97 protein-coding genes (1 of these 97 running past the window's edge) are annotated in these 115343 nt (G+C 66.1%); 62 read left to right on the top strand and 35 right to left on the bottom strand.

Annotated features, from left to right (window positions below):
- Positions 1–146: 146 nt before the first annotated feature.
- Positions 147–794 carry a hypothetical protein gene (locus tag AC1RT8_RS21760; RefSeq protein ID WP_493078280.1) on the bottom strand — a complete coding sequence of 216 codons (648 nt, stop codon included), beginning with the start codon at positions 792–794 and terminating at the stop codon, positions 147–149.
- A gap of 386 nt (positions 795–1180) precedes the next feature.
- Here AC1RT8_RS21760 and AC1RT8_RS21765 point away from each other — a divergent pair, with 386 nt between their 5' ends.
- Genes AC1RT8_RS21765 through AC1RT8_RS21775 form a run of 3 tightly spaced genes read left to right on the top strand, consistent with a single transcriptional unit; the run spans position 1181 to position 2426 of the window.
- Positions 1181–1630, top strand: a complete 450-nt coding sequence (locus AC1RT8_RS21765; protein WP_493078281.1) for a VOC family protein — start codon at positions 1181–1183, stop codon at positions 1628–1630.
- Between the two features lie 14 nt (positions 1631–1644).
- Positions 1645–1959, top strand: a complete 315-nt coding sequence (locus tag AC1RT8_RS21770; RefSeq protein ID WP_493078491.1) for an ArsR/SmtB family transcription factor — start codon at positions 1645–1647, stop codon at positions 1957–1959.
- Positions 1956–2426 (top strand): SRPBCC domain-containing protein, encoded by a 471-nt coding sequence (locus AC1RT8_RS21775; RefSeq protein ID WP_493078282.1) that lies wholly within the window; start codon positions 1956–1958, stop codon positions 2424–2426. Before AC1RT8_RS21770 ends, AC1RT8_RS21775 begins: the two co-directional genes overlap by 4 nt.
- 73 nt (positions 2427–2499) lie before the next feature.
- On the opposite strand, the gene AC1RT8_RS21780 is transcribed toward AC1RT8_RS21775, so the two are convergent.
- Both AC1RT8_RS21780 and AC1RT8_RS21785 read right to left on the bottom strand, forming a co-directional pair.
- Positions 2500–6090 (bottom strand): ABC transporter permease/M1 family aminopeptidase, encoded by a 3591-nt coding sequence (locus AC1RT8_RS21780; RefSeq protein WP_493078284.1) that lies wholly within the window; start codon positions 6088–6090, stop codon positions 2500–2502.
- 2 nt (positions 6091–6092) lie between these two features.
- A complete protein-coding gene (locus AC1RT8_RS21785) occupies positions 6093–6971 on the bottom strand; it encodes an ABC transporter ATP-binding protein (RefSeq protein WP_493078285.1) in 879 nt (292 codons plus the stop codon).
- 96 nt (positions 6972–7067) lie between these two features.
- On the opposite strand from AC1RT8_RS21785, the gene AC1RT8_RS21790 reads away from it, so the two are divergent.
- The 3 genes from AC1RT8_RS21790 to AC1RT8_RS21800 are packed head-to-tail and all read left to right on the top strand — an operon-like array spanning position 7068 to position 8481.
- Positions 7068–7406, top strand: a complete 339-nt coding sequence (locus AC1RT8_RS21790) for an ArsR/SmtB family transcription factor (RefSeq protein WP_493078287.1) — start codon at positions 7068–7070, stop codon at positions 7404–7406.
- Between the two features lie 17 nt (positions 7407–7423).
- A complete protein-coding gene (locus AC1RT8_RS21795) occupies positions 7424–7843 on the top strand; it encodes an SRPBCC family protein (RefSeq protein ID WP_493078289.1) in 420 nt (139 codons plus the stop codon).
- Positions 7840–8481, top strand: a complete 642-nt coding sequence (locus AC1RT8_RS21800; protein WP_493078290.1) for a glutathione S-transferase family protein — start codon at positions 7840–7842, stop codon at positions 8479–8481. The genes AC1RT8_RS21795 and AC1RT8_RS21800 overlap by 4 nt, the downstream gene beginning before the upstream one ends.
- A 163-nt stretch (positions 8482–8644) precedes the next feature.
- On the opposite strand, the gene AC1RT8_RS21805 is transcribed toward AC1RT8_RS21800, so the two are convergent.
- Positions 8645–9559 carry a LysR substrate-binding domain-containing protein gene (locus AC1RT8_RS21805; RefSeq protein WP_493078292.1) on the bottom strand — a complete coding sequence of 305 codons (915 nt, stop codon included), beginning with the start codon at positions 9557–9559 and terminating at the stop codon, positions 8645–8647.
- A 134-nt stretch (positions 9560–9693) separates the two neighbouring features.
- On the opposite strand from AC1RT8_RS21805, the gene AC1RT8_RS21810 reads away from it, so the two are divergent.
- From AC1RT8_RS21810 to AC1RT8_RS21820, 3 genes are read left to right on the top strand one after another with little or no spacing between them, the layout of a single operon-like run.
- On the top strand, positions 9694–12891 hold the full coding sequence (locus AC1RT8_RS21810; RefSeq protein ID WP_493078293.1) for an efflux RND transporter permease subunit: 3198 nt from the start codon (positions 9694–9696) through the stop codon (positions 12889–12891).
- Entirely contained in the window at positions 12884–14068 is a 1185-nt protein-coding gene (locus AC1RT8_RS21815; RefSeq protein ID WP_493078294.1) for an efflux RND transporter periplasmic adaptor subunit, read from the top strand. The genes AC1RT8_RS21810 and AC1RT8_RS21815 overlap by 8 nt, the downstream gene beginning before the upstream one ends.
- Positions 14022–15449 (top strand): efflux transporter outer membrane subunit, encoded by a 1428-nt coding sequence (locus tag AC1RT8_RS21820; RefSeq protein WP_493078296.1) that lies wholly within the window; start codon positions 14022–14024, stop codon positions 15447–15449. The genes AC1RT8_RS21815 and AC1RT8_RS21820 overlap by 47 nt, the downstream gene beginning before the upstream one ends.
- Here AC1RT8_RS21820 and AC1RT8_RS21825 read toward each other — a convergent pair.
- Together AC1RT8_RS21825 and AC1RT8_RS21830 are read right to left on the bottom strand one after the other, a co-directional pair.
- Positions 15443–16516 carry an AI-2E family transporter gene (locus tag AC1RT8_RS21825; protein ID WP_493078297.1) on the bottom strand — a complete coding sequence of 358 codons (1074 nt, stop codon included), beginning with the start codon at positions 16514–16516 and terminating at the stop codon, positions 15443–15445. The two genes, AC1RT8_RS21820 and AC1RT8_RS21825, sit on opposite strands and share 7 nt — an antisense overlap.
- Positions 16517–16591: 75 nt before the next feature.
- Positions 16592–18583 (bottom strand): hypothetical protein, encoded by a 1992-nt coding sequence (locus AC1RT8_RS21830; RefSeq protein ID WP_493078298.1) that lies wholly within the window; start codon positions 18581–18583, stop codon positions 16592–16594.
- Between the two features lie 665 nt (positions 18584–19248).
- Between AC1RT8_RS21830 and AC1RT8_RS21835 the strand changes: the two genes are divergently transcribed.
- The 3 genes from AC1RT8_RS21835 to prfH are packed head-to-tail and all read left to right on the top strand — an operon-like array spanning position 19249 to position 21712.
- Entirely contained in the window at positions 19249–19980 is a 732-nt protein-coding gene (locus AC1RT8_RS21835) for a hypothetical protein (RefSeq protein ID WP_493078300.1), read from the top strand.
- Positions 19977–21080 carry an RNA ligase RtcB family protein gene (locus AC1RT8_RS21840; protein ID WP_493078301.1) on the top strand — a complete coding sequence of 368 codons (1104 nt, stop codon included), beginning with the start codon at positions 19977–19979 and terminating at the stop codon, positions 21078–21080. Before AC1RT8_RS21835 ends, AC1RT8_RS21840 begins: the two co-directional genes overlap by 4 nt.
- Entirely contained in the window at positions 21077–21712 is a 636-nt protein-coding gene (prfH, locus tag AC1RT8_RS21845; RefSeq protein ID WP_493078303.1) for a peptide chain release factor H, read from the top strand. Before AC1RT8_RS21840 ends, prfH begins: the two co-directional genes overlap by 4 nt.
- A gap of 16 nt (positions 21713–21728) precedes the next feature.
- On the opposite strand, the gene AC1RT8_RS21850 is transcribed toward prfH, so the two are convergent.
- On the bottom strand, positions 21729–21956 hold the full coding sequence (locus tag AC1RT8_RS21850; protein WP_493078305.1) for an SHOCT domain-containing protein: 228 nt from the start codon (positions 21954–21956) through the stop codon (positions 21729–21731).
- A gap of 277 nt (positions 21957–22233) precedes the next feature.
- On the opposite strand from AC1RT8_RS21850, the gene AC1RT8_RS21855 reads away from it, so the two are divergent.
- A complete protein-coding gene (locus AC1RT8_RS21855; RefSeq protein ID WP_493078307.1) occupies positions 22234–24846 on the top strand; it encodes a TonB-dependent receptor in 2613 nt (870 codons plus the stop codon).
- Positions 24846–25691 (top strand): hypothetical protein, encoded by an 846-nt coding sequence (locus AC1RT8_RS21860; RefSeq protein WP_493078309.1) that lies wholly within the window; start codon positions 24846–24848, stop codon positions 25689–25691. Before AC1RT8_RS21855 ends, AC1RT8_RS21860 begins: the two co-directional genes overlap by 1 nt.
- Here AC1RT8_RS21860 and AC1RT8_RS21865 read toward each other — a convergent pair.
- Positions 25688–28108 (bottom strand): hypothetical protein, encoded by a 2421-nt coding sequence (locus AC1RT8_RS21865; protein WP_493078311.1) that lies wholly within the window; start codon positions 28106–28108, stop codon positions 25688–25690. The two genes, AC1RT8_RS21860 and AC1RT8_RS21865, sit on opposite strands and share 4 nt — an antisense overlap.
- 212 nt (positions 28109–28320) lie before the next feature.
- On the opposite strand from AC1RT8_RS21865, the gene AC1RT8_RS21870 reads away from it, so the two are divergent.
- Together AC1RT8_RS21870 and AC1RT8_RS21875 are read left to right on the top strand one after the other, a co-directional pair.
- Complete coding sequence (locus tag AC1RT8_RS21870; RefSeq protein WP_493078313.1) at positions 28321–29547, top strand: acetyl-CoA acetyltransferase; 1227 nt, start codon at positions 28321–28323, stop codon at positions 29545–29547.
- On the top strand, positions 29544–30335 hold the full coding sequence (locus tag AC1RT8_RS21875; RefSeq protein WP_493078315.1) for a DUF1295 domain-containing protein: 792 nt from the start codon (positions 29544–29546) through the stop codon (positions 30333–30335). The genes AC1RT8_RS21870 and AC1RT8_RS21875 overlap by 4 nt, the downstream gene beginning before the upstream one ends.
- Before the next feature lie 140 nt (positions 30336–30475).
- Here the strand turns inward: AC1RT8_RS21875 and AC1RT8_RS21880 are convergent, their stop codons facing one another.
- Both AC1RT8_RS21880 and AC1RT8_RS21885 read right to left on the bottom strand, forming a co-directional pair.
- Positions 30476–31936 (bottom strand): carotenoid oxygenase family protein, encoded by a 1461-nt coding sequence (locus AC1RT8_RS21880; protein ID WP_493078316.1) that lies wholly within the window; start codon positions 31934–31936, stop codon positions 30476–30478.
- A gap of 64 nt (positions 31937–32000) precedes the next feature.
- Positions 32001–32888 carry a metallophosphoesterase gene (locus tag AC1RT8_RS21885; protein ID WP_493078318.1) on the bottom strand — a complete coding sequence of 296 codons (888 nt, stop codon included), beginning with the start codon at positions 32886–32888 and terminating at the stop codon, positions 32001–32003.
- 206 nt (positions 32889–33094) lie between these two features.
- Between AC1RT8_RS21885 and AC1RT8_RS21890 the strand changes: the two genes are divergently transcribed.
- The 6 genes from AC1RT8_RS21890 (at position 33095) to AC1RT8_RS21915 (ending at position 39109) form a co-directional block, all read left to right on the top strand.
- Entirely contained in the window at positions 33095–33628 is a 534-nt protein-coding gene (locus AC1RT8_RS21890; protein WP_493078320.1) for an RNA polymerase sigma factor, read from the top strand.
- Entirely contained in the window at positions 33625–34554 is a 930-nt protein-coding gene (locus AC1RT8_RS21895; RefSeq protein WP_493078321.1) for a FecR family protein, read from the top strand. The genes AC1RT8_RS21890 and AC1RT8_RS21895 overlap by 4 nt, the downstream gene beginning before the upstream one ends.
- A 115-nt stretch (positions 34555–34669) precedes the next feature.
- Positions 34670–37681, top strand: coding sequence for a TonB-dependent receptor (locus AC1RT8_RS21900; RefSeq protein ID WP_493078323.1), 3012 nt, complete (start codon positions 34670–34672; stop codon positions 37679–37681).
- 86 nt (positions 37682–37767) lie between these two features.
- Positions 37768–38379 (top strand): peptidylprolyl isomerase, encoded by a 612-nt coding sequence (locus AC1RT8_RS21905; RefSeq protein ID WP_493078325.1) that lies wholly within the window; start codon positions 37768–37770, stop codon positions 38377–38379.
- Between the two features lie 91 nt (positions 38380–38470).
- A complete protein-coding gene (locus AC1RT8_RS21910; RefSeq protein ID WP_493078327.1) occupies positions 38471–38890 on the top strand; it encodes a hypothetical protein in 420 nt (139 codons plus the stop codon).
- A gap of 63 nt (positions 38891–38953) precedes the next feature.
- Positions 38954–39109 carry a hypothetical protein gene (locus AC1RT8_RS21915; protein ID WP_493078329.1) on the top strand — a complete coding sequence of 52 codons (156 nt, stop codon included), beginning with the start codon at positions 38954–38956 and terminating at the stop codon, positions 39107–39109.
- Positions 39110–39116: 7 nt separating this feature from the next.
- Here the strand turns inward: AC1RT8_RS21915 and AC1RT8_RS21920 are convergent, their stop codons facing one another.
- Positions 39117–40103 (bottom strand): aldo/keto reductase, encoded by a 987-nt coding sequence (locus AC1RT8_RS21920; protein WP_493078493.1) that lies wholly within the window; start codon positions 40101–40103, stop codon positions 39117–39119.
- A gap of 125 nt (positions 40104–40228) precedes the next feature.
- Here AC1RT8_RS21920 and AC1RT8_RS21925 point away from each other — a divergent pair, with 125 nt between their 5' ends.
- The 4 genes from AC1RT8_RS21925 (at position 40229) to AC1RT8_RS21940 (ending at position 44374) form a co-directional block, all read left to right on the top strand.
- A complete protein-coding gene (locus tag AC1RT8_RS21925) occupies positions 40229–40681 on the top strand; it encodes a nuclear transport factor 2 family protein (protein WP_493078330.1) in 453 nt (150 codons plus the stop codon).
- A gap of 119 nt (positions 40682–40800) precedes the next feature.
- On the top strand, positions 40801–41640 hold the full coding sequence (locus tag AC1RT8_RS21930) for a chromate resistance protein ChrB domain-containing protein (RefSeq protein ID WP_493078332.1): 840 nt from the start codon (positions 40801–40803) through the stop codon (positions 41638–41640).
- Entirely contained in the window at positions 41637–43028 is a 1392-nt protein-coding gene (gene chrA / locus AC1RT8_RS21935) for a chromate efflux transporter (protein WP_493078334.1), read from the top strand. Before AC1RT8_RS21930 ends, chrA begins: the two co-directional genes overlap by 4 nt.
- An 8-nt stretch (positions 43029–43036) precedes the next feature.
- A complete protein-coding gene (locus AC1RT8_RS21940; protein ID WP_493078336.1) occupies positions 43037–44374 on the top strand; it encodes an alginate export family protein in 1338 nt (445 codons plus the stop codon).
- A 58-nt stretch (positions 44375–44432) separates the two neighbouring features.
- On the opposite strand, the gene AC1RT8_RS21945 is transcribed toward AC1RT8_RS21940, so the two are convergent.
- The 3 genes from AC1RT8_RS21945 to AC1RT8_RS21955 all read right to left on the bottom strand — a co-directional run bounded on the left by AC1RT8_RS21945 (position 44433) and on the right by AC1RT8_RS21955 (position 47232).
- Positions 44433–45632, bottom strand: coding sequence for a FecR family protein (locus AC1RT8_RS21945; RefSeq protein ID WP_493078338.1), 1200 nt, complete (start codon positions 45630–45632; stop codon positions 44433–44435).
- A gap of 4 nt (positions 45633–45636) precedes the next feature.
- Positions 45637–45990: a tetratricopeptide repeat protein gene (locus tag AC1RT8_RS21950; protein WP_493078340.1), complete on the bottom strand. Its 354-nt coding sequence runs from the start codon at positions 45988–45990 to the stop codon at positions 45637–45639.
- A gap of 498 nt (positions 45991–46488) precedes the next feature.
- Positions 46489–47232 (bottom strand): helix-turn-helix domain-containing protein, encoded by a 744-nt coding sequence (locus AC1RT8_RS21955; protein WP_493078342.1) that lies wholly within the window; start codon positions 47230–47232, stop codon positions 46489–46491.
- A 150-nt stretch (positions 47233–47382) separates the two neighbouring features.
- On the opposite strand from AC1RT8_RS21955, the gene AC1RT8_RS21960 reads away from it, so the two are divergent.
- Genes AC1RT8_RS21960 through AC1RT8_RS21980 form a run of 5 tightly spaced genes read left to right on the top strand, consistent with a single transcriptional unit; the run spans position 47383 to position 51970 of the window.
- Positions 47383–48021, top strand: a complete 639-nt coding sequence (locus AC1RT8_RS21960; RefSeq protein WP_493078344.1) for a phage connector family protein — start codon at positions 47383–47385, stop codon at positions 48019–48021.
- Positions 48021–49004, top strand: a complete 984-nt coding sequence (locus AC1RT8_RS21965) for a hypothetical protein (RefSeq protein WP_493078346.1) — start codon at positions 48021–48023, stop codon at positions 49002–49004. The genes AC1RT8_RS21960 and AC1RT8_RS21965 overlap by 1 nt, the downstream gene beginning before the upstream one ends.
- Positions 49001–50989, top strand: coding sequence for a phage tail protein (locus AC1RT8_RS21970; RefSeq protein WP_493078348.1), 1989 nt, complete (start codon positions 49001–49003; stop codon positions 50987–50989). The genes AC1RT8_RS21965 and AC1RT8_RS21970 overlap by 4 nt, the downstream gene beginning before the upstream one ends.
- A gap of 55 nt (positions 50990–51044) precedes the next feature.
- Positions 51045–51443: a hypothetical protein gene (locus tag AC1RT8_RS21975; protein WP_493078350.1), complete on the top strand. Its 399-nt coding sequence runs from the start codon at positions 51045–51047 to the stop codon at positions 51441–51443.
- Complete coding sequence (locus tag AC1RT8_RS21980) at positions 51443–51970, top strand: hypothetical protein (protein WP_493078352.1); 528 nt, start codon at positions 51443–51445, stop codon at positions 51968–51970. Before AC1RT8_RS21975 ends, AC1RT8_RS21980 begins: the two co-directional genes overlap by 1 nt.
- 27 nt (positions 51971–51997) lie before the next feature.
- Here AC1RT8_RS21980 and AC1RT8_RS21985 read toward each other — a convergent pair whose 3' ends face one another.
- The 4 genes from AC1RT8_RS21985 to AC1RT8_RS22000 are packed head-to-tail and all read right to left on the bottom strand — an operon-like array spanning position 51998 to position 57435.
- Positions 51998–52942 carry a glutaminase gene (locus tag AC1RT8_RS21985; protein WP_493078354.1) on the bottom strand — a complete coding sequence of 315 codons (945 nt, stop codon included), beginning with the start codon at positions 52940–52942 and terminating at the stop codon, positions 51998–52000.
- 40 nt (positions 52943–52982) lie between these two features.
- Positions 52983–54212: a cytochrome P450 gene (locus tag AC1RT8_RS21990; RefSeq protein WP_493078355.1), complete on the bottom strand. Its 1230-nt coding sequence runs from the start codon at positions 54210–54212 to the stop codon at positions 52983–52985.
- Complete coding sequence (locus AC1RT8_RS21995; protein ID WP_493078356.1) at positions 54209–55813, bottom strand: Dyp-type peroxidase; 1605 nt, start codon at positions 55811–55813, stop codon at positions 54209–54211. Before AC1RT8_RS21995 ends, AC1RT8_RS21990 begins: the two co-directional genes overlap by 4 nt.
- A complete protein-coding gene (locus tag AC1RT8_RS22000) occupies positions 55795–57435 on the bottom strand; it encodes a hypothetical protein (protein WP_493078358.1) in 1641 nt (546 codons plus the stop codon). The genes AC1RT8_RS21995 and AC1RT8_RS22000 overlap by 19 nt, the downstream gene beginning before the upstream one ends.
- Positions 57436–57711: 276 nt before the next feature.
- On the opposite strand from AC1RT8_RS22000, the gene AC1RT8_RS22005 reads away from it, so the two are divergent.
- The 12 genes from AC1RT8_RS22005 (at position 57712) to AC1RT8_RS22060 (ending at position 68782) form a co-directional block, all read left to right on the top strand.
- Positions 57712–59916 carry a DUF8616 domain-containing protein gene (locus tag AC1RT8_RS22005; RefSeq protein ID WP_493078360.1) on the top strand — a complete coding sequence of 735 codons (2205 nt, stop codon included), beginning with the start codon at positions 57712–57714 and terminating at the stop codon, positions 59914–59916.
- 356 nt (positions 59917–60272) lie between these two features.
- Positions 60273–60779 carry a hypothetical protein gene (locus AC1RT8_RS22010; RefSeq protein ID WP_493078361.1) on the top strand — a complete coding sequence of 169 codons (507 nt, stop codon included), beginning with the start codon at positions 60273–60275 and terminating at the stop codon, positions 60777–60779.
- A 174-nt stretch (positions 60780–60953) separates the two neighbouring features.
- Complete coding sequence (locus tag AC1RT8_RS22015) at positions 60954–61451, top strand: hypothetical protein (RefSeq protein ID WP_493078362.1); 498 nt, start codon at positions 60954–60956, stop codon at positions 61449–61451.
- Between the two features lie 183 nt (positions 61452–61634).
- Complete coding sequence (locus tag AC1RT8_RS22020) at positions 61635–64535, top strand: hypothetical protein (RefSeq protein WP_493078364.1); 2901 nt, start codon at positions 61635–61637, stop codon at positions 64533–64535.
- Between the two features lie 21 nt (positions 64536–64556).
- A complete protein-coding gene (locus AC1RT8_RS22025; RefSeq protein ID WP_493078366.1) occupies positions 64557–64808 on the top strand; it encodes a hypothetical protein in 252 nt (83 codons plus the stop codon).
- A 223-nt stretch (positions 64809–65031) separates the two neighbouring features.
- Positions 65032–65337 carry a hypothetical protein gene (locus AC1RT8_RS22030; protein WP_493078368.1) on the top strand — a complete coding sequence of 102 codons (306 nt, stop codon included), beginning with the start codon at positions 65032–65034 and terminating at the stop codon, positions 65335–65337.
- Complete coding sequence (locus AC1RT8_RS22035; protein WP_493078370.1) at positions 65337–65618, top strand: hypothetical protein; 282 nt, start codon at positions 65337–65339, stop codon at positions 65616–65618. The genes AC1RT8_RS22030 and AC1RT8_RS22035 overlap by 1 nt, the downstream gene beginning before the upstream one ends.
- Positions 65618–65980: a hypothetical protein gene (locus tag AC1RT8_RS22040; RefSeq protein ID WP_493078372.1), complete on the top strand. Its 363-nt coding sequence runs from the start codon at positions 65618–65620 to the stop codon at positions 65978–65980. Before AC1RT8_RS22035 ends, AC1RT8_RS22040 begins: the two co-directional genes overlap by 1 nt.
- Positions 65970–66203: a hypothetical protein gene (locus AC1RT8_RS22045; RefSeq protein WP_493078374.1), complete on the top strand. Its 234-nt coding sequence runs from the start codon at positions 65970–65972 to the stop codon at positions 66201–66203. Before AC1RT8_RS22040 ends, AC1RT8_RS22045 begins: the two co-directional genes overlap by 11 nt.
- Before the next feature lie 58 nt (positions 66204–66261).
- Complete coding sequence (locus AC1RT8_RS22050) at positions 66262–67068, top strand: FkbM family methyltransferase (protein WP_493078376.1); 807 nt, start codon at positions 66262–66264, stop codon at positions 67066–67068.
- A 40-nt stretch (positions 67069–67108) separates the two neighbouring features.
- Complete coding sequence (locus tag AC1RT8_RS22055; protein WP_493078377.1) at positions 67109–67813, top strand: methyltransferase domain-containing protein; 705 nt, start codon at positions 67109–67111, stop codon at positions 67811–67813.
- Positions 67814–67966: 153 nt separating this feature from the next.
- Complete coding sequence (locus tag AC1RT8_RS22060; protein ID WP_493078379.1) at positions 67967–68782, top strand: FkbM family methyltransferase; 816 nt, start codon at positions 67967–67969, stop codon at positions 68780–68782.
- A gap of 15 nt (positions 68783–68797) precedes the next feature.
- Here AC1RT8_RS22060 and AC1RT8_RS22065 read toward each other — a convergent pair whose 3' ends face one another.
- From AC1RT8_RS22065 to AC1RT8_RS22080, 4 genes are read right to left on the bottom strand one after another with little or no spacing between them, the layout of a single operon-like run.
- Entirely contained in the window at positions 68798–69427 is a 630-nt protein-coding gene (locus tag AC1RT8_RS22065) for a JAB domain-containing protein (RefSeq protein WP_493078380.1), read from the bottom strand.
- On the bottom strand, positions 69358–69813 hold the full coding sequence (locus AC1RT8_RS22070) for a hypothetical protein (protein ID WP_493078382.1): 456 nt from the start codon (positions 69811–69813) through the stop codon (positions 69358–69360). The genes AC1RT8_RS22065 and AC1RT8_RS22070 overlap by 70 nt, the downstream gene beginning before the upstream one ends.
- 42 nt (positions 69814–69855) lie before the next feature.
- On the bottom strand, positions 69856–70212 hold the full coding sequence (locus AC1RT8_RS22075; protein ID WP_493078384.1) for a hypothetical protein: 357 nt from the start codon (positions 70210–70212) through the stop codon (positions 69856–69858).
- Between the two features lie 50 nt (positions 70213–70262).
- Positions 70263–70805, bottom strand: a complete 543-nt coding sequence (locus tag AC1RT8_RS22080) for a response regulator transcription factor (protein WP_493078386.1) — start codon at positions 70803–70805, stop codon at positions 70263–70265.
- Positions 70806–71033: 228 nt separating this feature from the next.
- Between AC1RT8_RS22080 and AC1RT8_RS22085 the strand changes: the two genes are divergently transcribed.
- The 11 genes from AC1RT8_RS22085 to AC1RT8_RS22135 all read left to right on the top strand — a co-directional run bounded on the left by AC1RT8_RS22085 (position 71034) and on the right by AC1RT8_RS22135 (position 87928).
- A complete protein-coding gene (locus tag AC1RT8_RS22085) occupies positions 71034–71906 on the top strand; it encodes an NAD(P)-dependent oxidoreductase (RefSeq protein WP_493078388.1) in 873 nt (290 codons plus the stop codon).
- 122 nt (positions 71907–72028) lie between these two features.
- Positions 72029–74233: a putative bifunctional diguanylate cyclase/phosphodiesterase gene (locus AC1RT8_RS22090; protein WP_493078389.1), complete on the top strand. Its 2205-nt coding sequence runs from the start codon at positions 72029–72031 to the stop codon at positions 74231–74233.
- A 153-nt stretch (positions 74234–74386) separates the two neighbouring features.
- The gene (locus AC1RT8_RS22095) at positions 74387–75001 is read left to right on the top strand and encodes a TetR/AcrR family transcriptional regulator (RefSeq protein WP_493078391.1); all 615 of its coding nucleotides are present in this window, start codon (positions 74387–74389) and stop codon (positions 74999–75001) included.
- A gap of 311 nt (positions 75002–75312) precedes the next feature.
- Entirely contained in the window at positions 75313–75729 is a 417-nt protein-coding gene (locus AC1RT8_RS22100) for a hypothetical protein (protein ID WP_493078393.1), read from the top strand.
- Entirely contained in the window at positions 75726–76994 is a 1269-nt protein-coding gene (locus AC1RT8_RS22105) for an efflux RND transporter periplasmic adaptor subunit (RefSeq protein ID WP_493078394.1), read from the top strand. The genes AC1RT8_RS22100 and AC1RT8_RS22105 overlap by 4 nt, the downstream gene beginning before the upstream one ends.
- 173 nt (positions 76995–77167) lie before the next feature.
- Complete coding sequence (locus AC1RT8_RS22110; RefSeq protein WP_493078396.1) at positions 77168–80347, top strand: efflux RND transporter permease subunit; 3180 nt, start codon at positions 77168–77170, stop codon at positions 80345–80347.
- A 12-nt stretch (positions 80348–80359) separates the two neighbouring features.
- A complete protein-coding gene (locus AC1RT8_RS22115; protein WP_493078397.1) occupies positions 80360–81778 on the top strand; it encodes an efflux transporter outer membrane subunit in 1419 nt (472 codons plus the stop codon).
- Between the two features lie 92 nt (positions 81779–81870).
- The gene (locus tag AC1RT8_RS22120) at positions 81871–82392 is read left to right on the top strand and encodes a GIY-YIG nuclease family protein (protein WP_493078495.1); all 522 of its coding nucleotides are present in this window, start codon (positions 81871–81873) and stop codon (positions 82390–82392) included.
- On the top strand, positions 82314–82916 hold the full coding sequence (locus AC1RT8_RS22125) for a peptidylprolyl isomerase (protein ID WP_493078399.1): 603 nt from the start codon (positions 82314–82316) through the stop codon (positions 82914–82916). The genes AC1RT8_RS22120 and AC1RT8_RS22125 overlap by 79 nt, the downstream gene beginning before the upstream one ends.
- A gap of 154 nt (positions 82917–83070) precedes the next feature.
- Positions 83071–84885, top strand: a complete 1815-nt coding sequence (locus AC1RT8_RS22130) for a lipase family alpha/beta hydrolase (protein WP_493078400.1) — start codon at positions 83071–83073, stop codon at positions 84883–84885.
- 157 nt (positions 84886–85042) lie between these two features.
- Positions 85043–87928, top strand: a complete 2886-nt coding sequence (locus AC1RT8_RS22135; RefSeq protein WP_493078402.1) for a DUF2135 domain-containing protein — start codon at positions 85043–85045, stop codon at positions 87926–87928.
- A gap of 26 nt (positions 87929–87954) precedes the next feature.
- Here the strand turns inward: AC1RT8_RS22135 and dmeF are convergent, their stop codons facing one another.
- The 3 genes from dmeF to AC1RT8_RS22150 all read right to left on the bottom strand — a co-directional run bounded on the left by dmeF (position 87955) and on the right by AC1RT8_RS22150 (position 90489).
- On the bottom strand, positions 87955–88881 hold the full coding sequence (dmeF, locus tag AC1RT8_RS22140) for a CDF family Co(II)/Ni(II) efflux transporter DmeF (RefSeq protein WP_493078404.1): 927 nt from the start codon (positions 88879–88881) through the stop codon (positions 87955–87957).
- Between the two features lie 8 nt (positions 88882–88889).
- Positions 88890–89162 (bottom strand): metal/formaldehyde-sensitive transcriptional repressor, encoded by a 273-nt coding sequence (locus AC1RT8_RS22145; RefSeq protein ID WP_493078405.1) that lies wholly within the window; start codon positions 89160–89162, stop codon positions 88890–88892.
- A gap of 85 nt (positions 89163–89247) precedes the next feature.
- Positions 89248–90489, bottom strand: a complete 1242-nt coding sequence (locus tag AC1RT8_RS22150; RefSeq protein WP_493078407.1) for an aminotransferase class I/II-fold pyridoxal phosphate-dependent enzyme — start codon at positions 90487–90489, stop codon at positions 89248–89250.
- A 124-nt stretch (positions 90490–90613) separates the two neighbouring features.
- On the opposite strand from AC1RT8_RS22150, the gene AC1RT8_RS22155 reads away from it, so the two are divergent.
- Both AC1RT8_RS22155 and AC1RT8_RS22160 read left to right on the top strand, forming a co-directional pair.
- Positions 90614–91561, top strand: a complete 948-nt coding sequence (locus AC1RT8_RS22155; RefSeq protein WP_493078408.1) for a GGDEF domain-containing protein — start codon at positions 90614–90616, stop codon at positions 91559–91561.
- Positions 91562–91662: 101 nt separating this feature from the next.
- On the top strand, positions 91663–92007 hold the full coding sequence (locus AC1RT8_RS22160) for a low molecular weight protein tyrosine phosphatase family protein (RefSeq protein WP_493078410.1): 345 nt from the start codon (positions 91663–91665) through the stop codon (positions 92005–92007).
- Between the two features lie 62 nt (positions 92008–92069).
- Here the strand turns inward: AC1RT8_RS22160 and AC1RT8_RS22165 are convergent, their stop codons facing one another.
- The 4 genes from AC1RT8_RS22165 to AC1RT8_RS22180 all read right to left on the bottom strand — a co-directional run bounded on the left by AC1RT8_RS22165 (position 92070) and on the right by AC1RT8_RS22180 (position 97558).
- Entirely contained in the window at positions 92070–92849 is a 780-nt protein-coding gene (locus AC1RT8_RS22165; protein WP_493078411.1) for an N-acyl homoserine lactonase family protein, read from the bottom strand.
- Positions 92850–93146: 297 nt separating this feature from the next.
- Positions 93147–95093, bottom strand: coding sequence for a sialate O-acetylesterase (locus tag AC1RT8_RS22170; RefSeq protein ID WP_493078412.1), 1947 nt, complete (start codon positions 95091–95093; stop codon positions 93147–93149).
- Positions 95094–95387: 294 nt separating this feature from the next.
- The gene (locus tag AC1RT8_RS22175) at positions 95388–96293 is read right to left on the bottom strand and encodes a polysaccharide deacetylase family protein (protein WP_493078414.1); all 906 of its coding nucleotides are present in this window, start codon (positions 96291–96293) and stop codon (positions 95388–95390) included.
- Positions 96294–96307: 14 nt separating this feature from the next.
- On the bottom strand, positions 96308–97558 hold the full coding sequence (locus AC1RT8_RS22180; protein WP_493078415.1) for an SGNH/GDSL hydrolase family protein: 1251 nt from the start codon (positions 97556–97558) through the stop codon (positions 96308–96310).
- A gap of 252 nt (positions 97559–97810) precedes the next feature.
- On the opposite strand from AC1RT8_RS22180, the gene AC1RT8_RS22185 reads away from it, so the two are divergent.
- Together AC1RT8_RS22185 and AC1RT8_RS22190 are read left to right on the top strand one after the other, a co-directional pair.
- Positions 97811–98122 carry a DUF485 domain-containing protein gene (locus AC1RT8_RS22185; RefSeq protein WP_493078417.1) on the top strand — a complete coding sequence of 104 codons (312 nt, stop codon included), beginning with the start codon at positions 97811–97813 and terminating at the stop codon, positions 98120–98122.
- The gene (locus AC1RT8_RS22190) at positions 98119–99846 is read left to right on the top strand and encodes a cation acetate symporter (RefSeq protein ID WP_493078419.1); all 1728 of its coding nucleotides are present in this window, start codon (positions 98119–98121) and stop codon (positions 99844–99846) included. Before AC1RT8_RS22185 ends, AC1RT8_RS22190 begins: the two co-directional genes overlap by 4 nt.
- A 47-nt stretch (positions 99847–99893) precedes the next feature.
- Here AC1RT8_RS22190 and AC1RT8_RS22195 read toward each other — a convergent pair whose 3' ends face one another.
- A complete protein-coding gene (locus AC1RT8_RS22195) occupies positions 99894–101210 on the bottom strand; it encodes a sugar MFS transporter (protein WP_493078420.1) in 1317 nt (438 codons plus the stop codon).
- Between the two features lie 103 nt (positions 101211–101313).
- Between AC1RT8_RS22195 and AC1RT8_RS22200 the strand changes: the two genes are divergently transcribed.
- Both AC1RT8_RS22200 and AC1RT8_RS22205 read left to right on the top strand, forming a co-directional pair.
- Positions 101314–102450 carry an aldose epimerase family protein gene (locus tag AC1RT8_RS22200; protein WP_493078422.1) on the top strand — a complete coding sequence of 379 codons (1137 nt, stop codon included), beginning with the start codon at positions 101314–101316 and terminating at the stop codon, positions 102448–102450.
- Positions 102450–104243: an IlvD/Edd family dehydratase gene (locus AC1RT8_RS22205; RefSeq protein ID WP_493078423.1), complete on the top strand. Its 1794-nt coding sequence runs from the start codon at positions 102450–102452 to the stop codon at positions 104241–104243. Before AC1RT8_RS22200 ends, AC1RT8_RS22205 begins: the two co-directional genes overlap by 1 nt.
- A 190-nt stretch (positions 104244–104433) precedes the next feature.
- On the opposite strand, the gene AC1RT8_RS22210 is transcribed toward AC1RT8_RS22205, so the two are convergent.
- The 4 genes from AC1RT8_RS22210 to araD1 all read right to left on the bottom strand — a co-directional run bounded on the left by AC1RT8_RS22210 (position 104434) and on the right by araD1 (position 112197).
- Positions 104434–107379 carry a TonB-dependent receptor gene (locus tag AC1RT8_RS22210; RefSeq protein ID WP_493078425.1) on the bottom strand — a complete coding sequence of 982 codons (2946 nt, stop codon included), beginning with the start codon at positions 107377–107379 and terminating at the stop codon, positions 104434–104436.
- A 221-nt stretch (positions 107380–107600) separates the two neighbouring features.
- Positions 107601–110306, bottom strand: a complete 2706-nt coding sequence (gene galB / locus AC1RT8_RS22215; RefSeq protein ID WP_493078427.1) for a beta-galactosidase GalB — start codon at positions 110304–110306, stop codon at positions 107601–107603.
- Between the two features lie 116 nt (positions 110307–110422).
- On the bottom strand, positions 110423–111103 hold the full coding sequence (locus tag AC1RT8_RS22220; protein ID WP_493078428.1) for a FadR/GntR family transcriptional regulator: 681 nt from the start codon (positions 111101–111103) through the stop codon (positions 110423–110425).
- A gap of 110 nt (positions 111104–111213) precedes the next feature.
- Positions 111214–112197 (bottom strand): AraD1 family protein, encoded by a 984-nt coding sequence (araD1, locus tag AC1RT8_RS22225; RefSeq protein WP_493078430.1) that lies wholly within the window; start codon positions 112195–112197, stop codon positions 111214–111216.
- 92 nt (positions 112198–112289) lie between these two features.
- Here araD1 and AC1RT8_RS22230 point away from each other — a divergent pair, with 92 nt between their 5' ends.
- Both AC1RT8_RS22230 and AC1RT8_RS22235 read left to right on the top strand, forming a co-directional pair.
- Positions 112290–113843: an alpha-N-arabinofuranosidase gene (locus AC1RT8_RS22230; RefSeq protein WP_493078431.1), complete on the top strand. Its 1554-nt coding sequence runs from the start codon at positions 112290–112292 to the stop codon at positions 113841–113843.
- Positions 113844–113852: 9 nt separating this feature from the next.
- A complete protein-coding gene (locus tag AC1RT8_RS22235; RefSeq protein WP_493078432.1) occupies positions 113853–114770 on the top strand; it encodes a Gfo/Idh/MocA family protein in 918 nt (305 codons plus the stop codon).
- Positions 114771–114859: 89 nt separating this feature from the next.
- Here the strand turns inward: AC1RT8_RS22235 and AC1RT8_RS22240 are convergent, their stop codons facing one another.
- Positions 114860–115343: the 3' end of an alpha-glucosidase family protein gene (locus AC1RT8_RS22240; protein ID WP_493078434.1), read on the bottom strand. Its footprint extends 1127 nt past the window's final position; the window shows 484 of its 1611 coding nt (coding positions 1128–1611); its start codon lies beyond the right edge, outside the window — the gene reads right to left on this strand; its stop codon occupies positions 114860–114862.

The following is a 115343-nucleotide window of genomic DNA, read 5'->3' on the forward strand; positions in this document are numbered from 1 at the left end:
CTCACCGTCCTCAACGCCATCATCCGGGACCAAAAACCATGGGCCAGCGCTTGACTGCCAAGACAGTCGCTCACCAAGTTTCGCTAGGCAGCAAGCTGCCAAGCTACACTATCCTCTCCCACTGGAGAGGAAGAGGAAGAGAGAGATTACTCCACTTTCCTGAAGCGGATCGTCCGATCGAACCGGTCGAATACCAGATCGCCCTTGTCGATCGTCAGCGCGGTCTCGCGGAAATCGGCCTTGCCGATGTCGTTCGGCTCGAAGCGGAAGCTCAGCCCATAGCCTTTGGCCGGGTCGATCGGCACCATCTCGCCCGCCAGCTCGAACATCGGCAGGAACAGGCGCACGCTGACCGGCGGATCGGCGGTATCGAGCGGCAGCGACAGGCCCTGCTCGGTCAATTGCCCGCCTTTCGTCTCTCCTTTGGCGGAGGTGAAGACCGCATCGAAATATTGCAGCGATATACCCTTCGGCGCCTCCAGCGACAATTGCAGCGTGCCCGCAGGCGCTGGCTTCTGCCCGGTGAAGACGAAGCGCGGCGGCGTGACCGGATCGCTGGTCAGCAATACGCGGCTGTCCTTCACGACCCAGCTCCCCTGCCCCGCTTCGTCGAGCGCGCCATAAACCAGGCCATATTCGAACCGCCCATCGGCGGTCAGGCTGAGCTGGGCGCCCATCTCGGTCTGGTGGCCGTCATAGACACCGACCAGCCCCATGCGATCCTGGGCCGCGCGATCCTGGGCCGAGGCCGGCACCGCGATGGCCAACGCCAGTGTGACGAACATGATCCGCATGTGACATCTCCCCGCCCGATCATAGGCGCGAATTCGACCAGATTACATCGTCACCCCGGACTTGTTCCTATAGGCGCTAAACCAGGGACGAGCGTTTAGGGCGGATCGACACACACCATCCTTCCTCTCCAGTGGGAGAGGATACGGAGACTTGAGAGCGAAAGCGATCTAGTCGGAGTTGGTGAGGGGCTCCGGGAGCTATCGAGGGCTTCTGGAGCCCCTCACCAACTTCGCCTAATTCGCTGCGCTCATAAGGCTTCGTATCCTCTCCCACTGGAGAGGAAAATGGTCGCACTTGGGCGTTGGGCACGACGCGGTCATTTGACGCATTCGCATATATTTGCCTATAACGTTAAATATTGATCGAATCGTGAAGGACGACCGCCATGGACCATGCCTCGCTCGCCTCCGCCATCTTCTATCGCGATCCGCTGGCCGCGTTCGCCTGGCTCGAAAAGGCCTTTGGCTTCGAGCCCGCCATGCTCATCACTGATCCCGACAACAAGATGGTCCATGCCCAGATGACCTTCGGCAACGGCTATATCATGATCGGCAGCGAATGGGCCGACTACACCGCCAGCCCGGCGAGCATCGGCGGCAAGAACAGCCAGGGCCTCCATGTCCATCTCGACAGCGACATCGACGCGCATTGCGCCCGGGCGGCCGAGGCCGGCGCGGTGATCGCGCAGGAACCGACCGACCAATTCTATGGCGACCGCACCTATCGCGCGCGCGACCCCGAGGGACATGTCTGGACCTTCGCTCAGACCATGCGGCCCTTCTCGCCCGAGGAATCGGAAAAGGCGACCGGCCTCAAGATCGAGATGTTCTCCTGAGCGCCGCTGCCGCGATCGACCGCACGCTCGCCGCGCTCGCCGACCCGACCCGGCGGCGCGTGGTCGAGCTGCTGCGCGACCGGCCGCACCGCGCCGGCGAGCTGGCCGAGAGCGTCGGGCTGAGCCCGGCCGCGCTCAGCCGGCATCTGCGTACCTTGAAGGCCGGCGGCCTGATCGAGGAAGTGCATCCGGACTATGACGCCCGGGTGCGCATCTATGCGCTGAAGGCGGGATCGATGGCGGGCCTCAAATCCTGGGTCGACGAGACCGAGCAGCTCTGGGCCGAGCAGCTCGCAGCGCTCAAGGCGCATGTCGAGGAGCGGCGATGAGCTCGCGCGTCCTGGTCGCGCTGCGCATCGCGGCGTCGCCCGAGCGGGTGTTCGAGGCGTTCACGCGCGAGATCCATCTGTGGTGGCGACCCAACCAGATGTTCCGCTTCACCCGCGCCGGGCCGGGCACCCTGGCGATCGAGCCGATGGAGGGCGGGCGCTTCACCGAGACCCAGGCTGACGGCGCGGTGTTCGAGATCGGCCGGGTCACGACCTGGGAACCGGGCGCGCGGCTCGGCCTGACCTGGCGGCAGGCGAGTTTCACCGACGACCAATCGACCCAGGTCGAAGTGCGGTTCGAGGCGATCGGCGGGGAGACGCGCGTCACCGTCGAGCATCTCGGCTGGGACAGCGTGCCCGCACCGCATGTGGCGCGGCACGGCATGGTCGGCATGTTGTTCCTGCAGCGTCATGGGCAATGGTGGCAGGAGCTACTGGCGGGATTGAAGGCCGAGGTCGAACGCTGACCCTCCCGGCTTCGCTAGGCAGCAAGCTGCCAAGCTACACTATCCTCTCCCAAAGGAGAGGAATTGGTCGCCTTCACTCAGTCGTCGCGATGACGTTGTCGTCCGAGTTGCGGTCGATCCGGACGTTGTACGGGTCGGCGCCCGCAAAGGCCGGCTTTGTCGCCGTGACCAGCCTGATCGTCTGGGTGCCGGTCCTGAGCGGCAGGCGCTGGAGCAGCAGCACGTCCTTCTTTGCAAAGGCGCCGCGGCCGGGCATCGCGGCGAACAGGCCGAACTCTGCCGTCTCGGCCATCTTCGCTTCGGTCTCCTTGCCCTTGCCGTCGGCGTAGAGCTTGTGCGCCTCGACCGTCAGGGTGGTTTCGTAGCGGCCGTCGGGCAGCTTCTTCACCGCCGCGCCCCTGGTCTTGATGTCGTACAGGGTGATGCGTTCGAACAGGTCGGTGATCAGCGCCTGTTCCTCGGGGCTGGCGCCTTTGCGGAACTCGGCGATCAGATCGAGCGAGCGCGGATAGGGCGCGCCCTTGAAGCGGAAGCGGGTGAGATAGCGCTTCAGCGCAGCGTTCACCCTGACCTCGCCCAGTGCGTCCTTCAGCCGGTACATGACCAGCGATCCCTTGCGGTAATGGATATATTGCTGGTTCTCGACCCGGTAGAGCGGCAGTTCCTCGATCACTTCCCCGCCCCGCGCGCGGAGATAGCGGTCGAGCTCGAATTTCAGGAAGCGGCGGATCTGGTCGCGGCCGTAGAGCTTCTCCATCACCATCAGCGCCGAATATTGCGCCAAGGTCTCGGTCAGCATGGTCGAGCCCTGCATGTCCGCGCCGATCGCCTGATGCGCCCAGTACTGATGGGCAAGCTCGTGCGCGGTCACATAGGTGACATAGTCGATCTTCTCCGGATCGGAGAGGTCGGCGATAAAACCGATGCCTTCCGAATAGGGCATGGTGCCGGCGAAGGCCTGGGCGAACTGAGCGTAATCCGGGAACTCGATGATGCGGGCCTGGCGGAACTGATAGGGGCCGAAAGCGGGCTGATAATAATCGAGCCCGTGCGCGAAGGCGGCGAGCATGCGGTCGACATTGGCGCCGTGCCGCGCGTCATAATAGACGACCAGGTCGACGCCCTGGTGCATCCGGTGCTTCTCGACATAGCGCGCCGACTGGACCGAATAGAAGTTCTGGATCGGCGCATCGACGACGAAGCGCGCGGTGCGCCGGCCGTTGGCGGTGGTGTCGCTGACCTTGTAGCCGGGTGCGATCGGGGTCTGGCCGGCATCGGTGGTGACGGTGATGTCGGTCCTGATCCAGTCGGTGCGAAGCTGGTTGAAGCGGGTCGCCGCCATGTCCTCCAGCCTGGCCGGGCGGAGTTCGGGCGGGAGGCCGTATTTGCGGCGCTTGACCCGGTCCTGCAGCATGCCGTTCTGGTCGATGCCGATCGATGGCACGAATTCGAAATTGTTGACGAAGGTGCCGTTCTGCACGACCCGCGTGTCGTTGCCGCTGTTGCGGAAACCGCGCTGGGTGCGCTCGGTGCGGAAGGTCAGGCTGGTGGTGCCGCCGGGCGCGAGCGGGGCCGCCAGACGATAGATGCGGTACTGGAATTTCGGATAGTCGCGGACCAGCGTCGCGCCGGGGATGGCGATCGCGCCGATCCTGGTCGCCTGATCGCCCAGGCGGACATGCACGTCGCGGATCGGCCCGGGCGTGTTGTTGACCAGGGTGAGCGTGCCCTTGGCGGTGAGGCCCGGCTCCCGCGGGCGCAGATCGACCGCGACGCGGGCCGCGGTCACCGAAAGCTGGGGCAGCTTCCGATAGGGCAGCAGCGCCTTTTCGTACTCGGCCATGAAGGCTTCGTCGGCGACCGGCGTGGTGTAGCGGTTCCAGACATGAGTGTTGATGAAGATATACACCCCGCTGACGACGAACACCGCGAGCGCGGCCGCACCGACCAGCCCGGCCGGGCCGTTGAGCCGCCGGGGCAGTCGCTTGAGGCGGGGGCGCAGCCGGGTTTCCGTACCACGCCGCCACAGGGCATGGGCGAGCACCAGCAGGATCACCGCGAACGCCGTCCAGTAGAGCCGCAGCCACCAGGCGCCGATCCAGAACTTGCCCATGCCGTTCATGTCGGAGAGCGGCACGCCGGTGAGCTGGCCGTAATTGTACAGCGCGTCGCCGAAGCCGAGATTGCGCAGGGTGACGCGGATGATGATGAAATAGAACACCATCAGGCCCCAGCCGAGATATTTGTTGGGGCTGAGCGCCTGGATGAACACGGCGAGCACCGCGATGAGCGTGAAGCCGATCGTGTCGGGCAGGACGTACCAGAGCAGGTACTTGCCGATCTCGATATCGGTGTAGCCGTGGAGCAGCTGGGTCACGAGGCCGGCGAGGACACTGACCAGCAGGGTCGAGAACAATACCAGCACCACCGCCAGCGCCTTGGGCACGACATAGGCCCAGTCGGGAATCGCCGAGGCATCGATGATCTCGTGGATCTTGCGATCGCGTTCGCGCCAGACGAGTTCGCCGGCATAATAGATCGCGATGATCACCGGGATGATGCTGAACGAGCCCTCGAGCAGGCCGATCAGCACGCGCGTCACCGGCAGCACCGGCGTGCCGAACACCTCGCCGAGATCGATCATCGCCGCGGCCGCGTTGAACAGGCCGAGCGCCATCAGGACGAAGAAGGCCGGGCTCTTGAACACCTGGCCGAGTTCCAGCCCAGTGCGGGCGCGGAGTTGCGCCAGAGCGGTGGCACGGCCGAAGCTGGGTGTCGGGAGCGGGCCGATCGGCCCCGATCCGGCGGGTGCCTCGACCTGTTGCTGGAGCTTCAGCGCGCGCCTGCTCGCCTTTGACGGGCGCGCCCCGAAGCGGAAGGTGGCGGTTGCGAGGGCAAGCGCACCGAGCCCGATCGCGACGATGATCGCGCGGTTGAACAACAGCATGCCGTCCACCGGCGCGACGAGCGTGTTGCGGTCAGCTGCGGTCCAGTATTTGGTCACATAGGAATAGGCGCCGATGCCGAAGGGCTCGCCGTACGCGCCGGCCAGCTCATAGGCCGGGTTGCGATCCAGCACGACGCTGGCGACCGTCCACAGGATGAGGAAGCCGACCACGCCGAGATAGGTCGCCATCATCGAGCGGGTCATGGTGGCGAGCGTGAAGAACAGCGCCGAGGTCAGCAGCAGATTGGGCAACGCGAACCAGAGATAGGGCGCGGCATAATAGGACAGTATATTCGGCCCGAGCGTCTCGCTGTCGACCCACCACATCCACGAGCCGATCCAGACGCCGAGCGGCACCGCGAGAAAGCCGAGCGCGGCGGCGATATAGGCGCCGGTATAGCGGCCCATGAGATAGGAGATGCGGGTGATGCGCGTTGCGCGGACGATCGGCCCGAAACCGGTTTCGTCGTCGCGCACCACGACGTTCGCGACGAACGCCGTCGACACGAACATGTAGAAGACCGACATGATGATCACGACCTGCGCGATGGCGAAGGGCGCGTTCTTGTGGACGTTGCCGCCCGATCCGATCTGAATCTGGTCGACCGTCGTCGCCCCGAAGGCGAGCAGGAAGAACACCACCACCGCGACCCAGAGCACCGGGTTGCGCAGCTGATAGCGAAGCTCGAACCGGGCGACGCCCGCGAACATGCCCATGATCAGGCCGCGCGACGCGAGGTGTCGAGCGTCGAGAAATAGACGTCCTCGAGCCCGCCGGAGACGGGATGGAAACCCGCGCCGGGCGCCGCATCGGCCAGGACGTGGATGATCGTCTTGCCGGCGAACAGCCGGGTCGAGATGACGCGGTGGCGCTGGCGCTGATCCTCCAGCTCGCTGCGCTCGATCGTCTTTTCCCAGATGCGGCCGCGCGTCGCCTCGATCAGCTCCAGCGGCGCACCTTCGAGCAGGATGCGCCCTTCGGCCAGCACCGCCATAAGCGGGCAGAGATCGGCGACGTCCTCGACGATGTGAGTCGACAGGATGACGACGACGCTGTCGCCGATCTCGCCGAGCAGGTTGAGGAAGCGGTTGCGCTCCTCGGGGTCGAGGCCGGCGGTCGGCTCGTCGACGATGATCAGCCTGGGTCCGCCGATCAGCGCCTGAGCGATGCCGAAACGCTGGCGCATGCCGCCCGAGAAACCGGCCAGCGCCTTTTTGCGCACGCCCCAGAGATTGACCTGGTTGAGCAGCCCCTCGACCGTCGCCTTGCGCTCGCCGCGGCCGGATATGCCCTTCAGCACCGCCATGTGATCGAGCATGTCGTACGCCGAGACGCGCGGATAGACGCCGAAATCCTGTGGCAGATAGCCGAGCACGCGGCGCAGCTTTTCCGGCTCCGCGATCACGTCGAGCCCGTCGAAGCCAATCGAGCCCGAGGTCGGGGTCTGCAGGGTCGCGACGGTGCGCATCAAGGTCGACTTGCCCGCGCCGTTCGGGCCGAGCAGCCCGAACATGCCGGGCGGGATGCTCAGGTCGACGCCGTCAAGCGCCACCGTGCCGTTGCCATAGACATGGGTGAGCTTCTCGATCTTCAGCATGATTCCCTCCGGTTGGCGGGAAGCTAGCAGGTGTGTTGCGCTTGTAAAGCAGCCCGAGGGTTGACGCGACCGGTGGCATGGGCAATACTTCGCTACATGGTGAAGTATCAGGCATCAGCGATCGACCGCACCTTCTCCGCGCTCGCCGACCCCACCCGGCGGCATGTCCTGCTGCGGCTGATGGACGAACCCGGGCTTTCGGTGAGCGAACTCGCCCGGCCGTTTTCGTTGAAGCTTCCCGGCATGATGAAGCATCTGGACGTCCTGTCCGATGCGGGATTGATCACACGGGCCAAAACCGGCCGCACCGTGTCGGTCAATCTTTCGGCGGGGCCGATGCAGGAGGCAATGGCATGGCTCCAGCGGTATGAACGCTTCTGGACGGTCAGCCTCGATCGACTTGTCGCCCTTGTGGAAGAGGATGGCGAGCGATGACCCTGCACCTTCCGAGCGTGACCATCATCCGCAGGATCAAGGCCCCGCCGGCCAAGGTTTACGCGGCGATCACCCAGCCCGACCTGATGCTGCAATGGTGGGGTCCCGATGCGGGGCCGACGCTCAGCGTCGAGGCGGACGTGCGGCCCGGTGGTCGATTCAGCATCGTGTTCCGCTTGCTGAACGGCGATGAGCACAATCCCACCGGGGTGTATCGGGAGGTGGTTCCCGGGAAGAAGATCGTCTTCACCTGGGAATGGCCCGGAATGCCGGAACGGGAATCGCTGGTCACCTTTCTGCTCGAGCCGATCGAGGGCGGCACCGAACTGACGCTGATCCACGAGCGCCTTCCCGACGAAGAAGCGCGCAAAAGCCATGAGCAGGGCTGGAACGGCCTCCTCGACAAGCTGCCGGTTTTCCTTGGAGATCCCGAATGACCGACTTGATCCTCACCACGTTCGATTGGGTTCCCGAAATGCCGCGGGGCTATGTGCGCGACCTGCGGATACGCTGGGCACTGGAAGAGGCCGGCTTGCCCTATCGCGTCGAGGGCGTGCCGTTCCGCGACCGGAATGCCGAACATTTCGCCCACCAACCCTTCGGCCAGGTGCCGTGGCTGACCGATGGCGACATCTCGATCTTCGAGAGCGGCGCGATCCTGCTTCATCTGGGCGAGCGCAGCGACGCGCTGATGCCCGCCGATCCGCGCGGCCGCAGCGACACCAAGGAATGGCTGTTCGCGGCGCTCAATTCAGTCGAGATGGCGAGCCTACCCTGGTCCCTGATGATCTTTTCCGGCGCCACTCGCGACACGCCGGAATGGAAGCTTTTTGACGGGTTCCTGCACCAACACCGGCTTGCGCACCTGGAGCCGGTGCTGGCCGAACGCGAATGGCTGGCCGGGCGCTTCTCCGTCGCCGATATCCTGATGTCGGATGTGCTGCGCCTGATCGACCGGTTCGACGGGCTGGCGGAATACCCTGCCTGCCGCGCCTATGTCGCGCGCGCCACAGCCCGCCCGGCCTTCGCAAAGGCACATGCCGACCAGATGGCGCATTTCGCCGCTGCGGACTGAGCGGCGGCGGCGGAAGTGCTGACGGTCGCGAACAGCGCCGCCGGTCACATCTACATCCGGGAAATTCGGGAACATTATTGGACCGCACCCCCTGGAGTGCAACTACCTGGATCATCGCTGGGACGAACACAGGACGCGGCGCCGATAGCGACCGGCACCGGCCTCATTGCCCCGCCGCGTCCGCTGGCACTCCCGATGCTTCCAGCACCGCCAGGAACTGCCGCGCCGCCACGCCCTGGGCATTGCGCGCGCTAAGGATCCACAGCGAGGAGATCGCCTTCTTGCCGCGTAGCGCGCGATAGGTGAGGCCCGCCGGCTGCAGCGCACACAAGGATTCGGCGAGCACCGCGACGCCGAGGCCCGCGACGACCAGCCCGAACATGGTGGAGATTTCCCGCACATCCTGCGCCACCAGCGGATCGACGCCTTCCGCATGGAGCATTTCGAGGAAATTCGTCGCGAAGCTGCCCTTCTGGTCGCGCGCATAGAAGATCATCGGCTCGCCGTGCAGATCCCGGAACGCCAGGCTCGTCTTGCGCGCGAGGCGATGGTCGGACCGCATCGCGATGAACAGCCGCTCCTCCAGCACGCGCGTCGCGACGATGCCCGGCGGTACCACCGGCGAGGTCGGGCTGCGCAGGAAGCTGATGTCGATATCGCCCGCCGCCAGCGCAGCGACCTGCGCGCCGGCCGACAGCTCGAGCAGTTCGATCCGCACCTCGGGATAAAGCTGGCGGAAGGCGAAGATCGCCCGGGCAATGGCGGGCACGAAGGGCGCAGACGGATTGAAGCCGATGGTGAGCTTGCCGAAATCGCCGCGCGCCGCCCGCTTCGCGACGTCGACCGCATGCTCGGCCTGGGCAAGCGTCGCGCGGGCCTGATCGAGGAAGACGCGGCCCGCCTCGGTCAGCGCGACCTTGCGGCTGCTGCGTTCGAACAGGCGCACGCCGAGCAGATCCTCCAGCGCGCGGATCTGCTGGCTGAGCGGCGGCTGCGACACGCCAAGCTGCTGCGCGGCCCGGCCGAAGTGCAGCGCATCGGCGACGGCGACGAAATAGCGCAGATGGCGAAGCTCCATGATCGATATGTCCCACGTCTCAATCCGGGGTCAAATCATATTGGACGCACGTGCAGCAAAGGCTCATTCGGCCGCCACGAGACTCAGTTGCTGCGCCTCCCCAGGCCCCGGAGATCCGCCATGATCGGACCCAGATGATCGGTATCGTCAAGGTCGCGCTGACGCGCCCGTTGACCTTCATCGTGATGGCGATCCTGATCGCCATCGCCGGCGTGCTGTCGGCCGCGCGCACGCCCGTGGACATCTTCCCCGAAATCCGCGTGCCGGTGATCGCCGCCGCCTGGAATTATGCCGGCTTGTCGCCGGACGACATGTCGGGGCGGATCATCACGCCGTACGAGCGCGTCCTCTCCACCACGGTCAACGATATCGACCATATCGAGAGCCAGTCGATGCCCGGCATCGGCATCGTGAAGATCTATTTCCAGCCCGGCGTCGATATCCGCACCGCCACCGCCCAGGTGACATCCATCTCGCAGACGGTGTTGCGGCAGCTGCCGCCCGGTACCACCCCACCGCTGATCCTGAACTACAATGCCTCGACCGTGCCGATCCTGCAGCTCGCCCTATCGGGCAAGGGCCTGTCCGAGGGGAACATGTTCGACCTGGCGCAGAACAGCATCCGACCCTCGCTGGTGACCGTGCCGGGCGCCGCCATCCCCTATCCCTCGGGCGGCCGGTCGCGCCAGATCCAGATCGATCTCGACCCCCAGGCGCTTCAGTCCAAGGGGTTGTCGGCGCAGGATGTGACCAATGCCATCGCCGCGCAGAACCAGATCAACCCGGCCGGCTTCGTCAAGATCGGCGGCTATCAATATAGCGTGCGGCTCAACAACGCGCCGGGATCGATCGAGGAACTGAACGCGCTGCCGGTCAAGGTGGTCGATGGCGGCACCATCACCATGCGCGACATCGCGCATGTCCGCGACGGCACCGCGCCGCAGACCAATGTCGTCCATGTCGATGGATCGCGATCCGTGCTGATGACGATCCTCAAGAACGGCGCGACCTCGACGCTCGCGATCGTGCAGGGGATCAAGGATGCGCTGCCGGGCATCCAGACGACCTTGCCGGATGCGCTGAAGGTGGTGCCGATCGGCGACCAGTCGCTGTTCGTGAAGGCCGCGATCAACGGCGTGGTCAAGGAAGGCGCGATCGCCGCCGCGCTGACCAGCCTGATGATCCTGCTGTTCCTGGGATCGTGGCGGTCGACCGTGATCATCGCCATCTCGATCCCGCTCGCCATCCTCGCCGCGCTGATCGCGCTCGCCGCGACGGGCCAGACGCTCAACATCATGACTCTGGGCGGCCTCAGCCTCGCGGTCGGCATCCTGGTCGACGACGCCACGGTGACGATCGAGAACATCAACTGGCATCTGGAACAGGGCAAGGGCGTCATCCCCTCGATCCTGGACGGCGCCGCGCAGATCGTGACGCCGGCCTTCGTCTCCTTGCTGTGCATCTGCATCGTGTTCGTGCCGATGTTCTTCCTGCCGGGGATCGCCGGATTCCTGTTCGTGCCGCTGGCGCTCGCCGTGGTGTTCGCAATGATCGCGTCGTTCATCCTGTCGCGCACGCTGGTGCCGACCATGGCGATGTTCCTGCTGAAGCCGCATGCGCCGGGCCATGACGGGGCCGGTACACCGGGATCGCGCAATCCGCTGGTCCGTTTCCAGCGCGGATTCGAGGCACGGTTCGAGCGGATCCGCGCCGGCTATGGCGTGCTGCTCGAACGCGCGCTCGGCTCCGGCCGGCGCTTCGTGATCGGCTTCCTCGGCGTCGTCGCCCTGTCCTTCCTGCTGGTGCCGTTCCTGGGGCAGAATTTTTTCCCCACGGTCGATGCCGGGCAGATCACCCTGCATGTCCGCGCACCGGTCGGGTCGCGGATCGAGCAGACATCGGCCGAGTTCGACCGAATCCAGCGGCGCATCCGCGAGATCATCCCGGCGGAGGAGCTGGTGTCGATCGTCGACAATATCGGCCTGCCGATCAGCGGCATCAACGTGATCTACAATAATTCGGGCACGATCGGCCCGCAGGACGGCGATATCCTGATCCAGCTGTCGAAGGATCACGCGCCGACCGAGAGCTATGTTCGCCGCTTGCGCGAGGCGCTGCCCCGCGGCTTTCCCGGCACGACCTTCTCCTTCCTGCCCGCCGATATCACCAGCCAGATCCTGAACTTCGGGGCTCCGGCGCCGATCGACGTGCAGATCGCGGGCGGACGGGACCAGACCGCCAACTATGCCTATGCGCGCAACATCCTGCGCAAGCTCCGGACGATCCCCGGCGTGGCCGACGCGCGCATCCAGCAAAGCGCGCGCTATCCCGAGATGCGCGTCGCGGTCGACCGCAGCCGGATCAGCCAGTTCGGCCTGACCGAGCGCGACGTGACCAACGGCCTGGCGGGGGCGCTCGCCGGATCGGGCCAGACTTCGCCGGTCTTTTATCTCAACCCGGAAAACGGCGTGTCCTATTCGGTGGTCGCGCAGACCCCGGAATATCAGGTCGGGTCGCTGAGCGACCTGCAGAACATCCCGATCACCGGCACCGGCCGCGCGGAATCGCAGGTGCTGGGCGGCATCTCCACCGTCTCGCGCGGGACCGCGGCGGCGGTCGTCTCCCACTATAATATCGCGCCCTCGATCGACATCTTCGCGACGCCGGGCGGGCGCGACCTCGGCGCGGTGGCGAGCGACATCAACCGCGTGCTGAAACGGATGAAGGACCAGGCGCCCAAGGGCGTGACCGTCACCCTGCGCGGCCAATACCAGACGATGAACACCGCCTTTTCCGGCCTGTTCTTCGGCCTGATCGGCGCGATCCTGCTGATCTATCTGCTGATCGTGGTGAACTTCCAGAGCTGGCTCGACCCGTTCGTGATCATCACCGCCTTGCCCGGCGCGATCGCCGGCATCATCTGGATGCTGTTCGTCACCGGCACCACCCTGTCGGTGCCGGCGCTGACCGGCGCGATCATGTGCATGGGCGTGGCGACGGCCAATTCGATCCTGGTCGTCAGCTTCGCGCGCGAGCGGCTGGCCGAGCATGGCGAGGCGGTGAAGGCAGCGCTCGAGGCCGGAATCACGCGGTTCCGGCCGGTGCTGATGACCGCGCTCGCCATGATCATCGGCATGGTGCCGATGGCGCTGGGGCTGGGCGAAGGCGGCGAGCAGAATGCGCCGCTTGGCCGCGCGGTGATCGGCGGGCTGATCGTCGCGACGGTCGCGACATTGATGTTCGTGCCGGTGATCTTCAGCATCGCGCACCGCCGCGACGCGGAAAAGACAAGCAAGCGCGCCGCCGCCGCGCTGGAGGAATCGCATGCCTGACGTCCGTAGCGACACCCTGGACGCGCGCCCCTCGGTCAATTTGCGGACCGTCGCCATCGTCGCGGTGGCGGTCGCGCTTCTGATCGTCGCGTTCGGCATCTTCAGCCGGATGCGCGCGGAAAGCAGGCTGGCGAGCTGGACCGACGCGCAGTCCGCCCCGGTCGTCACCATCATCCGCCCGACACCGGCGGAAAAGGCCGATGCGCTGACCCTGCCGGGCAGCGTGCAGGCCTATAACAGCGCCGCCATCTATGCCCGTACCACCGGTTACATCAGCCGCTGGTTCGTCGATATCGGCGACCCCGTCCGCGCCGGGCAGGTGCTTGCGGTGCTCGATGCGCCCGAGGTGGACCAGCAGGTCGCGGCCGCCCGTGCGGACCTCCAGACCGCCCAGGCCAATCGCGCGCTGGCTCAGTCGACCGCGGCTCGCTGGAACAATCTGCTGTCGAAGGATGCGGTGTCGAAACAGGAGACCGACGAGAAGATCGGCGATCTCGCCGCCAAGACCGCCATCGCCAATGCGGCGAACGCGAATGTGCGGCGGCTCGGCGCGTTGCAGGGCTTCACCCGGCTGGTCGCGCCCTTTTCGGGCGTGGTGACGAGCCGGTCGACCCAGATCGGCGCGCTCGTCACCGCGGGCACGGCCGCCTCGACCCCGCTGTTCACCGTCGCCGATATCGCGCGGATGCGTGTTTATGTGCGGGTGCCGCAGCCTTATTCGGGTGCGTTCCATCCAGGACTGCACGCGTCGCTGAACGTGCCGGAATATCCCGGGCGCGATTTCGATATCGAGATGGTGCGCAGCGCCGGCGCGGTCGATCCGCAATCGGGCACGGTGCTGATGGAATTCCAGGCAACGAACGGCGACCGCGCGCTGAAGCCGGGGGCCTATGCCCAGGTCAAGCTGCCGCTCGGCGCGGGCAGCCCGGGCGCGGGCGTCCGCCTGCCGCCGAGCGCGCTGATCATCGGGGCGAACGGGACTCAGGTCGCGGTGATGGGCCCCAACGGCAAGGCGTTGCTGAAGACCGTCACGATCGGTCGCGACAATGGCGACAATGTCGAGATCAGTGCCGGGCTGAGCGCCAACGACCGCGTGATCGACAATCCGCCGGACTCGCTGCAGTCGGGGGATGCGGTGCGGACGGCGAAGCCGGGGGCGACCCGTGCGGCGAGCTGAGGCCGTACTGACAGCGGCGATCGCGACGAGCCTCGCGAGCTGTTCGCTCGCCCCGCCCGAAACGCTCCCGCCCAGCCCCGCCGCGCCCGCGTACAAGGAGCTTGGCCCGTGGCAGCCCATCGCCGCGACGCCGCCCGAGGCGGGCAAATGGTGGACGCTGTTCGCCGACCCGATCCTCAACGACCTCGAAGCCCGCATCGAAGCGGCGAACCCCGATCTGGCCGCCGCGGTCGCGCGCTATGACCAGGCCCGCGCCGCGCTCCGCGAGACGGGCGCACAGGCGCTGCCCAGCGTCGATGTGGGCGCGGACGCCGATCGCTCGCGCATTTCCGCCGGCCGGCCCTTCGGCTCGGGCAAGGCGGCGACCGATAGCGATCTGCGCGTAGGGGCCTCGCTCGCCTATGAGATCGATCTCTTCGGCCGCGTGCGCAATTCGATCAAGGCAAGCGCCGCCGACGCCCGCGCCAGCGCGCAGGATCTGGCCGCCGTCCGGCTCGGCCTGCAGGCGGCGCTGGCCGACAATTATGTCCGGATGCGCGGGCTCGATGCGCGGATCACCCTGCTGAAGCAGACGGTCGAGGCATTCCAGCGCGCGTATGACCTGACCGACACGCGCCACACCGGCGGCATCGCCTCGGGCATCGATGTCAGCCGTGCCTCCTCGATCCTGTCGAGCGCGAAGGCCGAACTGTCCTCGGTCGCCGCCGATCGTGCTGCGCTGGAGCATGCCGTCGCGATCCTGGTCGGCGAATCCCCGTCCAGCTTTTCGCTGGCAGTCGCCGAGATGCCGCTTGCTCCGCCGGCGATTCCGGTCGGCGTGCCCTCCGACTTGCTCCAGCGCCGCCCCGACGTGGTCGCCGCGGCTGAGCGGATCGCCGCCGCCAATGCGCGCATCGGCGTGGCGCGGGCTGCGCAGTATCCGTCGCTCACATTGGGTGGATCGGGCGGATTCGAGGCGAATAATAGCAGCATCTTCAGCGCGCCCAACAGCTTCTGGGCGCTCGGGCCGCTTTCGGCCGCGCTGTCGCTCTTCGACGGCGGCGCCCGCCGCGCCCGGGTGAAGATCAGCCGCGCGCAATATGACGAAGCCGCTGCCGGCTACCGCTCGACGGTGCTGACCGCTTTCCGCGAAGTGGAGGACGACCTGGCCCGCACCCGTTATCTCGCGACCCAGGAAACCGACCAGCAGGCCGCGACGACCGCCGCCGAGCGCACGCGCGACCTGGCGCTGATCCGTTACCGCGACGGCGCGTCGGACTATCTGGAAGTGGTCACCGCCCAGACCGCGGCGCTCGACGCGCAGCGCTCGCTGCTGGACGTGCGCACCAACCGGCTGCAGATCGCGGTGGCGACGGTGCAGGCGGTCGGCGGGGTCTATTGAGCGGCGGGAACATCCCCGGCCTGTCCCGGCGTCTCCAGGAATTCGCGCCACAGCATCACCAGCACCGCCATGGTCGCGGGGCCGATGAACAGGCCGAGCAGGCCCAGGGTCTCGACGCCGCCGAGGATACCGATCAGCACCCATAAAAAGGGCAGTCGCGTCGCGCCGCCGATCAGCACAGGGCGGACGAAGTGATCGGCGATGCCGACAACGATCAACCCGACCACGATCACCACGACCGCACCGACCACTGAGCCAAGCCCGATCAGCAACGCGGCCGCGATCGCGAAGACCAGGGCCGCACCGAACGGGATCATCGCCGCCACCGCCGTCACCGACCCGAGCAGCAACGGATGCGGCACCCCGAGCACGATATAGACGATCGTCATCACCGCGCCTTCGCCGATGCCGACCAGGACGAGGCCGTCAATCGTACCGCGGATCGAGCGGAGCGCCTGCAGGCCGACCCGCTCGCCGGTCGGGCCGAACAGGCGGTCCCCCGCGCGGCGCATCTGCGCGATGATCGATTCGCGGTCACGCAGCAGGAAGAACAGGGTCAGCAAGGTGAAGGCGAAGACCACCAGCCGGTGCAGCACGTTGGTGCCGATCAGGCGCGTGTCGGCGACGGCGCGCAATTGATGGAATTGATGGACCGCGCCTTCCGGCGTGGCGAGGTTCGCCTGCCACCAGTTGGTCAGCATCTCGCGGCCAACCGGCACCTTGGCCACCCAGGCCGGCAGCGGCAGGCCGTTCGCCTGGGCCTGAGTCATCCAGACCGAGACGTCATGCGCCTCCCGCGCGGCCTGGGTGATGCCCGCGGCGACCGGCACGAGCACCACCAGCGCGACCAGCAAGGTGATGGCGGCGGCGATCCAGGTGCGGCCCGCCGGCCACCGCGCACGCAGCCGCATATGCATCGGATCGATCGCCACGGCGATCACCACCGCCCAGGCGAGCGACGGCAGGAAGGTCCAGGCGATCCACAACCCCAGCAGCGCAAGCAGGCCGGCCAGTGTCAGCCTGGCGATATGGGTTGCGCGGGGCGCGGACGTTCCGGGTTGGTCCATGGGCTGCGTTTAGCGCACTCCCACCCTTCCGTCTCGCGTGGCGAGGCGAAAGGATGGGAGCGACGCTCGCCGCGGTCAGGCGGGCCGTGGCCGGACCGTGCCGCGTCCGATGCAGAAGGTCTTCGGGATCGGCCAGTTCGGATCGTCGTTCAATCCGTTGGTCAGCCGCCGCCGCGTCGTCAGCGTCACCGTGTAGGAACAGGTCGGCCAGGCCGAAATGTCCTCATGGTGCGTGCCGGCGCCGCCGCGGGCAGTGGCAGGCGGCGGTGGCGGGCTGGTCAGCGAGACGCCCGGCGCCGCGGTCGACAGGCCGATGCTCCAGTCCCGGATCAGCTCGTGATCGACGCTATATTCGATATCGAGCGCCGAACTGAGCGGGGAGCAGGGCGTGCCGCCGCCGGTGTGGAACTGCAGCAGATCGAGCAGCGCGACCTGGCTCCAGTTGTTGATCCGCACCTTGCCGATCTGGTTGGTGTAATCGGGCGCCGCCCCGCCATTGACCAGCCCGATGGTGTTCGCGCGCGTCGCCTGGAAGATGATCGCGCAATCGACGCCGTTCTTCTGGTCGCCGACGGGCACCGCGGTTCCGGCCAGCACGCTGGCCGGTGCCGCCCCGTTGGGCAGGATCGCCGCCGCCGAATTGAACCCCATCAGATAGCCGCTGAACGCATCGTCAAGGGCACGCTGGTCGACCAGCACCCAGCCGTCCGCATCGGGCACGATGAAATGATCGGGTGGCGTGGGATCGGCGGTTGGTGTCGGCGGCGTCGGCGTTGGACCGGTGCCGCGCAGGCGTACGGTCTGCAGCGTGTTGGGATCGCCATTCCACAAGGTATAGCGCGTCCCCACCAGCACCTCGGCGGCGAAACCGGGGCCGATCGGAATCGGCTGCGCCGCGCCCGCCGGCTGGAACAGGAAGCGATATGCCATATCCTCGGCCGGATGGGCGGGATCCTTTTTCGGGCAGAAGCCGCGCAGGCTCATGGCGCCGAAGAAGCCGAAATCGGGGCCGCCATGGCCGCCGCGCGGGCCGACGGTGCGGCCGGTCGCCGGGCTGATATCGCCGGTGATGCTGAAATCGCCGATATGCGTGAACCACGGATGATAATCGATGTTGACGCACACCAGCTTGCAGAAGCGGCCACAGCGCCAGCCGCAGATCCAGTGGCATAGCTGAAGGGCGAAGCGTTCGAACTTGTACTGCTTGATCAGCGCGGTCCAGGCATCGACATTGCCGGTACCGACCGCCGCGCTGAAGCGCATCAGGTCGGTCGGGTTCTGCGCCAGCTTGACGATCGCGGCGGCGAATTCGCGCGCCTCCTTGATCTGCGCCGGCCCTTCGATCGCGGCGAACGGGAAGGGTCGCGCCAAGGTCAGGCAGACCAGGACGCAGCGCCAGGAACAGAAGAATTCGCACACGAAGTGACAGCGCAGCCCCAGTTGCGCGCCGGTGATCACCGCGCCGAGCTTGGCCGCGTCCCCGGCCGTCGATGCGATGACCGCGGCGCGAAACGCCTTTTCGTCCTTGACCAGCACACCGATGGCGCGCGCCGCCGCCTGGAGTTCGACCCAGAGCACGGGCCGCTCGATCTTGCCGACATGGCAGATCCAGCGGCACACCAGCCGATAGCGGATCACGCACAGCCAGTGGCAGAACAGATGCGCATAGGGCTCGATCTTGAGCAGTTTCAGGATGTCGGCAAAGCCTGCCCGGTCGCGCTTGGCCAGCACGTCGGCGACGCGCCGCACCAGCTTTTCATCCTCGCCGAGCCGGACGATCGCCTTGGCCAGGACGCGCGGATCGAGCGCGGTCGCAGGCTTTGGCGGGCCCGCCAGCTCCAGGCACAGGAAAACGCACTCCTTGGTGCGGATCCAGTGGCAGATCCTGTGGCAATGGATCTGCAACTGCGCGCGCTCGAGCACGGACTGGAACTTCTTCGCGTCCTCGGCGCGAAACGCGGCATATGCGGTATCGAAGGCGCCCCGCGCCTGTAGCAGATTGGCAATCGCATCGGACTGTCCGAGCAGATCGCCCAGCACTTCGATGTCTTGAATATGGTCGGCCATGATCTTCTCCTCAGGATGATGCCCCCCGAGTTGAGTCTGCGACCCTGCGGATAATTGTATCGATATCGAATCGATCAATCGGTCGATTCGGCCCTCGCGGCTGAATTACTGCCGCGCCTCGACCACTGTATTGGCTGGAAGCGACATTGCAGACCTGTTAACCAAAGGTAATTAGCCAGCGATACTTCGCCGTCTCCTCTTTCTACGAGGCTACGCATGGCGGAGAATTACTGCCATATCGGTTGCACTTTACGCGCAGAACGCAATCGGGCTTTCGGTACGCCGCGAACCACACTCTTCAGCAGCGACTCCGGGGAGCGCCAAAGGCGTGTTGCGGATTTGGCACGCCCTTTGGGAAGTTGCCCGGCACCCTTGATCGATCCCGGTGCCACGCGTATTGGCCGCGCGTCGATACCGACAATGTTCCTCGAACCGGAAAGGAGTGCTCCATGCGACCCGCAACTGCAAACAGCTCGATCACTCTCCTAGTCCGTAGTGTTCAGGAACAATTTGCATGGGCAAGCCCTGTAAAGGCGATCTCGATCGCCTGACCGATTCTTGCGGTCATTTGGCCGCGTTATTCTTCGTTTTTCGTTTCCATCTTCCACCACCGTTTCCACGGCTGGTTTCGTATGCCGACATCCTCGTTTCCGGGGAGGTTCGCCATGCGCGCTGACATGTTCAAGGTCATCGTCGAGCGCCCCCGCTGGGGATCGCGCTTCGCGGCACCGGTAAAGCTCAAAAAGGATCGTACCGACCAAAATCAAATCGGCCTCAAGCGGCACGTCTGGCAGCAGGCGCGCATCGTGAAATCCCTCAACGAGAATCTCGGCCCGCTGGTCCGCTTCCTCCACAGCCGGGTGGGGCGGCCATGGGACGCGGTGTTCAGCGAGATCTGCGCCGGGCTCGACACGGGCAGCACCGTGAAGATGCATGTCCGCCAGCATCTCGAGGACTTCGTCGCGGTGCGCATCTCCCGCGGCCGCCATGGCGAATGGCTGCTCGACGGGTTGCCGCTCGACATGGGCGGGCGCCGTTTCTACCCGCGCGATTTCTATGTCGATCCGGAGGACGGCATTCTGAAGGATGGCGCGACCTTCTGGCGGGAGCGTGGCCGGAAGATCGACTCGCGCAAGGCCATTCGTCGCGCGGTTCGCATGCCGGTGCGGTGCGACGAGCTGCGCTGGATCGACGGGCGTCGCCTCGTGCTGCGTCGGGAAAGGGGCTGGTTCCTCTACCGGCTCGATGGCCGGCCGCCCATCGGCGACTTCGAGCTTCGCGATCTTCTGCTGTCATCCGCCTGGCGCGACGGCACGGACTGGTCAGTCGTCGAGCAGCGCCAATTGTCGAAGCGCGAGATGAAGAAATGGGCGCCGCTGTGGAGGTACGGGGCATGAGTGCGCGCGTCGATATCATCGCCTCGCCCGAGAGCTGGATCGAGCAGGCAGCAATCGACCAGCTCCACCAGACGGCGGCGCTGGAGGGGATGGACCGCGTCGTCGGCCTGCCCGATCTCCATGCCGGGCGCGGCATCGCGGTCGGCGCGGCCTTCTGGTCGCGCACCCATGTGTTTCCGCATCTCGTCGGCAATGACATCGGCTGCGGCATGGGGCTCTGGGCGAGCGACACGCCGGTGCGCAAATTCCGGCTCGACGCTGCCGATCGCAAGCTGCGGGGGTTGGAAGCACCCTGGTCGGGCGACCATGGCCCACGGCTCGAGGAAGCGGGATTGCCGCCATCGCTGATGGGCGAAGCGCTGGGCAGCATCGGCGGCGGCAATCATTTCGCCGAAGTGCTTGCGGTCGATACGGTGCTCGACGAAGACAGCTTCGTCGCGCTCGGCATCGACCGCAATGCCGTGCAGCTCATGGTGCATAGCGGCTCGCGCGGGCTGGGCGATGCGATCCTGGTGCGGCACCTTGCGCATCGAAATGCCCAGTCGCTGGAGGCCGGATCGAGCGACTGTGCTGCCTATCTGACGGAGCATGACCAGGCGATGCGTTGGGCAGTGCTCAACCGGGAGGTGATCGCGGAACGCTTCTGCGAACGGCTCGGCATGCGGGCCACGCGGCTGCTCGACATCTGCCACAACAGCGTGACGCCCTGTGACGGCGGCTGGCTGCACCGCAAGGGCGCGGCACCGGCCGACAAGGGGCCGATCGTCGTGCCCGGGTCGCGCGGCGACCTGACCTGGCTGGTCCGGCCCAAGCCGGATGCCGGGGACCGCGCGCTAGAATCGCTGGCGCATGGCGCGGGCCGGAAATGGAGCCGGAGCGAAGCCCGCGCAAAGCTCGACCGGCGCTACAGCATCGCTGACCTCGAACGGACCAGGCTGGGCAGCCGGGTGACCTGCGAGGATCGCGCGCTGATCTATGAGGAGGCGCCGCAGGCGTACAAGGACATCACCCAGGTGATCGACGATCTCGACCGGGCCGGGCTGATCGACGTGATCGCCACGCTGCGCCCGCTCATCACCTACAAGACGAGGCGGTCATGAACGAGATCATCCTCCACCTCTCCGCCGGGCAGGGGCCCGAAGAATGCCAATGGGTCGTGGCGCAACTGGCGCACGCCTTTTGCCGCGAGGCGATGTCGATGGGGCTGACGGGCGAGCCGGTCGAGCCCGTCGACGGCCCAAGCGCCTCGATCCTGATCCGGATCAGCGGCGACGGCAGCGATGGTTTTGCCCAAGCCCGGACTGGCACGATCCGCTGGATCGGCACCAGCCCGTTCCGCCCGACGCACAAGCGCCGCAACTGGTTCGTCGGGGTGAAGCCAGTCCCGACGATCGAGGATATCCCCGACTTCCACGACGCGGACATCCGCTACCAGACGCTCCGCGCGTCAGGCCCGGGCGGGCAGCATGTCAACAAGACGGACAGCGCAGTGCGGGCGACGCATGGGCCGACCGGCCTGACCAGCTTTTCACAGGATCAGAGATCGCAATTCGCCAACCGCAAGATCGCCCGGCTGAAGCTCGCGATGCAGTTCGACGAGCAGCGCCGGCAGGGGGTCGCGGGCGGCAAGCGTGCGTTATGGACCCAGAATCAGGAGCTGGAACGCGGCAATGCGGTTCGGACCTATGAGGGGCCCGATTTCAAATGGAGGAGCGAGGACGGCAAGCGTTGACCCGCGCCGTCTTTCGCTATCTCCAGATCCCGACCGCCACGAGAGCGACAAGGGTGATGGCGCCGGTGATCGCCACCGCCTTCGCGGCCGTGCCGATCGGGTCGGGCATCATCGCCGGCAGGCGGCAGGCGCTGACCCGCAACAGATGCGACTTGCGCCGCTGGAACTCGTCTTCGGACAACAGGCCCTGATCGCGCCGTGCGAACAGATGCTGCAACTCCTCACCGATCGTTCGCCTCGACATGCTCCCCTCCACTTCTGGCGATGCGGCAAGCTACGCCCAAAAGCCCCGTCTGGATGCATGAATCCCGCCCTTCATGCTCGTTTTAGTACCGTTATGGTCCTGATTCCGCGAGCAGCGCATCCGCAGCATCATGCCCACAGAAAAAACCGATTCCGTAACGGAAATGCCGCCGTCTGGTCATGGCACGGTAACGTAAAGCCTTGAGGGCGGCGGCACGGAGATTACCGCCAAAGCGGCGGTAACTCCCGACTCGCCGAAGAGCGTTTAGGGGAACATCATGAACCAGATCCGCACCGCCGCCCGCCTGGGCGCCTCGATCGTTGCCATCTGCGTCGCCGCCGCCGCACAGGCCCAGACCACGCCCTCGATCGGCGAGAGCGCGGACATGTCGGGCGACATCGTCGTGACCGGCCAGCGCGGCAGCCTGCAGCGCGCGATCGAACTGAAGCGCGACGCGATCGGCGTGACCGATGTCGCCAGTGCCGACGAAATTGGCCGCCTGCCCGACCGCAACGTCTCCGAAGTGGTGGAGCATCTGCCCGGCGTCGGCGTCACCTACGACCAGGGCGAGGGCCGCTATGTCGCGATCCGCGGCGTGCCGTCCAACCTCAACAATTATACGCTGAACGGAATCGAGGTCGGCAATCCCGACGGCACGACCCGCTCGCTGCCGCTCGACATCATCTCCGGCCAGCTGCTCAACCGGGTCGAGGTGGCGAAGGTGAAGACGGCCGACATGGACGGCCAGGGCATCGGCGGCACGATAAACCTGGTCACGCAGACGGCGTTCGACTTCAAGGACAAGTTCACCATCGCCGGCAGCGCCAAGGCCGGATATCAGGAACTGAACCACAAGGTGCCGGTGCAGGCCGACCTGAGCATCGCCACCCGCTTCGGCGCCGACGAGCAGTTCGGCCTGGTGCTCGGCGCCAGCTTTTCGAACCGCGATTTCGTCAGCGAAGGCTTTTATCCGGATAACTGGAAGCCGGTCGCGGGCGCGGCGCGCGGCGGCATTCCGGACAATATCAAATATACCGAATATTCGCTCGACCGGCACCGCATCGGCGCGACCGGCGCGTTCGACTGGCGCCCGAACGACCACCAGACCTTCTATATCCGCGGCGTCTATTCGAAGTTCATCGAGGACGAGGTGCGCCCCCGTTACCGCCTGGATTTCACCACCACTCCCTACACGCTCAACGCCGACGGGCTGACCGGTTTCACCAACGGCACCGCAAGCTCGATGACGGGCGCACCCGGCACCGGGCCGGAGCGGCGCGAGGATCTGCGGCTCGACTACAAGGCGAAGTGGCTGGCGACGGGCATGGTCGGCGGCTCGACCGATCTCGGCGCGCTCAAGCTCGATTATGAAGGCGCGTACAGCCGCAACGAGACGCTCGACAAATTCCCGATCTGGCAGTTCCGCTGCAACACTGGCCGCGTGACCTTCGATTTCAGCGACAAGGTCTATTCGGCCAAGCCCGACACCGAATGCGTCGCGAACCAGATGCAGTTCCGCCAGTTCACCAAGCAGCATCAGCTCAACACCGAGAAGATCTGGCAGGGCCGGTTCGATGCGACCTACCAGCTCGACAACCTCGGCGACGGCAGCTTCGTGAAGGCCGGTGCGAAATACCGCGCGACCGACCGCGACTTCGATCAGGACAACCCGACCTGGACGCGCGCGTCGGCGACGGCGAACCGCTGGACGCTCGGCCAGTTCGGCCTCGGCGGGCCGGCGATCTGCGTCTATCCGAACAGCGCGGATACCGACCAATGTTATAGCAACAGCCCCACCTTCAACATCCCGGCGCTGCAGCAGTTCACCGACGCCAATCTGGGTACCGCGCTGATGCCGCTCGATGCGGCCGCTACCCTCGCGAACAACACGCTGTCCGACTTCCAGCTGACCGAGAAGGTCGCCGCGGTCTATGCGATGGCGAACCTGAACTTCGGCGACATCACCGTGACGCCGGGCATTCGCTACGAGCATACCGCGCTCGATATCACCGGGTTCCAGCTCCAGAACGGCACGACGATCACCCCGGCGGCGCGCAACAGCAGCTATGACGATTTCCTGCCCTCGCTGGTGGTGCGGATCAAGCCAAGCGGCAGAACGATCTTCCGCCTAGCCTATTCGACGAGCCTTGGGCGGCCCGAATACAGCAATCTCTCGCCCGGCGGATCGATCGACACGATCAACGCGCAGGTCTCGCTCGGCAACCCGGACCTGAAGCCGTATCGCGCACAGAATCTCGATGCGACGGCTGAATGGTATTTCGCGAAAGGCGGCCTGCTGAGCGTGGGCGTGTTCGCGAAGTTCATCCGCAACCCGATCTTCTCCAAGTCGACGGTACTGACCAACACGACCTACAACGGGGTCGCCTATCCGACCTTGACGATCACCCAGCCGTTCAACGCGAGCGACGGCGACATCGTCGGCATCGAGGCGCAGTATCAGCAGCAATTCACTTTCCTGCCGGGCCTGCTCTCGGGCCTCGGCATCCAGCTGACGGGCACCCTGACCAGCTCGACCCTGACCCTGCCGGACGGGCGCAGCTCGACCTTTCCGAACCAGTCCAAATATCTCTACGGCGCCGAAATCTTCTACCAGAAGGGCCCGGTCGAAGCATCGGTCGCCTATCACAATACCGGCAAGGCGCTGCTCGCGATCGGCAATGTCTGGTACAACGACCAGTATAATGACGATCTGCGCCGGCTCGATGCCAAGGTGAGCGTCGGCCTGTTCGAAGGCGTCCGCATCTTCGCCGAAGCGCAGAACCTGACCGACGAGCCGACCCGGCAATATCAGGCGGGCAATCCCGACTGGCTGATCCAGAACGAACGCTATGGCCGGACCTTCTACGCCGGCGTATCGGCCAAGTTCTGATGCGCGCCTTCCTCCTGCTCGCCGCCACGGCAATGATCGCGACCTCGGCCGGCGGCGCGCAGGAGGTGGCGGCCCCGACGCCGGCCGCCGTGCCCGAACTGAGCGCGGCACAACCGGTCGCGCGCTGGACCGCCGAGGAAGCCCGGCAGGGCGTCGCTGCCGACGCTCGCTTCTTCTATCCGATGACCAACAATCGCATCGGCAAATACGACAAGAAAACCGGCAAGCGCGTGGCCCAGTGGGAGGGTCCGCGGGCGCTGTATCCGCATATGAATTCCTGCGTCGTCGAAGGCACACAGCTCATCTGTGCCGCGTCAAACTATCCGGCCGTGCCGATGTCGAGCGCGGTCGAGATCTTCGACACGGCGACCCTGAAACATGTCCGCAGCATTGCCCTGCCTCCGCTGCCGGGCTCGCTCACCTGGATCGAACGACGCGGCAAGGACTGGTATGCCGGCCTCGCCAACTACCCCGCCGACCATGGCGGCGAGCCGGGGCGCGACCATCGCTGGACCCTGCTGGTCCGGCTCGACGCCGAATTCCGCCCGACCGCGTCATGGCATTTCCCGGACAGCGTGCTCGCGCGCTTCGCCCCGATGAGCTGTTCGGGCGGGTCGTGGGGCGATGACGGGCTGCTCTATGTCACCGGCCACGACCGGCCCGAGCTTTATGCGCTGCGCTTGCCCGAAGCGGGCACGGTGCTCGAGCATGTCGCGACCATCCCGTTGCCGACCGGCGGCCAGGCGATCGCCTGGGACCGTTCCGCGCCGCGTACCCTCTGGTCGCTCGACCGCCAGACGCGCAATGTCGTGGCGAGCCGGATACCCGTCGTTCGCTTGCCCTAGCGCGCCGGGGCCATGGACCGCATCGCACTCGTCATCGGGGCGGGATGGCCGTCGGAGCGGAACTGGAAGACGAAATAGGGCGGGATGCAGATGCCGCGCTGATCGCCCTTGCCGGCGTTGCGCGACAGCCAGGCCTGGTCGGGCTTTTGCTGCCCGAAATCCTTCGGATCGTAGATGCCCGAGACGATTTTCTGCCGGGCCGCGAAACTGGCGTCGCCATTGGCGGCGTCATAACCCATCGGCCTGAGGCAGATATAATCGTCGCGGCACGGGGTCGCGACGTCGCACGCCCGCATCCCGGCATAGGAGGTGCGCTGCGCGAAGCACTGGTTGAGCGTTTTCGTGCCTGCCTTCACTTCGTCCAGGCAGACGTTGAAGCCGCTCGACGCGGTCAGGCCGCAGGTCGATTCAGGCGGCAGACCGAGGCATTCCGACAGGCGCAGCATGCCGCTGGGGAAACCGCCGGTCAGCGAATCCCGCTTGATCCGGAACTGCTCCTGGGGCGGCAGGCTGGGGTCGGGCGTCGATACGCCTTTGTAGAATTCCTGGTGCGCGCCGAAATAGCTGTTGCCCGCCGGCGGATTGGCCGGGAGCATCGCCGCCGGGATCAGCGTGTCGCGATTGGCGCGATCGTTCCAGTTGCCGACGGGCGCCGGCGTGCTGCGCAAATAGCTGTCCTTGCGATAGCCGCTGCTCGTCACCGTGCCGATCTGCAGCGCGTCGCCGATCTCGCGCCGCCCTTCCGGCACGCACACGCCCATGCCCGGCGCGTTGCGGGATTCGAACAGGGCGGTACAGCTATAGCCCGTCTGGCAATCCCATTGCCGCTGGCTGCTCGATCGCTGCGCGGGCATCAGGCAATTGCCGCCCCAGCCGCCGATCAGCTGGGTGCCGGCAAGCTGCGGCTTGAACTTGTTGAGCGGCCGCGAGGCATAGCTTTGCGCGAGCTGGTAGCGGCTGAGCGCCTGGCCGGCGGCCAGCTCATCGAGGATCAGCTTGCGCCGCAACTGATCGCCATAGAAATGCGGCGAGCCCGGCAGATAGACGGCGTTGGAGACGGGCGTCCCCGCCCGGTCGGCGCCGGGGAAGTGGAAGCCGGCGATCGCCCGCGCCTGGTGACAGCCGCTGCAACTCAGCTCGTTCAGCCGCATGCGCACATCCTCGGGCGAGCGCATGAAGCTGAACTGGCGCTGCCGCGTCGACGCCCGCCGGAGCGCAGCGGCGATCAGGTTGTCCGTCACCAACTGCTCCTGCGGGGTCGTCGCATCCCAGTAGAGCGCGTTGCCGGATCGCGCCGCGCCGCCCGGCGATACCGATGTCGCGCGGCAGGCGAGGAATTCCTGCGGGATGTTGAGCGTGCCGTTGTCGACGTCCGACAGCACCACCGGTGACAGCAGGAAGGATAGGAAGCGGTTGCGCGACATCGGGCGGTTGGTACCCGGATCGCAGGAATTGGCGTCGCCGCGCGGATTGCCCATCAGACGCGCGCGATCGATCTGGTTGGTGAGGAAACTCGCGGTGAACATCTTGCGATCCGGGTTCCAGCGGAACACGCGGATGACATATTCGGCGGTGCTGCCCAGATCGGTCACGTCGGCGCCCGCGCTGATGCGATAGGCCTGGATGTTGAGTTCGACCCGTTCGATATCGCGCCCGGTGATCGGGGCGACGATGCCGGTCTTCGGATCGGTGAGGTCGGCTACGACCTGTTCCGGCGAGCGGCCGCGCGGGCGGCGCATCTCGGCGACCCAGCGCGCCGCCACTTCGCGGCAATTGGTGATGCCCGACCGGTCGTCGCGCGGGATGGCGGGCAGGACGACGTTCATCGTCACCGGCAGGCGCGAGGAGATCGCGCCCTGGCGCAGCGAATAGGAGAAACGATAGACCAGGCTGATCTCGCCGCAGCGGCGATGGTCCTCGTCGCCGGGCACGACATCGTGGATGAACTGGCGGTCGATCCGGTTGACGATACCGACCAGTTCCATGCGCGAGCCGCTATTGCTCAGGAAGCCGGGATTGATCTGTTGGCTCGGCTCGATCCCGCCGCTGTTTTGATAGCCGGTCAGGTCCTGTTCGATCGTCTGGCGGATATCCTGCGCCACATTGAGGTTGAACGGATTGGCGAAGGCGCCGACCGGCGCCTCGTGCCGCTCCGCCGTCGAGAGCGCCTGGATGAGGCAGCCGAACACCAGCGGCCCCGATTTCGCGCAGTCCCCGCCCGGGTCGGTCCGGTCGAGCAAGGTCACGACCGACGGGTCGGCGATATAGGGGCCGTCCGATATATCCGTTGCCGGCGGGGCCAGCGCGACGACCGGCGCTGGCGGTGGCGCCTCCTGGCTGGTGCCACGACCCGAATAAGCGGCGATCGCCAAGATCCCCGCGACGATAACGACAACCGAACCTGTCCCGCGGATCATCGGCTCCCCCCTTCCGATCGCGCACGAGCCCGTTTCCCCCACGGCCGCATACGCACCTGTCCCAACCGCGAGGATATGCCGCGATCGGCGCGCCGTCTCAGGAGATGAAGCCGCTTTGGCGGGAACCCGGAGCAAATTGCCAAGCGCCGCCAAACGCGCGACACTCAGTGAAAGGCCGATGGAAAAGCGGCCACGAAAAGGGGAGAGCGGGTTTGGTCCATATCCTGGGGGGATGGCAGAGCGACTTCGCGCGCATCTGGAGCCGCGAGGGGATCGATATCGCCGATGCCTTTGTCGAGACGGTGCGGCACGGACTCAACGCGACCGCGCTCGATGCCGACGAGGTGGAAACGGGCCATGTCGGCAACTTCACCGCTGAGCTGTTTGCGGGACAGGGTTTGCTCGGCGGGTTCTTCGGTATGGCCGATCCGGCATGGGATGGGCTGCCGACGGCACGACATGAGGCCGCCTGTGCTTCTGGCAGCGTCGCCCTGCTGGCGGCGACGGCGGAGATCGAGGCTGGGCGATACGACCTGGCTTGCGTTGTCGGGATCGAGCAGATGCGCAACGTCCCCGGGCGGACGGCTGCGCAGCATCTCGGGGCGGCGGCCTGGAACGGCCATGAATTCGGCGATGCGGAGTTCGTCTGGCCGCGCGCCTTTTCCGATCTCGCCGAGGAATATGACCGGCGGCACGGGCTGCAATATGAGCATCTGATGCGCATCGCCGAGATCAATTTCGGCAACGCGAAACGCAATCCCAATGCCCAGACGCGCGGGCATGTCTTCACGCCCGCGCATTTCACCGCTGACGACGAGGCCAATCCGGTTGTCGAGGGACGGACGCGCAAGATGGATTGCGGGCAGGTGACCGATGGCGCGGCGGTGGTGTTCCTCGCCTCGCCCAAGCGCGCCGCCGACTATGCGCGCAAGCGCGGCGTGCCGCTGGAGAGCCTGGCGCGGATCGGCGGCTGGGGACATCGCTCCGCGCCCATCCCTTATGCGGCGAAGGTGCGGGCGAGCGAGGACGAGCCCTATGTCTTCCCGCAGGTCCGCCGCGCAATCCTCGACGCGCGAGCGCGGGCCGGGGTGGATATCGCGGGCGTAGACGCGATCGAGACGCATGACTGCTTCACGGCGACCGAATATATGGCGATCGACCATCTCGGCCTGACCGGACCTGGCGAGTCCTGGCAGGCAATCGAGGACGGATCGATCGAGATCGGCGGGCGGATGCCGGTCAACCCGTCGGGCGGGCTGATCGGGCTCGGCCATCCGGTGGGGGCGACGGGGGTGAGAATGCTGCTCGACGCGGCGAAGCAGGTGACCGAAAGAGCGGGCGATTATCAGGTCGAAGGGGCACGTCGCGTGCAGACGCTCAATATCGGCGGATCGACCACCACGACCGTCAGCTTCATCGTCGAGCGCGCGGCGGCATGAACGCGCTCGTCCTGCTCGCCACCAACGCGGCGTTGCTGATCGCGCTGTTCGTCCTGCTGTGGCTGATTTGCCTGAAGACGCGCGACGTGACGCCGATCGACAGCGTCTGGGCGCTGGGCATGGTGTTCCTCGGCGCAGCGAGCTTCCTTCACACCGGCGGTGACCCGACACGCAAGGCCTTGCTGCTGGGGCTATGCGCGGTGTGGGGCGTGCGGCTTGGCCTGTATCTCCTCTGGCGCTGGCGCACCCACGGGCCTGACCGGCGCTATGGCAAGATGTTCGCCATGGTCGAGGAAGCCAAGGGCTGGGGTTTCGCCCGGGCGTCGCTGCTGCTGGTCTTCGCAACCCAGGCACCGTTGCTGTTCATCGTGTGCCTGCCGGTTCAGCTCGGCCAGATCGATCCCGGGCCGCCGGTCGGCGTGCTGGGCATGGTCGGCGCGGGCATCACCATCGTCGGCATCCTGTTTGAGAGCGTGGGCGACTGGCAGCTGGTGCAGTTCCGCCGCGATCCGGCCAATGCGGGCAAGGTGCTGGCGACAGGGCTGTGGCGCTATACGCGCCATCCCAATTATTTCGGCGATGCGCTGACCTGGTGGGGGCTGTACCTGATCGCCGCGGAGAGCTGGTCGGGGATTTGGGCGCTGCCTGGGCCGGCGTTGCTCACCTGGACGCTGATCCGATGGTCGGGCGTACCGACCATCGAGGGGCGGTTGAAGCGCAAGCGCGCGGGCTATCAGGACTATGTGCGGCGGACCTCGGGGTTCGTGCCGTGGTGGCCGAAGGCGTAACTTTTCCCTCTCCCAGCGGGAGAGGGAGGGAGGAGCGAAGCGACGGAAGGGTGAGGGTGATGAGGCTGACGAATCGTCGCCCTCACCCTTCCCATCGCTGAAGCGATGGGCCCCTTCCCTCTCCCGCTGGGAGAGGGAGCTTATCCTCGCAACACCGCCCGTTCCGCCCAATGTGCATGCGTCCCGCTGCAGATCTTGTGCGGCAGCGCGATGCGGCACACCGGCCCCTCCTTGAACTTCTTGCAGTCGATCAGCACGCATTCGGACGTACCGCGATTCTCGTCGATGATGAAGCTGACGAGATAGCCGTCATCCTCGTCGACTGCGTTCGTGCGCGGCGCGAAGGGCGCTTCGCTGGCGTAGCGGCCGTCCTCCAACATGACTTCCCAGGACTCGCCCGTGTCGAGGTCGTGCTTGACGAAACCGTTGAACAGGAACCAGCCTGGCTTCGAGGTGGTCGAATAGATGTAGCGATGCTTCCGACCGGCGACACGCTGGTTGATCATGCCGAATTCGAGGATGCGCTCGTCCAGCCGCTCCTCGCGGGTCGTGCCGTCGGCCAGGTTGAAACGCCAGCGGTGCAGTTTCGGGCGGAAGCTGTGCTCGTCGACATAGGCCATGAGGTGGCCATAGCCATCGGCATTTTCGAGCGGCGCGGGCGTCGGATCCTCCTGGAAATAACCGTCCATCACTACCTCGTCGCCTTCCTCATAGGCATTGAGGAAATGGAGGACATAGGTCGGCTCGGCCTCGAACCAGCGGATCTCGTCGGGGCCGCCATGGCGCGGGATCAGCGCGAAACGGGCCGGCACGCCCTCATGCAGGCGCGCGGCATGGATGTCGCGCTTGAGCAGCTCGGCATCCCAGAACACCGGCAGGTCGTTCACGATCGACCAGTTCTCGCTGAAGGTCATGTCGTGCGGCAGGCGCGGGCCGGGCAGCGGCACGGGGATATAATGCGTCAACTGCCCGGCACGATCGACCACGCCGTAATGCATGAAGGGCGCGTGCTTCGAATAATTGAAGAACATCAGCTCGCCGGTGCGGTCATCCACCTTGGGGTGCGCCGAGATGCCGTCGATCGGCACCCAGGGCGCCATGCCGTGCTGATCGAGCGTCTCGGGATCGAGCACATAGCCTTCGCCGCACTGGTAGAAGGTCGAGATCGCCTTGCCCGCATGGACGATGATGTCAGTGCTGCTGCTGTCCTTGAGCGATCCATGCGCGCCGAAGCCGGGGCGAAGCGACGTGCCGGCGCGATCCGCCAGCCCGCCCCAGAGCGACCCGCCGGCCTCCCGTTCGGCCTGGAAGCAGCGGGTGCGGACGAAGCGGTTGCGATAGGAAGCCGTGCCGTTCCGGAAATCGATCTGGTGGATCATCCCGTCGCCGTCGAACGGGTGATAGCGGCCGAGCGGCTGGTGAAGCTGGTTCTCGGTATTGCGCAGATAGACGCCGTCGATGTCGCTCGGGATCGCGCCCTCGATCACGTCGAGCTCGATCGCCGTCACTTCCTCATGCAGCGGCGTCCAGGCGCCGTTGAGATAGGGATGGTTGCTCGGGCGCAGCGAGCCCTTCACGGGGGCGCGGTCGACGATCTGCATGGCGGCTCCTCTCCACGACACCTGACCCAGCCAGTCTAGGCACGGAAACCGGGATCGGCCAGCGTCACCGCAGCGGGAGCGTCATGTCCTGTTGCCGCCCCGTGCCGTGCACCACCACCTTGTCGGCGAAGAAATCGAGCCGGGCATAGGAGGTCTCCTCCGTGTCGAGCATCGCCTTCAGGTTGACGTAATGGATGCCGGCGCGGGCGCCGTAATTGCCGTCATGGTTGTGGCCGTCGAGCCAGATCTTCGCTGAAGGATGGCGTTCGAGCAGTGCCATCACCGCCGGCGCATTCCAGAGATTGTGCTGGTTCTCGGGGTAGAGCGGGAAATGGTTGAACAGCATCGCCTTCAGGCCACGCTTGTCCGCCTCGGCCAGTTGCGCGTCGATCCAGTGGAGTTGGGTGTCGCCGATGCCGCCGTCCCATAACGGTTTGTCGGCATAGAGCGCGGCATGCGCCGCCATGCTGGCCTTCAGCTCGGCACTGCCCGCCGGCCAGGCATAGCTGCTGAGATCGTTGCCGTCGGTGACGATGAACATCCAGCCATGCTCGACAAAGCTGTGATAGCGCGCCTTCATACCAAGCTTGGCGGGAACCATCGGCTTGTGGGCGTCGTCGATCGAGAATTCGTGATTGCCCAGCACGAACTGCCAGGAATGGCGGAGCTTGCGTGCGACCGGCAGCAGCAGATCATAGCTTGCCCAATCGCGGTCGATGAAATCGCCGAGATGGACGACAAAGGCGAGTTGCTGGCGGTTGAGATCGACGATCGCTGCGGAAAGCTTGGCCGGAGTGGTGTGGTAGAGGCGCTGGCCGCTGTCCGGCTCCACCGCATATTGCGCATCGGCGATCGCGCCGATGCTGAACAGCGGCCGTTCCGCCTGTTGCGCAGGGGCCGAGCCGGCCAGGGCGAGCACCGCCATCGTCGCCATCAGCATCGCCCTGCGCATCGTCCGCTCCTGCCACCAAAGGCGGGGCCTTAGGGCCCGAGCGTTACAGTAAAGCGACGGGCCTGCGCTTCATCCGCACGACTGTCACTTACGGGTCATGGAGCGCGCCTAGAGGGGCGGGACTCGTGCGAATTCCAGGGACGGGAGCGACCAATGACCGGCATGCCGCGCCGCCCTACCCTGCCCGCCCCCGCTGGTCGTGCCGGATGAACGAGCTGTCGCCCATCGCCGCGCGCGGCCTTGCGCGGGACGAGATCGATCTGCGCCACGCGTTGCAGCGCTTCGTCGAAGGGCGGCTGCGCGACCGCAATGACGGCGAGGACATCGTCCAGGAAACCTATGTCCGGCTCTACAGCTATCGCCGCACCCGGCCGGTGGCGGATGTCGGCGCCTTCTGCTTCGCGGTGGCGCGCAACCTGGTGTTCGACCATCTGCGCCGCCGCCAGGCCCAGCCGCAGACCGCCGAGCTGGCCGAGGACATCGCGTGCCCGCAGCCCCGCGCCGAGGAGATTCTCGACTACCGGCAGCGGGTGGATATCCTGGTACGCGCGCTGAAGGTGATGCCGCCGCTGCGCCGCGAAGTGTTCCTGCGCCGGCGCCTCGACGGCATCCCGGCGGCGGTGATCGCGAACGACCTGCAGCTCAGCATCTCTTCGATCGAGAAACATTGCAGCCGCGCGCTGGCCGATCTGCGCGCGGCGCTCGAACGGCGCGGCCTGCCGGCGGGAGCCCGGGCATGAGCCGCCGCGCCGCCCTGCGCGATGCCGCCCGCTGGGCCCTGGCCGAGGACGAGGCATCGGCCACGCCGCCGCCGCTCGCCGGCGACGTCCGGGCGACGCTCGACGATCCGGCCCTGGCGGAAGCGCTCGAGCAGTCGGCCGGCTTTGGCCGGCTTTCCGATGGTGACATCCTGGCAATGCGAGCAGCGCGCCGTCGCGGCATCGCGACGCTCGGGACGGCCGTGCTGGTCGCGGTGGTGGGTATCGGCGGCTGGTCGAACGGGTGGTTCGCCACCGCACCGGCCCCGATCGTCGCGCATTACGAAACGGCGCGCGGGCAGCAGAGCGACGTAACGCTCGCCGACGGAACGGCGCTCCATCTCAATGGCGCGACCAGCCTCGACGTGAGGATCGACGATAAAAGGCGACAGGTCGCACTCAATCGGGGCGAGGCCTATTTCGACGTCGCGCACGAAAAGGAGCGGCCCTTCATCGTGCAGGCCGGCGCGTCGGCGACCCAGGTGCTGGGTACCGCCTTCGATGTCGACATGGCGCGGGGCGAGGTGAAGCTCGCCGTATATCGCGGGCGGGTGCGGTTCGGCGGTGTCGGGGCCGGCGCGCGCAGCGTCGAGGTGCCGGCGGGCTGGCGCTCGCGCTTCGAAAGCGGGGTGGCACATGCGCCGACACGCTTTGATGCGACGCAGCAGGGTTGGCGCGAGGACTGGCTCGACACCGACGATATGCGGCTGGCCGATCTGGTCGACGCGCTCAACCGGCGCGGCGGGCCGCTGATCCTGGAACCGCCGCCGACCTTGGGCAAGATCGCCCTGTCAGGCCGCTTCAAGCTTGATAAACCACGGCAATTGCTCGGTGCGATCGGGACGGCCTACGGGTTCGAGGTCGTCGACGAAGGCGACAAGCTACGGCTCGCGCCGGCGGCGGAGTGAGTCTCGTTTTCGTCACGCAGATGTCATTGCACTGCAACAAAATTCTTTTGTCCGGATCGGGTGTCCAGCCCCGTCCTCCGTCCGAGGCGAACAGGCGCCTGAGCGGAGGAACATCATGGATCGCACAAAGGGACTTTCATTGATCGCGCTGGCGGCGGCGCTCGCCGCGCCGGCGATGGCGCAGGCGAAGCCGGTCGAGGGCACGCTGGCACGGCAGATGCAGTTCGACATCGGCGCGTCGGACTTGCGCACCGCCATCTCGCACTTCTCGCGCGCGACGGGCGTGCAGGTGATCGTGGCGCCGGACGTCGTGGCGAAGCGCCGCACCGCCGGCGTGCGCGGCGCGCATAGCGTGCGCGAGGCGCTCGACCTGATGCTGCGCGGCACCAACCTGTCGGCATCGATCAGCGACGGCGTCGCGGTGCTGAAGCCCATGGCCGCACCAGCCGCCCAGCGCCGCCCCGCCCATGCCGTGCGCGAGATCGCGCAGGTCGAAACCGCCGGCGCCGCGCCCGAGCAGGAAGCCATCAGCGAGAGCGACATCGTCGTCTCGGGCTATCGCCAGAGCCTCAGCCGCGCGCAGGACCTGAAGCGCCGCGCCGTAGGATCGGAGGACGATATCCTGGCGCAGGATATCGCCGCCTTTCCCGACCTGAACCTGGCTGAATCGCTCCAGCGCGTCGCCGGCATCACCATCACGCGCGATTCGGGCGAAGGCCGCCAGATCGCACTGCGCGGCCTCGGCGCCGAATTCACCCGCACGCAGCTCAACGGCATGGAAGTGCTGGGCAACACCGCGTCGGGCATGGACAATCGCGGCGGCGTCAGCCGGTCGCGTTCGTTCGACTACAGCCTGTTCGCGTCGGAACTGTTCAACCGCGTGTCGGTGCAGAAATCCTATGCGGCAGAGCAGGACGAGGGCGGCATTGCCGGTACGGTCGGCCTGAATACCGCCAAGCCGTTCGATTATAGCGGTTCGAAGATCGTCGTGTCGGCCAAGGGCCAGACCAACACCAACACCAGCGGCATCACGCCGCGCGTGGTCGGCCTCGCGTCGGGACGCTGGGGCGATTTCGGCGCGCTCGTCTCGGTCGCGTACAGCCAGATCAAGAGCAACGAATATGGCTATCGCAACTGGGGCTGGGGCTATGTCAAATATGCGCCCGGCAATATCGGCCCCAATATCGACGCCGCGACGTCCCAGCTGCTGCAATCGGGCAATATCATCGCGCCCCAGGCTGAATCGCCTTCGACCTGGTACACCGACCGCAAGCGGCTGGGCGTCACCTCTTCGCTGCAATATCATCCCGGCGACCGGTTCAAGATCGACGTCGACTTCCTTTATGGCCGGCTGTGGGATTATCGCGACGATTACGCCATCGCCAGCGCCGGCACCAATGCGCTGACCGGCGCGACCGTCAATGGCGGCCAGATCATCCAGTCGGCGGTGGTCGACGGCAACACGCTGCGCGCGGCGAGCTATACCGGCATCGACCAGCGTTCCGAGCACCACATCGTCAAGAACCACACCGATTTCTACCAGGGCGTGGCCAATGCGAGCTGGAAGGTGACCGACCGGCTGACGATCAGCGCGCTGGCTGGTTATGAGGAATCCGATTTCAGCCAGCCGGTATTCGACAAGGTGTTCATGGAGGCCAAGAACATGGCCTTCAGCTTCGACACTCGGCCGACCATCCCGGTCAACACCTATGGCAAGGACCTGACTGACCCGAACAACTGGGCGCTGCAGCGCCTGGACGTGCAGGAAAACGGGATCACCAGCAAATATGCCAATGGCAAGCTGAGCGCCGCCTTCGCGGCGACCGACGCGCTGACCTTCAAGGCCGGCGGCGAATTCAAGCACTTCACCAACAGCGGCTATATCTATGTCAACAAGGTGTTCCACAACGTCCCGGCGGATGTGGCGATTCCGAACAATCTGAAGGAGGTGATCGGGCGGGATTCGCTGCTGCCCTATATCGTCGGCAATGTGGACGGGGTGTATGCCTATATCGGCGATCCGCGGAACCTGTCGGCGAGCAACCTGCAGGCCGGCAGCGACTATCTGGTCGACGAGAAAACCTGGAGCGGCTTCGCCCAGGTCGATCTCGACACCCAGGTCGGCGGCATGCGCCTGCGCGGCAATGCGGGCCTGCGCTATTATTCGACCGACCTGACCTCTTCGGGCCATCTCACCGCGCCGGTGAACGGGGTGAATACGCTGGTACCGGTGGAGATCAGCACCAACAGCCATGGCTGGCTGCCCGCCGCCAATTTCGCGCTCGACGTCGCCAAGGATGTGGTGGTGCGCCTGAGCGCGAGCCGCAACGTCAACCGCCCGGCGCTGGGCGACCTGGCGGCGGCCGGCACGCTCACTACCCGGCCGAACGGCGGGAGCGCCAGCTTCGGCAATCCCTTCCTGAAGCCGTACAAGGCGACATCGATCGAGGGTTCGATCGAATATTATATGGATCGCACAGGCTTCGCTTCGGTGGGCTTCTTCTACAAGCATATGGACAGCTTCATCACGACGAGCAGCACGACGATCCCGTACAGCGAGACGGGCCTGCCGCTGTCGCTGCTGATCCAGGATCAGACCGGCGCCACGCCCTATGACGTGAGCCGGCCCGTCAATGGCCCGGGCGCCGACATCAAGGGCATCGAGGTGGCGGTCCAGCACGACTTCACCTTCCTGCCGGCACCGTTCGACCATCTCGGCATGGTCGCCAACGGCACCTGGTTCGACGGGCACCAGAAGGCGATCTATACCTCGGGGGCCACCACCCGGATCGAGACCCTGCCGTTGCTCAACCTGTCCAAATGGGCGGCGAACGTGACGCTCTATTATGAGGACAAGGACTGGGGGGTGCGCGTGTCGGACGCCTATCGCAGCCAGTATCTGACCAACACCGGCAATTTCGCCAACACCGGCGACGGCATCAAGGGCACCAACAACATCGACTTCCAGGTGCATTACAACATCACGCCGAAGATCCGGCTGGTAGCCGAAGGCATCAACCTTACCAATGAGGCGATCCGCCAGTTCGCGGACGTCAATGCCGACCGTTCCGAGGTCTATACGACCAGCGGCCGGACCTTCACCTTCGGCGTGAGCGCCGAGTTCTGATGCGCCTGCCCCCGTGCGGCGTATCCGCGCGGGGGCAGCCATCCGGCGGCTTGGCAGAGCGCGGCGCGACGCTCTAGGCTGAATGCATGTTAAAACGATTCGCCCTTTTCGCCGCCCTGTATCTGGGCATCGGCTCCGCCTCCGCACAGACCGCGGCGCCAATAGCGGCACCCGCCACCGTTCGCGTGGTGCTGACCACCAGCGAAGGGCCGATCACGCTTGAACTGGAAAAGGACCGCGCGCCCAAGACCACCGCGAACTTCCTGCGCTATGTCGATACGAAGCGGTTCGACGGGACCACCTTCTACCGCGCGATGAAACTTCAGCCAGAATTTGGCCTGATCCAGGGAGGCCTGCGCAACGACCCGAAGAAGCTGTTCCCACCGGTGGCGCACGAGCCGACCACGCAGACCGGCCTTTCCAACAAGGACGGTGTGATCTCGATGGCGCGGGACAAGCCGGGCAGCGCGACCGCCGACTTCTTCATCTCGATCGGCGATCTCTCCTCGCTCGATGCCAAACCCGACCAACCCGGTGACAATGTCGGTTTTGCCGCGTTCGGCCATGTCGTCGAGGGTATGGATGTGGTGCGCCGCATCGGCGCGGCGCCCACATCCCCCACCGAGGGCGAAGGCGCGATGAAGGGGCAGATGCTCGCGCCGACGATCAAGATCATCACCGCCCGCCGCGTACCCTGACCTGGGGGATCGAATCGGGCCCGCGACTCATCGCCGGTTCAGCAACAATGTGGTATGGCTCTCGGCAACACTCAAACGAACGAGGGTCCTTATGCGTATCTCCTCATTGTTCCTTGGTGCCGCGCTGGTCGGCATGGCCGCAGCCGCACCCGCCGCACCGCGCGAGAACCGCCAGAACGTCAAGGCCGAGGCCCAACTCGCCAAGGCGCTTGACGGCCGGATCGCCGGCAAACCCGTGAGCTGCATCAGCCAGCACAACATCACCTCGTCGACGGTCTATGACGGCACCGCGATCGTCTACCGGATCGGCAGCACGCTGTACGTCAACCGCCCTCGTATTGGGCAGACCTCGCTCGACAGCGACGATATTCTGGTCAGCAAGACCTTCGGGTCGCAGCTGTGCAGCCTCGACACGATCAAGCTGGTCGACCGGGCATCGCGTTTCCAGACCGGCTTTGTCGGGCTGGGCGAGTTCGTACCCTATGCCAAGCCGAAGGCCGTAAAGGGCTGATCGTTCAGCGGCGGCACCGGCCCTCGAGGCAGTGCCGCCGCGCCAATCCGGGAGCCTGCCGCCGTGAGCGACTCGACCGATGACCTGATCATCGATACGCCGGATGGGCCGATGACCTTCGCCGCATGGAAGAAGAAGCACCCGGTCCAGATCCCGTCGCGGCGGACCAAGGGCAAGGACCTGCCGGTGAAGGTCAAGCGCTTCACCGACAAACCCTGAACCGGCGTCAGCGGTCGAGCATCGCCATCCCGGTCTTGCCGTAGCGCTCCCCCGCGACGACGCCGGGGCGTAGCGCTTCGTCAAGCCCCGCCAGTTCCTCGCCGCTGAGTGCGATCGCCGCCGCTGCGACATTCTCCTCCAGATAAGCGCGCCGCTTGGTGCCGGGGATCGGCACCAGATCCTCGCCCTGATGGAGCAGCCAGGCGAGCGCGATCTGGCCCGGCTTGACGCCCTTCGCCTCGGCCAGCGCGCGAACCGCATCGGCGGCGCGCATGTTCGCGGTGAAATTCTCACCCTGGAAACGCGGATCGCCGCGGCGGAAATCGCCTTCCGGATAATCCTCCGCGCGCATCGCGGTGCCGGTCAGGAAACCACGACCGAGCGGGCTGAACGGCACCAGGCCGATGCCGAGTTCGCGTAGCGCGGGCAGGATTTCCGCCTCGAGCCCGCGTTCCCACAAGGAATATTCGCTCTGCAAGGCGGTGACCGGCTGCACCGCATGCGCCCGGCGGATATTGGCCACGCCAGCCTCGGACAGACCGAAATAGCGCACCTTGCCCTCGCGGATCAGGTCGCCGACCGTGCCGGCGACATCCTCGATCGGCACGGCGGGGTCGATGCGGTGCTGATAGAGCAGATCGATATGATCGGTGCCGAGCCGTTCGAGCGATGCCTCGGCGACCTCGCGGATATGCTCGGGCCGGCTGTTCACGGCGCCGGTGCGATTCTCGTGCCGGAGATCGAAGCCGAACTTGGTCGCGATCACCACCTTGTCGCGCCTGCCCCGGAGCGCGCGGCCAAGCAGTTCCTCGTTCGTATAGGGGCCATAGACCTCCGCGGTATCGAACAGGGTCACGCCCAGATCGATCGCGCGGTGGATCGTGGCGATCGATTCGGCATCGTCGAAGCTGCCATAGGACTGGCTCATCCCCATGCAGCCGAGCCCGAGTGCCGAAACCTCGAGGCCTTGGGTTCCGAGGGCGCGTCGCTTCAGCATGATCGAATCTCCGGATTGGGAGGCGGAGATATGGGTGGCAGCATGCGCGAACGGAAGGCGACGCTTGAATCCTATATCATATTAGGCGATCAAGCTCCCCAACGAAGACGGGGAGAGAAGACATGTCGACCTTGATCAAAATGGCGGCGGCGCTGGCGTTGCTGGGCGCGGCCCCGGCCAATGCGGCGGATCGTACACCCGAGCAGGTCGTGAAGGATCATGTCGCCTCGATGAAGACCGCCAATGTCGATGCGGTAATGGCGGATTATGCCGACGATACCGTCGTGATCACTCCGCCCGGCCTGGTACCCGGCCAAACTCCTGCCAATGCCCCGGGCGTCTATTCGGGAAAGGCGAATGCGCGAAAAGTGTTCGTCGTGCTCACCGGCAAGGGCAGCATCGACGGCATCCGCGCGATGGAGACGGTGGTCGAGCCGCTGGGCGGCGACGTCGCCCTGCTGCGCTGGATGCAGTTCCGCGGCACGCCGCAACAGGTGTCGGGCGTCGATGTGTTCGTGGTCCGTGGCGACAGGATCGTGGTCCAGGATATCGTGCTGGATACCGCCAAGCCCTGATTGCCCACCAAGGCTTGACAGAAACGCCGCCACGTTGCCTTTTAGCCTCATGGGGATCGCGATCTCCCCATGAGGCGACAGGCTGAAGTATCGCGTCCCTTATTGTTTGAGGACGCATCATGCCCGCGATCAATGCCATTGCCGCCGACAAGCTCATCAAGCTGATCGGTACCCCTGGTTGCCCGACGATCATCGATATCCGCACCGATGCCGAATTCACCGCCGAGCCGCGCCTGATTCCCGGCGCGGTGCGTCGCGCCTTCGCCGGTGCCGCCGACTGGGCTCCAGCTCTTTCCGGGCGCGGGGTGATCGTCGCCGGTGAAAGCGACACCGTCAGCCACGGCGTCGCCGCTCTGTTGCGCCAGGCCGGTGCCGATGCCGATGCACTGGAGGATGGCGTGCCCGGTTGGGCGGCCGCCGGCTTTGCGATGGTCGACCAGGCGGCGGTGCCGCCGCGCGACGGCGCGGGCCGCACCCTCTGGGTCACCCGCGCGCGGCCCAAGGTCGACCGGATCGCCTGCCCCTGGCTGATCCGCCGCTTCGTCGATCCCGCCGCGCAATTCCTGTTCGTGCCTGCCCCCGAGGTCGCCGGCGTGGCCGTGCGCATGGGCGCGACGCCGTTCGATGTGGAGGGCGACGGCGTACGCTGGACACATCGCGGCGACCTTTGCACCTTCGACGTGATGGTCGACGGCTTTGGCCTGGGCGGGATCGAGGCGCTCGCCCGCCTCGCCACGATCGTGCGCGGCGCTGATACGGCGCGCCTCGACCTCATCCCCGAAGCCGCCGGCCTGCTGGCGATATCGCTCGGATTGTCGCGGATGTTTGCCGACGATCTGGCCCAGCTCGACGCGGGCATGCCGGTCTATGATGCGCTCTATCGCTGGTGCCGGGACGCGACCGGCGAGACGCATGACTGGACATCCCACAAGCCGGCGACGTCGCGGAGCCCGAAATGACCGCCGCCGCAACGGCGCGGACGGCGCCGGAGCTGGTCTCGATCGGCGAGGCCTTCCGGGTGTGGCTGCGCATCGCAGCCCTCTCCTTCGGCGGACCCGCCGGCCAGATCGCGATGATGCACCGCGTGCTGGTCGAGGAGAAACGCTGGATCGGCGAGCACCGGTTCCTCCATGCGCTCAACTATTGCATGGTCCTGCCCGGCCCGGAGGCGCAGCAGCTCGCCACCTATATCGGCTGGCTGATGCACCGCACAAAGGGTGGCATTATTGCCGGCGGGCTGTTCATCCTGCCGGGTGTGATATCGATCATGGCGCTGAGCTGGATCTACGCGATCTACGGCAAGCTCGGCATCGTCACGGCACTGTTCTTCGGCCTGAAGGCGGCGGTGCTCGCGATCGTGCTTCAGGCCGTGGTGCGAATCGCCTCGCGGGCGCTGAAGAACCGCGTCATGCTCGCCATCGCGGGCGTCGCGTTCCTGCTGATCTTCTTCGCGCGCGTCCCCTTCCCGCTGATCATCCTTGCGGCCGGCGCGGTCGGCTATGTCGGGGGCCGCGCGGGGCTCGGCGTGTTCCAGGTCGGTGGCGGGCACGGGGCGTCGAAGGGCGCGATCGTCGAGGACCGCGACACTCTGCTGGGCGAAGAATTGCCGGCCCATGCGCGCATGGGCAAAGGCCAGGCGTTGCGGATCGCCGCGGTCTGGCTGGCGCTCTGGCTGACCCCCGTCGCGATCCTGCTGCTGTGGCTTGGGCCTGACGATGTCTTCAGCCAGATCGCGACCTTCTTCTCGGCGATGGCGATGGTCACCTTCGGCGGCGCCTATGCCGTGCTCGCCTATGTCGCTCAGGAAGCGGTGCAATCCTATCACTGGCTTCAGCCGGGCGAGATGCTCGACGGGCTGGGCATGGCGGAGACAACGCCGGGGCCGCTGATCATGGTGCTTCAGTTCGTCGGCTTCATGGGCGCCTATCGCGATCCGGGCATGCTGCCGCCGCTGCTCGCCGGCACGCTGGGCGGGCTGCTCGCGACCTGGGTCACCTTCATTCCCTGCTTCCTGTGGATCTTCCTGGGCGCGCCGTTCATCGAGCGGTTGCGCGGCAATGCCGCGATCGCCGGTGCCCTGTCCGCCATCACGGCGGCGGTGGTCGGGGTAATCCTGAACCTCGCCATCTGGTTCGCGGTCCACACATTGTTCCGCGCAGTGCGGCCGTTCGAGGCCGGCCTGTTGCGCTTCGACCTGCCGGTACTGTCGAGCGTGGATCCATGGGCGTTGCTGCTGTCGGCCGCGGCAGTCGTCGCGGTGCTGCGCTTCAAGACCGGCACGATCCCGACGCTCGCAGCGACCTCGGCGGCAGGCATCGCGCTCTATCTGGCCGGGGTGACCGCATGAGGGGCGCCATGACGGCCGCCTGCCTCCTTTTCGCCGCCACGCCCGCCTTCGGCCAGGCCGGACAAGGCAGTCCGGGCGACGGCCTCGACCTGAGCGGCAGCCTTCGCTTCCGCTACGAAACGATCGACGGTCAGCCGCGCGCGGGGTTCAACAGCAGCGACGAGCTGATCAACCTGCGCACGATCCTGACCGCGCAATACCGTCACGGGCCGGTGCGGATCGCGGCCGAGCTGTACGACAGCCGGGCCTATCTTGCCGATCGCGGTACGCCCGTCACCACCGGCGAGGTGAATGCGGCCGAGCTGGTACAGGCCTATGTCGCGGTCGACACCCCGAATGCCTTTGGCGCCGGTACCGCTCTTGCGCTGCAGGGCGGGCGCTTCCTGCTCAACATCGGCTCGCGCCGGCTGGTCGCCGCCGACGATTATCGCAACACCACCAACGGATATACGGGCCTGCGCGCCGACATCGCAGCCCGGGGCGGGGTGCGCGGTACCTTCATCTATGTCCTGCCGCAGGTCCGCCTGCCCGACGACCTGACCTCCATCCTCGACAACCGGCCAAAGGTCGATCGGGAGAGCTTCGACCAGGTCCTGTGGGGCGGCACCGTCTCCCGCGCGAAGACGATCGGCCCAGCGCTGGCGGAATTGTCCTTCTACCATCTTGGCGAACGCGATGCGCCGGGGCGGCCCAGCCGCGATCGTTCACTGAACACGGTCGGCGCCCGCATCGTCCGCGATGCCAAGGCGGGTGCGTTCGATTATGAGGTCGAAGCGATCTACCAGCTCGGCCATATCCGGAGCAGCCTGGCGCCGACGGCGGCAATGCTCGATGTGAGCGCATCCTTCGTCCATGCCGAGATCGGCTACACCTTCGCTCATGGATGGAAGCCGCATGTCTCGATCGAGTTCGACCGGGCCAGCGGCGACGGGCCGGGACGGACCTATGGCCGGTTCGACACGCTGTTCGGCATGCGCCGCGCCGATCTCGCGCCGGCCGGCCTGTACAATGCGGTCGGCCGCGCCAACATCATGACACCCGGCATCCGCCTGGAGGCAGTGCCGAACAAGGCGATCGACTGGTTCGTGACCTACCGGCCGATGTGGCTGGCCGATCGCACCGATGGCTTCTCAACCACCGGGGTGCGCGACGTCACCGGGCGATCCGGCAATTTTGCCGGCCATCAGGTCGATGCGCGGCTGCGATACTGGATCGTCCAGGACCGGCTGCGCGCCGAACTGGATGGCGTGTGGCTGGCCAAGGGCCGCTTCCTGCGCGACGCGCCGAACGCACCACAGTCGGGCGATACCAAATATCTGTCGACCAACCTGACGGTGAGCTTCTGAATCACGACGCCTCGACGGCGAGCGCGATCCTGCTCGACCCGGCCAGCGGCCCGTCACATCATGGCGGGCCGTTCGGGTTGTTCGGATTCTGCCCCGGCGGATATTTGGGTGACGGCGTCGGGCTGGGACTCGGGACGGGCGTCGGAGTCGGGCTGGGCGTCGGCGTATAGGTCGGCGACGGCGTTGGGGTGGGCGTCGGGGCCGTCATGTTGTTCGGGCCAGCTCCCGGTGTGGGCGTGGGCGTCGGGCTTTGCAGCGTGTTTGTCGGCCCCGACTGGGTCTGCGGTTGCTGCCGCCGGGTCCGCTCGAAACCCCCTTGCGGGAGGGACGGGATATAGGTGCCCGGCCCCTGCGGCCCCGGCGTCGATCCGCCCGGATAGCCGCCGGGATAGCCGCCGGGATAGCCGGCAGGCCCACGTCCCGGCTCGAAGGGCGGGAGCGGGCGCTGGCGATCCTCCACCGGATAATAGGGCTGGCCGGCCATTTCGGGCGCGAGGCCGAAGCGCGGCGCCAGCGAGGGGAAGATCAGCGCCTGCACCTCGCGCAGCCCCTCGGGCGAGATGATGAAGGGACCGATCGGCGCGGCCCCCGGGCGCGGCACATAGACGGCGCGCATCGGCCGGTCGACCGTGACCGTCCGCCCGCCCGACATGACGTCGATGATGCCTGGCTGCACCCTGCCCTGCGCTCCACGCCCGGGTCCGCGCAGGATGATCAGCGAGGCGGTGGCAGGATCGCTGCGTACATTGGGGCCGACGCCCCGTTCTCCGGCGGCGATGCGCACCGCATCCTCGCCAACCACGCCGTCGACGATCGTGCCGCGTATGCCGATGGTGGCGACGGGCGTACGGATCGAGGAGCTGCCCTTCGCATCGGGCCGGCCCGACATGAAGCGGAACGCGCCCTTCACCACCGAAGCGCCGACCGAGCGGGCACCGCGGGCGGGATCATAGACGAAGCGATCGATCGTCAGCCGAGCGTTCGCGCCGACGGTGAAGGTGGATTTGTCGAGCAGCAGCACCTGAAGCTGGCTCCTGCCGCCGGTCTGCACCTCGTCGGCGAGCGCCACACGCTGCCGCACCACCGCGGTGCGCGCGACACTCGCGCCGGCCGGGCGGATCCTGACATTGTTGAGGACGGCGGCGTTGATGCCGATCACCTCCGGCGCGCCCGCGGCGAACGAACCGCCGGCAAGGGTGAGCGCGGTGGCGGCGAGGAGCAGGCGCGTGGTCGCGCTGCGGGGAACGAAGCGTTTCATGGCATCAACCTCCCGATCCGGGCCGCGGCATCGGGCCGCAGGCCGCCGTCATCTCCGCCCAGGCGGGGCCCGGCACTGGCCGGTCGAGCGCGGCCAGTTCCGCCCGGGCGCCGTCGCGATCATCGAGACGGCAGAGCAGGGTCGCGTGGAGCAGCAAGGCCGCGTCCGCATCGGCATGGGCCATCAGCACCCGCTCGAGCGTCGCGACCGCCGCCATCAGGTCGCCCTGACCGATCTGCCTGCGGGCGAGCGCTATGCCCGGTCCGGTCTGGACCGAATCCCGCGACAGCATGTCGAGTTCGGCGATGGGGTCAGTCTGCGCCGCACTTGGCGTAGCGGTGCCAAGAGCACACGCCATAGCGATGCAGATCGGTAGAATGCAGTTCCGGACGGCCATGGTCTCGCCCCGCAATCGCCACCCGCGATCGGGACGGCGTGTGGATCCTATCATTCTTTACCCGTACCGCGAAACGGCACGGGCTGACGGACGCGACCATGTTATGCGGACTATACGTCCCCAATGGCGATATGGATGCAAGCCCCTTTCGACGCCGTCGATTGACCGGCCGGGCAAGCTGTGGCAGGCGCCGCGCACCATGAACGCCCAGAGCCACACCAGCTATCGATATTACCGCGTCGACTGACGGGGCGTGATCGTGCGTCCCGGGAAGCGGGACGATCTGGATTGGCGAAGCATCGGCTTCAACTCCCTTCGGAAAACCGTGACCCGGCCGCGATCTCGCGCTGCCCGTCCAGTATGTTTTCCGGGAGGGTAAAGCCGGTAGTTCCGGCAGCGGGTCTGTAAAACCCGTCCTTCGGGGAGTGGAGCATAACCACACCCTCCCACCACCATCGACTACCGATAAAAGCGCACGAAATCGCCCTGCGTCGCGACGTCCAGCCGCTCGCGATAGTCGCGATGCTGCGCGGCGCCCGGTGCGATGCGGCCGATAACGGGGTCGGCCTCGCTATCGAGCTTGGCGAGCGCGATCGGGCAGGCGACCGGCACGAGCTGCGAGCCGGTACCGACCTGCAGCGTCGTCAGCACGCCGTACAGCGCGCCCTCGATCGTCGGTCGGCCGAGGATTGCCATCCGGTGCTGCCCGGCGACATTGGTGACGAGATAGATATGGCCCGACAGGTTCGGCATCGAGACATGCCCGGCCTGTTCGAACCGCGCATCCATGCGCTGCGATTCGGCAAAGCCGAGATGCCCCGCCTCGTCGATCCAGCGGATCGTGGTGACATAGGCAAAGATGTCGCCCGGGCTGCCGAAGCTGGGCCTGAGCGTCAGATACCGCCCCTCGATCCAGCGCACCGCGGCATGGGCATAGGCGCCCATCATCTCGGGCGCGAGATCATGAGACGGGGGTGTGGGGGGCGCCACGGGCCGGAGGGTGACGCCAAGCGCTTCTTCCAGCCGGATCGTGGTCGCGAGCGTGAAGGGGCGCCCGCCGGATAGCGCCTTTTCCAGGGTCGACAGGCTGATCTTCGCCATATCCGCCAGCGCCTGGCGCGAAATGCGGCGACGCGCGATCTGCTCGCGCACACGCCGGCCCACCTCGCGCGTCTCGCCTTCCAGAAGATCGCGATCCTGCATTCTCTCCCCTTTTTCGAAGCGCGATTATCCGCACGTTTCCGGGCGTTTCGTCAACTGCCCTGTGCCACGTCAACGCACCAAAACGCAGGGATTTTTCCCGAGTCGGGGCGGTCGATTCAAACTCCGTTCCGGCTGGCCTAATCCCGTTGCATGGCCATCAGCATCACCGTCTGCAACCTCGCCCTGGGCGAGCTTCGCGCACCGCCCATCGCCGATATCGACGAACCCACCACCGAGGCGGCCGAGTGCCGGCGCTATTATGCGCATTGCCTCAAGCTGCTGCTCGAACGCTTCGACTGGAGCTTCGCCATCAGGATCGCGACGCTCGCCGAACTCAGCGTCAATCCGCGGGCGAGCGAATGGGCGCATGCCTATGCCCTGCCGGCGAACATGGCGACGGCGCAGCGGCTCGTGCCGCCGGTTAGCGGCTGGCCGGGCGGGGCAGCGAACCTGCCCGCCGTGCCGGTGCTGGCCCAGCCCTTCATCGTCGAGGATGGTGTGCTGTTCAGCCAGATGGGCGGCGCGATCCTCGAATATACAACCCGGGAGGTGGCCGAGGCTGAGATGCCCGGCCTGTTCACCGATGCGCTTGCCTATGCGCTCGCCGCCCGGCTCGCCGTGCCGTTGCGCGACAGCCGCGAGACCAAGGGGCAGTTGCTGCAGCAGGCCGAGGTGGCCGCGCAACGCGCCATTGCCGACGACATCAACCGCCAGCCCAATCGCGATGCGCGAACGCCTGACGAGGTCGCCGCCGTGCGTGGCGCCGGCTGCACCATCGGAGTCCAGTGATGCCGCTGCGCACCGGACAGCCGAATTTCTCCAAGGGCGAACTCGCCGAGGACCTGATCTCCCGCGTCGATGTCGCCGCCTATGCGACCGGCCTCAGACGGGCGCGCAACGTCACGATCCTCAAATATGGCGGGGTGACCAAGCGGCCCGGAACGCGGTTTGTCGCGGAGGTCTATGACGATTCCGTGCCCGTCCGGCTGGTGCCGTTCCAGTTTTCGCTCGACCAGACCTACGCGCTCGAAATGGGTCAGGGCTATATGCGTCCGGCAGCGCTCGGGGGCATGGTGCTTGAAGAGAAGCTGACGATCGCGGGCATCACGCTCGGCGCCACGACCGTAGTCGAGGCGGCGTACCATGCCTATGAGATCGGGGATCAGGTCTATCTCGACGGCATCGAGGGCACGGTCGAACTCAATGGCCGGATCGGTCGTGTCACCGCGGTCGCTGATAGCAGCCATTTCACCGTCGATATCGATTCGACGGGCTTCACACCCTTCTCGGCCGACACTGGCGGTATCACGCGCGTGGCGGCACCGGCCCCTCCACCACCCCCTCCACCCGTGCCACCGCCACCACCGCCCCCTCCCCCTCCCGATGTTGGCGGTGGCGGCGGAGGGGGAGGCGGCGGCTTCTGCGTCGTGGACGATACCCCGATCCTGCTCACCGCCGGCGGCAAGGAGATAGAGGCGCGGTTCGCCGGCGTTGGGACGCGCATCTACACCCGGCACGAGGAGACGATGGCCTGGGGCTATTACGAAATCGTGCGCCACGAGATGGCGTATCGGCCGGTGTTCAAGGCGGAGGGCTATCCCCGCGCGACAGCGGAACACCGCTTCTGGATCGACGGCGCGTGGGTGCGCATGGATGCGATCGGCGAGCCCGATGGTGACGCCTGGGTGGCGCTGATCGAGGTGGCCGATGCCCATAGCTATGTCGCGGCCGGCGTGCTGTCCCACAACAAGATATCGGAGCCGAACCCGTGAGCGTCGCCCGTCTCTACCGTGTCGGTTCACCCTTCAACGGCGAAGAACTGCAGGAGGTCGACTTCGAACAGTCGGCGGACACGATGTATTTCGCGCACCTCAACCATGCGCCGACGAAGCTGGTGCGGGCCGGCCACACCGACTGGACCTTCTCGCCGATCGACTTCACGCCGACGCTCGCCGCGCCGACCGGCCTTGGTGTGACGCCGGTCACCGGCAACTCGGTCGTCAGCGGCGATTCCTATTTCCCGCAGGTCGCGACCTATGTGGTGACGGCGGTGGACGATATCTCCGGTCAGGAGAGTCGGCCGTCCACCGGGGACAGTGCGACCAACGACCTGACGCTTAAGCGCAACTACAACTCGCTTTCGTGGAGCGCTGTCACGGGCGCCAGCCGATACCGGGTGTACAAGGCCGACAACACCCAGGAATATGGCTATATCGGCACCACGACCTCGACGAGCTTCACGGACGACAATATCGGCCCCGACTACTCCGACGGGCCGCCTGTCGGGGAAAATCCTTTCGAGCATATCGATGCGGAGGTAACCGGGGCAATCGCCGCGACCGTGCTCGCCGTCTCGGCCGTGGCCAGTGGAGCACTCGCTGCAGGGCAGATCCTGCGCGGGGACAATGTCGCGCCGGGCACGGTGATTGTCGCGCAATTGACGGGCACGAGCGGGGGCACCGGCACCTATACGGTCAGTCCATCGCAAACCGCGGCCAGCGATTCGATTGCCGCCATCCGCGCGGGCGACAACCCCTCGACCGTCACCTTTTTCGAACAGCGCCTGCTCTGGGGCCGGTCCGGCAACCATCCCAACGCGATCTGGGGATCCCGCTCGGGCAGCTTCGAGAACATGGATATCTCGCGGCCGCTCAAGGCCAGCGACGCCTTTTCCTTCGCGCTCGTCTCCGGGCGGGTGAACGCGGTCAACCAGCTCGTTTCCACGACCAGCCTTCTCGCGCTGACATCCGATTCCATCTTCAAGGTCGAGGGTGGGCAGGCGGGGTACCTGACGGCCACGGACTTCGTCACCCGGCGCCAGAACGGGCGCGGCGCGGCGCGCCTGTCACCGCTGGTGATCGACAGCGTCGTCTTCTACCAGACCAGCGTCGGGAACAGCGTGCGGACGCTCGGCTATGAGTTCTCGACCGACAGTATCAATTCGAACGACGTCACGATCTTCTCGCCGCATCTGTTCCGGGGCTTCGACATCAAGGCCTGGGCCTATGCGCAGGAGCCGCGATCGGTGATCTGGGCGGTGCGGGGCGACGGCAAGCTGCTGTGCTTCACCTGGGAGCAGGAGCAGCAGGTCTGGGGCTGGACGCTGTGCGAAACCGACGGTGCCGTCGAGAGTGTGTGCGTGGTGTCGGAAGGGTCGGAGGACCGGCTCTACCTGACGGTTCGCCGCGGCGAAAAGCTGTTGATCGAGCGCATGGCCGCGACCCGTTGGAACGCGGTCGAGAATAGCTGCTTCCTCGACAGCGCCGTGACCTATCAGTTCGAGGAGCCGCAGACGGTGCTGCGCAATCTGGGGCATCTCGAGGGCATGACCGTGTCGGCGCTCGCGGATGGAGGCGTCATCACCGGCCTCGTCGTGACGGACGGCACGGTGGAACTCGACAATGCGGCCATGACGGTGACGATCGGCTTGCCCTACACGGCGACGATCGAGACGCTGCCGCTGGCCTGGCAGGGCCAGGCCGGCTGGACGATCGCCAAGCCGCAAACCCAGGCCAAGGCAGTCATAAGACTGATCGACAGTCGCGGGGTGAAGGCAGGCCCGACCGATGCAACGCTCGAGCCGTTGCGATCGCGCCTCAACGAACTTCCCGGCCAGCCGCCCGCGCTGATGACCGGCTTGTACGAGACCTATCTGCGCGCCGACATCAATGGCGGTGCGCGCATGGTGGTGCGATCCGACGATCCGCTGCCGATGACCGTGAGCGCGATCTATCTCGACCCCTCAGTCTCAGAATAAGCGGATCGCGCTGGTCGGCGCCACGCCAGTCCATGTGGGCCCGATCGCGTCGCGGATGCGCGGGGCGGATGTGGTCGAATGCGCGGCGATGGGGCATACGCCGAGACAGGCGCTCCGGGCGGGGCTGCTGTCCTCCTCCCTGTGCCTGACCGCGACGGTCGACGGGCGGCCGGAGGCGATGTTCGGCCTGGTCGTGACCAATGCCCTGTGCGGCGAGGGGTCGCCCTGGATGCTCGGCAGCGACGCGATCTACCGCCATCCGCGTACGATGCTGCGTTGGGCGCCGCGCATATTGTCCGCGATGTTCGATTCAACTCCGGTGCTGGAGAACCTAGTAGCGGAGGACAACCACCGCGCCATTCGCTTCCTGAAGCGGATCGGCTTCACCATCGGAAAGGAGGTGATCATGATCGCCGGCACCCGTTTCGTCCCCTTCCACCAGGAGCGCCGCTGATGTGCGAACCAACGACAGCCCTGCTGATCGCCTCGACCGCCATTTCTTCCATAGGCGCCGTGACCGCGGGGGTCGGCCAGGCGCAGCAATATCGCTATCAGGCGGAGATCGCCGACCAGAATGCGCGCCTTGCCAACGAACAGACGCGCGATTCGATCGAGAACACCAATCTCGAGGCGCGACAACGCTACCGCGCTCTGGCGCAGATGAAGGGCGCCCAGACGGCAGCGATGGCCGCGAACGGCGTCGACCTGAATTTCGGGTCGGCCGTCGATATCCAGAAGGACGCCGCGATGATCGGCGCGGAGGATATCGCCCAGATCTACAAGGGCGGCAATGATCGCACGCGCGGTTTCGACATCAATGTCTTCAACTACAGGTCCCAGGCAGCGGCGAACCGTGCGCAGGCGAGCGGTGCGCTGATGAACGGAATTTTCGGCGGGCTGTCGACGGCGTTGGGTGGCGCTTCGCAGGTTGCGGGGATGAAGAAACCACCCAAGCCGTGGCCTGACATCACTTACACCTAGCGAATCATCGTGCGGGATTCAGACCGTCTACATTTGGATGCCGGGCGCCTCAAATACCGACCAACCCGTCCGCTGCACCAACCGCTCCAGCGCCAGCGCCCCCAGTTGCGAGGTGCCGCGCGGATTGAGCCCGGGCGACCAGACCGCGATCGACGCCTTGCCCGGCGCGATCGCCAGGATGCCGCCGCCGACGCCGGACTTGCCGGGCAGGCCGACCCGGAAGGCGAACTCGCCCGAGCCGTCATAGTGGCCGCAGGTCATCATCAGCGCGTTGATGCGCCGCGCGCGCTGGGTCGACACGATCGAATGGCCGGTCGCCGGGTTGATCCCGCCAGCCATGAGGTAACCGCCGGCGCGGGCAAGCTGATGGCAGCTCATCGCCAGCGCGCATTGGTGGAAATAGACGCCCAGGGTCCGTTCGACCGGCTGCCGGACATTGCCGAAGGCGCGCATGTAATTGGCCAGCGCGATGTTGCGGAATCCGGTCTCCTGCTCCGCCCGGGCGATGCGTTCGTCGATGAAGATGCTGTCGTCGTCCGCCAGCGACCGCACGAAGCGCAGGATCTCGCCGATCGCCTCGATCGGTTCGTGCGCGCCCAGGATCATGTCGGCGACGACGATGGCGCCCGCATTGATGAACGGGTTGCGCGGGATGCCGGATTCGGTCTCGAGCTGGACGATCGAGTTGAACGCGCTGCCCGACGGCTCGCGCCCGACCCGGTCCCATAGCCGGTCGCCGATCGCGCCCAGCGCGAGGGTCAGGCTGAACACCTTCGAAATGCTCTGGATCGAGAAGGGCTCGTCGGCATCGCCTGCCTTGTGGCAGGTGCCGTCCGCCTCGACCACGGCGATGCCGAACCTGGCCGGATCGATCTCGGCTAGCCCCGGAATATAGTCGGCCACGGTGCCGCGGTCGGGCGCTTCGGCCATCTCGGCCGCGATATCGGCGACGATCGTTTCGAGGGAAGCCATGAGCGTTGTTAGCGAGCCCGGCTCGCATAATCACGCGGCTTCAGTCGAACTCCACCGTCAGCGATTCAGCGAACGCCCCGCTCTTCCGCAGCTTGCCCGCCGCGCCTTGCGCCCGGCGCAGATTCTGGCGCTTCAACAGCGGCTTCAGCATCAGATGCAGGGTCGCATTGTTGATGTGGATGCCGAAGCATTGGTGCAGGTCATAGCCGAAGTGGATATATTCGTGCGGCAGCCGGCGCGGGTTGAACCGCTCCGGATCGGGCACGCGGCGCCCGTCGCGCATCCCCGAGGCGAAGGCGGCGATCACCGTCGATCCGGCGGGGACGAGCTTCTGATGCTTCGTGCCGCTTGCGATCGTCCAGTCCTCAAGCACGATCCGCGGCAGGCCCGGCGCGAGCGGATCGAAGCGCATTGCCTCGCGCACATAGCCGGCGAGCAGCGCATCGTCGCCGCCCCGCGCCGCCGCCTGGGCGCCCCTGAGCGCGTCGGGCCGGCGCAGCAATTGCTCCATCGCCTGCGGCACGACCATCGGCGGCTGGGGCGGCCCGCCGACGATGAACCCCATCAGCGCGGTGCGGATCTGGGCGTCGCTGTATCCGGGCTCGCCCGCCTTTTGCAACTTGAGGCAGCGACCGAGCACGTCGTCGGCGCCAGGCTTGGCGCGGCGCTGCTCGATCTGGTTCTGGATATGCGCGCGAAGCGCCGGGGCGATCACCTCGACCTCAGCGACGAGCGGCGCGTCGCTGGCCACGAATTGATATTCGAACAGCCGCGTTCCCCAGACCCGCAGGTCGCCGCCGGGCGGCTCGGGCACGCCGAGATAGTCGGCAAGAAAATCGAAGGTCACGCGTCGCACCAGCGTATCGACCACCTCGATCCGGCCGCCGGCGCCCGCCACGATCGCCTCGGCCCGCGCCTCGACATCGGCCGCCAGGTGCGCAAGGTCTTCGCGGCGCACCACCTTGCGCATCGCGGCGGTGTCCGCCTGATATTGCGGCGTGTTCGCCATGCCGAGGAAAAAGGGCTCGCCGCCCATGATGACGTCGAGCTTGTCCTTGTAGGTCACGCCGAACGCCGGATCGGTGGCGAACACTTCGCGTACGTCGTCGTAACGCGTCGCGACATAGGTCTTGCCGAAATGCGGGATCGGTTTCAGCCAGCGGAGCAGCCTGAAGGCGAACGGCATGGCCGCCATCACCTTCGTCATGAGCCAGCGCTTGAGACCCGTGGGGCCCGGCCGCAGCACCTGAGTGGAGGACAGGATGCTCATAGCAGCGCCAGATATTGGAGGGCCGGAATGCTCGGCAGGAAGAAATAGTCGCCGCCCGCCATGCGGATGAAAGTCTCGACGTCGACGATCCGGCGCAGCGGCTTTTCGTGGATCGTCATCTTGCCCTTGGGCCCGACCAGCGGATCGGTCTCGTCGAACAGGGTCGCGAAATTCGGGTTGAGCAGCCAGGTCTGCTGCACGAACTCGAACTGGCGGGCGATATCGGTGTTGAGGCAGATGAAGAGCAGACCGCGATCGACTCCGTCCTCCTTGGGCGGCACGCTGATCGTCGAGCCATATTTGCGGCCGCGGCGCAGGATGCGGTGGTTGTTGGCTGCATCGAGCAGTGTCTGCTTCTGGTCAGGCGTCGGCGCGAGGCCATCCCGGGGATTGGACCGGCGGACATGCGATCCGGCCGGACAACCGACCCCGTGCAGGTCGCGGTCGTAAAAGCCGAAATCATTCTCCGGCATGTCATAGGCATCGGGTGGCAGATAGCCGGCGGGGCAGAGCAGGTCGCCCTTGGTATTGCGGCCGACCACGCGCTCGGCGAGCCAGGTGGTGGTGACATGCGCCGAACCGGCGGGATCGCGGGCGCGGATATGCGCGGCATTGTCGCGCATCGATTGCCAGAAGGCGACGACATCCTGCTTCAATTCGCGCACGACCATATAGCTGCCGTGAATCCCGAAATCGAGGAACCCTTCCGCCAAGGGGTGCGCCTCAAGGCCGGCAGCCTGGCCGTTGGCATCGTCGGGCACGACCGGGCCGGGTGCCTTTTCATGGTGACCGTTGGTGTAGCCGAACAGGATTTCGCCGAGTGGCACGCCGTTCCAATAGTCACGCACCGCGGGCGCGCCGGTGCTGAGCACGACCGCATCGTCATCGAACGGCACGGGTTGCGAGATGCCGTCGGCAAAACCGAAATGCTCGCGTGCGATGCCCTTTTCGTCGGGACGCAGATCGAGCGGCAAGCGGTGGACGACCTGCACGTCATGCGGCTTCAGTGCCGCCTCGACCTGCTCGGCCCAGGCCTCCGCGCTGTCCTCATCCTTGTCGTAGAGCAGCAGCAGGGCGTGGACGGTGATCGGCGTGACGATCTGCTCCTCGCGGTGCCCGGTCGAGGTCTTGGCGCTCGACTGGGTTTCCTCGACCGTCGTGAGGGCGGCGCGCTGCCGCGCGTTCGAGCTCCATTTCGGCCCGCCCTCGATCACCGTCCCGAGCCATTCGCCCTTGCGCCGATCGCCGAGGCGACGGAGCCGGTCTTCCTGGAACATGCCCTCGCGGAACGGGGCGGCAAAAGACTCCAGCGCCGATTTCGGCAGGTTCATCTTCTCCAGCCCGGCATAGGCGAAGGCGATCGCCGTCGCCCGCGCATCGCGCCCATCGGCATCGGTGACGGGCGCGAGTTCCTCCACCGTCTTGAGCCAGGCGCCGCCGCCCTTCCCCTTCCAGGCGAATTCGAGGAACAGCGCCCGCCCGGTCGGCAGCGAGGCGAAGCCGCTGACGACCAGACCCTGGGTCAGCGTGCAATGCGGTGCCTTGAGCTGCCAGCTCGGCGGCTTTTTCCCCGGCGTCCCGCTCACAGGTCGTTGATCCACGCGGACGCCTCCTTCGTGCTGAGCGACGGCTTGCGCAGGCCGTTGGCGATGCGGTTGTTGCGTTCGACCTGGTCGACGGTCAGGTCGCTATAGGCGCTGTACCAGAAGCGGCTGACCGCCATGGAATGGCGCGCCCAGGCCTTGAACTTGCGGCCATGGCTGGCGCCGTCCTGGATCAGGAAGCGGGTTGGTGGGAAACCGACGCCGCAGCCCCAGGCCAGGGTGAGGCCGACATGTGCCTTTTCGATGAAATCGTCGAGATAGCTTTCCCAGCTCTGGTCGAAATTGCTGAAGAACATCAGCCGGCTGCCATTGTTGACGAACGCCCAGTGCGCGAAATGCACGGTGCGCATGCTGCCGAGATAGCCGCGCACGCCGCTGTTGGGCATGGCGCGGAGTATCAGGCCGAGCCCGTGATGGCCGACGTGGACGATGAGGGTGCGCAACACGCCCGGCTTGATCAGTACGACCGAGCCCATATGGTTCTGCGGGATCCAGTCCTCGCGCTGGGCCATCTGGCGCACCGTCTCCTCGTCGATCGGCGGCGCATCCTGCGAGGCATCGCGCCGTTCGAGATAGCGCAGCCAGCACAGGATCAGCAGCACCGAGAAGGGCACGCTGAGCACGCCGAACAGGGTGATGCGCGGCGCATGCTCCTTTGCCAGCGCCAGCGGCAGGCCCGTCATCAGCGAGATGGCGATAGTGATCAGCGGAGCGAGCACGGCGTAAAGGGCACCGCCGACGAGGATCAGGATGAGGGTCTGCGGTTTCAACAGTGCGCTGATCAGGTTGAACTTGCCCGCCGTGTCGGTGCCCGGCAGCGGCTCGCGGATCATGTAGAGGCGGATGCCGCAATAGAGGATGCCGAAGGCGAGCAGCAGGTAGAAGCGGTTGTCCGGCATCATCGGCGCGAGGATCAGCCCTGGCAACGCCAACGCCAGGAAGACGAGCAGGGCGAAGACCGCCACCTTCAGATAATCGCCGCAGCGGGTGAGGAACGGCACACGGGCCGGCGCCCGTTCGGCGAGCCAGGGAAAGGCCGGCATGAGCGCGGCGCGGAGGTGGCGGTGGATCTCGGCCGGCGACACCGCTCCGCGATAGGGGCTGGGGCCGGCGCCGTTGGCGGTCGCGATCTCGGTCCGGGTCGCGCTGAACAGCGCGCCCTCGGCCAGGATGCGGTCGCGGGTCATGCCGCGATTGCCGTGATGATAGACGCTTGGTTCGAGCGAGCGCGCCTCGAAATAGGGGGCGATGGGCGCGCGGGAATCGGGCGCGGTCACGGCGTCATAGAGCGGCCCGTCCGGATCGAGCGGGCGCTTGCAGCAGCGCAGCATGCCGCGCAGATCGGCCCCGATCGCCGCCTCGAGCTGGCCCCAGAACACGCTCGGCCTGCCGTCGAAATTGGCCTCCAGCACGAACAGCGGATCATAATCCTCGCCGGGGAACACGCTCATCGACAGGAAATGCACCGAGGGCACGCCGGCCATGAACCCGGCATAGTCGCCGGCGCTGCCCGCGCCGCCGGTCGAGCCGCTGTCGTGCAGCCGGTCGATCAGGGCGGAGAGCTTGTCATGACTCTCCGGCTTGACCTCCAGCGCCACGGACAAAGTCGTTTGTCGCATCCGGCCGCTCCCCATCTTCGCGCCACCGTCCTCGCATGGACGACATAAGCCTTCAAGGAGCCGTCCCCGCCCGAACGTTTCGCTCCCGATTCGGCAACTTACTATGTCACAGCTTTCAAGGACGCACAGACAAACGCCATAATAGGTCGCATTCTGGATCTATCTCCGGCCGGTGCCGGTCGATTCAAGATAGTCGCGCGCCGTCCTAAGCCCTCCTTCAAACCAAGGAGGAGCCCATGGCCGCCATTTCCCCCGACGCGCGATCGGCACACTGAGATGCCGACGGTCCCCACAGAGCAGAACCGGGTCGGCATTGCCGGCCTGACCGATGCGAGGCTCCAGCCGGGCGATTTTTCCGGCACGGGCCTGCAGGCGCTTGGCGCCGGGATGCGAACGCTTGGCGCCGCGAGCGCGGAAAGCGCCGAGACCATGGCCAGGGCGCGAAAAATAGCGGCCGACGCTCCCCGGCAGCCGGTCGCGCAGGGCGCCGCGGCGCAGGCGATCGACGCGACCAGCCACGAGGCACTGCACGCGTCGATGCTGCCCGCGTCCCCGGAGGAAATCCGCGACGACGCCATCTGCAAGATCGGCTGGAATCAATTCTCCGACGTGTGCCGCGGCGTCTGGAAGGAGCTGGAGGGACAGAAGGGCTTCGGCGCCGTCCTGAAGGTCGAACCGGCGATCGAGGCGCTCAATGCCGAGTACAAGCGCGGCCTGGGCATGCTGCCGGCCGAACTGCATCCGGTCTATGAAGGGTCGGTCGGTGTGCGCCTGCCGATGGAAGTCGCGGGGCTGCAGGCTTTTGGCGCTGCGCAGAGCGCGGTCGAGCAGAACCGCCAGAGCCTGCTCGCCCAGCAGAATGCCGCGGACGACGCGGTGCGCCATGTCGATGATCCCGACATGTTCGACCGGCATGTCGAGACCGGCGCGGGGTCGATCGCGACCCAGGGCGCGTTGCGAGGCGACGACCCGGCAACCATCGACGGCGCCATCAGGACCTATCGATCGGGCATCAATCGCCGGGTCCTGGAGGAGATGACCGAAAAGGACCCGATGGCCACAGCCATCCGGTACGGGACGGTGCGGGAAAGCATGACGCCGGACGACCAGTTTGCGGTTGAGAAGGGACTGTTCGAGCCCCTGGCCCGCACGCAGGCGGCGAGCGATGTCGATCGCTTTCTGCCGCCACGGGAGCCGGGACAGCCCCTTGCTCCCCTCAGCCCCGAGGCTCGCGCCGCCGCTCAGCAGGCGATCGAAGCGGAGCCGTGGAACGAAGCGCGCAAGCGTTACGCGCTGGACGACCTGGCGGAGCGCAGCGCGATGCAGGAGCGTTCGCGCAAACAGGCGGAGGACGCAGCCCGGGACAACGGGTTCGCCACTGCCGAGCAGTTCGGGTCAGGCTTCACGTCGATCACGCAGATCCCCGCGGCCGTGCGCCGCGATCTCGACGAGGAAGCCGATCAGGCGCTGAGGAGCCTGGCGCAGGCCAATCTCGATCCGACCTCGATCTCGGCGGGCGGCGAGGCCGCGCTGATAATGAATATTATGGCGTCGGAGAACCCGGCCACGTTCGCGAAGGAGGACCTGCGACTGATACGAGGCAAGGTGACGCCAGAGGAATATAGCAAGCTGGCGCGGATTCAGCAGGGCTTTGGCGAGGAAAGTCCCGCCGTCGCTGCGTTCTCGCTGGGCCGATTCTCCAAGCTGCTGAGCGGGCCATCAACCAGCGAAACGGGCTTTACGCCGCTTGTTCGGGAAGCCTCCTTCGTACCAGATCAGAAGACCGCGTTGCCATCTAGTGGGCAACCCGCCCGCGAGTCCGAAACGCTGCTTCCGTCCGAAATGGACATTGGGAGCATCAATGCGAATCTCACACCGGACAGCCGCAAGCGGCCGGAGCCCGCACCCGGAGCAGAAGGGATAAGCATAAATCTTCTCAGCGACGCCAAGGACAGACCAGCAATCGCCGCCCTAAAGAAAATGGGCAGCCCGGCGGATACCGTCGTAATATTTTCGCACGGATCGCCGAGCGGGCAAATCGCTGACGCTTCACGCGGCGAAGGGCAACCTGCCCTGAGCGCGCAAAACATACTGGCTCGGCTTGGCAAAAGTTACAAGAAGGGGACAACCATTATCCTCTCCAGTTGCTTCGCCGCAAACGGTGATGTGGCTCGGAAATTGTCGAGGCTGACTGGGGGGATCGTCTACGCTGCAAGGGCGTTTGTCACGGTGCCGAATGAAACGCACAAGAAATACGACCTTACGGTCTATTCATTAGGGTATGGAGTAGGTGATAAGTCCGGATACGCCAAATTCTATAATGGCAAAGAGATCCCGTCAAAGCTTCTTGGTCTAACCTACAATCCCGTATCATCGGAATGGGAATGGAAATTTTCTAGAACTGCCACCAAAACTGATGTTCGGGTTCAGTTTCAAAAAAAGAGCGCCCTCACGCTATTGCGAGAAGGCTGGGGATTCTAGGGTTGCCTTCTCCTTTATTTGCTGCAGTGTGACGCGGCATGATGCCAGAAGCAAGGTTTCTATTACGATAAAGAGCAATGGAGAACTAGCCTGACTCATGACGAATCCACCGAAGGGTCCGGACTGCTGGACACTCACCAACAACGCGACGCCGCAACGAGATCCTCCGGTCATTGAACGAGACGAAAAGGCCGCTCACTCGCTCGCAAGCCTTCGACACAAGCAACGGCTCATCTTGACATATCCGGAACGAACAGCGAACATCGCTCAAACCGACTCCTCGTGAATTGAAGCCTCATTCCACATTGAGTGCGCAAGGGAGGGTAGCGTTGATAAAAGGGTCTATCGCACGAATCTTGCTGGCCTCCATCAGCTTTGCATTGGCGTGCGGCATCATCATCGGTGGCTGGCTCTATTCAGATAGGAAGACCACCATCGAAGAATGCTTACGGGCCGCGGAGGGTTGGACAATCCAGGGCGACACCGGAGGGGGATTTGGGGGCTGTGAAACACTCGCCAGGGAGGGGGCGCTGAAACACGACGCCAGGGCTTACCGGTACATGGCCTTGCACAGCGAAATCTCAGGCGATTTTGCAGCGGCCAGGCGCCATTGGGAAACCGCCATCAGGCTCGGGGATAACGAGGCGAATCTTGCGCTGATCAGTCTCATCTCCAGCGTTCCCGGCCAACCGAATTGCAAACGGATCAGCGACGCTTTGGACTCGTACAAGGCCAATACCGACAATGAGCGGATCAGAAAATATGAAATGTCCGACTTCATCATGAGTGGTGACTGCCCGTTTTCCGAAGAAGCCCGGCGCAAGGCGCTGGGCCCCAATTGGAGTCGGAGCGTGCCCAAATGAGATTTTTGGCTGCCGTACAGAGGCCGGCTAGACCGAGTCCGATCGAACAAAACAGGTAACGGTGACTCGTGCATTTACCCTTCACCACACGAGGAAGTGGTTTCGCGTTGATTCGAAGACGCCCTCACCCCCTGGAGTTAAAATCCCGCCGCCGCCCAAGAATAGGAAGTTCTGATGACCAGCAGGTTTCTTGCCCGCATATTGTTTGGAGCGGCATCGGCCGTCATCATGGCATTGGTTATTTCCGTCTCTTTTCAACGACAGCCTCGCCCAATTTCCGCAAATTCGTGCGTTTCAGGTCTTGAATCCCCGAAAACGAGTGAAGAAATCGCCGCAGAATGTGTCGCGATCGCGGAGAATCTCATACGCAACGGAGCAACGGAAAAAGATGCCCATGTGATACACATGGGTGGATTATACAGCGCAAACGATTTGGATGATGCAGATAGGGCAGCGGCTCTTTTCATAAAAGCAAATGAATTGGGATTCCCGGAATCTCAAAACGAACTCTTGGTCCTGTTCGAGAATAACGGCGGCAAATACTGCGCCGACATGAACTCGATTATCCAAAAACTGAATGACGAAACCGACGTACAGAAAATGTACAAGAAAATATGGACAGACTCTTGGGAAAAACAAAGGTGCAGCCCGTTACGGCCAAGAACTAGCTAGCTACGAGAGATCGATCCTGCTGAGCTTTCCGGCGCCGTTGCGCTGTCAGGTTTTCGCGCGACCTCCTGCGGGATGACGAAATAGGGAATCGGAAGTACCGCAGCCGTTGATCTTCCGCGCCGGCCGATCGATTCAAACCTTTCCCGCCACCGCGTATCCCACCTCCATCACAGGAGGTGCCGCGTGGCCGCAATCAGTCCGAACGTTTCGAGCGAACCCCAGCTGGGCACCGGCTCGAAAACCGATTTCACCTTCAATTTCTCGATCGTCGCCGCGACGGACATCGGCGTCTATGTCGACGGGGTCCGCAAGGCCCACCCCGCCGACTATAGTGTCACCTTCGGCGACGTCTCCGGCACGGTGACCTTCACCTCGGCGCCGGCCAATGCGGCGGTGATCCTGCTCGTCTCCGAGCCGGATTACCTCCAGGCGAGCGAGTTCGCCGATCAGGGCGCCTACAACCTCTCGACGGTCAACACGATCAATCGCCGCGCGGCGATCCGCGAGCTGGTGAACCATGATCTCGGCACGCGCGCGCTGAAAGTGCCGCGCGGCGAGGACGCGGAGGGGCCGGAGATTCCGCTGTCGGACGTCCCCTCGATCGTTGCGGTGGGCGACAGCCTGATTGCGGGAGGCGACATTCCGAGCGTGGCGGGGGCGCTGACGAATATCGGGCTGGTCGCGGGGTCGATCGCCCACGTCAACACGGTCGCCGGCATTCATGCGGCGGTCTCGACGGTCTCGGGTGTCGCGGCAGCGGTATCGACCGTGTCCGGCATCTCGGCGAACGTGACGACTGTTGCCGGCATCGCGGCCAATGTCAGCACGCTCGCGCCGATCGCGGCGAGTATCGCGACTGTGGCGGGGATCAGCGGCAATGTGACGACAGTGGCGGGCGTTTCGGCCGGCGTCTCGACCGTGGCGGGCATTGCGGCGAACGTGACCTCGGTTGCGGGCATCACCGCCAACGTGACCACTGTCGCAGGCATTGCCGCGAATGTGACCTCGGTCGCGGGGAATGCAGCCAACATCAACACGGTCGCGAGTGCCATCGCGAATGTCGGAACGGTCGCGACGAACATCGCGTCGGTCAACACCTGCGCGACGAATATCGCGGCAATCATTGCCGCGCCTGCGACCGCTGCCAGCATCGCGGCGGCTCTGCCCGTCAAAAACAATGTACTCTCTGACTTTCTGCAGCTTGACCGCCTGAGCAACGCCACGCGCAATGCGAACGGAACGGTGACCTTCACCACCTTCGGGGTTTGGCTGGCGAATACCCTTCCTCGCGAGTGGGCGGCGGCGCGCGATTCTGGCCTCGGGATTCAATTCTGGGTTGAGTACGTATCCGGCACCGCCCTCTCCTCAGTCTACCTTCGCCAATACAACGCGGCTTCGCAGGGAGGCGGTCAGATAGGTTCCAATACTCAGCTCGTCAGCGCGAGCGGCGATTACATGAAGTCGATCGTCCTAGACCCAACCTGCATGAGCATCGACATTGTCGCCAACAGCCCGGGGACGACGACCGTGCGAGATGCCGGCGGCGGGGTCGTGTCGGCTGTGCGCCCAGTGGTTGACCCGAACTTCCTCGCATCGCAGGGCCGCGCAGCAGCGCTCCAGAATCGCTCGCTGCCGATCCCGTTTCAGTACAACGCGCTGAGCGGCGTGATCGGCTCGCCTACGCTTGTGAATGGCGTCCTGACGATCCCGGCCGGGGCGTCGGGCGCATTGACCTTATTTTTCACTGGGGATCGCCTTGGGAATGGGGCAGCCTGCACGCTGGGCTACGCGGCAAATTACCCGCCGGGCAATTTTGCTCAAACCGCCACCCTAATATACGGCGCAAGCGGCGCCAGTGGGCCGCTTGCGGGGCACGCGCAGGTCTACCCGCTTCATGTCGGAAATGGCGTGTACCGCTGGTCCGATACGGTCGATCAGCCCGCCGGCGCTGCGAACACCTGCTATGGTTTCCGCCTGACCTTCAACAACACGGGCACGAATACGCTCATCCTGTCGGACTTCACCGCCTGGGCGGGTGCAAATCTGCCGGCGCTTACTGAGGTTCCAGCGGCTGTGGAATCGCGCCTCTCTGCTGTCACGATGGCTGAGAGCGATGCTGGCTCTTTAATTCGCCGCTTCACTATCCTTGCTGACAGTGTTTTCCACCAAACCGACTTGACCGGCCCGACTCCTACGACCACGGCAAAGCGCTTTCTCGGCGACTTCGGGCGGATCGGCGACCGCGCGCGCGTCCGCAATCTGGCCATCCCTGGCTCTGGTCTGCGCGCGATGCTGTCCCATGCAGGGTTGCCCGCGACGATTGTTACGCTTCCGAGCGATACGATGCCTGCCAGCGGCTCGGTCACGGTATCCTCTTGGAGCGGCGACCCCATCACCGCATTTTACGGCGCCAATCCTGAGTTTTCCCGCATCTTCTACCTGCGCGGGGTCAAGGTGCTGGTTAGCGCCACCTCGTTCCACGCAAACCTCTGGCCGAACACGGGCGCGCTGGTCCTCACGCGCGTTGATGCCGGCGATGCAGTCCCTGTTCCTCCAGGGTCGAAACTGATCAGCGAACAGGCCTTCATGATGCGCGACGATTTCGTGGCGCTTGAAGGGTCAATCAATCCGTCAAACCCGGGGATGACGGTGTTGCAGGGCGCTGCTGCGTTCTTCGCCGCGCGCGATGCTCAGGCGACGGCGAGGGGCGAGAATCCAGCTACGGTCATCAAGAGCCTATTCATGCCGGCGCTGATGTCGGTTCCTGGCGTCACGCCCGTGACCCAGAACACCGGCCATACCAATACGCCGGCGCTGGTCGCTTCCTATGGCGCGGATCGGATTCTCGACCTGAACGCGCCCGGCATCCCCGGCGGCAACTATCTCAGCACGGACGAGGCGGCCTTTATGGCGGCGATCGGCTGGTCGGCGAGCGGGTCGGACAACGCATATATGGCGCTCGGCTGGCGGCCTCCCAGTATGGCACCGGACACTTATCACCCGGACGATTTCTGCGACCAGCTTTTGGGTCGACGCTTTGCGCTCTGCAATGCCGTTCAAAACTACATGGAAAACGTGGGCTGACCGCCACCCTGGAGAAGACTCATGCCGAATCCAACGTTCCTCGATTTCGTCAACGCCGCGCAGGCGTATCTTGCTGACCTGTCAGTCGCACAACTCGCGGATGCCTTCGGCGAGGGCCTGTCTGCACCGCCCGTTTTCGACGCGGATGATCCGACCGCGAGCGCCTACGCCTATGCGACATGGTATTCGACAATCGACAGGGACGCGATCGAAGCAGGGTCGCTCAATTCCGCGAACGGTCTCACGCCGCCCGTTCCGCCGGCTCTCGCCTGATGCTTAAAGCGGTGCAGCCAACGCACAGTCGGAGCATTCTCGCTCGTCAACCGGCGTGTGCTCGCCACATACATGGCAGCGACCGCCACGCGGATGGTCGCGGCGCAATGCGGCCTGCTCGCGCACGATCGCTCGCCATGCGCGCAGGAAGCGTCTCGGCCCATGGAATATCGCAGCCAACATCCCGCCACGATACCCCCATGCCCGCCCTAGGTCCAGCCACATGACCGAGCAACTCGACACCACCGGGATGATGCTCGGCGAGATGAAAGGCCAGCTCCGCGAGCTCATCCACAACCTCAACACCATGTCGGCCAAGATCGACAGCCTCACCGAACGGGTGGCCGGCGCCGCCGGCCTGCCCGCCAAGGTCAAGGAACTAGAGGACCGGATCATGATGCTGGAGGCGGACAAGAACAAGCGGGACGGCGCGATCGGATTGGGCAGCTGGCTCATCCGATCGCCGGTGATCGCATGGCTGGCAGCGGGTGGTGTGGCGCTCTGGGCATTGTTGAAAGGCAGGTTGTGATGAACGGGATCGATTCCGGCACCGAGGCCGCGAAGGCCGCGCCGCCCAGCGCGATCAACATGCCCGACCACTGGATCCGCGAACGGGCCTGGTACCAGATTTTCGTCCGGCTGGCGCGGCCGACGCTTGACTGGATCACCAATGCGACCGTCGCCTGGACGATGATCCTTCAGCCGCTGGCGTTCGGCCGGTTCGACGTCACGGCGGCGGGCATGTCGCTGGCCTGGGCGGGCACGGTCTACGGCTTCAAATATGCCGAGAAGATCAAGGGGGTCGCGTGATGCCCGCACTCCCCTCCGCCACCTGGGTGAGGATCGCGCTGGCCGCGATCCTGATAGCCTCGCTCGCTGTCCTGGTCGCGCTGCGATCGTGCAACGGCGCGCGCACGGCCGGCGCCGAAGCGCGTCTCGCGACCGGCCAGCAGGGCGCCGCGATCGAAAGCGGCCGGGACGCCGTCCAGACCCTGGGCAATACTCAATCGGCTGAGGAAGCCATTCACACGACCGTGAAGGAGGGAACCGATGCGATCAACCAGGCGCCTGGCGGCAACAGCAACGATGCTGCCGATCGCGCTGCTTGCCGGCTGCGCTCATACCGTCATTCAGGCAAGTGCGTCGCCCTGCTCGGCCCTGTTGCCGACTAGCTGGCTCACCGGCGTCGCCCCGACAGCGATGCCCGAAAGTGCCAAGCTGCCCGATGGGCATGACGATGCGCGGCCATGGCAATCGGGCTTTGTCGAGCAGACGGGCCGGCTGGAAACCGCGAATGATCGCTATGGCGCGGCCATTGGTATCGTCAGCCGCTGCGAGGCTCGGGACGCCGCGGCGGTAAAAAAGACGCGACCGCGCGTGCTGGGGATTTTCTGAGTGGTCGTATGAGGCCCAGACCGGTTAAGAGCCCCCATCCACCCAGGGGGTAAGCACGTTGAGAGATTCGTTCCAGCGCCTGATGTCGTGGCACGCCGGCACCCGGGCTCCCCTTAGCGACACGCTGTACCGCTTCAGCCGGCGCTACATCATGGCGTGGAGCAATATCGAGAATGATCTCGGCGCCAATGGCGAGGGATGGGTCCTGCGGACGATCCTCGCCCGCCGGACGGAAGCGCCCGTGATCTTCGACGTCGGCGCGAATATCGGCGACTGGAGCGCCATGGTCGTGCCGTACCTCCCTCAGGCGCGCCTCCTTGCCTTCGAACCCGTTCCCCCGGTGCGGGAGAAGCTGAAAAAGTCGCTCGAGGGGACTTCGGCGGAAGTGCTGGGCTACGCCTTGTCGAACGAGGCAGGCAGCGTGACCATCAACTATACGCCCGACAACCCCCACCTCTCCTCGCTGGTGAGCATGGAAGGCGATTCCGCGATCGCGGTCAGCTCGGTCGAGGTCGAGCGCCGCACCGGGGACGATCTTTGCCGCGACCTCGGCATCGATCGCATTCGCTTCCTGAAGGTGGATACCGAAGGGCACGACCTGGGGGTGCTGCAGGGCTTCGCGCGCATGATCGCGGAAGGACGGATCGACGTCATCCAGTTCGAATATAATTACATGTCGATCTATTCGCGGACCTTCCTGAAGGATTTCTACGACATGCTCGCACCGGGAATGACGATCGGTCGGCTGCTTCCCGACAGGGTCGAGTTCGCGGAATACGATTTCGCGGCGGACAATTTCATCCAGTCGAACTGGATCGCCGTTCGCGCCGACCTGACCGAAGACCGCGCGGCCCTGAGCCGGTGACAATTGCATCCCCAAGGAGCAGCGATTAGGCATGCCCAACATGAACGCACCCAGCGACTTCGTCTTCGCCGCCCCCCCACCGGCGGGCCTTTTCGGCAAGCTGGCGCGCTATCGCCAGCGTTACGGCACGGTCCACGCGCTGGCGCGGTTCGCCGCGACGAAAGTGCCGGGGATCTGGCCGGTGATCGGCCCCGCCGTCACCCGCGGATATCGGGAGCGCTGGAAGCGGAAAGAGGGCGTAAAGCTGCTCAACCTGGGTGGTGGCGGCAACATCATCGAAGGCGCGCTCACGGCCGACCTCGATCCCCGCGCCGATACCTATATGAATCTCGCAAGGACGCTTCCCTTCGCCGATGCGTCGATCGACCTCATCTTCACCGAGGAATTCATCGAACATATCAGCAAGGCGGATGCCGTGATCATGCTGCGGGAGTGCCACCGCGTGTTGAAACCCGGCGGCGCCCTGCGCATCGCGACGCCCGATCTCGATTGGCTTGGCGCGAGCGTGAGCGCTGGAATCATCCCCTGCGATCTCGTGAATTCGACCTTCTACGAACACGGACATCGGTATATTTATTCCCGCGCCGAGATGCTGAGCGCATTGGCATTGGCGGGCTTCAGCGACGCAAGGCACTCGACCTACAAGGACCCGGCATCGGAGCTGGGGTTCCTCGACAGCCATGCCGACCGGTTCAACCATGATCCGCTGCTGTCGCAATATGTGGAAGCCAGACGGTCCGAATAGCCCGGCCGGCCTCCGAGGCGAGGCGAGGCGACGGAATCGCTCGGTCGCCGCCAGGCGATGCACGGCCGAAACATGGGCGGCTACCCGGCGGATCCGCGCTGGACGCAGACTCTATCTCCACCTAAACAGCCCTCGAGCAGGGTGGATTCGCATATGAAATTTAGCCAGATCAAAACGGCATTATCGCGCCCCGACATCAGCGTCGAATATGGCCAATGGCGATTGAGCAAGCTGTTCAATCGGGGCGGCGCGCGGTTCAAGCTTCCCAATGGCGCGCTGGTTTCCAACTTCTCCAGCTTTTCCGAATATCATTCGATGCTGAACTGCCTGTCGGCGGCGGAGCATCGGTTCTTCGCGGAAATTCCGCCCGGGGATTCGACGATCGTCGATGTGGGCGCGAATGTCGGCGTCGTGTCGCTCCTGCTGGCCAAGCAGTTCCCCGACCGCCGCATCCACGCCTTCGAACCGGCCCCGACGACGTTCAGCACGCTCGAAAAGAACGTGGCGCTGAATGGTCTGCAGAACGTGACCTGTCATCAGGTCGCCCTGTCCGATGTCGTCGGCGAGATTGGTTTCGATGCCGATCCGGTCCGCCGCGGCAATGCGCGGATCGCCGGCGAGCCGACCGCCAATCTCAAGATGGTGCCGACCACTACGCTGGACGCCTTTATCGCATCGAACGGCATTGGTTCGATCGGCCTGCTCAAGATCGATGTGGAAGGGTTCGAGGCGGCCGTCCTGCGCGGTGCGGCGAAGGCGCTGCAGGATCGGGTGCCGGCGCTGATCTTCATGGAGGTCGTCCCCGAAGCCACGCGCTCCGCCGGATTCGAACCGGCCCTTCCCATCCGGCTCATCGCCGATGCCGGATATGACTGGTTCCGCCTCGAGGATAATGGCGCCTTGAGCCCGGTATCCGAAGCGGATCTGGATGGCCTGGAGTACGAGAACTGGGTCGCTCGGCCCGCCTAGCCCGGTCCCTTCTCCCTAAAGCAACCCCAGCTCCCGCATGCTCGCATGCCCGCTGGTCGACATGATCAGATGGTCGTGCACCGCGATCCCCAGCGGTTGGCCCGCGCGGGCGATGCGCCGGGTCAGGTCCACGTCTGCGCGGCTCGGCGCCGGGTCGCCGCTGGGGTGGTTATGCACCAGCAGGATCGATACCGCGTGAAGCTCCACCGCGCGGCGGATCACCTCGCGCACATGGATCGTCGCCTCATCGATCGTACCGCGGGAGATCACCTCGTCCAGGATCAGCCGGCCCCGTCCGTCGAGATGCAGCACCCGCGCGATCTCGACCGCGCTGAAGGCATGGGTCAGGCGCAGATAGTCGAGCAGGGCAGGCCAGTTGTCGAATACGGGCCCACGCGAAAAGCGGAGGGTCGCGATGTGGGTCAGGGCGGTGTCGAGGCCGGTGATCAGGGCGTCGAGATCGGGTCGATTCTCCAACACGCGCAAGCGGGCGTGCCCGCTTGCCGCGAGGACGCCGGGCAGCGAGCCGAATTCCTCGACCAGCCGCGCCGACAGGCCGGCGGCGCCCGCGCCCGCTACGGGCTGAAGGAATCCCTCCAGGACCTGTCGGCACCGTAGAGCTGAAGACGCTTGCGGTGCCGCCACGCGCCAAGCGCCACAAGCAGCAACATCGGATACGCTTCGAACGAGACCAGGAACTGATACCCCCTGGGCAGCGTGCTCGCGTCGATCGCCCGGACCAGGTGCCCGATGACGGCGAGCAGCTGCAAGCCGGTAAGCCATAACGGCCAGAACCGCGTGGAGACGAGCGCCAGCACGAACAGGCCGACCAGCAGCAGCAGATCGATCACGAACACCCAGACCTGCACCTTGAGAAAGGAGCCGGCAAAGGGCTGTGCCTGCGTTGCGAAGCTGGCGACCGAGGCCGCCAGCATCATGGCGGCCGCGGCGCGTTCCGGCGCACCGCCCCGTGCCAGCGCGTAGACGCAGCACAGGATCAGAATCATCTCGTAGAGGATGATGCGCACCATGGCCGGAGCGGAGCATTCAACCGGGCCTCTCGTCAACCGCGATCAGGCGGCCGTGCCGATCGGCACCACCACGGACGCACCGGTCGGCGCATCCTCACAGGGAATCTGATCGCCGAACCAGGCCTTGAAGCCATCGAGCCCTACATCGTGCTGCACCGTGCGGAGCGCGCCGTGCACCAGCGCGATGTGCGACCAGGCCTGGACGAGCGCGACATTGGCGTCGGCATTGTGGCGCAGCGCATCGCTGGCGATCGACAATGGCAACCGCGCTTCCTCGCGGGCCGCGAGCATGGCCAGGGTCAGTTCGGCATTGCTCCGCAACGAAGCATCGAGATTGCGCTCGGCCGGGATCAGGATCTGCGCGACCTTGCGCGCCGCGGAAAGACGATCGTTGAGCATAAATTCCCCCGAAGCGCCGGCGCGGCGCGCGGGCGCTCAACAAAATGATGTCAGAAAGCGCGGTTCAGGACGGTGGCGATGAACTTGCCGGCCCCGTTGACCACGCCGAACCCCAGAAACAAGATGGCCATCACGGACGTCGCAATCGCGAACGGCCAGGCCAGGCGTTGCATCGTGCTCAGGTCATTGCGCTGCCCTTCCCGTGTTGCGATGGGCCAGCGCGCTTCCGGTCCGATCGGCGCCAGTCGCTCGCCCGATCGGGGCCAACTGTCGCGAACCGAAGCTGAAGCATGAACCGGCCCCTCCTCGTCCGGGAACGGGATTGCACCGGAATCGGCTGAATCGGGGAGATCGGACGGACCATAGTATGGTTCGACCGAACCCTCCCAGCCCTCCCGCGCGGCGACCATCAGCACGGCCGCGCGGGTGGAGGCGACGCCGAGCTTCTCGCGCGCGCCGCGCAAATGACCCTCCACCGCGCGCTGGGAAATGCCGAGCTCGAACGCGATCTCCTTGTCCATCTTCCGATCCCATTTGCCGCGAAGACATTGCAGCTGGCGGGCGGTCAGGCCGTCGAGTCGATTCGGTCCCATTTGGAGCAATCTACTTTATGGTAAGCGCTTGGAAAGCATTCGCATGCCCGAAACCTATCCTCCTCGGCGGCGATGCCAGAAATCCAGCCTGCCGTAACGTCACAATCGACTCGTCGCCGGCGGATCGCCATGTCCGATCGAATCCTATAGGATCATGCGACAAAGTCGTCGTGCCACTGGAAAAAGCCGATCGACCGCGCTTTTCCCCACAAGTCAGAAAGGTATTTCATGGACGTCGGTTTCATCGGATTGGGCCTGATGGGCAGCGAGATCGCGGCCAACCTGGTCGAGGCGGGTCACAATGTCACCGTGTGGAACCGCAGCGCCGACAAGGCCGCGTCGCTGGTAGCGGCAGGCGCGAAACCGGCCGCGACGCCGGCCGAGGCGGCGCGCAACCCGGTGGTGATGAGCATGCTCGCCGATGACCGGGCGCTCGAGGCGGTGGTGTTCGGCGAGGGCGGCATCCTCTCCTCCGGCACGCCGACCATCCATGTCTCGATGAGCACGATCAGCGTCGCCATCGCCGACCGGCTGGCCGAGGCGCATGCCAGGGCCGGCCAGACCTATGTCTCGGCCCCCGTCTTCGGCCGCCCCCTCGCCGCCGCCGCACGGAAACTGTTCGTCGTTGCCGCCGGCCCGGCCGATGCGGTCGCCACCTGCCAGCCTTTGTTCGACGCGGTCGGCCAACGCAGCTTCAACCTGGGCGAGACGCCGCACAAGGCGAACATCGTCAAGCTCTGCGGCAATTTCCTGATCATGACGGTGATCGAATCGCTGTCCGAGGCGATGACGCTCGCCGGCCGCTACGGCGTCGACAAGGGAGCGCTGCTCGACACGCTGACCGGCACCATCTTCGGCGCGCTGGTCTATGAGGTGTACGGCAAGGTCCTGGTCGAAGAGAGCTACGAACCCGCCGGCTTCACCCTGCCGCTCGGCTTCAAGGACATGAACCTGGTCGCCGAGGCCGCCGTCGCCGCGGGCGTGCCGATGCCGATCCTGTCGCTTGGCCGCGACCGGCTGATCGCGACGATGGCGCGCGAGCGGCCGGAACTCGACTGGGCATCGATGGCGAAGACGGTCGAGGCAAATGCCGGGCTGTGAGCCCGAATTTGCGGCAGCCGCTCCATCAAAGATGAAGCAACCGCAAGTGGTTCTACCGGGGCGGATATTCAGCTTTAGGTAACCGGCGCCCGGCATGGTGCATACAAGAAGAGGGCGCGCTATTGCCGAGCGAAGAAGATCCAGACGATGCGTGCGCGGTCGCCGAACGACGGCGCCTCGAATGCCTGCGGCGTTACGGCCTGGATGGCACGCCGGGCGAGCCGGATCTCGATCGTATCGTGCGCCTTGGCGCAGAACTGTTCGGCGTGCCGATCTGCGCGATCAGCCTGGTCGGTCGGAACCAGGTGTGGCTGAGGGCCAGGTTCGGGGTCGAGATCGACGCGCTCAAGCGCGAAGGCTCTTTCTGCGCCGAGGTCATTCGCGGCACCGACCCGATGATCGTCCCCGATGCGCCGGCCGATCCGCGCTTCGCCGCCACCGACCTGGTCACCGGCGCCGGTATCCGCTTCTATGCCGGCGCACCGCTCATCACGCGCGACGGGGTCGCGCTCGGCAGCTTCAGCCTGCTTGACGTTGCGCCGAAGCATGATTTCTCCGCCGCCCAGCATTCCCTGTTGCTGCAGATCGCCGCCATCGTGGTCGATCTGTTCGAACGGCGCCATGCCAGCCGGACGGCGGATGCCCTGGTTTCCTTCGCCGATGTCGCCCATCAGGCGCTGGTCGCGACCGATGGCGAAGGCCGCATCACCTATTGGAATCACGGCGCGAGGACGATGTTCGGCCATGAGGCCAGCGAGGTCGAAGGCGCGTTCGTCGAGCTGATCGTGCCTGAACGCTTCCGCGCCGCGCACCGCGAAGGGCTGAGGCGGATCGCCGGCGGGGCGGCATCGCGGATGACCGGGCGCCCGCTCGAGGTCCTCGCCATGCGCCGTGACGGATCGGAATTTCCCGCCGAGCTGTCGCTGTCGGTGTGGAACGGGCCGCTCGGCCCCGGCTTCGGCGCGCAGCTCCAGGACATTTCGGAGCGCCGGGCGCGGGAAGAGCGGCTTCACCACCTCGCCAATCACGACGATCTGACCGGCCTGCTCAATCGCAACAGCTTCAAGGCGCGGATCGAGGCGCAGATCGACAGCACCGGCACGGCGACGGTGATGGTGTTCGACCTGGACGGCTTCAAGGACGTCAATGACGGGCTCGGCCATGCGACGGGCGACACCTTGCTTCAGGCGCTGGCGCTCAGGCTCGCCGCGTCGCTCGGGCCGGACGACGTGCTTGCCCGGCTGGGCGGCGACGAATTCGCCATCCTGCTGCCGAGCGAGCGCGATCCGCTCGAGATCGCCGCGCGCGCCGACGCCCTGCTCGACCTGATCGGCCGGCCCTTCCCGGTCTGCGGGCATCAGCTCCATCTGTCGGGCAGCATCGGGGTCGCGCTGGCGCCGTTCCACGCTCAGGATGCCGATGAGCTGGTGGTGCGCGCCGACCTCGCCCTGTTCCGCGCCAAGAGCGAAGGCGGCCGGCGCTACCGGCTGTTCGACACCGGCATGGAGAACCAGCTCGCCGCCACGCGCGCCTTCAAGGACGAGCTGCGCTACGCCTTTACCGACCGACAGCTCGAACTGCATTTCCAGCCCCAGGTCAGCCTGGCCAGCGGCAGGCTGATCGGCGCCGAAGCGTTGCTGCGCTGGCGCCACCCGATCCGCGGCCTGCTCTATCCGATGGCCTTTCTCCCCGTGCTCGAAACCCATGCCCTGGCGTTCGAGGCGGGTTGCTGGGTGCTCGACGAGGCCTGCCGTGCGCTCGCCGGCTGGCGCCGCGCCGGGCTCGCGCCCATCAGGATGGGGGTGAATTTGTTCGCCGCGCAGCTCCGCGCGGGAACGCTGGTCGAGGTGATCGAGGCAACGCTCGCGCGGCATCGGCTGTCGTTCGCGGATCTCGAACTCGAGATCACCGAGACCATCGCACTGCGCCACGACGACGACGATCTTCAACCGCTGCGCGAGCTGCATGCGCGCGGGGTCGGCATCGCGTTCGACGATTTCGGCACCGGCTTCGCCTCGCTCAGCACGCTGAAGGACTTCCCGCTGTCGCGCCTCAAGCTCGACCGCAGCTTCGTCGAGGATCTCGGCGAGGACCCGCACAGCGAGGCGATCGTGAAGGGCGTGGTCGCGATCGGCCACAGCCTTGGCCTGGATGTCATCGCTGAGGGCATTGAGACGCCCGAACAGGAGGCGATGCTGCGCGCCTGGGCCTGCGACGCCGGCCAGGGCTATCATTATGGCAAGGCGGTTGCGGCGGCCGAGTTCGTCGAAACTTTCGGCACCGCCTTTTCGGTCGCCATCGCCGCGCCCCGCGCCAATATCGGCTGAGGTCTCGCGCCACCGTGCGGCATCGCTCAGGCAGTCAGCCGGCGATGTTCGATGCGGGCGATATCGCCTCGCTCCACGCGCACTCCCCGCTTTGCGCGGGAGGATTAGGCTAGCACTGGACGTTTACGGAAAGCGCGCTATATACCGATCGGTATGGAACAGGATCTCGCCCCGGCACCGATCAAAGGACGGCCCCGGGAATTCTGCGTGGAAAACGCGCTCGCCTCCGCGCTCCGGGTGTTCTGGAGCCGTGGGTATGAAGGCGCGTCCATGGCCGAGCTGACCGCCGAGATGGGCATCACCAAGCCGAGTCTCTACGCCGCGTTCGGTAACAAGGAGGCGCTGTTCAACAAGGCGCTCGACCTTTATGAGCGCGAGAAGCTGGCCTATATGCGCAGCGCGCTCGACGCGCCGACTGCGCGCGGGGTGGCCGAGAAGCTGTTGCGCGGCGCGCTCGAAATCCAGATGAGCACGTGCGATCCCAAAGGCTGCCTTGGCGTGATCAGCATGAGTGCCTGCGGCGTCGAGGCCGAATCGATCAAGGCCGAAGTGGTCAAGCGCCGTGCCTCGTCCGAGGCGGCAATGATCGCGCGCTTCGAGCGGGCCCGGGCCGAGGGCGACCTGCCCGAGACGATCGAACCGGTCGCATTGGTGCGGTATCTCACCGCCCTGCTTCAGGGGCTGTCGGTCCAGGCCGGATCGGGCGCGACCTGCCAGGAACTGAGCCAGCTGGTCGAAACCAGCCTGTCGGTCTGGCCCACTCGCTGATTGAAATAATTGTACCCACCGGTATGAAAGCCGCTTGACGCGGCGCAGCAAAACGTTATATACCGATTGGTATTGAATGCGGGTCCTTCCTGGGTTCCGCCATGGCGAAGGGAAACGCCCATGACCAAGTCGGACTGCTGAACAACCTGCGAGCGGCCTGGGGCCAATCGCGCATCATCATTTTCGAAGATCGACAAGCGGACAGCCCAAGGCTGTCCGGTGTCGGCCCTTCACGCCCCGAGCGCATCCGCCCGCGAGACATGCCGTCTTCGCGATCGGGGTCCCGTGGCAATCATTCAAAGGGAATCGCCATGGCCTATCTCGACATCGACAATATGTTCGCCGCCCCCGTCCGCAGCCGCGCCATGGAGGTGTCGGTCGCGCCGGACGGCGAGACCGCTCGCTTCTCGGCGCTCGAATGGAGCGTGATCGCGGTCTCGCGCCGCGACACCTTGTCCAGCCTGGAGGAGCCCGGCCGGGTGTCCCGCGCGCTGGGCGGTCTGTTCGGCATCGGCACCCGCTCGCGGCTGGCCGACAGCCGGCTCGAAGCGCTGCGGCGGCTCGCCGTCCATGCCTGGCGCCGTGGCTATGCCATTGCCCAGGCCGAGATCGACCGGTTCCTCGACGCCGGCTTCACCCTTTCCCAGGCCGAGACCCTGGTGGCGAGCGTCACCGGCGATCGTGTCGGGCTCGTCCAGATCTACGCCAATCCGAGGATCGCCGCATGAACATGATCACCCCCATCGAAACCACGACCGCGCGTCCGCTGGTCGACGGCTTCAACCGCATGTCGCGAACGCGGCGTGCGGCCATCGTCCTCATCCCCCTGGCGCTCGTCGCCGCGGCCGGCACCAAGCTGGCCGGTGAGTCCCCGGCCGTTGCCGCCGCCCCTCCCCCCCCGGCGGTAACGGTCGCGGCACCCCTGGTGCGCGACGTCAGCGAATGGGACGATTATGTCGGCCGGTTCGCGCCCAGCCGCACGGTCGAGATTCGTCCGCGCGTCGCGGGCGAAGTGACCGGCATCCACTTCCGCGACGGCGAGATCGTGCGCAAGGGCCAGCTGCTCTTCACCATCGATCCACGCCCGTTCAACGCGGCGCTGGCCGAGGCCCGTGCCAATGCGGCGAGCGCCCGCAGCGCGCTGGCGCTGGCCCAGGCCGATCTCGGCCGCGCCCAGCGGCTGATCGCCGATGAAGCGGTGTCGGCGGGCGAGGTCGACTCGCTCAGGGCCCGCGTCCAGGCGGCACAGGCCGCCGTCGCTGCCGCCGATGCCAGGCTCCGCGCCCGGGCGCTCGACGTCGAGTTCACCCAGGTGCGCGCCCCGATCGCCGGCCGCATCTCCGATCGCAAGGTCGATGCCGGCAACCAGGTCGCGGGTGGCGAAGGCACCAACGGCACGGTGCTGACCACGATCAACGCGCTCGACCCGATCTATTTCACCTTTGACGGATCGGAGGCGTTGTACCTGAAGACCCAGCGCGCGCGTCAGCCCGGCGCCGAGCCCGCCGCGGTCGAGATCCAGCTGCAGGACGAGACCGAGCATCGCTGGAAGGGTCGCCTTGACTTCACCGACAATGGCCTGGACCAGCGCAGCGGCACGATCCGCGGGCGCGCGGTACTGTCCAACCCGGGCTATTTCCTGACGCCCGGCATGTTCGGCAATATGCGCCTGGCGAGCGGCGGCAAGGCCCAGGCCCTGCTGGTGCCCGACACGGCGATCCAGACCGACCAGGCGCGCAAGATCGTGCTGACGGTCGACGCGCAGAACCAGGTTTCGGCCAAGCCGGTCGAGCTGGGTCCCGTGGTCGACGGCCTGCGCATCGTGCGGTCGGGCCTCAGCCCCAAGGACCGGGTGATCATCGCCGGCAACCAGATGGCGATGCCCGGCGCGAAGGTCGCGCCCAAGGCGGGCCGGATCGGTGCCACCGCGGCGGCCACGGCCGGACCGGCGGTGTCGCTGCCGGTCGCCGGCGAGGCGACGATCGCGAACTAGGGACAAGACAGAAGCGCGTCACCCTCACCCTTCCCACTCGGCTTCGCCGAGCGGGCCCCTTCCCTCTCCCGGCGGGAGAGGGAGGGAGGCGCGAAGCGCCGGAAGGGTGAGGGTGACGCGACGGGATTTGTCGAGACCCGAACAACCGACCCTTTTTCCAAAGGACGAAATCCATGCGCCTCTCGCGCTTCTTCATCACGCGGCCGATCTTCGCCGCGGTGATCGCGGTCGTCATCACCCTTGTCGGGGCGATCGCTTACTGGACCCTGCCGGTGTCGCAATATCCCGACATCGTGCCGCCGACCGTGACGGTCAGCGCCGTCTATCCGGGTGCGTCGGCCGAGACGGTCGCGGAGACCGTCGCCGCGCCGATCGAACAGGAGATCAACGGCGTCGACAACATGCTGTACCAGTCGTCGCAATCGACCGGTGACGGCAAGGTCGTCATCACCGTCACCTTCAAGCAGGGCACCGATCTCGATGCCGCGCAGGTGCTGGTGCAGAACCGCGTCGCCATCGCGGTGCCGCGCCTGCCCGAGGAAGTGCAGCGCCTCGGCGTGGTGACGCGCAAGACCTCGCCCGACTTCCTGATGGTCGTGAACCTGATCTCACCCGACAACAGTCTCGATCGCGGCTATATCTCCAATTATGCGCTCACCCAGGTGCGCGACCGCCTCAGCCGCATCGACGGCGTGGGCGATGTGCAGTTGTTCGGATCGCGCGACTATTCGATGCGCGTCTGGATCGATCCCGGCCGTGCCGCCGCGCTCGACCTGACCGCCGGCGAGATCGTCGCGGCGCTCCGCGCGCAGAACGTGCAGGTCGCCGCCGGCACGCTCGGCCAGCCGCCTTATGCGAGCGGCAATGCCTTTCAGCTCAACGTCGAGACTCAAGGCCGCCTGACCGACCCCAAGCAGTTCGCCGATGTGGTGATCCGTACCGACCCCGACGGCCGCCAGGTCAAGGTGTCGGACGTCGCCCGGGTCGAGCTGGGCGCGCAGGATTACGGCACCAACACCTATCTCAGCGGCCAGCCGACGGTGATCGTCGCGGCGTTCCAGCGCCCCGGCTCCAACGCGCTCGCCGCGGCGCAGGGCGTATCGCGCGAAATGAAGGCGATGTCCGCCCATTTCCCCAAGGGTCTCGAATATCGCGTCATCTACAACCCGACCGAGTTCATCGCCCAGTCGATCGACGCGGTGAAGCACACGCTCGCCGAGGCGATCCTGCTGGTCGTGCTCGTCATCCTCGTGTTCCTCCAGAAATGGCGGGCGGCGATCATCCCGGTGATCGCGATCCCCGTATCGCTGATCGGTACCTTCGCGGTGCTGGCGGCGTTCGGCTACTCGCTCAACAACCTGTCGCTGTTCGGGCTGGTGCTGGCGATCGGCGTGGTCGTCGACGACGCGATCGTCGTGGTCGAGAATGTCGAGCGCAACCTCGAGCGCGGGCTATCCCCGCTGGAGGCGGCGCGCACCTCGATGGACGAAGTGTCGGGCGCGCTGGTCGCGATCGTGCTGGTGCTCTGCGCGGTGTTCGTGCCGACGGTGTTCCTGACCGGCCTGTCGGGCGCCTTCTACCGCCAGTTCGCGGTGACCATCTCGACCGCGACGATCATCTCGCTCGTCCTGTCGCTGACCCTGTCGCCCGCGCTCGCCGCCCTGCTGCTCCGCCACAAGGAGACGACCGGGAGCGAGAACCGCTTCCAGCGGATTCTCAACCGCGCCGGCGACGCGTTCAACCGCGGCTTCGAACGGATGAGCCTCGGCTATGCCGCGCTGACGCGCCGGCTGGTCCAGGCGCCGAAGAAGATGATGTTCGCTTATGCGGGCCTCATCGCGCTGACCGGCGGGGTGTTCTGGATCACGCCGACCGGCTTCGTGCCGGCGCAGGACCAGGGCTATTTCCTGACCGTGATCCAGCTGCCCCCGGGCTCCTCGATCGAGCGGACCGACGCCGTGATGCGCAAGGTCGCGGCGAAGATCCTGCCGCTGAAGGGCATCGAGGGTTCGGTGATGCTGGCCGGCTTCGACGGCCCGTCACAGACGCTCGCGCCCAATTCGGCAGCCGCTTACTTCCCGCTCAAGAGCTTCCAGGAGCGCGAGAAGCTGGGCGTCACCTTCCAGGGGATCATGGACGAGGCGCGCAAGGCGACCGCTGACGTGAACGAAGCGCGGTTGCTGATCGTACCGCCGCCGCTGATCCAGGGTATCGGATCGGCCGGCGGATACCGCATGATGGTGCAGGATACCGAGGGACGCGGCTATGCCGATCTCGGCAAGAACTCCTATGACCTGATCGGCAAGGCCAACCAGACCAGCGGGCTTGCGCAGATCTACACCTTCTTCGACACCGCCACGCCGCGCATCTTCACCGATGTCGACCGGACCAAGGCGAACATGCTCGGCGTGCCGCCGGAGCGGGTGTTCGAAGCGCTGCAGGTCTATCTCGGATCGGCGTTCGTGAACGACTTCAACCTGCTGGGGCGCACCTACCGCGTCACCGCCCAGGCCGATGCGCCGTTCCGCAACACGACCGCCGACATCGCCAACCTCAAGACCCGCTCCAACTCGGGCCAGATGGTGCCGATCGGATCGGTCGCGACCTTCCAGGACAAGACCGGGCCGTACCGCGTCGTCCGCTACAACCTCTTCCCCGCGGTCGAGGTGGACGGCGACACGGCACCGGGTTTCTCCTCGGGCCAGTCGCTGGTGACGATGGAGAAGCTCGCCGACTCCACCCTGCCCGCCGGTTACGCGCATGAGTGGACGGGCATCGCGTACCAGCAAAAGGCGGCAGGCAGCACGGCCGGCATCGTCTTCCTGATGGCGGTGGTGTTCGTCTTCCTGGTGCTGGCGGCGCAATATGAGAGCGTCACCCTGCCGCTGGCGATCGTGCTGATCGTGCCGATGTGTCTGCTCGCGGCCATGACCGGCGTGAACCTGCGGGGGATGGACAACAACGTCCTGACCCAGATCGGCCTGGTCGTGCTGATCGCGCTGGCCGCGAAGAACGCGATCCTCGTGGTCGAGTTCGCCAAGCAGGCCGAGGAGCAGGATGGCCTGTCGCCGGTCGAGGCGGCAGTGCGGGCGGCTCAGACCCGTCTCCGTCCGATCCTGATGACCAGCTTCGCCTTCATCCTCGGCACGGTGCCGCTGGTGCTGGCGAGCGGGGCAGGCGCCGAGCTTCGCCAGGCGCTGGGCACCGCGGTGTTCTTCGGGATGATCGGGGTCACGGCCTTCGGCCTGCTCTTCACGCCGACCTTCTACGTCGTCTGCCGGGCGCTCGCGATGCGGTTCTCCCGCCGTCGCGAGCAGCACGCCCTGCCGGCGACTCTTCAGCCCGCCGAATAAGGAGCGGCCGTCATGAAACAGCTATTGCTTGCATCGATCTCAGCGCTGGCCCTCTCTGCCTGCGCGACCGGCCCCGACTTCGTCGCGCCGGTGGCTCCGCCCAAGGCGGCGGGGCAGTTCATCGGCAGCGCCAGCCCCAGCGTCTCGACCGCCCCGGCGGACGACCGCTGGTGGCAGCTCTACCGCGACCCGATTCTCGACCAGCTCGTCGCCGACGCGCTGGCCGCCAACACCGATATCCGCGTGGCGGTGGCGCGGCTCGACAAGACGCGCGCCTCGCTGCGCGGCGTCCGCTCGGACCGGCTGCCCCAGGCGACGATCGGCGCGACCGGCGGCTATGGCCGCACCCCCGACAGCCAGCGCCTGCCCGGCACGGCGTCCGAGGGCGAGTCCTATGATGTCGGGCTGAGCGTCTCTTACGAAGTGGATCTTGCCGGCCGCGTCCGCCGCAACATCGAGGCGGCGCGCGGCGACGTCCGCGCGGCGGATGCCGATGCGGATGCAGTGCGGGTCGCGGTGGTCGCCGCGACCACCCGCGCCTATGTCGATGCGGCCTCCTCGGCCGAGCGGCTGGGCGTGGCCAAGCGCATCGTCGACCTGCTCGACAAGTCGGCGAGCCTGACCGGCAAGCGCGTCGAGGCCGGGCGCGCGGCCAAGCTCGACCAGGTGCGCATCACCACCTTGCGTGACCAACGCGCGGCGCTCGTCCCGGCGATCGAGGCCGAGCGTCAGGCGGCCCTGTTCCGGCTGGCGACCCTGACCGGCCGCACGCCGCAGGACCTGCCCGAGATCGCCGCGGCCCGGACCGACACGCCGCATCTCGATCAGCCGATCCCGGTTGGCGACGGCCAGGCCCTGCTCGCCCGGCGGCCGGACGTGCGCGCGGCCGAACAAAGGCTGGCGGCGGCGACGGCACGGATCGGCGTGGCGACGGCCGAACTCTATCCGCGCATCTCGCTGGGCGGATCGATCGGGTCGAGCAGCACGAGCATCAGCGATCTGTTCACCGGCGGCGCGCTGCGCTTCCTGGTCGGGCCGCTGATTAGCTGGTCATTCCCCAACCAGGAAGCGGCCCGCGCGCGCATCGCCGGGGCCGAGGCCGATAGCCGCGAGGCGCTCGCGTCGTTCGACGGCACGGTGCTGCAGGCGCTGGAGGAGACCGAAACAGCTCTCGCCACCTATCAGGGTGAACTGCAGCGCCGTGCCTCGTTGCAGGCGGCACGCGATGGAGCCGAGGCGGCGGCCCGCATCACCCGCGCCCGGCAGCGCGAGGGGCAGATCGACTTCCTCGAAGTGCTGGATGCGGAGCGGACCTTCGCCGATGCGGATGCCGATCTGGCGGAATCGGACGCGCGGATCGCCAGTGCGCAGATCGACCTGTTCCGGTCGCTCGGCGGCGGGTGGCAGCGCCCGGTGATCGCGGCGCGCTAGGGGGGAGGAGGAACTCCCACCAACCGTTCGCCCTGAGCTTGTCGAAGGGCTGTTCTTCCCCTCAGGCTCGCCCCATGAGCTTCTGGGCCTATATGCTCCACTGCCGGGCCGGCCGGTTGTACGTTGGCCATACCGACAATCTCGAAGTCAGGATCGGTCAACATCAAAGCGGGCTGATCCCTGATTACACGCGAGACTATGGTCCGGTTACGCTTGCATGGTCGCAGGAGTTTCCGAGCCGAATCGAGGCTCAGGAAGCGGAGCGTCGGATCAAGGGTTGGGGGCGTGCGAAGAAGCTGGCGCTGATCCGCGGGGATTGGGATCTCATCTCACGCCTGGCGAAAGGGAAGAACAGTCCTTCGACAAGCTCAGGACGAACGGAGGAAAGGGGCGAGGTCAAACCCCGATGTTGCTCCCGCTTGCATGGCGAGACGCCAACCCCTAGCGCGCAGGGGCTTCACCCTATTCGAGCGAGCCGATGCGCCCGATTCTTTCCCTCTTCGCTCTCGCGGCGCTGGCGACCGCCGCCCCGGCCGTGCCGCAGCAGCCTGCCAGCCGGCCCGCGCCGGGCATGGTGCGCGTGCGGATCGTCACCGCGCTCGGCCCGATCGTGATCGCACTCGACGCGCGGCGCGCCCCCAGGACCACCGCCAACTTCCTCGCCTATGTCGACGACAAGAGGCTGGACAATACCAGCTTCTACCGCTCGGCGCGGAGCAAGGCGGACCCCAGCTATGGCTTCGTCCAGGGCGGGATCGGCACCGATGCGCGGCGCATGCTGCCATCGCCGGTGCCGCTCGAGCCGACCAACCGGACGGGCATCCGCCATCTCGATACGGTGATCTCCATGGCGCATGGCCGCGACGAGAATGGGGCGACGGGCAATTTCGCGATCATGCTCGGCGCGCATCCGAGCATGGACGCGAAGCCGGGCTACACGGGCTATGCCGCGTTCGGCCGCGTCGTCGAGGGCATGGACGTGGTGCGCCGCATCCTCGCCCAGCCGATCGGCGGCGGATCCGGCCCCATGAAGGGGCAGATGATCCTCAAGCCGGTGCCGCTGATCCGGGCGGAGCGGATCGACGGGACTCCCAAACCGACCGGCGTGGTGCAGCCCTGGCTGATCGGGGTGAAATAGACGGCGCGCGACGCCCATTTCTCCCCGTTCGGAACCGTCGCGCTCATCGACGGATCGTCGAAACATCCATACAGGAGGCATTCCCCGCCGCGCTTCGTTGACCATGCACCCCGCAAGGTGCAGCCTCGTGCCGACGCTGACGGGGGAAAGCGCAATGGACATCGACTCGCGCGACGGCCTGGACCTCGGGACCAAGGGAGGCACGCTCGTCGTCGTGGCTCATGGCCTGCGGGGATCGCCGCTGAAGATGGCGGCGGTGACCGCGACGGTGCGCGCCGCCTGGCCCGATGCGACGATATTCTGCCCCCGGCTGCCTTATGCCTTTCCCCTCACCGCCGCGCGGCCCGAACTGATCGCGGCAAAGCTGGTCGACAAGATCGACGGCCTGATGCAGCGTCAGGACCCTGCGCGGATCGTGCTGGTCGGCCATTCGATGGGATCGCTGATCGCCCGCAAAGCCACGATCATCGCGCATGGCGAGACGGCCGATGCGCCGTTCGAACCTGGGCTCGAGGATCATGTCGAAGCCAGGCCCTGGGCCGGCCGGATCGACCGGCTGGTGATGCTCGCCGGCATGGCGCGGGGCTGGTCGCTGACGGCGGCGGCCAATCCGGTGATCGCGGCATGGTGGGCCTTCCTGATCCTGATCGGCGATATCTTCCTCAACGGCCGCTGGACCCTGCTGCGCATTCGCCAGGGCGCGCCCTTCATCGTCCAGACCCGCCTGCAATGGCTCGCCCTGACGCGGCGGCGGCGGGAGGCGCCGATCCAGGTGGTCCAGCTCCTCGGATCGCAGGACGATACCGTCGCGCCCGACGATACGATCGATTTCGCGGTGGACCTGACCAGCGACAGTTTCGTGCTGATCGAATTGCCGCATACCAACCATCCCAATGCGATCGCGATGGACGACGAGGGCAATCGCGACCGCAAATGGCGTTTCACGGCGGCGCTGCGCGAAAGCCCGGCGGCGTTGCGCGCGTTGCGCGACACGCGCGGCGACCCGGTCGCCATTCCCAACAGCTTCGCGGTGAACGGCGCCGCGCCGGACGGCGACCCCGAGGTTACCGATGTGGTCTTCGTCATCCACGGCATCCGCGACCGGGGCTTCTGGACCCGCAAGATCGCGCGCAAGATCATGGAGCGGGCGGCGGACGCAACGGCGACGGGCACGCCGCGCAAGGTCCGCGCGATGACGCTGAGTTATGGCTATCTCGCCATGGTGCCGTTCGTCCTCCCCTGGGTTCGCCGCGCCAAGGTGCGCTGGATGATGGACAGCTATGCCGAATGGCGGGCGCTCTATCCCAATGCCGATTTCTCCTATGTCGGCCATTCCAACGGCACCTATCTCGCCGCACGCGCGCTGGAGGATTACCCCGCCGCGCGCTTCCGCCGGATCGTGTTCGCCGGCAGCGTGGTGCGCCGCCAATATGACTGGCGGCGCGCCATCACCGGCAAGTGGCGGCAGGTGGACGCAGTGCTGAACTATGTCGCGAGCAAGGACTGGGTCGTCGCGATCTTCCCCAACGGCCTGTCGCGCATCAAGGCGCTCGACCTGGGCAGTGCCGGGCATCACGGCTTCGACCAGCTTGCCCAGCGCGATGCCCCGCCGGTCAGCGGGGCGCGGATCAGCTGCGTGACGATCGGCACGGCGCAGTCGCACCAGATCGATTATGTCGCCGGCGGGCACGGCGCCGGCATCCGCGAAAGCCAGTGGGACGATATCGCCCGTTTCGTCGTCGACGGCCTGCCGCCACAAGGCCTCGATCTCGATTATGTTCCGCGCCAGGCCGGCTGGGCGGTCGCGCTGGGCTGGCTGCCGCCGCTGTCGCTGGGCCTGATCCTGGGGCTGGTGATCGGCCTCGGCACCACCCTGTTCCTGGTCGCGGCGGCCTTTGCCGGGCTGCTGGGCTGGATCGGCTTCGGGCTGTACCTGGTGCTGCTCTATGTGGTGATCACCCGGCTGTAGCGGATCGATCGCCCGGGCGGCACCTGACCACCATGCAGGCAAGGGAAGATCGGCGCTGCGGTCCGCAAAATACCATGACTTTCAGCGGCATATGCGTGTAGCCGCTTGTCGCCCCGCGCGGAACGGCATAGCCTGTGCGGCAACGGGGGAGAGAGAGATGGCACGGCGCTGGTTCATCGGACTCCTGCTTTGCCTCGCACCCGTGGCGGTTGCCGCACAGACGGCGCGGACCAGGACCGCACCCCAGCAGAACCCAGCGCTGCTTTCCCATGAGAACGGCATCCGCGACGCGAAACATGCTCGCGCATTGGGCCTTCGCCGGTTCGACGTGAAGGTCGAGATGCGCGGCGCGGTGGTGGAAACCACCATCACCGCCGAGTTCCTGAATCCGGGCGACGAGGAGCTGGAAGGCGATTTCAGGCTGGAACTGCCAGCGGGCGCGATCGTCACCGGCTATGCCCTGGATATCAACGGCAAGCTGATCGACGGCGTGCTGGTCGACCGGCCCAAGGCCATGGTCGCCTATGAAGCGCGGGTGCGGCGCGGCGTCGACCCCGGGTTGGCCGAGGTGGCCGACGGCGCCTTCCATACCCGGGTCTTCCCGATCCCGGCCGGCAAGGGGCGCACGATCCGGCTGCGCTTCGCCGCGCCGGCGGCGGACGGTTTCAGCCTGCCGCTGCGCATCGCGGCACCGAGCGACGGCTGGTCGATCGCGGTGCGGGCGAACGGCATGAGCGCGGCGCCGGCGATTGCCTGGCCGACCGGGACGGCCATGGCGCTGCAGCGCGACGGGGACAGCTGGGTCGCCCTGGCCAAGGGCCCGGGCGCGTTGACTGGCCGGCTCTCCGTCGCCCGGCCGGCACTGCCGGAGGTGTTGATGAGCACGAACGTGCTGGGCGAGCGCTATCTCCAGCTTTCCGGCAGGATGCCCGGCGTTACCGCCCTGCCTCGCGCCAATCGCGTGCGGGTTTATTGGGACCGGTCGCGATCGCGGCTGAAGGGCGACCACCAGGCCGCGTTCGCGCTGCTGCGCGCGACCCTGGCCCGGCTCAAGCCGCGATCGATCGAGCTGGTGACCTTCAACAGCAGCGGTGCGACGCGCGCGGTGCTGGGCAATGCCGAGGCAGTGATCGCACGGCTGCGGACGGTGCGGTATCGCGGCGCCACCAGCTTCGCGCCAATCGCGCGCGATGCAGCGCCGGCCGACCGGTGCCTGTTGTTCTCCGACGGCAGGCCGTCGGTCGACCTCGCCACGACCGTCGCGCTGCGATGCAGGCTCGATGCGGTGGCGGCACCCACAGCTGACATGGCCTGGTTGCGCCATCTCGCCGCCGATCATGGCGGACGCGCCTTTGCGCCGGGCAAGAACCCCGCCACGGTAGCGGGCGCCATCGCGTCGGGCGCGCCGGCGGTTGCCGCGGTGCTCGACGACCGGGGCAAGCGGCTGCCCTTCGTGCCGATCGGGGACGGCAAGGGCGGCTGGAAGCTGATCGCCCGGGCACCGGCGATCGGGGGCGTCCGTATCAGGATCGGCAGGGCGGAGATCCGCCGCGTGCTGCCGGGATCGGATGCAGCCTTCGACGGCGAGGGCGCGTTGCTCGCGGCTGACTCGCTGGCCTTGCTGGGCGGTACCGCGGCGCGCGCCGACTATGTCGCGCTCAGCCGCCGTTACGGCATCGCCAGCCCGAGCCTGTCCTTCGTCGTGCTGGAAACCCCGGACGATTATATCGAAGCCGATATCGCGCCGCCGGACAATTATCCGGAAGAGTTGCGCAAGGACTATCTGGAGCAGCGCAAGGACAAGGACGAGGAGAAGGCGGAAGCCATTACGGACCAGCTCGACGAAGTGGTCGACCGGTGGGAAGAGCAGGTCGCGTGGTGGAAGGACCCCAAGGCGGAAGCGTCGGAAGGTGGCGCCGCGGCCCCACCGCCTCCCCCGCCGCCGCCACCTCCGCCTCCGCCTCCGCCTCCGCCATCGGCAGGATATGTTTCCGAGCCCTCACCGTCCCAGCCGATAACGGTAAGCGGCAATCGGGCGGAAGTGGTAGCGACCGAAAGCAGCGACAGCATCGTCGTGACCAGCAGCATGATCCGGCCCAAGATCTCGATCGATGCGTGGCAGCCGGGGCGCTCCTATCTCCGCGCCTATGACCGGGCGCCCCGGGCGTTCGACACCCGTTTCCCGATCGAGGAAGCCAAGGGCGGGGACGTGCCCGCTTTCTACCTCGACACCGCCGAATGGCTCCGCCGCCACGGGCGCAGGGGCGAGGCGGCCGAAATGGTGCTGTCGGCGCTCGACCTGCCGATCGCCAATGAGGTCACGCTCGGCATCGTCGCCGACCGGCTCGAACGTTATGGCGCGATCGATCGCGCGGTCGAGCTGCGCGAACGGCAGGCAGTGCTCGATCCGGCCCGGCCGCAGCCGAAAAGGCTGTTGGCGCTGGCGCTCGCCCGCCGCGCCGCGCTGAAACCCGCCGGTGCCCGCGCCGACCTGGAACGGGCAATCGCCTTGCTCTCCGAGGTGGCGCTGACGCCGTGGGAGGATGACTGGGACGGCATCGACATGATCGCGCTGATGGAAGCCAATGCATTGATCCCGAAGCTGCGCGCGCTGGGCGGCGAAGTGAAGCTGGACAAGAGGCTGATCGCGCTACTCGATGTCGATCTGCGCGTGGTGATCGACTGGACGACGGCGTCGACCGATCTCGACCTGTGGGTCGACGAGCCCAGCGGGGAGCGCGCGATCTACGACAACCCGCTCACCAAGATCGGCGGCCATTTATCGAACGACATGACCCAGGGCTATGGTCCGGAGGAATATCTGCTGCGGCAGGCGCCGGCCGGCACCTATCAGGTCCAGGCCAATGTCTTCGCGTCGGACGCGATCGACCCCAATGGCCAGTCACTGATCACCGCGCATCTGATCCGCGATTTCGGGCGACCGACGCAGCGCGAGGAAAGCGTCGATATCGAGCTGAAGCGCGACGAGGAAGGTGCGAAGCGGATCGGGCGGATCATGGTGTCGCCGCGAAAGAAGCGATAGCTGCGCAAGCCAGGGCTTCCGTTGCCTCAGCGCCGGAGCATCTCGACCGTCAGATGCTGCAGTTCGTGGACAGGCGCCAGCCGGTCCCGCACCATATCGGCGTCCAGCGTGGAGCTGACGACGCTGACGATGCCGGCATGACCCTGCGGCCCGATGCGCCAGACATGAAGATCGGCGATCCGCGCATCGCCGGAGCCCTCGACCAGATCCCGCACCTCTCCGGCGATATGAGGATCGGTAGCGTCGAGCAGGACCGAGGCGGTGTCCCGCATCAGCGTCCATGACCAACGGGCGATGACCGCCGCTCCGACGATTCCCATCACCGGATCCATCCAGGTCAATCCGAGGAAGCGACCCGCAAGCAGCGCCGCGATGGCTAGCACCGAGGTCAGCGCGTCCGCCAGCACGTGGAAATAGGCGGACCGGAGATTATTGTCGTGGCCGTGATGATGCCCGTCATGATCGTGATGATGGTCGTGCCCGTGCCCGTGATGGCCGGTCGACAGCAGCAAGGCGCTGGCGATGTTCACGGCAAGGCCGACGACCGCGATGATCGTGGCTTCGCCGAATGCGACGGTGATCGGGCTGAACAGGCGCGATATGGATTCGACGCCGATGCCGAGCGCGACCAGCCCAAGCACCAGCGCCGACGCGAAGCCCGCCAGGTCGCCCACCTTGCCGGTACCGAAGCTGAAGGCAGGATCGGTCGCCCGCCGCCTGGCATAGGCATAGGCCAGCGCCGCGACGCCGAGCGCGCCCGCATGGGTCGCCATATGGAAACCGTCGGCGGTCAGCGCCATCGATCCGGTCAGGTACCCGGCGGCGATCTCGACCACCATCATCGCCGCGGTCAGCAGGACGACCCACAGGGTGCGCCGCGCATTGTCGTCGTGACTCGCCCCCAGATAGACGTGGCGATGCGTGAGATCCGCGATATCGGGCAGGCTCGCCATGGTCGCTCCTATCCGGGGTAGCGGCGCATGGCCGCGACCAGTTCCGCTGCCCCCCGCGCCCGATCGTCGTCGCTCAGCCCCGGGGCGGCGACATGAGACTCGACATGGGCTTCGAGGATCTGGTCCATCAGGCCATTCATGGCACCGCGCGCGGCGGCCGCGAGATGCAGCGTGGTGGCGCAGTCCTCCCCCTTGGCAAGCGCCCGCTCGAGGGCAGCGATTTGCCCGGCAATCCGGCGTACACGCTTGATCAGCGCCTGATCGTCACTCAAATGAGCCATACCCATACCCCCTATCCCTATTGAGGGCGTCGCGCAAGCGATGCCGCAATCGTCGCCGGACGGGAGCGCGACCGGCCCGGGTCGATCAGGCCGTGTTGCGCTGGAGCCAGGCCCGGAAGGCGGCAAGGCCCTCCGCCATGCCGGCACGGCCGAAGCCGATGCGGAAACGGTCGGTCGGCGTCGGGCACAGATCCGAGCGGTAGATGCCGGACGGCAGCAACAGCACGCCGGCTTCCTCGACCAGCTTCGCGGCAAAAGCGTCGACGCTGCCCTTCCCGAGCCAGCGCGGATAGCCGACGCAGCCGCCATCGGGCCGGCGCCATTCGAACAGGGTCGGGAATTCGGCGAAGAAACCCTCGAGCAGATCGAGATTGTCGCTGACCAGCGCGTTGTTGCGGGCGAGGATCGCCTCGCGGTTACGCAAGCCGATGATCGCGAGCTGCTCGCTCGGCGCCGAATTGCAGATCGAGAGATAATGCTTCATCCGCTCCATGCGGACGAGCAGGTCGCGGTCGGCACAGGCGATCCAGCCGATGCGCAAGCCAGGCAGGCCATAGGCCTTGGACATCACATTGAGCGACAGGCCGCGCTCGTACAGGTCGGCGACCTGCGGCACCTGCTTGTCGGGATCGGGGCCGAGCAGGCGGTACACCTCGTCGCTGAACAGCCACAGGCCGTGCTGGCGGCAGAGATCGACCAGGCCATCGAGCACCGCGCGATCGATGATCCGGCCGGTCGGGTTGTGCGGGAAGTTGATCGAGACGAGCTTCGTATTGGGCCTGATCGCGGCGGCGACGCGGTCGAGATCGAGACTCCAATTGTCGTCCGGATCGAGCGGCACGCCGGTGACGGCGCAGATCGACAGCGGCACCGTCTCCGCCGCCTGGTAATTGGGGGTGACGACAATGGCATGGTCGCCGGCCTCGAGCAGGACATGGTTGGCGATGTAGATGCCTTCCTCGGCCCCGGCGAAGCAGAGGATGTCGGCGGCCTCGCGGACGTCATAGGTGTGCGCGATCTCCGCGCGCAGCGCCGGCGCGCCATAGGTCTCGGTATAACCGAGCCACAGGCGGTCGAACGCCTCCCGGTCGGCAGGCTCGGCCATGGCGAGCAGCTCGCCGAGCGTCATGCTCTGCGCGTCGGATGCCGTCAGATGATAGCGCGCGGCGAATTCCCAGCGGGAGAAATAGGTCTCGAGCCGGAAATCCTGGAGGGCTGGCATAAGGGGGCCTTCGTTGCGGGGGACGGTCGAGTCGCGATAGACGCCTGCCGCGCGGATTTCACCCGGGATCAGCTCACGCCATGCTTTCGGCGTGCTGCGTGCCATAAAATAAACGGCACGATACGTGCCGATTTGTTGCAAATCCTTACTCTCCGTTAAGGACTTTCCCCTAGGTTGATGGCATGAGGGGAACGCAAAGCGGCGGGCATGCGCGGAGAGGGGCCGCGCGATGAAGGTTGAATGGATCCGGCAGGCGCCGCAGATCGGAATGCTGGGGGGCACCCGATCGGAAAACCTGCTGGATCGCGCCACGGCGCTGGCCGGGATCGGCGCGTGGTGCTGCGACCTTTCGGACGATTCGCTGAGCTGGACATCCGGCATCTACGACCTGTTCGGCCTGCCGCGCAGTGCCCGCATCGACCGGCGCGAGATCGCCTCCATGTATGCCGAGGACTCCCGCGCCGCGATGGAGCGGCTGCGCGCCGATGCGATCGCGCGGCGCCGGCCCTTCACCATGGACGCCAGGATCGTGCGCGCCGACGGGGCCGAGCGCTGGATGCGGCTGACCGCCGACATTGTCTGTGACGGGCAGCGGCCGGTCCAGCTCTATGGGCTGAAACAGGACATCACCGAGGAGCGGGCGCGGCAGGAGACGATGCGGCGCATGGCCGAGCAGGATCCGCTGACCGGCCTGGCCAACCGCCAGATCTTCCAGAGCCGCTTCCTCGATTGCGCCGCGCCGATGAAGCCGCTGGGCGCCCTCATCCTGTTCGACATCGACGGATTCAAGCTGGTCAACGACCGGTACGGCCATGCGGCAGGCGATGCCTGCCTGCAATCGATCGCCGACCGGCTGTGCGGCGGCTTCAGCGACGCGCTGATGGTGGCGCGGATCGGCGGCGACGAGTTCGCCGTCCTGACCGCGCCCGGATCGCCCGACACAAGACTTGAACAGCGGGTCGAGCGCAAGCTGGCGCGCCTGTCGACACCGATCCATTGGCAGGGCGAGCTGCTGCAGGTCAGCGCCTCCGCCGGGATCGCCGAGGCACGCGATCCTTATACGTTCGACGCCGAGGCGATGTTCGCTGCGGCCGACGCGGCGCTGTATGCGGCCAAGCATGCGGGGCGGAACCGCGTGCGCCGTGCCCTGCCCGAGGTGCCGCACGCCTTCATGTGACGCGGTATCTGCGCCGGCCGATTGCCGGGTGGGAACGGCACGGCTAGTTTTCAGCGCGGTATGCGCGGGGCGGCCCACGCCGACCGCGACACGGAGCCTCGGTGAAAAACATCCTCTTCGTCTGTAGCCAGAACCGGTTGCGAAGCCCGACGGCCGAACAGGTCTTCTCGACGCGCGAGGATATCGAGGTCGCCTCCGCCGGCACCAACAACGATGCCGACAATGTCCTCACCAACGAACTGGTGATGTGGGCGGATGTGATCTTCGTGATGGAGAAGATGCACCGGAACAAGGTGCAGAAGCGGTTCCGCGCCGCGCTTCAGGGGACGCGTATCGTCTGTCTGGACATACCCGACGACTATGAGTTCATGGATCCCGGCCTTATCCGGCTGCTCGAGGTGAAGATGGCGCGGTATCTGCCGCACCGACCGATCACGACGGACTAACCTCGATTCAATTGCTCAAGCCAGGCTCCGTTTCGAAACGAACGGGGGGTATGAAATCGCGTCTAGTCGGCACCCTTGGGAAAGGCCGGCAGTTTCGCGACGTCGCCGGATTCGTGCTGGATGATGACGGTCGCCTTTTCCGCGGTCGCCAGGTCATCGAAACGACGCATGCTCGCTGCCGTTTTGGCCAGGTCGGCATTGCCCTTCGAGACCAGCTTGTCGCGATATTGCGCGCTCGAATGATAGAGGTCGCCGCTGAGCATGACCGCGCCGAAATGCGGCAGGCGGACCAGCAGCGCATGATGGCCGAGGGTATGGCCGGGCGTCGCGATCATCATCACGGAGCCGTCGCCGAAGATATCCTTGTCGCCGGGGACTGCCTCCATCGGGGCGCCGCCCTTGATCCAGGGAGCGAGGCGGGCTGGCTCGAGGCGGCTGTCGGGCTGGGGTGCGGTGAGCGCTTCCCAATCCTCCTTGCCGATCAGCAGCCGCGCTTTCGGGAAGCTTGCCGCCTGGCCGAGATGATCCCAGTGCAGATGGCTGATCGCGACCACATCGATCTGGTCGGGCGTGATGCCGAGCCGGGCGAGCTGCGACACCAGGCTGGTGGGGACGGTGGTCGAGCGGGTCTCGGGCGAGAGCGGCTTGCCGACCCATTCGCCGGGGAAGCCCGCGTCCCAGATCATCAGCATGTCGTCATGGCGGATCAAATAGCAACTGTTGACCAGCGACTTGGGGCCGAAATCGCCGCAGTCGATGCGCCAGAGTTCGACCCTGGGTTTGGCCGGGGCGGCGGCGGTGGTGAAGGCCAGCGCAGCGGCGAGCAATATCGTACGGATCATCGCGACCATCCTTTGCACGGCGGATTTACGGTGACGCGCGCCCGACACGCCATCCCTCCGCCGGGGGAGTGTTCCGGCTCAGCGGTTCGCTGGGGCGATCAGGTCGACCTTCACTGCATGAGTCTTGATCGGCATGAGCAGGATGAAACCGGCGCAGACCGCGCCGAGCAAGCCCATTGCGCGCTCTCCACGACGGAAATCACGTACTGCCTGACAGATGCAATAAACCGCCACCCCCAGCAGTGCGAATCCCCAGATTCCCGCCAAGAACATGCCCTGTCTCCCCCGTCCCGGCGCTCAGCGCGACGGGATTGCCAGTTCGAACGGCGTGACCGGCAGACCGCTCGTGTCGGTGAGGGTACAGGTCGGGCTGTCGCCCCAGCAATAGCGGATGCGGGTCACGTCCGCAGTATCGGTTTTCACCACCACCGTCGTGCCGTCGATCCGGGCGTCGGCGTAGCGGCACGATCCGGCCGCCGGGCCGCATAGCTCGAAGGCGTTGGGCTGGCCGCTCCAGGCCGCAAGCGTGCCGGTGATCTGGCCGAACGGGATGACCACGCCATCAGCCGAGCGGCGCGCGGCGCCGGGCACCGCGCCGGCCGGCGGGGTCGCGTCACCATAAACGGCGTGGCGCGCGGCGATGGCGAGGCGGCGGCCGATATCCTGCTTGTTCGAGGGGTGGAGATTGGTCGCATCGCCGATATCGACCGTGACGATCGAGGCGGCCTTGGCATCCGCCATCGCCGCGCGGCGCTGCGCCTCGCGGACTTCGGACCAGACCGATTCCACGGGCGCGGTCGGGCGCGGGCCGTAATTGGGGATCTGCACGATGAGGAAAGGCAGGTCGGCACCGAAACGGTCGCGCCAGTCGCCCATCATCGCGGCCAGGGTCGCCTGGTACTGGCTGCTGAAATAGATGTCGGATTCGCCCTGGTACCAGATCGCGGCCTTGAAGCCGTAGCCGCCGATCGGGGCGATCATGCCGTTATAGAGCTGGGTGACGCCGTGCGTGGGGCCCCAGGGAAGCTGCGGCGCGATGAGGCCGTTCGGCACTTCCGCATAGCGCCATGGGTTGGACAGCGGCACCGCGCTGCCATCCCTCAGGCGGATCGCGCGCGTCCCGGCCGGGCCGCTCATCCCGCAATTGCGCCAGCTGCAGAAGATATTGGTGACGATGGTGTTGGAGCCCGCATGGAGCACGCCGGCGGGAATCTCGTGCAGCGCCTGTTTAGACCAGCTGGTGCCGCCGACGCCCTTGCCGTTGATCCAGCTCTGGTCCTCCTCATTGACCGAGCCGAGATCGAGCGTTGCGGATTGCGCTGCCTGTGCTGCGGTGAGGTCGACGCTGGTGCGCAGCCACATCTGGCCGACGAAACCATCGGGAGAATTGCCGGTCCATAGCGCCCAGGGGCCTAGCGCGGCGGGGGCGGTCTTCCAGTCGGCGACGGGATAGGCGGGTTCCCAGGGATTGCCCTTTGCGGCCGCGGCGCCGTTCGCTTTCCACCAGCGTTCCCAGCTTGCGTCCCAGCGGCGCTGCGCGGCCTGCGGGTTGGTGCGGTAGAGCGCGAGCATGTCGAGATCCGCATTATACTGGCCGAGCTTGCGCAGGTTCGCTTCGCTCACCCAGTCGCGCACCCGGCTGCCGCCCCAGGCGGAGACGACGAGGCCGACCGGGGCGTTGGTGGTCTTTTTGATCTCGCGCGCGAAATAATAGCAGCTCGCCGAGAAATTGCCGACGGTGTCGGGCGAGCCAACGGTCCAGGAGACCGGGGTGGCGAAACTGGCCAGCGGGGTGAGGCTGTCCTTCGTCGCGATGCCGAGCTGGCGGATCTGGCCATCGGTCGCGGCGCGCATCTCGAAGGTCGCATTGCCCGCGGCGCGCACCGCGAGCTGCATGTTGGACTGGCCGGTGCAGAGGAAGACGTCGCCGAGCAGCACGTCCTGCACTGACTGGGTCGTGGTGCCGCTGCGGGCCTCAAGCGTGTAGGGGCCGCCGGAGGGAAGGGCCGCGAGGGTGGCGCGCCATTGGCCGGTCTTGTCGGCCTTTGCGGTGGCGGTTTCGGTGCCGAGTTTTACCGTGACGGTCGTGTTGGGGGCGGCCTGGCCATAAACGGGGATCGGCCTGTCGCGCTGGAGGACGGCGTGGTCCTGGAACATGACGTGGAGGAGGGGCGCGTCGGCGGCCATGGCGGGTGTGGCGAGGCCGAGGCCGGCCAGGATCAATGCGCTGAACGGGCCCTTCATTGTCGCTCTCCCCCGTCCACTACTGTGTGGATCGTATAGGATATAGGAGCAGTGTTTTGGGGGGTTGTCCAGTGAGTCGGCGCCCTAATTCCTCCCCGGAACGGGGAGGGGGACCGCCGGAGGCGGTGGAGGGGCTTGGAGCGCGGCCACGTTGCCAACTATGCCAGCCTCGCAATTCGAGTCGGCATGAGGTGGGCGTGAGCTTACTCGCTCCAAGCCCCTCCACCATTCGCTGAAGAAGCGAATGGTCCCCCTCCCCCGGTTCCCGGGGGAGGAACTAGGGTGCGTATCACCTTACTTGCAGATCGCTTCCAGCTCCGGCCCATAGTTGTGGCGCTCGGGCACCGGCAGGCCTTTCGCCTGGAGCTGGGATTCCGGGCGGTCCGGAGCATCCGGTTCGCGCGGGTCCATATAGCCCTTGTACCAGGGGTCGCGCTGCGCCTGTTCGAGCGTGACGAACTTGAAGCCGCGGCTTTTGTAGAGGTCGATCAGCTGCGGCAGCATCTCCGCATCGAGCCCGCCGACATGCATCAGCAGGACATAGGGAATGTCGCGGCCGAGGAGCGATGTGAACACGCCGCGGCCATAGGTGATGCTTTCATCGGCGGCATCGAGATAGGTCTTCTTCAGCCAGGCGATCGCCTTGTCGTCCTTCCTGGCGACGCAGCGGGCATAGGGTGCGTTCCACATATAATCGCCAAAGCTCATCGTGACGCCGGCGATGCGATAGCCGCGATCGGCGAGCAGTTTCCGCACCGTCGCCTTCTTCTCCGGCGTGTCGCCTTCCGAGAGATTGGGATAGCGGAACCAGTGCCAGTTCTGGCCCTTCATCCGATCGGCGACGATACCTTCGCCCTTGATCATGTCCTGCTCGAACTCGGCCGCCGTATGAGTCGCGAGGTTCATGTGCGACCAGGCATGGTTGCCGAGCGGCAGGCCGGCGGCGCGCCAATGGTCGAGCATCGCGGTCGATGCCGGCTCCTCCTCGGTCCGCACGCCGTTGACGAAGCCATAGACCGGCGGGAGCTTTGCCGCCTTCCACGCGGCGATGATCCTGTCGCCGATATCGACGCGGGTCGTGCCCTCGGGCAGCGCGCTGTGCGAGGGAAGATCGTCCCAGGTGAAGGCGATCTCCTGCGCGCTCGCGGTTCCGCCGGCCGCGATCGTCAGGGTCGCGGCGATCATCATGCTGCGCAGCATTGTCATTCTCCGGATCAGCGGAACAGGTCGAGGTCGATGGAGTCGCCCATCGCGCGGTAGCCGGCATCGCCGGGATGAAGCGCGTCGCCGCTGTCATAGGCCTTGGCCATGCGCAGCGGATCGGCCGGGTCGGCGACGGCCTTTTCGAAATCGATCACGCCGTCGAAATTGCCGGGCGTGCGGATCCAGGCATTGACCGCGATGCGCACGGCGTCACCCTCGGGGCTGTAATAGCCCGCGCCCTTGTAGGGGATGACGGTCGCGCCGATCACCGTCACGCCGCGATCATGTGCCCGGTCGATCATCTGGCGGTAAGCGCCGGTGATGTCGGCGACGGTCGGCAGGGGCGTTCTGGCGCGGGTGGCGCTGCCGATATCGTTGATGCCTTCCAGGATCACGACATAGCGCACGCCGGGCACCGCCAGCACGTCGCGGTCGAAGCGGGCGAGCGCGGCCGGGCCGCTGCCGGTGGCGAGCAGGCGGTTGCCCGAAATGCCGGCATTGGCGACCGCGAAGCCGGTCTTGCCTGCCTTGATCAGGCGTTCCGCCAATATGTCGGGCCAGCGGTTGTTGGTGTCGCGGGTCGATTGCGCGCCGTCAGTGATCGAATCGCCGATGGTGACGATCGTGGACGTGGCGGGACCGCCCGAGACGTCGATGCCGGTGAGCGCGAGACGCATCATATTGGTGGGGCCGCCGGGCGGGAAGCTGGTGGCGGCGGTCTGGTCGCCGGGGGCGATCTGCGTGGTCGCGACGCCCAGGGCATGAACGCTGAGGGAGATCGTGTCGCCGGGCACGTAAATGCTGACCACGACATTGGCGAGCGGTCCGGTCTTGAGCGCAACCGGGTCGCTGACCACGGGCGCGCCCGCCGGGATGATCGGCGATGCATCGCCATCAAAGGTGACGATCCGGTCGGTGCCGGCAACGACGTCGCCGTTCGGGCCGGCCAGCCCGACACGGACGGCGCCGATCGGCCGCGGCTCAGTCCCGGTCTCGTTGGAAAGACGCAGCCTCAGGGTCGAGCCGCCGGCGGAGAGGTGCGCGACCATGCGGTAAGTGACGTCCGAGGTGGGGACGGTCGAGCCTTGTTGCTGCGGCGGCGTAGGCTGGCCCGGCGGCGGAGCGGGCCGCGGGCCGGGGCGCTCCATCGGCACTGCCTGCCAGCTTCTGGTCCAGACCGGTTCCGAAGGACGCGCCTGCGCACCCGCCGCGAGTGGCTGGAGCATCAGCGCCATGGCGGCGAAAGTCAGATATGGACGCAAGCTTCTCACCATCTTCTCCTATTATCGTGCCGCCGCCTTGCAGCGGTCGGGTTGCCCCTGATGCGAGGGCAGATAGCGCTACCATAGCGCGCCGTTCCGCCTTCTCAACGATGTTGCTGCGCGAGAAGCGTTCAATCGGCTTCACCAGGAAAGCGTCGGGAAGAGGACAGGTTCGATCAGCAAACGTCGCTTGCATCGCGCTGCCGATATGGCGAGGTACTGTACCGCCGACGCGCGGGAGGGGAGAGTAAGATGGCCGATTCCGAACGTCTGGCGCGCATCGCGGCGGACCCCAGATATCTGGCGCTGACCCGCCAGCGCGGCCGGTTCACCTGGACGCTGACCTGCGTCATGCTGGTCGCCTATTTCGGCTTCATCCTGCTCATCGCCTTCGACAAGAGCGCGCTCGCCGCGCCGATCGGATCGGGCGTGACCTCGATCGGCATTCCGGTCGGGCTCGGCGTGATCCTGCTCGCGATCGGGTTGACCGGCCTCTATGTGCGCCGCGCCAATCGCGATTACGACGCCCTCGTCCAGAGCCTGGTCGAGAGCACAGGCGAATGAGCCGCATCGCCCGGGCAGTCGCCCCCATCATCGCTATCGCTTCTGCGGTCCTGATGATCGCCACCCCTGCCCTGGCCATCAACGCCAGGGCGCCCAAGCCGCAGCCGACCAACTGGACCGCGATCGTGATGTTCGCGGCGTTCGCGATCCTCACGCTCGGCATCACCCGCTGGGCGGCGCGGCGGACACGGACCGCTTCCGATTTCTATACGGCGGGCGGCGGCATCACCGGATTCCAGAACGGGCTCGCCATTGCCGGCGATTACATGTCGGCGGCGAGCTTCCTCGGCATCTCGGCCCAGATCTTCGCCGATGGCTATGATGGCCTCATCTATTCGATCGGCTTCCTGGTCGGCTGGCCGATCATCCTGTTCCTGATGGCGGAGCGGCTGCGCAATCTCGGCCGCTATACCTTTGCCGATGTCGCCTCGTTCCGTTTCGCGCAGACGCCGGTCAGGACCTTCGCGGCGCTGAGCACTTTGGTCGTCGTGCTGTTCTACCTGATCGCGCAGATGGTCGGCGCCGGGCAGCTGATCAAATTGCTGTTCGGGCTGGACTATGCCTATGCCGTGATCATCGTCGGCGTGCTGATGATGCTCTATGTCCTGTTCGGCGGGATGACCGCGACGACCTGGGTGCAGATCATCAAGGCAGTGCTGCTGCTCGGCTGTGCGAGCTTCATGGCGTTCATGGTGATGGCGAAGTTCGGCTTCTCCCCCGAGGCGCTGTTCGCCCGCGCGGTGGAGGTGAAGACCGGCCTTGCCTCGATGAGCGCCACAACGGCGGCGGAAATCGCGGCGGCGCCGGAGCGCGGGCGATCGATCATGGGGCCGGGCAATTTCATCAAGGACCCGGTGTCGGCCATCTCGTTCGGCATGGCGCTGATGTTCGGCACCGCCGGCCTGCCGCACATATTGATGCGCTTCTTCACCGTGCCCAACGCCAAGGCGGCGCGCAGTTCCGTGCTGTGGGCGACGGGATGGATCGGCTATTTCTACCTGCTGACCTTCATCATCGGCTTCGGCGCGATCGTGCTGGTGGCGACCGATGCGAGCTATATCGATCGAGGCGGGGTGCTGCGCGGCGGCGCGAATATGGCGGCGATCCATCTGGCGCAGGCGATCGGGGGGAATATCTTCCTCGGCTTCGTCTCGGCGGTGGCGTTCGCGACGATCCTGGCAGTGGTGGCGGGGCTGACCCTGTCGGGTGCCTCGGCGGTGAGCCACGACCTTTATGCGACGGTGTTCCGCAAGGGTGCGGCCGATTCAGCCGCGGAGCTGCGCGTGTCGCGGCGCACGGTGCTGGTGCTGGCGGTGGTCGCGATCCTGCTCGGTATCCTGTTCGAGAAGCAGAATGTCGCGTTCATGGTCAGCCTGGCCTTTGCGCTGGCCGCGTCGGGCAATTTCCCGGTGCTGCTGCTGTCGCTGCTGTGGAGGGGCTGCACGACGCGGGGCGTGGTGGTGGGCGGATCGGTCGGGCTGCTGACGGCCCTGGTGCTGACGATCCTGTCGCCGGCGATCTGGGTCGCGATCCTGCATCACGACAAGGCGATCTTCCCTTATTCGTCGCCGGCGATCTTCACGGTGCCGCTGGCGTTCTTCACGATCTGGCTGGTGTCGGTGCTCGACACATCGGCGCGCGGGGCGGTCGACCGGGGGCTGTATCTCGAGCAGCGGGTGCGGTCGGAAACGGGGATCGGGGCCGAGGGGGCGTCCAGCCACTAGGCTTTCCCCTTCGTCATGCCGGAACAGGTCCGGGGTGACGGGTTGGCTCAGGCGGCGCTCAATTCCATCGACCCCGACCGGCACCCCCACAATGCATAGAACAGCACATAGAGTTCGCAGGCGGCGGTCAGCAGGAAGGACAGTTGCAGGCCGTACGCATCGGCCAGCCAGCCCTGCACGATCACCAGCGCGCCCCCAGCGATCGCCATGATCAGCAGGCCTGACCCCTCCTCGGTGAGCGGGCCGAGGCCGCGGATGCCGAGGGTGAAGATCGTCGGGAACATGATCGAGTGGAACAGCCCGACCGAGATCAACGCCCACATCGCGACCGGGCCGGTGGTGAAGGTCGCGATCAGCATCACGACCAGCGCGCCCACGCTGAACGCCGCCAGCACGGTTTCGGCCGGGATGCGCTGCATCAGATAGCTGCCAAGGAAGCGGCCGACCATCATCCCGCCCCATAACAGGAACAGATAATGCGACGCTTGTTCGTGGGTGAGATTGCCGATCTCCGGCGCCGAGACGAAGTTGATGAAGAGGTTGCCGACACCGATCTCGGCGATCAGGTAGATGAAGATCGCGGGCACACCGAAGACCAGGTTGCGATGCCCCCAGAGCGGGTGCCGCCAAATATGCCACCAGGGGTGCAGCCTCTCGCGCGCGACGCCACGGGTCGAGGCGTTCATGTCGGGTAGGCGGAAGCGGGCGATCACCACCGCGAGCACAACGAGTACGGCAGCGACGATCAGATAAGGAAGCTGCACCGATTGCGCGTCGGCAAGCTTTTCCGCCGGGGTCAGCACCGCGCCCGCCGCCGCCGTACCCGAGGTGCTGCGGCCGAGGATGAGATAGCCGCCGAACAAGGGCGCAAGCGTCGTGCCCATGGAATTGAACGCCTGCACCAGGTTCAGCCGCGACGATGACGTCTCCGGCGATCCGATCACTGCGACATAGGGGTTGGCGGCGACCTGCAACAGCGTGATGCCCGCGGCGATGATGAACAAGGCCGCCAGCACGACCCAATAAGAGGGTATCATCGAGGCCGGCACCATCATTACCGCGCCGAACGCCATGATGATCAGGCCGGCGACGATCGAGCGCTTGTAGCCGATCCGCTCGATCAGCATCGCCGAAGGGATCGAGGCGAAAAAATAGGCGATGAACCATACGAACTCGATCAAGGTTGTCTGGGTATAATTGAGGTCGAACACGCTGCGCAGATGCGGCAGCAGCGTGCCGTTGATGACGGTGATGAAGCCCCACATGAAGAACAGGGTGGCGAGAAGGCCGAGCGTCGCGCGGTAGCCGGGGCCTGCACCCGTCCCCGCGAGCGGTGCCGTCGTATCGAGTATCGGTGCGGCCATTCTCACGTCCCCTGCTGCGTCGCTTGTTTTTTGTCTGAGTATATGTAAGCAAAATCCTGGTCAACGCCGCCGGTTCGAGCGGCCGCGGTGGAGGGCGATTTTCATGCACAGGGCTTTGATCATGCTGGCGACGATCGGCGCCGCTACGGCGACGCCGGAGGCTCATGCCGCATCGGCGGCGCGCGAAACCGTAGGCGAGGTCGCCGGCGCCAAGGTCGAGGCGATCACCCTGTCCAATGCCAAGGGCGTGAGGGCGCGCATCCTGAGCTATGGCGCGACCCTGCAATCGCTGATCGCGCCCGACCGCGACGGCAAGCCGGCCGACGTGGTGCTCGGCTATGACGACCTCGCCGGCTATGTCGACAAGCCCAATTATTTCGGCGTGACGGTGGGCCGCTATGCCAATCGCATCGCCAGGGGCCAGTTCGCGATCGACGGCAAAAGCTATCAGCTGCCGATCAACAACGCCCCCAATTCGCTGCACGGCGGGACCAAGGGGTTCGACAAGGTCGTATGGCGCGTCGTCTCGGTCGAGAATGGACCCGTGGCCCGCGTGACCTTCGGCTATGTCAGCCTGGACGGCGACCAGGGCTATCCCGGCAAGCTCGATGTGACCGTGACCTATGGGCTCGACGAGAACGGGTCGCTCTCGATCGAGTATAAGGCGGCCACCGACAAGCCGACCATCGTCAACATGACCAACCATGCGATCTTCGATCTGGGCGGCGAAGGATCGCCGCTCGGCGCGCTCGGCCACAGGCTGACCATGCCGGCCAAAGCCTATACGCCGGTCGATGCGACCCTGATCCCGACCGGCGAGCTGCGCCCGGTCCAGGGCAGCGTGTTCGATTTCCGCAAGCCCCGGATGCTCGCCGAGGGCGTGCGCGACGGGCGGGACGCGCAGATCGTCGCGGGCCGCGGCTATGACCATAATTTCGCGATCGATGCCGGGCTCACCGCTGAGCCCAAGCTCGCCGCACGGCTCGAGGACCCGGTGTCGGGCCGCGTGCTCGAAGTGCTCAGCACCGAACCCGGGCTGCAACTTTATACCGGCAATTTCCTCGACGGCACGCTGATCGGCAAGCACGGCCATGTCTATCGCATGGGCGACGGCATCGCGCTCGAGCCGCAGAAATTCCCCGATACGCCCAACCAGCCGGCCTTCGGCTCGGCACGGGTCGATCCGGGCAAGCCTTATCGCCACCTGATGATCTACCGCGTCTCGGTGGCGCCACGCTGATGACCACACCACCCTCAGGGCTGCGTTCGCGCGCCTGGTTCGACAATCCCGCGAACATCGACATGACCGCGCTCTATATCGAGCGGTACATGAATTTCGGCCTGTCGCAGGAGGAGCTTCAATCGGGCAAGCCGATCATCGGCATCGCCCAGACCGGGTCCGACCTGAGCCCGTGCAACCGTCACCATCTCGTGCTGGCCGAGCGGCTGCGCGAGGGCATTCGCGAGGCGGGCGGCATCGCGATCGAATTCCCGGTCCATCCGATCCAGGAGACGGGCAAGCGCCCGACCGCCGGGCTCGACCGCAACCTCGCCTATCTCGCTTTGGTCGAAGTGCTGTACGGCTATCCGCTCGACGGCGTGGTGCTGACGATCGGCTGCGACAAGACCACGCCGGCCTGCCTGATGGCGGCGGCGACGGTGAACATCCCCGCCATCGCGCTGTCGGTCGGGCCGATGCTCAACGGCTGGCACAAGGGCGAGCGCACCGGATCGGGCACGATCGTATGGAAAGCGCGCGAGTTGCTGGCGGCGGGCGAGATCGACCATGCGGGGTTCGTGAAGCTCGTCGCCTCGTCTGCGCCGTCGACCGGCTATTGCAACACCATGGGCACGGCGACGACGATGAACTCGCTGGCCGAAGCGCTCGGCATGCAGCTGCCCGGATCGGCCGCTATCCCCGCGCCGTACCGCGACCGGCAGGAAGTGGCGTGGCGCACCGGCAAGCGCATCGTCGAGATGGTCGCCGAGGACCTGAAGCCGAGCGACATCCTGACGCGCGACGCCTTTACCAATGCGATCGTGGTCAATTCGGCGATCGGCGGATCGACCAATGCGCCGATCCATCTCGCCGCGATCGCGCGGCATATCGGCGTCGATCTGCCGCTCGAGGACTGGCAGACGCACGGCCATCATGTGCCGCTGATGGTCAACCTCCAGCCCGCCGGCGAATATCTCGGCGAGGATTTCTACCATGCCGGCGGCGTGCCCGCGGTGGTGGCGGAGCTGATGAAGCAGGGGCTGATCCACGAGGACGCGATCACCGCCAACGGCAGGACCATCGGCGACAATTGCCGCGACGCGACGATCGAGGATGCGGATGTGATCCGCCCCTTCGCGACGCCGCTGATGGCGGATGCGGGCTTCGTCGTGCTGAAGGGCAATCTGTTCGATGCGGCGATCATGAAGACCAGCGTGATCTCGAAGGAGTTTCGCGACCGCTATCTTTCCGACCCGGCCGATCCCGACGCGTTCGAAGGCCTCGCGGTCGTGTTCGACGGGCCGGAGGATTATCATGCGCGGATCGACGATCCGGCGACCGGCATCACGGCGGAGACCCTGTTGTTCATGCGCGGTGCGGGGCCGATCGGCTATCCCGGCGCGGCGGAAGTCGTGAACATGCGGCCGCCAGCCTATCTGATCCGCGAGGGCGTGCACGCCATGCCGTGCATCGGCGACGGGCGGCAATCGGGCACGTCGGGATCGCCCTCGATCCTCAATGCCTCGCCCGAAGCGGCGGCCAATGGCGGCCTCGCGCTGATCCGGACCGGCGACCGGGTGCGGATCGATCTGCGGGCGGGCACGGCGAATGTGCTGATCGGCGACGAAGAACTGGCCGAGCGCCGCCGCGTGCTGATGGATGCGGGCGGTTATGCCTATCCCGCTTCCCAGACGCCGTGGCAGGATATCCAGCGCGCGATCGTCGGACAGCTCGATAGCGGCGCAATCCTGGAAGGGGCGGAGCACTATCAGCGGATCGCGCAGACGCGCGGGCTGCCGCGGGATAATCACTGAGCGCCTACCTAGTCATGCCGGACTTGTTCCAGCATCCATGCTTCAGCAAGCGCCGCAGCCGTTGCGTTTGCGGGCCGATGGACCCCGGAACAAGTCCGGGGTGACGGAGTGGTTGGGGCTACACCTCCTCCCCCCACCAAAAAAAGGCCGGCGCAAAGGCCGGCCCAGAGGGGGAGGGGGAGGAAAGAGGTCAGAACTTGGTGCGGACGCCGAACAGGATCTGGCGGCCCGGATAATAGACGCTGTAGGTCGCGTTATCGTAGCCGAAGGTCGTGCGGATCGGCGCGTTGGTGATGTTCAGCACGTCGAGCGTCAGGCGGAACGCCTTGTTGGCGAACGGCAGCTCATAGCCGGCAGAGAGATCGAGCTGGCCGCGTGCATCGTTGATGAGGCCGACCGGCAGATTGTTCTGCGGCCCGTTCGCCGCGACCGTCTGGTCGTTCCACACATAGTTGAGGCTCAGCGACACGCCGTGCCCTTCGTAGAATCCCTGGAGGTTGTAGCTCCACGGCGCCACGCCCGGCGCGAAAAGGCCGCTCGACGAACTCTGCTTGATATAGGTCGCGTTGGCCGAGAAGCCGAGGCCCTTCACCGCGAAGTCGAGCGGCTGGACCCAGGTGCCCTCGATGCCGTCGAGGATCAGGTTCTGCAGATTGACCGGGCGGTTGACCGTCACCTGTGCGGCGTTCGGGCCGCCGCGCAGATCGATCGCCTGCTGCTGCGTAGTGTTCAGGTCGCTATAGGCGATGCCGAGCGAGGTGAACGGAACGGTCGACTGCTGGACCACGGTGAAGCCGTCGACATTCTTGTGGAACGCCGCCAGGCCGACATAACCGATGCCGCCGGTATAATATTCGCCGCCGATATCGATATTGTTCGAGGTATAGGGCTTCAGGTCCGGATTGCCCGCGGTCGCGATCTGCGCCGAGGGGTCGGAGAAGGTCAGGCCCGGCAGCAACTGGCTCGCATCGGCGCGGGTCATGCTGCGCGAGGCCGCAACGCGCAGCTTTAGCCGGCTGGTCAGATCATAGCTCAGGTTGAACGAGGGCAGGAACTCGTCATAGCTGGTCTTCAGCGAGACATCGACCAGGCCGGACGCCGTCTGGGTCGGGCCGACCACCGTCTGGTTGGTGTGAATGTAGCGGATGCCGGCATTGATGCGCAGATCCTTGCCTGCGACCGTCGCGACGGCATTGGTCTCGGCATAGGCACCGAAGGTCTTCTCATCGATGTCGCCGGTCGCGCCGCCGGTCACCGCGCCGCTGCTCTCGGGCGCGCTGTCGCGGAAAGCGGCATAGTTGGTCGCCTTCTCCAACGCCGCGAGATTGGGGATGATCATGCTGGTGTAGCCGACATTCCCGCCCGCGAGATGGCCGAAATTGTCGACGGTCCAGCGCGACAGATATTGCGCCACCGCCGAGTTCGGCACCGATCCGGTCAGGCCGTCACAGGTCGCGCCGCACACCGAGGTCTGGAAGGCGATGCTGTTGTCGTAGGCGCGGATCGAACGCGAGGCCTCGTCATAGGCCAGGCCGAACTTGAAGTTGGTCGTCTTGTCGCCGATCGTCGTGTCGAGATGCGCGCCCTTGGTCGTCGTCTCGCGGCGCACATTCTGCACGTTCACGCGGTACCATTGCCAGCCGAGATTGGGGTCGCCCAGGTCGCGGTTGGTCGTGATGATCGGCTGCGCGGCGCCGGTGCTGTTGTCATAGGTGACCTCCAGGCCGGACTCGCGCGGCGTCTGGAAATCGAACTGGGGCTGTTCGCGGAAGAAGGTCGAATGGCCGTAGTTGAGCTGGGCGTCGATCTTCACATTGTCGGACGGCTGCCACGAGACGTTCGGGTTCACGTTCCAGAATTCGGTGGTCTGGTGGAACACGTCGTTCTCCAGGAAGAAGCTGGAGTTGGCGAAGGTGCCCTTGGTCACGACATTATTCTGGTCGACGGTCAGGTCGATCGGCACCATGCCGCCGGTCGAGGTCGGCGAGGTGCCGGGCCCGGAATTGCGGACATACCAGTTCATGTTGAGCCGGTAATAATCGCGGACCGACTTGGCGTAGATGGCGTCGACGGCGAAGCTGAGCGTGTCGCTCGGCCGCCATTCGACCGAGGCCAGCGCCGAGATGCGCGAGCGCGTGCCGTCGGTGAAGCTGTTGCGGCCGAGCCGCGGGATGATCGCCTTGGACAGCTGATCGAGCGAGAGGCCCGAGGTCGCGGCGAGATCGAGCGGGGCGCCCGGGGTCAGGCCGTGGCCGACATTGTTCGGCGTGACCGAGGCATAGGAGAAGCCGTTGCCGCCCGCATTGCAGCTCGCGGTCGGGCAGGCGAGATTCGCGTCGGTCCAGCCGATCGATTCGAAGCCGTCGATCCGCGTCTTGGTCTTCACCCCCGACACGCCGATCAGCACGCCGAAATTGTCCCAGGTCTTGCTCGCGACGATCGCACCACGCGGGCTGATCCGCTGGTTGCTGTCGGTGTACTGGCCCTGCGCGATCAGGGTGACGTGCTGGCCGGGATTGTCGAACGGGCGCGCGTTGCGCAGGTTGACGGTGCCGGCGATGCCGCCCTCCAAGGTCGAGGCGACCGGGCTCTTCGCCACGTCGAGGCGGGTGAACAGCTCCGACGGGAAGAAGTCGAGATCGACCTCGCGATTGGCGCTGCCGCCGTTGGTGCCGCCGTCCGACGCGATCGCGATCTGGGTGTTGTTGAGCAGCACCTTGGAGAAGCTGGGGCCGAGGCCGCGGATCGAGACCTGCAGACCTTCGCCGTTGATGTCGCGGTTCAGCTTGACGCCGGGGATGCGGTTCAGCGTCTCGGCCAGGTTAGTCGCTGGCAGCTTGCCGATATCCTCGGCGAAGATCGAATCGCCGAATCCGACCGAATTCTTCTTGGCGTTGGTCGCGCTGCGCAGCGAAGCGCGGATGCCGGTGACGACGATGTCGTCGCCCGTTGCCTCGTCGGGGTTTGCAGGGACAGCTTCTTGCGCCGCGCCAGCGTCCGGCACAACATTTGTACTCTGAGTATTTGATACCGGAGCGGCCGTTTCCTGTGCCGAGGCAGTTCCTCCGATCGTCAGGGCACCGATACCGGTGGCGGCCAGCAGGGCGGCCCGCAGGGACTGATTACGCAGGAACATAAAGGGTTACCTCTCCGAAGGCGCCCGCTCGTCGACGGATCGCCTGATTGCACAATGCGCTGGTAGCGCTACCAATGCGGGCCGCTAATTGTCTGGGTAAAAACTGTCAAGCGGCGATATTCGATTGGGCGCGGAACCGGAACGGCTCGGCTCTTTCGGCCATGCGCAGCGCTGGCGGCCTCCCTTTGGAGGCCGCCACGGGCGCCGGCGAGCCGGTAGCGTTACCTCGTGGCTACGCTCTTCAGCACGATCGCAGTGCCCTTGAGCGCCCCGGATTGGGCATGCAGGGTAATCGCCCCCGGCTTGCCGGCCCGGGCCCGCACCACAACCAGCGCGAGGCCGTTGAACGCCTTGCGCGTCGGCGACTGAAAGGAGTCGAAGTTGGTCGGATCGCCATTGTCGGTCGCGACGATCTCGCCCGGGCCCTCGATCGTGAAGGTGACGGCGTTATCGGCGCGCGGCGCGGTCAGGCCATCCTTGTCGGTGATGCGCACGGTCACGAACGAAAGATCGCGACCGTCGGCGCTGATCTGCGCGCGGTCGGGCGTCGCCTCGAGCGCGGCAGGAACGCCGGCGGTTTTCACGACTTCCGTCGCCCAGGGCTTGCCGCCCTTCCAGGTAACGACCTTCAGCTCGCCGGGCTCATAGGTGACGTAATCCCAACGGAAGCGATATTCGTAGGGCGCCCGCGTCTTCTTGCCCTGCGACGTGCCGTTGACGAACAATTCCGCCTCGTCGGCCGAGCTGAACACATGGACAGGAGTGACCTGCCCCTCGCGGCCGGGCCAGGTCCAGTGCGGCAGGACATGCGCGAACTTCAGGTCAGGACGCCAGCGCGCCTGGTAGAGCCAGAAGCGATCCTTCTTGAACCCGGCCAGATCGATGATGCCGGAATAGGAGCTGCGCGCGGCATAATAGGGCGTCGGCTCGCCGAGATAGTCGAAGCCGGTCCAGACGAATTCGCCGGCGACGAACGGGTTCTGGTCGTTCGAGGCGAAGACCCGGTCGGGCGAGGAGCCGAAATCGGCGGCGTGCAGTTCATAGGCGCTGACCTGCATCTTGTCCGGGTCACCACCCGAGCCCGGCCGCACCGGGCCGCTGATCGCGCCCGCCACGGGGAAGAGATATTCGCCGCGGCTGCTGAGCGCCGAGGCGCTTTCGGTGCTTATGATCACCTTGTCGGGATATTTGGCGTGGAAGGCAGCGAACTGGCCGGGATAGGCGCGCACGCCGGTGCCCTGATAGTTGAGGCCGATCACATCGACCGTGCCGGGCAGCGCCATGTCGGGCTTGGCATAGTTCATCGCGGTCGTGGTCGGACGCGTCGGATCCTCCTCGCGGACGATCCGCACCAGCCCGCGCGATATCGCGGCCCCCTCCTCCGCGGTATATTGCTCGCCGACTTCGTTGCCGACGCTCCACAGCACCACAGACGGATTGTTGCGGTCGCGGCGCAGCATGGAACGCAGATCGGCCTCGTGCCAGTCGGGGAAGACCAGGTGGAAATCGAGCGGGGTCTTCTTGCGTTCCCACACGTCGAACACTTCGTCGATCACCAGCAGGCCCATGCGATCGGTCAGCTCGAGCAGTTCGGGCGCGGGCGGATTGTGGCTCATGCGGATCGCGTTGACGCCCATCTCCTGCAGCATCTCGAGCTGACGCTCCGCTGCACGGACGTTGAACGCAGCGCCGAGCGCGCCGAGATCGTGATGGTTGTTGACACCCTTCAGGTCGATCCGCTCGCCATTCACGAACACGCCCTTGTTCGCATCGAAGGTGACGGTGCGGATGCCGAACGGGGTTTCGTAGCGATCGACCGGCTTGCCGCCCAGCATGACGGTGGTGACCGCGACATAGCGATTGGGTTGCTGAGACGGCGGCGGGCCCCAGAGATGCGGATTGGCGAGCATGGTCGAACCGGCGACTTTGGCACTGCCGCCCGCCGCCACGCGCGCGCTGGTCGGCGTGATGCGGGCGACGATGGCCCCGGTCCTGTGGCCGGCCGCGTCGAGCGCATAGATATCGGTCCGGACGCTGGCATTCGCCTCGACACGGGAATCATTGTCGACCGTCACGTCGAGCGCGATCCTGGCCGAGTCCTTCGAGACGTCGGCCGTGGTCACCCGCGTACCCCATTGGCCGACATGGACCGGGTTGGCCTTGGTCAGCCAGACATTCCGGTAGAGCCCGCCGCCGGGATACCAGCGCGCGGATTCGGGCGGATTGTCGAGGCGGATGACCAGCTCGTTCCTGCCGCCGAACGCGAGATAGGGCGTCAGGTCGAGCCGCCAGCTATTATAACCATAGGGCCAGCCGCCGACGAGCTTGCCGTTCAGCCAGACCGCCGAATAGGACATGGCCCCCTCGACATCGAGGAACACCGACTTGCCCCTGTCGCGCGCGGGAATGTCGAGCGCCTTACGGTACCAGCCGATGCCCCAGCTCTCCAGCCGGCCCATGCCGCCATAGGGGCCGGTCTTCAGGAAAGGCCGCTCGATCGCCCAGTCGTGCGGCAGGGTCACTTTCTGCCAGGCGCTGTCGTCGAAACCGGCCTGGACGAAGGAGACGTCGCCGCCGGGATTGCCGGCGGGCCGGACATGGCGCTTTGCCGGATCGCTGATGAAGGCGTTGGCGCTGGGCAGGATCCAGGGCTTGAGCACCGGCTGGTTGACCGCAGTCAGGACCTTCGCCTCATCGGGCTTTGCGTCGGCTGCCTTGCCGTCCTCGCTCTTCACGATCTCCGGGCGCACGTCATAGGACAGGCCGGTCGCGCCGACGGGATCGCCCATATGGAAGCGCCAGCCGCTGTTGATCGACACGCGTTCGCGCGGCGCGGCCTGTGCCTCGGCGCCCGGCACAGCGAACGTTGCCGTGAGCATCAGCGCCGACAGCCGCACCAGGGTTTGAGCCAGATTTGCCACGGACATCTTCTCCACGCGCGGCGACCTTCGCGGTCGCGTCGTTCCCGAAACGACGCGACGCTATGGCGCGAGCGGTATGTGGGTCAAGAAATTTGTAGGAGTTATTCGCCCCGGGGCTATCTCTAGCCCGCGCCCGGCTCCATCGACAATTCCGTATCCTCCAGCGCGTGGCGGATCAGTTCGGTCATCGCGGCGCGCGCGGCTTCCGGGTTGGCGTCGGCGATCGCATCGTACAGCGCCTGATGCTCGGGCAGCGGATCGCGCGGCAGCTTGCGGTTGCGCTGCTTGAAGATGGTGGTCCAGCCGACCGCAGCCGCGATGGTGCTCGACAGCGTGGTCAGCGGCTCGTTGCGCGTCGCCTGCAGGATCAGGTGATGGAAATGCTGGTCGGCCGCGCGGCCTTCCGGCGTGGCGAGACTGTAGCGCGCCATTTCCTCGAGCGCATGGCCCATCTGGGCGAGTTCGCGGCCCGTGCGGCGTTCCGCGGCGACAGCGGCGGCGGCTGGCTCGACGATCATGCGCAGCTCGAACAGGCTGCGGATGAACACCTCGCTCGGCTCGCCCTCGAACATCCAGGCGAGCACATCGGGATCGAGCAGGTTCCAGCGGCTGCGCGGACTGACGCTGGTGCCCGCCTTGGGCCGGCTTTCGACCAGGCCCTTGGCCATCAGCATGCGCACCGCCTCGCGATAGACGCTGCGTGATACCTGGAGCTGCTCGGCGAATTCGATCTCGCCCGGCAACACGTCGCCCGGCTTGTACACGCCCGTGACGATCTCGACGCCCAGATCATGCGCGATCATGCCGTGAATACGGCGTCCTTTTGGTTGATTCCCCGGCGTCACCTGTCCCCCATCCGCCTTCTCCCTGTTCGGCCCTCCGTCGTCGCGGACGGGCTCGTCCGTCGATACCCCTAGAGCATTCGTATCCGAACATCACGCGCCGGCTCGATCGCGATCGGATTGCGTGCCGGCAGGCGGAAGGGCGGCGCCTCGATCTCGAAGATGTCGCCCGGTTCGGTACGGATCCCTTCCGAGAAGGACAGGGTCGCGGTGCCGAAGAAATGGACGTGCACGTCGCCGGGACGGCGGAACAGGTCGTATTTGAAGTGGTGATGCTCGAGATTGGCGATGCTGTGCGACATGTTCGCCTCGCCCGTCACGAACGGGCGTTCCCAAAGTGTCTCGCCGTTCCGCACGATCCGGCTGGTGCCGCGGATGTCCTGGGGCAGGTCGCCGAGCAGCAGTTCCGGCCCGAGTGCCGCGACGCGCAGCTTCGAATGGGCGAGCCAGAGATAATTGCCGCGCTCGGTCACATGATCGGAGAATTCATTGCCGATCGCAAAGCCGAGCCTGACCGGATTGCCCTCGCCATCGATCAGATAGATGCCGGCGATCTCCGGCTCCTCCCCCGCATCGAGCGCGAAGGCGGGCGAGCGCAGCGGGGCGCCGGGCGCGACGAGCTGTTCGCCATTGCCCTTGTAGAACCATTCGGGCTGGGCGCCGGTCTCGCCCGCGCCGGGCTTGCCGCCTTCCACGCCCATCAGGAACATACGCATCGAATCGGTCTGCTGCGCTGCCTCGGTCATCGAGCGGTGCATCTTGTCGCGCCCCTCGGCCGAGCCGAGATGCGTGAGGCCGGTGCCGGTGAGCAGCAGATGCGCCGGATCCTGGTGATCGATCGGCGACAGCAGCGTGACCGATGTGAGATCGACCATGCCGGCATAGCCGGCCAGCGCCGCCTGATCGGCCAGGCTGTTGCCCGCTGCCAGTGCAGCCTCGGCGAGTGCGCGGATGCTTTCCACCCCGGCCAGTCGTTGCGGTGGTTCGGCACCGTGCAGCACGGCCACGCCGCGCATGCCTCCGGCCTGGATGAACTGCACCAGCGACGTTCGCATTGCCCTCTCCTGATTACCACTTGCGCAATCATATACTCAGACAATAAGCTAAAGCCAGCCGTCATGGAACGGCGGATGAGAGGATCGGGGCGATGACGGCAATCATGGGGTTGAAAAGGGTCGCATTGGCGGCGGCGCTGACGCTCGCGTCGGGAACGGCCTGGGCGCAGGCACGCGAGGCCAGCATCACCGTGCATGCCGACAAGCCCGGGCCGAAGGTACAGCGCGAGATCTTCGGCCAGTTCGCCGAGCATCTCGGCACGGGGATCTATGGCGGGCTGTGGGTCGGCAAGGATTCGCGCATTCCCAACACCGACGGTTTCCGCAACGACGTGATCGCGGCGCTGCGTGCGATCCATGTGCCGCTGATCCGCTGGCCGGGCGGCTGTTTCGCCGACGAATATCATTGGCGCGAGGGCGTGGGCACCAAGCGGCCGGTGAAGGTCAATACCCATTGGGGCGGCGTGACCGAGCCCAATGCCGTCGGCACGCACGAGTTCATGAACTTCACGGAGGCCGTCGGCGCGGAGGCCTATGTCTCCGGCAATGTCGGCAGCGGCACCGAGCAGGAGATGGCCGACTGGGTCGAATATATGACCTCGCCGACCAGCTCGACACTGGCGAACGAGCGCCGCGCCAATGGCCGCAAGGAACCATGGAAGCTGCCCTATTTCGGGTTGGGCAACGAGCTGTGGGGTTGTGGCGGCAATATGCGCCCCGAATATGCGGCGGACGAGACGCGGCGCTACGCGACCTTCGTCAAGGCGCCGGCCAACACGAAGATCATGAAGATCGCCAGCGGCGCGAGCGACGAGAATTACAACTGGACCGAAGTGATGATGCGCGACGCCGGCGATCGGATCGACGGCCTTGGCGTGCATTATTACACCGTGCCGGACAGCTGGAAGCAGAAGGGACCGGCGACCGGATTCGACGAGACGAGCTGGGCGCGAACCCTGTCCAGGACGCTGAAGATGGACGAGTACGTGACCAAGCACAGCGCGATCATGGACAAATACGATCCGGCGAAGCGGGTCTGGCTCGCAGTCGACGAATGGGGCACCTGGTACGATCCGACGCCGGGCAGCAATCCGGGTTTCCTGCAGCAGCAGAACAGCTTGCGCGACGCGCTGGTCGCGGCGATCAACCTCAACATCTTCACCCGCCACGCCGATCGCGTGAAAATGGCCAACATCGCCCAGATGATCAACGTGCTGCAGGCGATGATCCTGACCGACGGCGACAAGATGGTCGTGACGCCGACCTATCAGATATTCGGCATGTACGTGCCGTGGCAGGACTCGACTCAATTGCCGGTCGAGATGACCAGCCCCTGGTACAGCAGGGACCAGTGGACGATGCAGGCGCTGAGCACCTCTGCAGTACGCGGTGCTGACGGCGTGGTGCACGTGTCGCTGGCCAATCTCGATCCGGTGAATGCGCTGACCGTGACGTTGAATGTCGACGGCAGCACGGCATCGACGTTGACGGGCAGCGTGCTGACCGCCGACAGGATCGACGCGCATAACCGCATCGGCGAACCGCTCGCAGTTGCCCCGCACGACATCGCGCCGGTAGCGGTGACGGGCGGCAAGGCGGTGCTGACCCTGCCGGCCAAATCGGTGACTGTCGTGGCGCTGAAGTAAGGAAGACGGATGCTGCCGATCGCCATTATCGGACTCGGCAAGATCGCCCGGGACCAGCATGTCCCGGCGATCCGCGCCGATGGCCGGTTCACGCTTGTCGGTGCGGTCGATCCCCATGCGGCACCGAGCGAGGTGCGGATCTCTCCCGACCTGACCACCTTGCTCGCCACGGGCGCCCCAGCGGCGGTGGCGATCTGCACCCCGCCCTTCGCCCGGGTCGTCGCAGCGCAGGCGGCGATCGCGGCGGGGCTGCATGTGCTGCTGGAGAAGCCGCCGGGGCTGACGGTGGCTGAGGTGACTGAACTCGAGACGCTGGCGCGAGCCGCCGGCGTCACGCTGTTCACTGCCTGGCATTCGCAGGAGGCAGCCGGGATCGATGCCGCGCACGCCTGGCTGGCGGGCCGGACGGTCGAGGCAGTGCGGGTGATCTGGAAGGAAGATATTCGCGTCTGGCATCCCGGGCAGGAATGGATCCTGGAAGCGGGCGGCTTCGGCGTGTTCGATCCCGGGATCAACGCGCTGTCGATCCTGACCGACTTGCTGCCCGCACCGCTGACGGTGGAGTCGGCAAAGCTGGAAGTGCCGGCGGGGCGGTCGCAGCCGATCGCGGGGACGCTTGCGCTGCGCAGCGGCACGGTGCCGGTCTCGGTCGCGCTCGATTTCCTGCATGAGGGCGTGCAAAGCTGGGACATCGAGATCGATACGCCCGACGGCATGCTGAAGCTGGCGATGGGTGGGGCAGAGCTGACGATCGCGGGTGAGGCAATCCCGGTGGGGGCGAATGTTGAGTATCCGCGGCTCTATGCGCGGTTCGCCGAACTGGTCGAGCGCGGGGAGAGCGATGTGGATCTGGCGCCGTTGCGGCTGGTGGCCGAGGCGCTGGAGATCGGGGTGCGGCAGGAGGTTGAGGCGTTTGGGTTCGAATAGCCCGCGCCCTTGTGCTCCCGCGAAGGCGGGAGCCCAGTCTGTGTTCCCGCCTTCGCGGGAACACAAGAAAATCCGGGGTGACGGGAATATCATTGGCCCACCCGTTCCGCGATCACCCCTGCGAAGGGGCCGAAATTCCAACCATCCACGTCGCCGACCTGTTCGATCACTCGCCACGAGCCCGCATCTTCGGGCACCGATAGCCGCGCGTCAGACGAAAAGTTGAACACGCACAACAACCGTTGCCCGTCCGCTTCCCGTTCGAATGCCAGCAGCGACTCCGACGCTTCGATGAACCGGATCGCCCCGGTCCGCAGCGCTTCGTTCGCCTTGCGCATCGCCAGCAGCCGGCGGGTCAGCGCCAGCATCGACGCCCCCTCCCTCTCCTGCCGATCGACCGCCAGCGCGGGATGATCGGGACCGAAGGGCAGCCACGGCTCAGCCGTCGAGAAGCCAAGCCCCGCCTCCCCGGCCGCCCAGGGCATCGGCGTGCGTGCGCCGTCACGACCCAAGGTCAGCGGCCAGTTGGCGATCGCTTCGGGGTCGCGCAGGCGGTCGAACGGGATGTCGACC

This window comes from Sphingomonas sp. GW821-FHT10F11 (assembly GCF_058809095.1).

Bases quoted from the DNA above. Each gene is read 5' to 3' on its own strand.
- AC1RT8_RS21760 (WP_493078280.1), bottom strand. From the start codon at position 794: ATGCGGATCATGTTCGTCACACTGGCGTTGGCCATCGCGGTGCCGGCC.
- AC1RT8_RS21765 (WP_493078281.1), top strand. From the start codon at position 1,181: ATGGACCATGCCTCGCTCGCCTCCGCCATCTTCTATCGCGATCCGCTG.
- AC1RT8_RS21775 (WP_493078282.1), top strand. From the start codon at position 1,956: ATGAGCTCGCGCGTCCTGGTCGCGCTGCGCATCGCGGCGTCGCCCGAG.
- AC1RT8_RS21780 (WP_493078284.1), bottom strand. From the start codon at position 6,090: ATGGGCATGTTCGCGGGCGTCGCCCGGTTCGAGCTTCGCTATCAGCTG.
- AC1RT8_RS21785 (WP_493078285.1), bottom strand. From the start codon at position 6,971: ATGCTGAAGATCGAGAAGCTCACCCATGTCTATGGCAACGGCACGGTG.
- AC1RT8_RS21790 (WP_493078287.1), top strand. From the start codon at position 7,068: ATGGTGAAGTATCAGGCATCAGCGATCGACCGCACCTTCTCCGCGCTC.
- AC1RT8_RS21800 (WP_493078290.1), top strand. From the start codon at position 7,840: ATGACCGACTTGATCCTCACCACGTTCGATTGGGTTCCCGAAATGCCG.
- AC1RT8_RS21805 (WP_493078292.1), bottom strand. From the start codon at position 9,559: ATGGAGCTTCGCCATCTGCGCTATTTCGTCGCCGTCGCCGATGCGCTG.
- AC1RT8_RS21810 (WP_493078293.1), top strand. From the start codon at position 9,694: ATGATCGGTATCGTCAAGGTCGCGCTGACGCGCCCGTTGACCTTCATC.
- AC1RT8_RS21815 (WP_493078294.1), top strand. From the start codon at position 12,884: ATGCCTGACGTCCGTAGCGACACCCTGGACGCGCGCCCCTCGGTCAAT.
- AC1RT8_RS21820 (WP_493078296.1), top strand. From the start codon at position 14,022: ATGCGGTGCGGACGGCGAAGCCGGGGGCGACCCGTGCGGCGAGCTGAG.
- AC1RT8_RS21825 (WP_493078297.1), bottom strand. From the start codon at position 16,516: ATGGACCAACCCGGAACGTCCGCGCCCCGCGCAACCCATATCGCCAGG.
- AC1RT8_RS21830 (WP_493078298.1), bottom strand. From the start codon at position 18,583: ATGGCCGACCATATTCAAGACATCGAAGTGCTGGGCGATCTGCTCGGA.
- AC1RT8_RS21835 (WP_493078300.1), top strand. From the start codon at position 19,249: ATGCGCGCTGACATGTTCAAGGTCATCGTCGAGCGCCCCCGCTGGGGA.
- AC1RT8_RS21840 (WP_493078301.1), top strand. From the start codon at position 19,977: ATGAGTGCGCGCGTCGATATCATCGCCTCGCCCGAGAGCTGGATCGAG.
- prfH (WP_493078303.1), top strand. From the start codon at position 21,077: ATGAACGAGATCATCCTCCACCTCTCCGCCGGGCAGGGGCCCGAAGAA.
- AC1RT8_RS21850 (WP_493078305.1), bottom strand. From the start codon at position 21,956: ATGTCGAGGCGAACGATCGGTGAGGAGTTGCAGCATCTGTTCGCACGG.
- AC1RT8_RS21855 (WP_493078307.1), top strand. From the start codon at position 22,234: ATGAACCAGATCCGCACCGCCGCCCGCCTGGGCGCCTCGATCGTTGCC.
- AC1RT8_RS21860 (WP_493078309.1), top strand. From the start codon at position 24,846: ATGCGCGCCTTCCTCCTGCTCGCCGCCACGGCAATGATCGCGACCTCG.
- AC1RT8_RS21865 (WP_493078311.1), bottom strand. From the start codon at position 28,108: ATGATCCGCGGGACAGGTTCGGTTGTCGTTATCGTCGCGGGGATCTTG.
- AC1RT8_RS21875 (WP_493078315.1), top strand. From the start codon at position 29,544: ATGAACGCGCTCGTCCTGCTCGCCACCAACGCGGCGTTGCTGATCGCG.
- AC1RT8_RS21880 (WP_493078316.1), bottom strand. From the start codon at position 31,936: ATGCAGATCGTCGACCGCGCCCCCGTGAAGGGCTCGCTGCGCCCGAGC.
- AC1RT8_RS21885 (WP_493078318.1), bottom strand. From the start codon at position 32,888: ATGCGCAGGGCGATGCTGATGGCGACGATGGCGGTGCTCGCCCTGGCC.
- AC1RT8_RS21890 (WP_493078320.1), top strand. From the start codon at position 33,095: ATGAACGAGCTGTCGCCCATCGCCGCGCGCGGCCTTGCGCGGGACGAG.
- AC1RT8_RS21895 (WP_493078321.1), top strand. From the start codon at position 33,625: ATGAGCCGCCGCGCCGCCCTGCGCGATGCCGCCCGCTGGGCCCTGGCC.
- AC1RT8_RS21900 (WP_493078323.1), top strand. From the start codon at position 34,670: ATGGATCGCACAAAGGGACTTTCATTGATCGCGCTGGCGGCGGCGCTC.
- AC1RT8_RS21905 (WP_493078325.1), top strand. From the start codon at position 37,768: ATGTTAAAACGATTCGCCCTTTTCGCCGCCCTGTATCTGGGCATCGGC.
- AC1RT8_RS21910 (WP_493078327.1), top strand. From the start codon at position 38,471: ATGCGTATCTCCTCATTGTTCCTTGGTGCCGCGCTGGTCGGCATGGCC.
- AC1RT8_RS21925 (WP_493078330.1), top strand. From the start codon at position 40,229: ATGTCGACCTTGATCAAAATGGCGGCGGCGCTGGCGTTGCTGGGCGCG.
- AC1RT8_RS21930 (WP_493078332.1), top strand. From the start codon at position 40,801: ATGCCCGCGATCAATGCCATTGCCGCCGACAAGCTCATCAAGCTGATC.
- chrA (WP_493078334.1), top strand. From the start codon at position 41,637: ATGACCGCCGCCGCAACGGCGCGGACGGCGCCGGAGCTGGTCTCGATC.
- AC1RT8_RS21940 (WP_493078336.1), top strand. From the start codon at position 43,037: ATGACGGCCGCCTGCCTCCTTTTCGCCGCCACGCCCGCCTTCGGCCAG.
- AC1RT8_RS21945 (WP_493078338.1), bottom strand. From the start codon at position 45,632: ATGAAACGCTTCGTTCCCCGCAGCGCGACCACGCGCCTGCTCCTCGCC.
- AC1RT8_RS21950 (WP_493078340.1), bottom strand. From the start codon at position 45,990: ATGGCGTGTGCTCTTGGCACCGCTACGCCAAGTGCGGCGCAGACTGAC.
- AC1RT8_RS21955 (WP_493078342.1), bottom strand. From the start codon at position 47,232: ATGCAGGATCGCGATCTTCTGGAAGGCGAGACGCGCGAGGTGGGCCGG.
- AC1RT8_RS21960 (WP_493078344.1), top strand. From the start codon at position 47,383: ATGGCCATCAGCATCACCGTCTGCAACCTCGCCCTGGGCGAGCTTCGC.
- AC1RT8_RS21965 (WP_493078346.1), top strand. From the start codon at position 48,021: ATGCCGCTGCGCACCGGACAGCCGAATTTCTCCAAGGGCGAACTCGCC.
- AC1RT8_RS21975 (WP_493078350.1), top strand. From the start codon at position 51,045: ATGCGCGGGGCGGATGTGGTCGAATGCGCGGCGATGGGGCATACGCCG.
- AC1RT8_RS21980 (WP_493078352.1), top strand. From the start codon at position 51,443: ATGTGCGAACCAACGACAGCCCTGCTGATCGCCTCGACCGCCATTTCT.
- AC1RT8_RS21985 (WP_493078354.1), bottom strand. From the start codon at position 52,942: ATGGCTTCCCTCGAAACGATCGTCGCCGATATCGCGGCCGAGATGGCC.
- AC1RT8_RS21990 (WP_493078355.1), bottom strand. From the start codon at position 54,212: ATGAGCATCCTGTCCTCCACTCAGGTGCTGCGGCCGGGCCCCACGGGT.
- AC1RT8_RS22000 (WP_493078358.1), bottom strand. From the start codon at position 57,435: ATGCGACAAACGACTTTGTCCGTGGCGCTGGAGGTCAAGCCGGAGAGT.
- AC1RT8_RS22005 (WP_493078360.1), top strand. From the start codon at position 57,712: ATGCCGACGGTCCCCACAGAGCAGAACCGGGTCGGCATTGCCGGCCTG.
- AC1RT8_RS22015 (WP_493078362.1), top strand. From the start codon at position 60,954: ATGACCAGCAGGTTTCTTGCCCGCATATTGTTTGGAGCGGCATCGGCC.
- AC1RT8_RS22025 (WP_493078366.1), top strand. From the start codon at position 64,557: ATGCCGAATCCAACGTTCCTCGATTTCGTCAACGCCGCGCAGGCGTAT.
- AC1RT8_RS22030 (WP_493078368.1), top strand. From the start codon at position 65,032: ATGACCGAGCAACTCGACACCACCGGGATGATGCTCGGCGAGATGAAA.
- AC1RT8_RS22035 (WP_493078370.1), top strand. From the start codon at position 65,337: ATGAACGGGATCGATTCCGGCACCGAGGCCGCGAAGGCCGCGCCGCCC.
- AC1RT8_RS22040 (WP_493078372.1), top strand. From the start codon at position 65,618: ATGCCCGCACTCCCCTCCGCCACCTGGGTGAGGATCGCGCTGGCCGCG.
- AC1RT8_RS22055 (WP_493078377.1), top strand. From the start codon at position 67,109: ATGAACGCACCCAGCGACTTCGTCTTCGCCGCCCCCCCACCGGCGGGC.
- AC1RT8_RS22060 (WP_493078379.1), top strand. From the start codon at position 67,967: ATGAAATTTAGCCAGATCAAAACGGCATTATCGCGCCCCGACATCAGC.
- AC1RT8_RS22070 (WP_493078382.1), bottom strand. From the start codon at position 69,813: ATGGTGCGCATCATCCTCTACGAGATGATTCTGATCCTGTGCTGCGTC.
- AC1RT8_RS22075 (WP_493078384.1), bottom strand. From the start codon at position 70,212: ATGCTCAACGATCGTCTTTCCGCGGCGCGCAAGGTCGCGCAGATCCTG.
- AC1RT8_RS22080 (WP_493078386.1), bottom strand. From the start codon at position 70,805: ATGGGACCGAATCGACTCGACGGCCTGACCGCCCGCCAGCTGCAATGT.
- AC1RT8_RS22085 (WP_493078388.1), top strand. From the start codon at position 71,034: ATGGACGTCGGTTTCATCGGATTGGGCCTGATGGGCAGCGAGATCGCG.
- AC1RT8_RS22095 (WP_493078391.1), top strand. From the start codon at position 74,387: ATGGAACAGGATCTCGCCCCGGCACCGATCAAAGGACGGCCCCGGGAA.
- AC1RT8_RS22100 (WP_493078393.1), top strand. From the start codon at position 75,313: ATGGCCTATCTCGACATCGACAATATGTTCGCCGCCCCCGTCCGCAGC.
- AC1RT8_RS22105 (WP_493078394.1), top strand. From the start codon at position 75,726: ATGAACATGATCACCCCCATCGAAACCACGACCGCGCGTCCGCTGGTC.
- AC1RT8_RS22110 (WP_493078396.1), top strand. From the start codon at position 77,168: ATGCGCCTCTCGCGCTTCTTCATCACGCGGCCGATCTTCGCCGCGGTG.
- AC1RT8_RS22115 (WP_493078397.1), top strand. From the start codon at position 80,360: ATGAAACAGCTATTGCTTGCATCGATCTCAGCGCTGGCCCTCTCTGCC.
- AC1RT8_RS22120 (WP_493078495.1), top strand. From the start codon at position 81,871: ATGCTCCACTGCCGGGCCGGCCGGTTGTACGTTGGCCATACCGACAAT.
- AC1RT8_RS22130 (WP_493078400.1), top strand. From the start codon at position 83,071: ATGGACATCGACTCGCGCGACGGCCTGGACCTCGGGACCAAGGGAGGC.
- AC1RT8_RS22135 (WP_493078402.1), top strand. From the start codon at position 85,043: ATGGCACGGCGCTGGTTCATCGGACTCCTGCTTTGCCTCGCACCCGTG.
- dmeF (WP_493078404.1), bottom strand. From the start codon at position 88,881: ATGGCGAGCCTGCCCGATATCGCGGATCTCACGCATCGCCACGTCTAT.
- AC1RT8_RS22145 (WP_493078405.1), bottom strand. From the start codon at position 89,162: ATGGCTCATTTGAGTGACGATCAGGCGCTGATCAAGCGTGTACGCCGG.
- AC1RT8_RS22150 (WP_493078407.1), bottom strand. From the start codon at position 90,489: ATGGCACGCAGCACGCCGAAAGCATGGCGTGAGCTGATCCCGGGTGAA.
- AC1RT8_RS22155 (WP_493078408.1), top strand. From the start codon at position 90,614: ATGAAGGTTGAATGGATCCGGCAGGCGCCGCAGATCGGAATGCTGGGG.
- AC1RT8_RS22165 (WP_493078411.1), bottom strand. From the start codon at position 92,849: ATGATCCGTACGATATTGCTCGCCGCTGCGCTGGCCTTCACCACCGCC.
- AC1RT8_RS22170 (WP_493078412.1), bottom strand. From the start codon at position 95,093: ATGAAGGGCCCGTTCAGCGCATTGATCCTGGCCGGCCTCGGCCTCGCC.
- AC1RT8_RS22175 (WP_493078414.1), bottom strand. From the start codon at position 96,293: ATGCTGCGCAGCATGATGATCGCCGCGACCCTGACGATCGCGGCCGGC.
- AC1RT8_RS22185 (WP_493078417.1), top strand. From the start codon at position 97,811: ATGGCCGATTCCGAACGTCTGGCGCGCATCGCGGCGGACCCCAGATAT.
- AC1RT8_RS22190 (WP_493078419.1), top strand. From the start codon at position 98,119: ATGAGCCGCATCGCCCGGGCAGTCGCCCCCATCATCGCTATCGCTTCT.
- AC1RT8_RS22195 (WP_493078420.1), bottom strand. From the start codon at position 101,210: ATGGCCGCACCGATACTCGATACGACGGCACCGCTCGCGGGGACGGGT.
- AC1RT8_RS22200 (WP_493078422.1), top strand. From the start codon at position 101,314: ATGCACAGGGCTTTGATCATGCTGGCGACGATCGGCGCCGCTACGGCG.
- AC1RT8_RS22205 (WP_493078423.1), top strand. From the start codon at position 102,450: ATGACCACACCACCCTCAGGGCTGCGTTCGCGCGCCTGGTTCGACAAT.
- AC1RT8_RS22210 (WP_493078425.1), bottom strand. From the start codon at position 107,379: ATGTTCCTGCGTAATCAGTCCCTGCGGGCCGCCCTGCTGGCCGCCACC.
- galB (WP_493078427.1), bottom strand. From the start codon at position 110,306: ATGTCCGTGGCAAATCTGGCTCAAACCCTGGTGCGGCTGTCGGCGCTG.
- AC1RT8_RS22220 (WP_493078428.1), bottom strand. From the start codon at position 111,103: ATGATCGCGCATGATCTGGGCGTCGAGATCGTCACGGGCGTGTACAAG.
- araD1 (WP_493078430.1), bottom strand. From the start codon at position 112,197: ATGCGAACGTCGCTGGTGCAGTTCATCCAGGCCGGAGGCATGCGCGGC.
- AC1RT8_RS22230 (WP_493078431.1), top strand. From the start codon at position 112,290: ATGACGGCAATCATGGGGTTGAAAAGGGTCGCATTGGCGGCGGCGCTG.
- AC1RT8_RS22235 (WP_493078432.1), top strand. From the start codon at position 113,853: ATGCTGCCGATCGCCATTATCGGACTCGGCAAGATCGCCCGGGACCAG.